The sequence below is a fragment of the Flavobacterium sp. RSP49 genome, from assembly GCF_003968735.1.
Taxonomy (GTDB): Bacteria; Bacteroidota; Bacteroidia; order Flavobacteriales; family Flavobacteriaceae; genus Flavobacterium.
Map to the genome: position 1 here is coordinate 1 of NZ_RYDN01000001.1, position 115,343 is coordinate 115,343.

Genomic DNA, 115,343 nt, shown 5'->3' on the forward strand with positions numbered 1-115,343 from the left:
AACAAAAAACACTTGCAAAAACGTTTTTGCAAGTGTTTAATTAAATATTTTTATCTAATAATCTGTATCGGTTATTCAGGACAAGACAACTTAAAAAAAATTAATCTTGATTGATTGTTTTTCTCCAAGTAAAGGAATTCAGGATGTGTCTTTTTGCAAATCTTCCAGGAGATTCAGCATTTACCATTTTTACGTAAGTAGCTTTAGGCACACTAATATATTCGTAAACACTTCCATTTGAAAAATTGATGATCAATCGTCCTTCCACGAACTTATAATCTGTAATTTTTGCAGTTGCAATAGTTTCAGTGTATTCCGGTAAGTTTTGTTTTAGAGTTTCAGGATTGATACTCACTAAGAAATGATAAGCTTCAATAATTTTTTTACTGTTTTCTTCAGCTGCTTTTAAACCAGTTTCATCTCCTTGAAATTTATCAGGATGCGCTTCTTTCATCGCATTACGATATATCGTTTTCAAATCTTTCAGCTCTGCAGTTTTGTCTACATTTAGCAGTTTTCGGTATTCAACTATTTTTTTCATAAATAAGGTAACTACTTGTCTTTTACTATAAAATCAATGTGATTTAATTTCAAAAAGCGACAAATTTTTTGCAAAGGTACACTTTTTTTTATTTTTTTGGTTTCAGACCAATAGATTTTTAAAAAAAAGTCTTTTGAAACGATATATTTAAGGAATAAAAACTAAAAAAGTTTTATTGTTGGGGCTTATTGTTTGCTTTATCGAAATTTTTGGATTTTTTCGGATATTTATTATAACTGATATCACTCGGATTTTCGATGATTGATTTTATCGTAATCCAATCTCCAATACTGTGTTTTTGAGCCATTTTATAGTCCAGAAGATAGGTACCACAAAAAAAATTGTTGTTTTCATCTTTTTCTATGATTCCTGTATAAACTCCTTTTTGCAGCATTTGTTCTTGTGAAGACTTTGTCATATCAATTTGATTTTATATAATTCTAATTGGCAAAGTTAATCAATTATTGAATGTATTGCTACAATTAAGCCTGACTCTATTGCTTTTAATATTCTAGTTTTTTATTCCAATTTTATTCCACTGTAAACTTTAACTTTTATTTCATTAATAATGAACTGATTTTATCAAAAAAAAACTAATTTAGAAGTTAAATTGAATGCATCTATTTCAAACAGTGTTCAATGTTAACGAAATTAAAAGTATATAAATATTTATTTGACAATCTATGAAAAGAAGATCTTTTTTAACTACCGCAACACTTGCATCTGCAGGTTTAACTACTTTTTTGATTACAGGCTGTACCTCCGGTACCAAAAAGAACGAAAATTTAGTATCTGTTGAAGATTTTAATGCCGTTTTTGAACTAGACGAAGAAACTATCAGCAGTGTTAGGGAGAAATTAATTTCTGGTAAATATACTTCAGAACAATTAGTGCAATTATACTTAAAACGGATTGAAGCTATTGATACCAATGGGCCTCAATTGCATTCAGTCATCGAAGTCAATCCAGATGCATTGGCTATAGCTCTTGCAATGGATAAAGAGTTAAAAGCAGGTAAAAGCAGAGGTCCTTTGCATGGAATCCCCGTTTTAATAAAAGACAACATAGACACAGCTGATAAAATGCTAACCACGGCTGGATCTTTGGCAATGGCAGGAAATAGTGCTTCAAAAGATGCTTTTGTCGTTAAAAAACTCAGAGAAGCCGGCGCAGTAATCATTGGAAAAACAAATTTAAGTGAATGGGCTAATTTTCGTTCTACCCAATCCTGTTCCGGTTGGAGTAGTAGAGGCGGTCAGACTAAAAACCCCTATATTTTAGATCATAATCCGTGCGGTTCCAGTGCTGGTTCAGGAGCAGCAGTCTCAGCCAATCTTTGTGTTGTTGCTGTTGGGACAGAAACGGATGGTTCTATTGTTTGTCCAGCTTCGGTAAACGGAGTTGTAGGGATTAAACCTACTGTAGGTCTGGTTAGTCGATCTGGGATTATTCCAATTTCAAAAACACAAGATACGGCTGGTCCAATGGCCAGAACCGTAACGGATGCTGCTATTTTATTAGGCGTAATTGCTGCTGTAGACCAAGATGATACTGTAACCCTTGAAAGTAAAGGGAAAGCACAGAAGGATTATACAACTTTTTTAGATAAAAATGCTTTGAAAGGCAAGCGTATTGGTATTGAAAAAAAGCCACAAGGAAATAATAAATACATTAATGCACTTTTAGATGCTGCTGTCAACCTGCTAAAAAAACAAGGAGCTATTATTATCGAAATTGACTATTTGGAGAAAATTAATGCTTTGGGTCAGGCCGAATTCGAAGTTTTACAATATGAATTTAAAGATGGATTGAATACCTATTTGGCCACAGCCAATGCAAAAGTAAAAAGTTTGAAAGATGTTATCGATTTTAATACTGCTAATGAAGATAAAGCAATGCCGTATTTTAAGCAAGAAACATTAGAAAGTTCTAATGCTAAAAAAGGATTAGAGGACAAAAAATATCTGGAAGCATTAACCGTAAGTTTCGAAGGAAGTAAAAGTGTGCTAAATACAGTTTTTAAAGAAAATAAATTAGACGCTATTTGTGGAATCACCATGGGACCTGCTTGCAGTATTGATATGATTTACGGAGATCGTTGGGGAGGATATTCTTTAACTTCTCCTGCTGCAGCAAGTGGCTATCCACATATTACAGTTCCTTGCGGACTGGCTTATGATTTGCCGGTTGGTTTGTCATTTTTTGGTATGCCGTATACAGAAGGGAAATTAATAGGATTGGGCTATGCTTATGAACAAGTATCTAAAAAGCGAATAAAACCGGGACTTAAACCTTCTTTTTTATAATATTTTAAGGTGTTTAAAAGGGTAAAAGGGTGAATTACTTTTTACCCTTTTATTTTTTTATAATACTCACAAATGGAATTAATCGGTCATCCCGGACATTTGGGCTGAGGCTTAAAAATTTCTCTTCCTCAAAAGGAAATAGCCATCCTAATTTCGCCCCAAATCTCTCTTTAGAAAACTGGCAAGAGTTCTTTTTTAGCTTTGATACCGTCTTCGGCTTCTGGGATTAATCCAATTCTGGGCACTACTCTAACTGCAACGGATGTTTTTTGCCTATATAAGTAAGTCGAAAGTTTAAAAGTCGTAAAGTCAAAAGAATTAACTTTAAGTAAAACAGCTTTAAATCATATTGATACATAATTTTATCCTGATTTTAAAATACGACATTATACCATGGTTATTACTTATTTGTTATAATGATTCTAAATTTTTATCCCATTCCGTTGCGTTTTCAAATAAAGCCGTATCACTATTCTTTGAAGTCCACTGATAAAGAATTCACGCAATAGCGTTGTCCGGTTTTTGTAGGTCCGTCATCAAAAACGTGCCCTAAATGGCTGCCACAATTAGCACAAAGGATTTCAGTGCGTTTCATACCTAGTGTTACATCAGAAATATATTCTACTTTCCCAAGAATAGATTCGTCAAATGACGGCCAACCACAATGAGCATCAAACTTAGAGTTGCTTTCGAACAAAGATACGCCGCAGGCGCCACAGCAATAGGTTCCTTTTTCGAAATGTAAGTTATAAGTTCCAGTATGTGGGTATTCAGTTCCTTTTTGTCGAAGAATTCTATAGCGTTCTGCTCCTAATTTTTCTTTCCATTCTTGTTCTGTTTTTTCTAAAGGATATTTCATAATTTTATTTTTATTAAGTATATAAAGTGGTATTCTATTTATTTGCAATGAATTGAACCGTTTTTTCAATTACTTTAATATTGCCTAGAATTTTTCGATGTCCTAAACCATCGGTTAATAACAACTCCCCGTTTTTTAGATATTTATGTATATGAATTCCTGCTCTTACTGGTACTTCAGGATCATGGTTATCATGTATTACTAAAACTGGAATCGCTGTTTCTTTTGCAGCCAAAAAAGCAGAATAACTATTCATTTTTTCTCCGTATTTTTTTTCGAAATGCAAACGCAAAAGAGTACTTACATTAGGTTTCAATGCTAATTTTGCAACAAAATCATTTATAATGTCTTGTACGATATCACCACTGCCAATCACCACGGCATAATTTACTTTTAAACCTTTATTTATGGCGTTCAGAACGGACATTCCTCCTAATGAATGACCAATTGCTGCTTCAAAGGGTCCAAATTGCTTCTCAATTTCTAGAACGGTATCGATAAAATCGACCATTATAGTTGTTTTTCCAGGTGATTTTCCATGTGCAGGAGCATCAAAACTGATCGTAGAATATCCGGCTTTAAGCAATTCGTCCGCTATTTTGAATAATTGCGTTCCGCGTCCTGACCAACCGTGCACCAACAAAACTTTCTTATCACTTTCCCCGTATTTATACACAACAACTTCTTTGCCAATTGCCGGAATTGAAATTAATTTTTGTATACTATTTCGATCCATTTCTAACTCTCTTTTTGGAATCTTATGTTTTATGGGTGTAGTAAACAGTTTAGCTGCAAATAATGTAATTAGTTTTGGTGAAATAAAAGAGATTAATTTACTGGTTAATAAAATAATTTTAGGAATTTTCAATGATTGGGTATGATTAGAAGATTTTTTTGTCATTTTAATAAATTTTCAAGCAGGTTATTATATTATAATTTTTTTAGTAAATTTAGAAAAACATAAAAGTAGTATTTTTTAGAAAGTTTTCAGGCATATATGCATAAAAGACTAAAACAGGATTAAAATTAATTAAAAACATCAAAAGTTCATACATGGAAATATTTCATATTAGTGCAGAGTGTTATCCTGTTGCAAAAGTAGGAGGTTTAGCTGATGTAGTTGGCGCATTACCAAAATATCAAAACAATACAGGGCATAGTGTAAGGGTTGTAATACCTTGTTATGAGACAAAGTTTAAAAAAGAAAATGAGTTTGAATGTGTTCATTGGAGTTCTGTAAAATTAGGAAATTTTAATTTTCCATACAGTATTTTAAAAGAAAAAACAGACCAACTGGGATTTGAACTGTATTTGGTTGACATTCCGGATTTATTGGACAGGAAGGACGTATATGGTTACGAAGATGATATTGAACGTTTTTTGTCTTTCCAGATCGCCACTTTGGATTGGATTATAGGTAGAAATGAAGTTCCGGATGTAATTAATTGTCATGATCATCATACGGGTATGATTCCATTTATGATGTTGTATTGTCACAAATACGAAAAATTACGAAATATTCCTTCCATGATTACCATTCATAATGGTTTATACCAAGGGCAGTTTGGGTTTAATAAATTATATTATTTACCCGAATTTGATTTGGCTCACGTAAATGTTTTAGAATGGGATAATTGCATTAATTCATTGGCAGTAGCCATAAAATGTGCTTGGGCTGTTACCACAGTTTCTCCAAATTATCTAAATGAAATCAACTATTCAGCAAATGGTCTGGAATCACTATTTAATTTGGTTCGGTATAAGTCTAAAGGGATTTTGAACGGAATTGATATTGAAGTTTGGGATCCGGAAAAAGACGCGATGATAGAAAAAAACTATTCGATTAAAAATTTTGAAAAAGGAAAACAGGAAAATAAAGAAAAATTATGCAAACTCTTTAATTTAGATCCAACAAAACCACTTTTTAGTTTTATTGGAAGATTATTAGAAGAAAAAGGAGGGGATTTATTACCACCAGCCGCAGCTCTTGTTTTATCTGAGAATTATCAACAAATTAATATTTTGATTTTAGGATCCGGAAGTACAATTATTGAAAAACAATTGAATACTTTGCTACAAGATTACAAAGGAAATTACAATACGTTTATTGGTTATAATGAAGAATTAGCACATTTGATTTACGCCGGTTCTGATTTTTTATTAATGCCTTCCAGAGTAGAGCCTTGCGGTTTAAACCAAATGTATTCGTTGCGCTACGGAACAATTCCCATTGTGAGACGAACTGGTGGGTTAAGAGATACAGTTGTTGATTTTGGCGATGACGGAAACGGAATTTGCCACGATCAGGCCACAGTTGGTGATGTTTGTTATTCTATTCAAAGAGCCGTCAATTTATATGATGATAAAGAACATCTGAACAAAATTAGAAAAATAGGAATGAACACAGACCATTCATGGGAGCGTGTTTGTCAGGAATATATAGAAATGTACAAACTAATAAGCAACAAGAAATGAAACCCAAAAAGAAAAATGTTATTGCAATTATTTTAGGTGGAGGACAAGGTTCAAGATTGTATCCCTTGACAGAATCACGATCAAAACCAGCTGTACCAATAGGAGGAAAATACCGATTGGTAGATATTCCTATTTCAAATTGTATGAATTCAGATATTTACAGAATGTTTGTATTGACACAATTTAATTCGGCTTCCCTGAATGCACACATAAAAAACACCTATAACTTTAGTATTTTTAGCCATGCCTTTGTTGATATTCTTGCTGCTGAACAAACTCCTGATAATCCAACCTGGTTTCAAGGGACTGCCGATGCCGTAAGACAATGTATGCCTCATTTCTTAAACCATGATTTCGATTATGCGTTGATACTTTCCGGAGATCAGTTGTACCAAATGGATTTCAACGATATGTTAGAAGAACACATTAAGAACGAAGCTGATATCTCTATTGCTACTTTGCCAGTAAATGCTAAAGATGCGCCTGAATTTGGGATATTAAAAACAAACTCCGAAAGCTGTATTGAATCCTTTATCGAAAAACCAGCGAAGGAATTATTACCGGATTGGGAATCGGATGTGAGTGAACAAATGAAAAGTGAAGGGAAAAATTACTTGGCTTCGATGGGAATTTACATCTTCAACAAAAAACTGTTGGTCGATATCATGTCCAATAAAGAAACCAAAGATTTTGGCAAAGAAATTATTCCGCAAGCGGTAGGCCACAGAAAGATTTTAAGTTATCAATATGAAGGATATTGGACGGATATTGGTAATATAGATTCCTTTTTTGAAGCGAATATTGGACTTACGGATGACTTGCCAAAATTTAATTTATTTGATGATACTAATAAAATTTATACCAGACCAAGATTATTGCCGCCATCAAAATTCCAAAAAACAATGGTTGATAAATCATTGATTTCAGAAGGTTGCATTTTGAATGCCAAAGAAATTAATCGTTCTGTAATTGGTATTCGATCCAGAATAGGGGAGGGAACTATCATTCAAAACAGCTACGTAATGGGTAATGATTTCTATCAGAATATTGATGATATGAATGAAGATCTTAAAAGCGACAGACAATTGGTTGGAATTGGGGAAAGATGTTTTATAAGTAATGCTCTCGTGGATAAAAACTGCAGAATTGGTAATGATGTATATATCAATGGTGGAAACCATCTAGAAGATTTTTCTAATGAGTTGTATGCCATAAAAGATGGAATTGTTGTTATCAAAAAAGGAGCAGTTATACCAGACAATTACATTATTAAGTAACACTAAAAACTGTTTTTCTTACACTAATATTCTGATTTTTACACAAAGCAGAAGCATACAATTGTTATATGAGCAAAGTTATCTCGCATTCCCTTTTTACCGATTTCGATATTGAATTATTCAAATCAGGGAAACATTTTCGTCTGTATGAAAAACTAGGTGCACATCTTCTTTCAGTTGATGGAACAGACGGTGTTTATTTTGCGGTTTGGGCGCCAACAGCTCAGTCTGTTTCTGTAGTTGGGGATTTCAATTTCTGGACACAAGGTAAACATCTGTTGGAAGTTCGCTGGGACTCCTCTGGCATTTGGGAAGGATTTATTCCAAACATCAAAAAAGGGACAACCTATAAATATAAAATACAATCTAATAATGGTGGAATCATAACAGAGAAAGCGGATCCGTTTGCTTTTTATTGTGAAAAACCACCACACACTGCCTCAGTAGTCTGGGATTTAGAGTATCAATGGAAAGACAAAAACTGGATGAAAACGCGTCAGAACCACAATGGTTTAGACAAGCCTTATTCAGTATATGAAGTCCATTTAGGATCCTGGAAACGGCATGCAGAAGAAAATCGGTTTCTGACGTATCTCGAATTTGCCGAAGATTTAGTATATTATATAAAAGAAACTGGATTTACGCACGTGGAGTTCATGCCCATCATGGAATATCCATACGATCCGTCTTGGGGCTATCAATTAGTGGGATATTTTGCACCAACTTCCCGTTTTGGGAATCCACAGGAATTCATGCATTTAGTAGATAAATTGCACGAAGCAGGAATTGGGGTAATCCTGGATTGGGTACCCTCTCATTTTCCAGATGATGCACATGGTTTAGGATTTTTTGACGGTTCCAATCTTTTTGAACATCCAGATCGTAAAAAAGGCTATCATCCAGATTGGAAAAGTTTAGTTTTCAATTATGGACGAAATGAGGTTCGCTCTTTTTTGATTAGTAATGCGTTATTTTGGTTGCACCATTACCATGCGGATGCTTTGCGGGTAGATGCCGTCGCCTCGATGTTGTATCTGGATTATTCCAGAAAAGAAGGCGAATGGGAACCTAATATTTACGGTGGAAGAGAAAATCTAGATACTATTAGTTTCCTGAAAGAATTTAATGAAGCCGTGTATCTAAATTATGAAGGCGTTCAAACCATAGCTGAGGAAAGTACTTCGTTCCCAATGGTTTCGAGACCAACATCTATCGGAGGTTTGGGTTTTGGAATGAAATGGATGATGGGTTGGATGCACGATACTTTGGAATATTTTCAAAAAGACACGGTGTACAGAAAGTACCATCAAAATGATTTGACTTTCTCGATGACCTATACTTTTTCGGAAAATTTTATGTTGCCGCTTTCGCATGACGAAGTGGTGTACGGAAAAAAATCTATAGCGGGAAGAATGCCGGGAGATGAATGGCAGAAATTTGCGAATTTAAGATTACTTTATGGTTACATGTTTATGCATCCCGGAACTAAATTATTGTTCATGGGAAGTGAATTTGGACAAAGCAACGAATGGAATTTTGAAGGAAGTTTAGATTGGCATTTATTGCAATATCCCTATCATGAAGGCGTAAAAAAATTAATTACAGATTTGAATAAATTGTATAAAACACAACCTGGATTATATGAAAAACAATTCAGTCCGGAAGGTTTTGAATGGATTAATTATTCGGATCATCAAAATGCGGTGATGTCTTTCATTCGAAAAGGAAATGATCTAAAAAACGATATAATTGTAGTGTGTAATTTCACGCAAGTGGTGCGCCCTGATTATCGAATTGGTTTACCTAAAAAAGGAAAATTGACAGAAATTTTTAACAGTGATGCTTCAAATTATGGAGGAAGCGGCGTTTCTAATACTACAAAAATAGCAATTGAGTCATTGCCTTATGATGGAAGAGATTATTCTGCTGAATTGCTATTGCCGCCGTTAAGTGTTATTGTTTTTAAAATCGGATAATTTTTAACAAAACGATTTAGAGGTTAAGAGAACTTCAAATTACAATGAGAATTAGAGATTAAGAGTATTTAAAGCTTAATTATGTAGGTGTAACAACTAATTTAAATTTAGTGTTGATTTATCGTTTTTTTTGATTTTAACTCCTAATCTCTTACCTTCTTTGTTTAAAAAAACACACCTATTTATCTCTAAATTTAAGTGCCTAAAAACTATAACGTTTTCGTTAATAAACCCCACACATATAACTGTTTACAAAGTAATTTCGTAAGTTTGAATGCTAGAAAAAGATTAAAATTAATACCACAAAACATGATTACAAATACAGAATTAGAATATAAGGGAGATTTATATCCCACAAAAATAATTTCTTTTGAACAGGAAGTTGATTCAATCTATTTTCATACCGATAATAGTGTCATCTTGAAAGTAACCATATTAAGAGATAGTTTAATCCGATTTAGATTTACAACAAAAGGGTATTTTAGCAATGATTTTTCTTATGCAATTGATAAAAGTCATTCTCATGGTTATAATTTTCTGGAAGTTTCTGAAGCAGAAGAATATTATCAGATAAAAACCAGTAAAGTACAATGCAGGATTCAAAAAATAGACATGAGAGTATCTATTTATGATCTAGAAGAAAATATTATTTTAGAAGATGAGCTTGGATTTCATTGGGAAGAAAGCTATGAATATGGTGGAAATATCGTAAAAATGAGTAAGGCTTCAAAAGATGGAGAATGCTTTTATGGACTTGGAGACAAAGCAACCCAATTAAATTTAAAAGGAAAGAGACTAGAGAATTTTGCGACAGATCAATATGCATTTCAAAAAGACCAAGAACCGTTGTACAAGGTAGTTCCGTTTTATATTGGATTACAAAACAAACAATCGTACGGTATTTTCTTTGATAATACGTTTAGGACTTATTTTGATTTTTGTCACGAACGAAGAAACGTTACCAGTTACTGGGCCGAAGGGGGAGAAATGAATTACTATTTCATTTACGGACCAGAAATGCAGGATGTTGTCACGACATACACTCATTTGACCGGTAAACCTGAATTGCCGCCACTTTGGGCACTTGGATACCACCAATGTAAATGGAGTTATTATCCGGAAAGTAATTTAAAAGAAGTAGCCGCCAAATTCAGAGAATTAAAAATTCCATGCGATGCGCTGTATTTGGATATTGATTACATGGAAGGTTTTCGATGTTTTACTTGGAATAAAGAATATTTTCCTGATCCCAAAAGAATGGTGGCTGAATTAGCTGAAGATGGTTTTAAAACGGTAGTAATTATAGATCCTGGAATAAAAATTGACAAAGAATATTCGGTATATCAAGAAGCTTTAGAAAATGATTATTTCTGCAAAAGAGCTGACGGTCCATACATGAAAGGAAAAGTATGGCCGGGAGAATGTAATTTTCCGGATTATACAAACCCTGCGGTAAGGGAGTGGTGGGCTGGATTGTTCAAAGAATTAATTTCGGAAATTGGAGTAAAAGGAGTGTGGAATGACATGAATGAACCCGCAGTAATGGAGGTTCCTAACAAGACATTTCCAATGGATGTGCGCCATGATTACGACGGAAACCCTTGCAGTCATAGAAAAGCACATAATATTTATGGTACACAAATGGCCAGAGCAACCTATCATGGTGTGAAACGATTTGCATATCCAAAAAGACCCTTTGTAATAACAAGGTCAGCATACGCAGGAGCACAACGGTACACCTCTTCTTGGACTGGAGATAATGTAGCCACTTGGGAACATTTATGGATTGCAAATATTCAGGTGCAACGCATGTCTCTATCTGGTATGGGTTTTACAGGATCAGATATTGGTGGATTTGCAGAACAACCATCAGGCGAATTGTATGCCCGTTGGATTCAATTGGGTGTTTTTCATCCTTTTTGCAGAACTCATTCTTCAGGAGATCACGGCGATCAGGAACCATGGGCTTTTGATGAAGAAGTGATCAATATCACTAGAAAGTTCGTGAATTTAAGATACCAATTATTACCTTATTTATATACCATGTTTTGGCAATATATTGAGGAAGGAATTCCTATGTTGAAGCCATTAGTGTATTATGATCAGGAAGATATTCAAACGCATTATAGAAATGACGAATTTGTTTTTGGAAATCAAATTCTTGTTTGTCCTATTTTAGAACCTAATTCAGTAGGAAGGCGCATGTATATTCCTCGTGGACAATGGTATAATTATTGGACCAACGAATTGGTCAAGGGCGGAAAAGAAATATGGGTCGGTACTAAGTTTGATGAAATTCCAATTTTTGTAAAAGCAGGAGCAATCATTCCTAAATATCCGGTTCAACAATATGTTGGCGAGCTGGAGTTTGATGAGTTAACACTTGATATTTATTATCACGAAGGAAAAGAGAAATCAGTGGTTTATGAAGATGCGCAAGATGGATATGATTATAAAAAAGGACGGTATAGCTTTTTGTCCTTTCAAGCAACCGGAAAAGAGAAGGAACTGATCATTCAGTTGCATAAAGAAGGAAAATACGACACTAATTATTCTAAGTATAAATTAAATTTGATCGGACTTCCTTTTAAAATCAAAACAATAGAAATTGATAACGTTGAAGTTGTATTTGATAAAATTACTTTGGATAATGAAGGCTATTTAATTGTTGATAAAGGCTTTACAGCTTTGTATATTCTTGGTGAATAACAAAAAAATGATACTTTTAAGTTTAATTTTATAAATTATAAAGTATTAATAATTGTATTTTTGTATGACATTTAAAATAATAAAATCATGAAAAAGCATTTAATAGTAGGGGTTTTATCTCTTAGTATTTTATCCTCTTGTGCAACTAATCCGCTTACAGGAAAAAAAAGCTTAAATTTTGTTTCCAATAGTGAGTTATTTCCAACCTCGTTTCAGCAATATGGTACTTTTTTAAGCGAAAACAAAGTAATTACAGGAACTGTTGATGCAAAAAAAGTGGAAACAGTTGGTCTTCGAATTAAAGCTGCTGCAGAAAAATATTTAATATATTTAGATCAATCACAATATTTGAAGGATTACCGTTGGGAATATAAATTAATAGACAATAAAGAGGTGAATGCATGGTGTATGCCAGGAGGAAAAATTGTAGTGTATACCGGAATACTGCCAATAACTAAAGATGATGCAGGTTTAGCTACCGTAATGGGACATGAGGTTTCGCATGCATTAGCCAATCATGGAGCTCAACGTATGAGTGCTGCTCAATTGCAACAATTAGGTGCTGTAGGAGTTGCTGTTGCAACGGGAGGAAAAAGTGCTGAGAATCAACAAATTTGGCAACAGGCTTACGGAGTAACCACACAATATGGCGGAATGTTACCTTTTAGTAGAGGTCACGAAACGGAGGCCGATAAAATAGGACTTACTTTAATGGCTATTGCAGGATACAATCCAGAGGAATCAGTTGTTTTTTGGCAAAGGATGTCAGCGCAATCCGCTGGGCAAGCACCACCAGAATTCATGAGTACACACCCCTCTGATGCTACCCGAATTGCGAATTTGAAAGCATTAATTCCTGAAGCAAAAGCATTAGCGGCTAAGGTGGGTATCATTTCTAAATAACAATTTAAAATCAGATTGTTATTATAAAACAGCTAAAAGAAGGCTATTCTCAATGAGGATGGCCTTTTTTATTTAATTATGTGATAGATAAAAGACATCAAAATACTGTAATAATTTATTACTATCATTTTTTCTGAGTATGGTAGTCAAAAATTAAATAAATTCGCGTTATAAAAATAAAACATGACAGATTTACCTAAAGGAAGTAAAAAATTATTAAATGCTTGGGCCTTCTATGATTGGGCAAATTCAGTTTATACACTTACTATTGCATCTGCAGTATTTCCAATTTTTTATGAAGCTTTGTTTTCTGAGCGAGATCATTACATCGATGTTTTTGGTTTGCATCTCAAAAATTCAGCTTTAATCAGCTTTGTTACCGCTTTTGCCTTTTTACTAGTGGCTTTTATTTCACCTTTATTGTCTGGTATTGCGGATTATGTGGGAGACAAAAAATCATTTATGAAATTCTTTTGTTACCTTGGAGCATTGTCTTGTATGGGGTTGTATTGGTTTAATCTTGAAAATATATACATTGGATTGGCATTCTATTTTCTGGGATTGATTGGATATTGGGGAAGTTTGGTTTTTTATAATTCCTATTTGCCAGACATAGCTTATGTGGAGCAACAAGATAAAATTAGTGCCTATGGGTATTCATTGGGATATATAGGGAGTGTTATTCTCTTGATTGTGAATTTAGCGATGATTATGAAACCAAAACTTTTTGGAATAACAGGAACCGAAGGTGAAGCAGCAATGAAAGCCATGCGATATTCCTTTGTTATGGTCGGATTTTGGTGGATTTTATTTAGTCAGTACACCTATTATTTTTTACCTAAAGGCAATAAAAATGCCAATCGGAAAGTGACGCATCATGTTGTTTTTAATGGTTTTAAAGAGTTAAAAAAAGTATGGTTTTTATTAAATGAAAACAGTACATTAAAGCGATATTTAGGAAGTTTTTTTGTTTCAAGTATGGCGGTGCAAACAGTGATGCTTGTTGCTACTTATTTTGGAGCTCAAGAAATCGCTTGGTCATCTAAAGCGGAGAGTACAACGGGATTGATTATTTGCATATTAATAATACAATTAGTGGCAATTCTTGGTGCAGTTCTAACTTCTAGAGCTTCAGAAAAATTTGGCAATATTCCCACTTTAATAGGTATTAACTGTATTTGGGCCGTATTTTGCGCACTTGCATATTTTATTACTTTACCCATACATTTTTATGTAATGGCCTCTATTGCAGGTTTAGTGATGGGAGGAATTCAGGCTTTATCACGTTCTACTTATTCTAAATTATTACCAGAAACAGAGGATACGGCCTCTTTTTTTAGTTTTTATGATGTTGCTGAAAAAATTGGAATTGTAATAGGAATGCTGGTATATGGTATTATTGACCAGATTACCGGCAGCCCAAGGCTTGCCATTGTGTTTCTGGGGATATTCTTTGTTTTGGCAGTTGTGTTGTTAAAAAGAGTTCAAAAAAAAGGATTCTAAATTAATAAAAACCCTATGTTATAAAAGTATACAGCCAAAGTCAAGACTTTGAAATATGACGCGAGCCGTCCACTTTAGTATCTTTTTTTTTGGATCGCCTTTGTACTCTATATCTCCCGATCCTGAAACTCTTGCATAAATACTTTTGGTACAATATATTTTACTGTCTCCAGAACCAGAAATAGTTGAAGTAACATTTTTAGCTTTCAAACCAGAAGCGTCTATATCTCCAGAACCATTTAACGAACTATCAAAATTTTCTGCCAGACCTTTTAAAATAATATCTCCGGAGCCACTTAAATTGATTTTGAAGTCAGTGGCTTCAAAATTTAAATGTAAATCTCCAGAACCATTTAATTGTGCTGAAAATGATTTTGATTTGATGTTGCTTTTACTGATAATATCACCTGATCCCGCCAGTGAAACTTGACTAATACTTTCAAATGAGACACTGGTTACAATTTATTTTCCTTTGCTGGTACTGATGTATTTATTTTTTTCTCGGCAGCAATTTTCAATACTTGATCAATAACTTCAACTTTGATATTAGGCAATAAATTTTCTTCGCCTTTTATCGTAATGTTTTTTTCATTTGCTAAAATTAATTCGACATTAAAAAATCCTGCAACTGTAATTTTATAATATGAGGTGGTGGTTCTTTTTTCAGAAATAAGGGTTCCGTTTCCTTTTATATTTGGGTTAGACACTCATTGTGCTTGAGTCATTGTTGTTACTAAAAAAATGCAACTGATAAACAATTGGATTGATTTTTTCATAAATTACGTTTTTAGTTATTCGTTAATTGATTTAGTTTAACAGCTTTTAATCGGGGATTATAGTCCAATTAAGAAGTTTTTTTTAAAAAAAAAACCTTTTTTTGAGTTTGATACCTATTCATTATAATTAAATTCTAATTTAATGGCATATTTTAAACTATTTTAAAATTAAAAATCAGTAGCGGATCCACTCTTTTTAATCATGCGCGAAAAGCAACTTCTTATTTGTAATCATTTATTTTAATAAATGTCTTCAGGAAATCTTACTGAATTCCATTTTCAGCAAAATGAACGTATGTTACAATTGGGTACAATAGTATATATATTGCTATTGCAAAGCGATGATAAACTTTGCACTATACTTTGTGATTTATATTGCAGCAGTCCAAAATCAATTCTTTTGTATTTTTTTTGGGGGGGGTAAATTCAAATAGCGGCATATAAATTATTTGATTGTTACACCTTTATGAGGTTAACATTATTTTTTCTTTTGAAGTATTTTGTGTTGTTTTATTTAAGTGCTCAATACTGTTTGTAAAATATCGCTTTCCAATTAATGATGTGGTATAAAGATTATATTTTGGCACAAAGATTGCCTCTTATATCGCTGTGCAAATAATCAGATGTAAACGTGGAATTTAGATAAGAAACTACTTTGAAACCTTATGTTTGTCTAAAGAACGAATTTTTTTAATGACAAAAAGACTTAAATACTATATGTCAAATCATAAAATACTTACTATTGACAATCTGTCACTTCAGGAATTTGATTCGGAAGCAGATTTAATTCCACTTTTGACGCCCGAAGACGAGGAGGAAATGAACAATGAGGCTTTACCTGAATTATTGGCTATATTGCCTTTGCGAAATATGGTTTTATTTCCAGGGGTTGTAATACCAATTACTGCGGGACGCGATAAATCGATTAAATTGATCAATGACGCTAACGCTGCAGGGAAAACTATTGGAGTTGTTGCTCAAATCAATGAGGAAGATGAAGACCCAACCAAAGGAGATATTCATAAAATAGGTACAGTAGCCCGTATTTTGCGTGTACTGAAAATGCCTGACGGGAATATAACGGTAATTCTTCAAGGTAAAAAACGTTTTGAGATTGAGACTGTTATTGACGAAACATCTTATATTACTGCAAAAATCAAGGAAGTTCCAGAGAAAAGACCTAAGAAAAACGATACTGAATTTGTAGCCATTCTGGATTCAATCAAAGAATTAGCGATTCAGATTATAAAAGAAAGTCCAAACATTCCCAGTGAAGCTACTTTTGCCATCAAGAACATTGAAAGCCAATCGTTTTTAGTCAACTTTGTGACTTCGAATATGAATTTGACAGTTAAAGAAAAACAAGATTTATTGGCGATTAATGAATTGAAAGAAAGGGCTTTAGAAACGCTTCGCTACATGAATATTGAGTTGCAAAAACTCGAATTAAAAAATGATATTCAATCTAAAGTTCGGTTTGATTTAGACCAACAACAGCGTGAATATTTCCTGCATCAGCAAATGAAAACCATTCAGGAAGAATTAGGTGGCGTTTCTCAGGAAGAGGAAATGGACGAAATGTTACAGAAGTCCTTGACCAAAAAATGGGATGAAAAAACTAAAAAACATTTTGACAAGGAATTGTCTAAAATGCGTCGCATGAATCCCCAAGCGCCTGATTTTGGCACTCAAAGAAACTATCTGGAGTTGTTTTTGGAATTGCCCTGGAATGAATATTCTAATGATAAATTCGATTTAAAAAGAGCACAGAAAATATTAGATAGAGATCATTTTGGTCTTGAAGATGTTAAGAAAAGAATGATAGAACATTTGGCAGTTTTAAAATTGCGAAATGATATGAAATCCCCAATTATTTGTTTGACAGGACCTCCCGGAGTTGGAAAAACATCTATTGGACGCTCTATTGCAGAAGCTTTAGGCCGAAAATATGTTAGAATTTCTCTTGGTGGGTTGCGTGATGAAGCGGAAATTCGCGGACATAGAAAAACGTATATAGGTGCCATGCCTGGACGAATTATCCAAAGCTTGAAAAAAGCCGGAACCTCAAATCCTGTTTTTGTTTTGGATGAAATCGATAAATTATCAAACAGCAACCAAGGGGATCCGTCATCAGCATTATTGGAAGTTTTAGATCCGGAACAAAACAATTCTTTTTATGATAATTTCCTTGAAATGGGATATGATTTGTCTAAAGTGATGTTTATTGCTACATCGAATAATATGGCTGCGATTCAACCTGCGTTGAAAGACAGAATGGAAATCATCAAAATGTCAGGCTATACGATTGAAGAAAAGGTAGAAATTGCACGTCAGCATTTGTTTCCAAGACAATTGAAAGAACATGGTTTGACAACCAAAGATTTAACTATTGGTAAAAAACAATTAGAAAAAATTGTCGAAGGATACACACGTGAATCCGGAGTTCGTGGCCTAGAAGCTAAAATTGCTCAAGTAATCCGTAACGCAGCAAAATCCGTTGCAATGGAGGAAGCGTATAATAAAAAAGTAACGGATGACGATATCATAAAAACACTAGGTGTTCCAAGGCTAGAAAGAGATAAATACGAGAATAATGATGTTGCCGGAGTAGTAACTGGTTTGGCCTGGACCTCTGTTGGCGGTGATATTTTGTTTATAGAATCGTTGCTTTCCCCGGGAAAAGGAACCATGACAATTACCGGAAACTTGGGTACAGTAATGAAAGAATCTGCCACCATTGCTTTAGAATATATTAAGGCCAATGCATCATTTTTAGGATTGGATTCAGAGCTGCTTTCTAAATATAACATTCACTTACACGTTCCAGAAGGAGCCACTCCAAAAGACGGACCAAGTGCAGGAATTGCAATGCTGACGTCCTTAGTTTCGTTATTTACACAAAAACGAGTGAAGAAAAACCTAGCCATGACAGGAGAAATTACTTTACGTGGGAAAGTGTTGCCAGTAGGCGGAATCAAAGAAAAGATTTTGGCTGCAAAAAGAGCCAATATTAAAGAAATTATTCTATGTCATGAAAATAAGAGTGATATTGATGAAATAAAACCTGAATATCTGGAAGGGCTTTCTTTTCATTATGTAAAAGAAATGAGCGAAGTATTGAAATATGCTCTAACTGATCAAAAGGTTAAAAACGCTAAGGATTTGTAATAAAAACAAATTCTAAATTTAAAATCCAACTTCTAAAACTTGATTTTCAAGCAAAGGAATTTGGATTTTTTTATTTGTAATTACCAGTTTTAAAGTTGCCATTTATTGTATTTATAATTTTATCTTCGCAGTTGCGTTTTACTTATACAAACTCCAATTTAAAGCATGCTAAAAAAAATACATCTGTACTCTTTTCTTTTTGTTTGTGCTTTGTCTTACAGTCAAATAGGAGGAAAGTATACCTATCAGTTTTTAAATTTAGTGACCTCACCAAGACAGGCAGCTTTAGGCGGGAAAGTGATTACAATTTATGATGAGGATGTCAATCAGGTCCATTTTAATCCGGCTACTATAAATGCAGAAATGGACAATCATCTGGCTCTGAATTACGGGAGCTACTTTAATGAAGTGACTTATGGAACTGCTTCGTACGCGTATACATACGATCGTCATTTACAGACCTTTCAGGCGGGTATAAATTATGTAAATTATGGTAATTTTGAAGGATTTGATGAAAATGGCCAGCCTACGGCAGCATTTACTGGAAGTGAAATAGCGCTTTCTTTCGGGTATGCCTATAATATTCCCTATACGAATATTCATATTGGTGCGAGCGCTAAATTGATTTCTTCAAATTTAGACATTTATAATTCTTTTGGTGGTGCGTTAGATATAGGCGCTCTTTTTATTGATGAAAAAAATGACGTCAATTGGGCTTTGTCCATTCGAAATATAGGCACACAGTTTTCAACGTATAATGGTACAAATGAAAAACTGCCACTAGAAATAATCGCAGGAGTGTCACAGGAATTAGAAAATGTCCCTATTCGCTGGCATCTTACTTTAGAGAATTTACAGCAATGGAATATTGCTTTTTCAAATCCAGCTAGAGCTACATCTTCATTTAATGGAGAATCAACCGAAGAGAAGGTGTCATTTGTAAATAATGCTTTGCGTCATGTAATTATGGGAGTAGAGCTTTTTCCTAAAAGAGCCCTTAATTTGCGATTGGGATATAATTTTAGACGAGCCGAAGAATTACGCATTGTCGAGCAACGTAATTTTTCAGGAATTTCATTGGGTTTTGGACTTAAATTAAATAAACTTAAATTTAATTATTCATATTCAAGATATACCTTAGCAGGAAATACAAGCCTTTTTGGATTGACAATTAATTTTCAAGAATGATTTTGATATAACATTGAACTTTAAATTTTACATTTTGAACAAAAAAATCACCATTGCGATTGACGGTTTTTCATCAACCGGAAAAAGTACTTTAGCCAAACAACTCGCAAATCATTTTGGATATGTATTTGTAGATACTGGAGCAATGTATCGTGCCGTTACTTTTTTTGCGATGCAAAAAGGATATGTTAGCGCCACTTTTTTTGATAAACAAGCATTGATTAATAGTTTGTCAAATATTAAGTTGCAGTTTAAATTCAATACTGATTTGGGTTTTGCCGAAATGTATTTGAATGATGTGAATGTCGAAACTGAAATCAGAACGATTGAAGTGTCTAGTTTTGTCAGTAAAGTAGCCGAAGTTTCTGAGGTTCGCAGTAAATTAGTCGAACAGCAAAAAGAAATGGGAAAAGACAAAGCAATTGTTATGGACGGCAGAGATATAGGTACCGTTGTTTTTCCGGATGCCGAACTTAAAATATTCATGACCGCCAGTGCAAGTACAAGAGCAAAAAGACGCTATGACGAGTTAGTTCAAAAGGGCGATAGTATCACGTATGAAAAAGTTCTCAAAAATGTAGAAGAGCGGGATTATATTGATACTCACCGGGAAGATTCTCCCTTGATAATGGCCGATGATGCGATAGAAATTGACAATTCACATTTAAATCGTAAAGAGCAATTTGAGCTTGTTTTAGAATTGGTAAATGAAATTACTAAAACGATATAATTAGTTGCAGATTTAATTTTTAATAGTAGATTTACGCCTTGTAAATTTTTTAAAATAAAAAAAACAATTCATCGCATGGGAATTAAAAATAGATTGGTAATAATGAGTTTTCTTCAGTTTTTTGTTTGGGGAGCTTGGTTGATTACCATTGCAAATTATTGGTTTGGCACCAAGAATTGGGAAGGAACTCAATTTGGATTGGTTTTTGGAACTATGGGAATTGCTTCTTTATTTATGCCGACACTAACCGGAATTATTGCTGATCGATGGGTAAATGCTGAGAAATTATATGGAATTCTTCATATTTTGTATGCTGCAGTATTATTTTTTATCCCACAAGTTACTACTCCGGAAACCTTTATTTATAGTATGCTTTTAGCAATGTGTTTTTATATGCCAACGATTGCTTTGAGTAACTCAATTTCTTACACGGCTCTAAAATTAAACAATAAAGATGTAATCAAAAATTTCCCTCCAATACGGGTTTGGGGAACAATCGGTTTTATTGTTGCTATGTGGATCACTAATTTGACCGGAAATAAAGCAACGGAATATCAATTTTATATTGCAGGTTTAGCAGCGGTACTTTTGGGAATTTACTCTTTTACGTTACCCAAATGTAAACCGCAGCGCTTGTCTAAAGAGAATGCTTCTGTGATGGAAACACTAGGATTAGAATCCTTTAAGTTATTCGCAGATTATAAAATGGCTTTGTTCTTTGTTTTCTCCATGTTTTTAGGAGGCGCATTACAATTAACAAATGCGTACGGAGATGTTTTCTTGGATGAATTCAAACATTTTCCAAAATATGCTGATTCTTTCGTAGTGGAATATTCAACTATTATCATGTCGATTTCTCAAATATCGGAGACTTTATTTATTCTTGCGATTCCTTTTTTTTTAAGACGTTTTGGTATCAAACAAGTGATGTTAATTAGTATGTTGGCTTGGGTATTGCGTTTTGGATTATTTGCTTACGGAAATCCTACAGACGGGTTGTGGATGATTATTATGTCCTGTGTGGTATACGGAATGGCATTTGATTTCTTTAATATATCAGGATCATTATTTGTTGAAACCACCACAGATCCAAAAAATCGTTCTTCGGCACAAGGATTGTTTATGATGATGACCAATGGTTTTGGAGCGGTTTTAGGAAGTTTTACTTCGGGATGGGCTATTGACAAATACTTTACAAAATCATTTAATAATACTACAGATTTAGCTGGTTTTCTGGAAACAGAAACGACGAATTCAAAGATGTTAGAATTTATTTCAAATCAAGGAAATACAATTACATCAGACGGTTTGTTTAGTAAAGCCATTTTTATGAAAGACTGGCATACCATTTGGCTGGCTTTTGCTATGTATGCATTGATAATTGCCGTGGCTTTTGCTGTTTTATTCAAGCACAAACACAATCCTGTAGATTTTGAAAATGTAAGTCATTAGAAAGGAAAGAAAAATAAAAAAAACCGATAACTAAAAATAGCTATCGGTTTTTTTATGCTGGGAATCAAATATTTGTATAGCTAGCCCCGAGTGAAGCGACATCCTTTTATACAGCATCCAGTCTTCAAAAGGCTGGATGCTGTATAAAAGATATAGCGGAAAGCGGGAGTAATCGTCATAAAAATCCCAAAACGTACTGCTCCTAAAAAACAATACATTATCTCATTTAAATTATTTTGCAAATTAAGATAAATGTGTTACTTTTGCAGTCCTTTTGGTGAATAAGAGTTTCCTTCAGGTATTACACAATTATACAAACAACTTCTGTTGTTTTCTAGCACATTAAGAAACTCGAGAGAATACAGAATACAAATTTTCAATCAGCATGTCTGAACAAGTAAAATCACAAGAAGAGTTTTTAGCAAATTTTAACTGGCACAACTTTGAAGAAGGTATTGATGCAGTGGATCAAAAAAACTTATTAGAATTTGAAGAACTAGTTTCAAAAACATTTATCGCTACGGATCAAGAAGAAGTAGTAGATGGAACAGTTGTTAGAATTACAGATAGAGACGTTATTGTTGATATCAACGCAAAATCGGAAGGTGTTATTTCATTGAACGAATTCCGTTATAACCCAAGTTTAAAAGTAGGTGATACTGTTGAAGTATTAATTGACATCCGTGAGGATAAAACAGGTCAATTAGTATTGTCTCACAGAAAAGCACGTACTATCAAATCATGGGATAGAGTTATTTCGGCTAACGAAACAGGAGAAATCGTTAATGGTTTTGTAAAATGCAGAACTAAAGGTGGTATGATCGTTGACGTTTTCGGAATTGAAGCGTTTTTACCAGGATCTCAAATTGATGTTAAACCAATTAGAGACTACGATGTATATGTAAACAAAATGATGGAATTCAAAGTGGTAAAAATTAACCACGAATTCAAAAATGTTGTTGTTTCTCATAAAGCGCTTATTGAAGCGGATATCGAAATCCAGAAAAAAGAAATCATCGGTCAATTGCAAAAAGGACAAGTATTAGAAGGTGTTGTTAAAAACATTACTTCTTATGGTGTCTTTATTGACTTAGGTGGAGTTGATGGATTGATTCACATTACTGACCTTTCTTGGTCAAGAATCAACCACCCATCTGAAGTATTGGAATTAGACCAAAAATTAAACGTTGTAATCCTTGATTTCGATGACGAAAAAACAAGAATACAATTAGGATTGAAACAATTAAACGCACACCCTTGGGATGCTCTAGATGCTAAATTAGCAATTGGAGACAAAGTAAAAGGTAAAGTAGTTGTAATCGCTGATTACGGTGCATTTATTGAAGTGGCTGAAGGTGTTGAAGGTTTAATCCACGTTTCTGAAATGTCTTGGTCTACTCATTTACGTTCTGCTCAAGATTTCGTAAAAGTAGGAGATATTGTTGAAGCAGTTATCTTAACATTAGACAGAGATGACCGTAAAATGTCATTAGGTATCAAACAATTGTCTCAAGATCCTTGGACTGATATCACTGCTAAATATCCTGTAGGTTCTAAACATTCAGGTATCGTTAGAAACTTTACAAACTTTGGAATTTTCGTAGAACTAGAAGAAGGAATTGATGGATTGATTTACATCTCAGACCTCTCTTGGACTAAGAAAATCAAACATCCATCTGAATTTGTAAATGTTGGTGAAAAATTAGATGTAGTAGTATTAGAATTAGATGTTGATGGCCGTAAATTATCTTTAGGTCACAAACAAACTACTGCTAATCCTTGGGATCAATATGAAGATTCATTTGCAGTTGGAACAATCCATAACGGTGAAATTTCTGAAATTGTTGACAAAGGAGCTACTGTAGAATTTGGTGATGATATCGTTGCTTTCATTCCTACACGTCACCTTGAAAAAGAAGACGGAAAGAAATTGAAAAAAGGCGAAACAGCTGATTTCAAAGTAATCGAATTCAACAAAGAATTCAAAAGAGTGGTTGCCTCTCACACTGCTATCTTCCGTGAAGAAGAAGAGAAAAATGTGAAAGCGGCTACTGAAAACACATCATCTTCAGCATCTACAAGTAACAATGCTTCGGCATCAACTTTAGGTGATAGTAATGATGTATTAGCAGCATTAAAAGCTAAAATGGAAAAATCAGAGAAAAAATAATTTCTTGATTTTTTTGAATATAGAAAGCTCCACAGTAATGTGGGGCTTTTTTTGTGTAAAATCAAATTCCGATTTGACTTTTTCTTAGAAGTGAAACATTCTTAAACACAAAAAAAAAGATCCTCCCGCTGTACGGAGTATGTTACTTGTATAAACCCATCACAAGTACTAATTTACATAAGTAACTCGTTCTACAAAAGACACTTCCTGCAATCTGGTCTCATTGGCATCTTTTAGATTAGTAAAGACGCATTAAAATATATTATATATATAATTGATTACTAGTAATTTGTGAAATAAGTGTGTTTTTTTAAAACCAAAAGCAATTTTACTGCGTAAATGGTACTATATAACTTAAAAAAAATAGAATTTATGAAAACAAGAAAATTTTTATCAATTGCATTAATGACATTAGTATTTGGAGCTACATCTTTCGCTCAAAAAAGTGTAATGGTTGGAGGAGCAGCGATGTATCCAACTAAAAATATTGTTGAAAATGCGGTGAACTCTAAAGACCATACTACATTAGTTGCTGCAGTAAAAGCAGCTGGTTTAGTAGAAACATTACAAAGTAAAGGACCATTCACTGTTTTTGCTCCAACAAATGCCGCATTTGATAAATTACCACAAGGTACCGTTGACACTTTATTGAAGCCTGAAAACTTAAAAATGTTGCAAACAATATTGACATATCATGTTGTTGCAGGGAAAATGAATGCGATGGATATTGCAAAAGCTATTAAAAAGGGGAATGGGAAAGCTACAATGAAAACGGTTAGTGGTGGTACTTTAACTGCTTGGATGAAAGGAAAAGATTTATATATTACGGATGAAAATGGTGGAAAATCTAAAGTTACAATTGCTGATGTGAATCAATCAAACGGTGTTATTCATGTGATTGATGCCGTTGTATTGCCTAAACAATAGTTTTTAAGATAGAGGTTAAATTGTTGGTTAGATGAAAAAGAGCCTTGCTAATTAGCAGGGCTCTTTTGTCTATATGAAATCCCAGGATAAAACCGGGATTTCTCTTTTAATTATTATGTTAGAATGCATCTAAGATAATTGATAAAGTTGAATGAAAATGTATCGTTATTTTTAAAAAACTATCTTAAAGCAGCTCCAAGCTCCGTTTCAAAATGATGTTGTAGTTTATTCATTATTTTGTCAATTTGTGCATCAGTCAGTGTTTTAGAATTATCTTGAATGATAAAACTTAATGCGTATGATTTTTTTCCTTCAGGAAGGTTTTGACCTTGATATACATCAAATAAATTAATATCTTTTAAAAGTGTTTTTTCTGTCTGCCGTGCAATGTTATAAATACTTTCATAAGTTATGTTTTGATCTATAAGCAAAGCCAAATCCCTGCGCACTTCCGGATATTTTGGAATCTCGGTATATTTTATTTTCGCAGAAATTAATTTTAAAATTAGAGCCCAATTAAAATCCGCAAAAAATACTTCTTGTTTGATTCCAAAATGCTTCAATATTGATTTTTTTACCACCCCAAATTCTACCAAAGTATCTTTGAGACATCCAATTGCAATTCCTTCAGAAAAAATATCAGATGTAACAGGTAAATTTTGTGTTTTTTGAATCCCTAATCTTGAAAGGATTCCGTGGATATAGCCTTTAAACAAAAAGAAATCAGAGGGTTTTTGAGCGTTAGTCCAATTTTCTTGATTTCTGTTTCCGGAAAGAAATAAAGTCAAATGTTTTTTCTCTTCATAACCAGCAAGATAGTTGTGGTATGATTTTCCAAATTCAAATAATTTTAAATCGGAATTTTTACGATTAATATTATAGGAAACAGCCTCTAATCCGGAGAATAACAGGGATTGTCGCATTGTTGATAAATCAGCACTTAACGGATTTAGCATTGTTACGTTGTGTTCTTCTTTAAGTATTTCACTCAGCGCTACATAAGAAGCGGTCGTCAGTGAATTAGCCATCATCTCATTAAATCCTTGAGAATTTAATTGTGTGGCAATCAGATTTTGTATTTTATAGTCTTCGTTTCTGGGAGAATTAGAAACAGTAGCATTCAATTTTTTTGAAAATTTAATGTTATTGTAACCATAAACCCTTAATATTTCTTCAATTACATCAATTTCTCTTTGTACATCAACCCGGTAAGCCGGAATGGTTAAACCTAAACCTGCGTCAGAAACACTATTGATTTTAATTTCTAATGACGCTAAGATTTGTTTGATCGTATCTTTTGGTAATTCCTGACCAATTATTTTAGCGACTTTACTAAAATTTAAAAACACTGAAAAGTCTTCCAATTTTTTTGGATACATATCCACAACATCAGATGTTATTTCGCCTCCTGCTACTTCTTGTATTAATAGAGCTGCTCTTTTTAGGGCGTATGCGGTAATAGTTGGGTCAATTCCTCTTTCAAATCGAAAGGAAGCATCCGTATTCAATTGATGTCTTTTCGCTGTTTTACGAATACTTACGGGATTAAAATAAGCACTTTCCAGAAAAATAGAATTGGTATGTTCACTTACTCCTGATTTTTTTCCGCCAAAAACACCGGCAATACATAAAGGTCCTTTTTCATCACAAATCATTAAATCTTCTTCGTGTAAGGTTCTTTCTACATCATCAAGAGTAATGAATTTAGTTCCGGCAGGAAGTGTTTGTACGAGTATCTTTCCATTAATTTTTGCAGCATCAAAGGCATGAAGTGGTTGACCCAGCTCATGTAAAACATAATTGGTTACATCTACAATATTATTTTTAGGATTGATTCCAATAGCTTTCAATCGGTTTTGCAACCAAGCTGGTGATGGTTTTACCTCTATACCAGAAATGGTTACACCACAATATCTAGGAGCCAGTTTAGACTCTTTGACATCAATATCAATTTTTAAGGTTCTTTTATCTACTCTAAAATTACTTACCGAAGGGGTGATCAGTTCTACATTGACACCGCTTTGCAGCATTCCTGCTCTCAAATCCCGAGCAGTTCCCAAATGGCTCATGGCATCAGCACGATTGGGTGTCAATCCAATTTCGAAAACTTCGTCATTTTCAATTTTAAAAACGGTGGATGCAGGAGTTCCTGCTGCTAAAGCATCGTCCAGTATCATAATTCCGTCATGGCTATCGCCTAGTCCTAGTTCATCTTCTGCACAAATCATTCCGTGACTTTCCTGTCCGCGAATTTTTCCTTTTTTTATTATAAAAGCAATTCCCGAGGCGTCATATAATGTGGTTCCAATAGTAGCAACCGGCACTTTTTGTCCTGCAGCAACATTAGTGGCACCACATACAATCTGTACAGGAACGCCATTTCCTAAATCGACTGTGGTAATTTTTAATCGGTCAGCATCCGGATGTTGGATGCACGTAAGCACGTGTCCCACAACAATGCCTTCTAATCCGCCTTTTACGGATTGGTATTTATCAACAATTTCTACTTCTAATCCTAAATCAGTTAGTAATGCTGCAGTTTCCTCGGATTTCCAGTCTATTTTAATAAATTGTTTTAACCAGTTGTAAGATATTTTCATCTTTTAATTTTAATGAGACTGCAAAGATAAGGATTGCACTTTGGAGTAAGAAACAATTTTTTTGGTTTTTTACAACTCATTTATATGGATTGACTACGAATTAAAAATACAGATAAAGGAATCTTAAATATAATTATATGTGAATTAAATAATAAAATCAGGTTAAAAAAACACATATTTAAATTTAATGCTATTACTTGAATGAATTGTGCTATTCTAAAGAGAAATAGGTAACTATATTTGATAAAATATAAACAGAAAACAATATGGATAACGTAGCACAAAGACCTGAATTTAAGGCAAAATATGATAATTATATTGGGGGAAAGTTTGTTGCACCAATTAAAGGGGAGTACTTTGATGTTGTTTCTCCTATTGACGGAAAAGTATTTACACAAGCAGCACATTCCAGTAAGGACGATTTAGACTTGGCGGTCAACAAAGCTCATGAAGCTTTTCAGACGTGGGGTAAAACATCAGCTACAGAACGCAGCAATATATTGAATAAAATTGCTCAGGTTATGGAAGACAATCTGGAATACCTTGCTATTGTTGAAACTATTGATAATGGGAAGGCCATTCGAGAAACATTAGCGGCCGATATGCCCCTAGCAATTGATCACTTTCGTTATTTTGCCGGAGTAATCCGTGCAGAAGAAAGTTCAATAACTGAATTAGATTCGCAAACCGTTTCGATAGCTTTAAGTGAACCTTTAGGGGTAATTGCCCAAATCATTCCTTGGAATTTCCCTATTTTAATGGCTATCTGGAAATTAGCTCCTGCATTGGCCGCAGGAAATACTGTAGTTTTGAAACCAGCTGAAAGTACACCAATTTCGATTCTTGTTCTGATGGAATTAATTGGCGATTTACTTCCTCCGGGAGTCATTAATATTGTGAATGGCTTTGGTGCTGAATTGGGAAGAGCTTTAGTAACCAACAAAAAAGTTTCTAAAGCAGCCTTTACCGGATCAACCACAACAGGGCGTTTAGTGATGCAATATGCCACCGAAAACATTATTCCTGTAACCTTGGAATTGGGAGGAAAATCACCAAATATTTTTATGAAATCAGTAGGAGATGCGGATGATGATTTTTTTGATAAAGCCATTGAAGGTGCCGTTATGTTTGCTTTAAATAACGGTGAAATTTGTACTTGTCCGTCCAGATTATTAGTGCATGAAGATATTTATGATAAATTTATCGCCCGAGTAATTGAAAGAACAGCAGCTATAAAACTGGGAAATCCGTTAGACAGAACTACAATGATGGGAGCACAAGCTTCATTAGTTCAAAAAGAAAAAATCCTAAGTTATATAAAATTAGGAAAAGAAGAAGGGGCAGAACTTTTGATAGGTGGTGAAGAAAATAAATTAGAAGGTGATCTTGAAGGAGGATATTATATCAAACCAACACTTTTTAAAGGACACAACAAAATGCGTATTTTTCAGGAAGAAATCTTTGGACCTGTTTTAGCCGTGACTACTTTTAAAACAACAGAAGAAGCGATTGCCATTGCAAATGACACGATGTATGGCTTAGGAGCCGGACTCTGGACACGTGATGCACACGAAATTTATCAGGTTCCTAGAGCGATTCAAGCAGGTCGCGTTTGGATTAATCAATACCATTCCTATCCTGCAGGGGCTCCTTTTGGAGGTTATAAACAATCCGGAATTGGTCGCGAAAATCATAAAATGATGTTGGGACACTACCGTCAGACAAAAAATATGCTGATTTCTTATGATAAAAATAAATTAGGTTTCTTTTAATAAACTTCTGATTATTGGTTAATTTTAAACCTGACAGATTGTATAATTTGTCAGGTTTTATCTTTAAATAAATTTCACCAAGAGCCACAATGATTAATTAGAAATTTTTGTTCTGAAAAAAAATCCTTTGAACCATTAAGAGATTAATGCTTACTAAGGTTAAAAACGTAACTTTCTTAAGTTAATAATGCTCTAGCAAGATACTGAAATTTTAGTATCACTTAACGGATATTTTATTAAATAATTTTATAATGACAAAACGAATCGATGCCACAGAAAAAGCAATAGCATTAATCAAAATTTTACAGGAAAAACATGGCGATTTAATGTTTTATCAAGCGGGGGGCTGTTGCGAAGGAACACAGCCACAATGTTTTGAAAAAGGGGGTTTTTATCAACGCATGGGCGACGTATGTATTGGAACTATCGAGAATACGGAGTTTTGGGTGGATAAGGATTTATTTGAATATTGGAAACATGCCCATTTTACTTTGGATGTGATTGATGCATTTGGCGTAGGAGGTTTTTCATTAGAAACACCATTGAAAAAAACATTCCGAGTCGAATACAGAATTTTTACACCTGAAGAAGAACTATCACTTGAGCCAGTAACCTTTATTGAATGATCAATTTACGCATAATAATTGGTACTGTTTGGGGGTAATTCCTTCGTGTTTTTTAAATAACCGAATGAAATAATTACAATCTTCAAACCCGGATAAATAACAAACTTCATTAATTTGTATGGTTGGGTTTTTGAGCAATTGTTTCGCACATCTCATTTTTTCGCTAATCACAAATTCAATCGGACTCATTCCTAGTTCTCTTTTGAAAAACCGATAGAACGAGGCGGTACTCATACAGGCTTTTTCACTTAAATGTTTCATACTGAAATTTTCTTTCAGATTCAATCGAATGTATTCTACCACTTGTGTAATGGGATTTTTTTGGTCAATAAATAAGCCATCATCCATAGCTTTTGCGGTTTGGGTTTGTATTATTCGGATCAATAATTCCTGTAAAGTCAAATCAGCCAGAGCATCTTTAGTAATAGACGTACTCATGCATTCTTTGATTAATTTATTGATGGTAGCTGCCAGTTCTACATTGTTGTAGAAAAAATAATTTTGGTAGTTTAATTGCCAAAACTGGTCGTTTCCGTCTTTAGGATACCGTTCGTTCAAAAACTGTAAGGTATCTATAATCTTAGTTTGTTCTATGGCCAAAGCCAAACACTGTGTTGGATTTTTTCTTGTAGCCTCCGGGAAATCAATTTTCATTTCTACATTTGAGGGAATCACTACTGTTTCTCCTGGTAAGTACACAAAGCTCGGATCATCAAAAAGATGCATCACTTTTTTACCTCTGAGCATGCTGGTCACTACAAAATCATTAAATTTTAGAGGGACTAATGCCGATGATTCATAAGTTTCAAAAAGATTTAGTTCGCAATGGTTCAAAGAGTAAACCGTTCGGTTCTCCACTAATGTTTTTAACGATTTCTCGTTTGATAAATGCGGCGGAGTGATGAAGTTACGATTACTATTCATAAATTTAAACTTTAAAAAAGGGAAAGTCTAAATTTAAAATAAATAACTTAAATTTTAGTGCTATTTATGGAATATTTAAATTAATTCTTCGACGTGTTTTTTTATGTTTTCCGCCATTTTTTTAGTGGGCAGATCATTGGCATCCATGCCAAAAGGATCTTCAATTTCTTCGGCAATCAGCTCTAAACTTGCTAAAACATAAAAGATAAATACCACAACCGGAATTACATAATATCCCAAACTGAACACGTATCCAAAAGGCAAAGTCAGTACATAAATAAAAATAAATTTTTTGATAAAAGCACTGTATGAATAGGGGATAGGAGTGTTTTTTATACGTTCACAGGCACCACAAATATCAGTAAACGAATGAACTTCAGCATTTAAAATCAAGAGTTGGTCGCCTGTTATTTTTTTAGAAACATACAAATCATTGATTTTTTGAAACATCATTTTTGCGACCTGATTGGGCTTGTGTTTGTGATGATCAATGTCTAAATCCAGATCGTCAAAAAGTTGCAGGCTGGTGTCACGGTCGTTTAAATGTTTATGTAAAATTGAGGCATACCCGGGAATTATTTTGCGAAAGAAATTACGATCTTTTTCGTCCTGCAACATTGCAGACAATTTAATGGATAAATTACGACTGTTATTTACCAATGATCCCCATAATTTTCTTCCTTCCCACCAGCGATCATAAGCTGTATTGGTTCGGTAGGCTAATAATAATGAAATTACAAAACCCAACATTCCGTGCATTATTGAAATGTTTTTTACGGGACTGTTATCCGGCAAATGCCAATATTCAATTTCAAAATACCCTATTACACCGGAATAAATACCAATAAGTAGCATCATTGGTATCAATTTCCGAAAAGTATCGGCTTTGCTTAAATGGAAAATAAAACTAATCCAATCTTTAGGGTTATACGAAGTCATTCAGATTTTTTATTTGCAAAAATAAACTAAAATGAACTAAAATGAACTTTCTGGTTCTAAATAAGGAACCAAAATCTTTGACCGTAAACTACCATTCGTTTTGCCTTTAAAATTCGAAAATTGAGCCATGGAAAAAAGAACAAAATTGTGAATTATTGTCAAATTAAAAAATAAGATTTCCCGCCAATTCTCGAAGTGCAATTTCAGATAATTTGCCTTGAAATTGGGCGTTACTATAGCGAACTTTTGCATTAACATAATTCAATTGTGCGGTTCTGAATTCTAGAGTGGTAATGGTTCCAATGCGAAATTTATCTAAAGTTATAGTCAAATTCTGTTGGGCTATTGCTTGATTTTTTTCTTCCAATGTTATCAATTCTAAATTGGTCAAATAGGTTTGATAGGAGGTTGCCAATTGAGCATTTAGGATCAAATTTTGTTGCTGAATTGATATTTTGGAATTTTCAATTTGAATTTTCGCTATTTTTTCATTTCTATTTTGAGAAAATCCATCAAACAGGTTTAATGTTGCTGTAAAGCCATAATTAAAACCTCTGGATTGCGATTGTGTGACGAAACCAAGACTGGATTGACTTTCTGAAAAGTTATAGGCCGTATTAACTCTGATTGTAGGATAACGTCCTGCTTTGATTTGCTTCAATTGCAATTCAGCTACTCTTTTATTGATGATCTGAGCTTCTAATTGTGGGTTTTGTTTTTCGGCCAGCAAAGTAAGTTCCGGAAGAAATAACAGTCGGTCTACTGCAAGTACATCGATTACTTTAAAATTAATTTTAAGATCTCTAGCCATAATTTGATTCAGCACGATTTTGCTGTTAGCATAGAGTTCTTTTTGTCTTAAAAGTGCGACTTGGTCTGTATTTAAATCTACCTGAGCATTCAAAACCTCTAATTTAGATGCTTTTCCGATTGTAAATCGGTTTTGTGCTAAAATTAGTCTCTGATTTGAAATAACAATTGTCGTATCCAGAGCGGCCAATTGTTGTTGCTGTTGCACTAAATCATAATATGCAGCATTTACGTCACTAATTTTAGTAATTAAGATCAGCTTTAATTGGGCTTCCCCAAGTTTTTGTAACTCTTTGAGCTGGTTCATTCGAGCAAACATTCGGAATCCGTCAAAAATGGTCCAGTCCAGACCTACACCATAGCTCAAACTGTTATTTTTAGCATTGTCTAATTCCGTTTCTGCACCGTCTTGCCTGGTTTGGGAACTATTTTGAACGCTGTTATTGTCCACTACAGAAGCTGTTACGATGGGTAACATTCCTGCGTTTCCAATCGCCACGTTTGTTTTTTCTATTTTTAAATTATTGGCTGCAATTTTTATTTCGTAATTGTTTTCCAATGCTATTTTTATGGCACTTTCCAATGTTAGCACTTCTTGTGCTTGGGTATTTAAAATACAAAAGAAAATTAAAATTAAACTGCGAAAGAGTATTTTAGTGTTTGTCATAATTGTTTTTTTTTGTCACAGATAAATCCTTGTCATTTGTAGCTCCGTTCAAATTATTGAACTTCTTTTTCATATTCTTCAATATGATCAAATTCAGGATAATGTTTTCGAGCTTTAGACCACATTAAGTACATGGCAGGGATTACAAATAAAGTTAGAATTAAAGAGAAAATTGTTCCGCCAACAATGACAACTCCCATTCCAATTCTACTGGTAGATGCTTCTCCTAAAGATAAGGCAATAGGCAAAGCTCCCAATGAAATAGCTAAACTAGTCATTAAAATAGGACGAAGTCTGGATTCAGAAGCTTCTAAAATAGCCTCCAGTTTTGGTTTTCCTTCTTCTCTCAGTTTATTGGCAAACTCAACTATCAAAATCCCATTCTTCGTGACTAATCCAATAAGCATTACCGTTCCAATTTGGCTGAAAATATTCCACGTCTGATCAAACAACCAAAGGGAGAATAAAGCACCTGCAACAGCCATTGGAACTGTCAAAATAATAATTAAAGGATCGATAAAACTCTCAAATTGTGCTGCCAGAATCAAAAATATTAACAGTAAAGCCAATCCAAAAGCAAAAGAGGTATTAGAACTACTCTCTACATAATCCCTGGATTCGCCCCCTAAATCAGTGGTAAAAGTGTCGTCAAGTACTTTCGCTTTAATTTCATTCATGGCATCAATTCCATCACTGATACTTTTTCCCGGGGCTAATCCGGCAGTTACAGTGGCTGACATGTATCGGTTATTATGGTACAATTGTGGCGGATTGCTCTGTTCTTGAATACTAACAACATTATCCATTTGGATTAATTCTCCACTACTATTTTTTACATACATAGCAGTTAAATCCAAAGGTTTGGATCGGTCTTCTTGTTCAAATTGTCCAATGACCTGATATTGTTTTCCATTGCGCATAAAATAACCAAAACGCTGTCCGCTCAAAGAAAGTTGTAAGGTTTGTGCAATATCCATAACAGATATACCTAAACTTTTCGCTTTTTCCCGATCAATAGTAACATTGATTTCGGGTTTGTTAAATTTTAGGTTAACATCGGTAACCGAAAACGTAGGGTTTTTGGCAGCCTCATCCATAAATTCAGGAATCTTTTTTTCCAATTGTTCAAAATTAGGAGCCTGAATAATGTATTCAATTGGTAGACCTCCACGTCTGTTTACTGCAATAGTAGGTTCCTCAATAACTGAAGTCTTAATTTCGGGATATTTTTTTGTTAATCTGTTTAATTTTTCTGCAATTTCCTTTTGAGATTTTTCTCGTTCCCCTGTTTCTGAGAGTGCCAGTCGAATCATTCCACTATTTACAGAGGAGGAACCCCATCCCGGTGATGTAATTACCAAAGCAACCTCTTTTTCCGGAATAGAATCATCTACTAATTGTGATAATTCTTGCATAAAGCGGTCCGTGTATTCGTAGGACGAACCCTCAGGAGTTGTCATTCTCATGACAAGAGCACTACGGTCATCGTAAGGAGCAGTTTCTTTTTGCAATAAATTAAAAAATACATATATTAGTCCAAAACAAGCTATAAGAATCGGAAAACTGATCCATTTTCGTTTCATAAAAGTACTTAATGCACTGGCATAACCACTATTCAATCTTTGGTAAAATGGTTCCGAATAAATATAGAATTTTGATTTTTTTTGTTCCCCGCCTTTCATCAAATAGGCATTTAACATCGGTGTTAATGTTAATGAGACAAAAGCCGAAATTAATACTGCGGCTCCTATGACAACGCCAAACTCCCGAAATAGCCGCCCAACAAATCCTTCCAGAAAAATTACCGGTAAAAATACGGCTGCTAAAGTTATTGAAATAGAGATTACAGCAAAAAAGATCTCATTAGAGCCTTTTATAGCTGCCTCAATTGGAGACATCCCTTCTTCGACCTTCTTAAAAATATTTTCCGTGACAACAATTCCATCATCAACGACCAGCCCTGTAGCAAGAACAATAGCTAATAAAGTCAGTACATTTATCGAGAAACCAAAAAGATACATGATGAAGAACGTTGCAATTAGCGAAACCGGTATGTCAATTAAGGGTCTAATGGCAATAGCCCAATCTCTAAAGAATAAATAAATGATCAGAATTACCAGAATGATAGAAATTAATAAGGTTTCAGCCACTTCAATAACGGATTTTTTTACAAAAATAGTGCTGTCAATAACAATGTTTAATTTAATATCTTTGGGTAAATCCTTTTTTAATTTATCGTATTCTAGGTAGAATTCTTTTGAAATATCTAAATAATTTGCACCAGGAAGCGGAACTATAGCTACACCCACTAACGGTAAACCGGATTGCGTCATTTTTGTTTCCAGATTTTCAGGTCCTAAAACCGCTGTACCTATATCACTAAAAAGAACCGTTTTTGCTCCTTCGGAACGAATGATAATATTATTGAACTCTTCGGCTGTAGATAAATTTCCAGCTGTTTTTACTGTTAATTCCGTATTATCGCCCGTTATTTTTCCAGAAGGGAGTTCTACATTTTGTTGATTTAAGGCATCTCTAACTTCGGCTACGGAACATCCGTAAGCGGCTAATTTGACAGGATCAATCCATAAACGCATGGCAAATCTCTGTTGTCCCCAAATTTGAACTCCACTGACTCCAGGGATTGTTTCTAATCTTTGGGCAATAACATTTTCAGCATAATCACTTAATTCTAGGGAATTTCTGGAATCACTTTGAACTGTCATCGAAATAATGGCACGACTATCGGCATCTGCTTTAGAGACAACTGGAGGGGAATCAATGTCTTCTGGCAAATTTCGTACTGCCTGAGATACTTTATCCCGGACATCATTTGCGGCAGCTTCAAGATCCTTACCTAAATTAAATTCAATGGTTATGCTGCTGTTTCCTTGGGTACTCGACGAAGTAATATTTCGAATTCCTTCAATAGAATTGATTGCTTTTTCTATAGGCTCGGTAATTTGCGACTCAATAATATCCGCATTTGCTCCGGCATAATTGGTTCGAATCGAAATTTGCGCAGGATCAATAGAAGGAAATTCCCGGACTCCCAAAAAACTATACCCAATTATTCCAAATAACACAATGGAAAGGTTCATTACTATAGTTAATACAGGTCTTTTGATACTTAAAGTTGATAAACTCATTGTTTTAATTTAGTTTTTAATCCCAATAAACAAAGGGATTTAATTTTAAGGGTATTGACCTTAAATATTATTTTTAGCGACAGTTACTTTTACAGGAACATCATTTTTTAAGGACATAATACCACTGGTCAATAACGTATCGCCCGCCTTAAGTCCTGAAAGCACTAAGATGGAAGCATCCGTTCTGGTGGCGGTTTCGACCATCACTTGCTTTGCTTTTCCTCCACTGGAAATAAAAACTTTTTTACCGTTTTGAACCGGAATGATCGCTTCTGTTGGGACTAAGATCGCATCTTTGATAATATCCAAAGGCATTTCTACATCGGCAAAAAGTCCCGGTAATAAGTTACCGTCTTTGTTTTCTGCTAATGCTCGTACTTGTATGGTTCTGGTAGCTACAGACACTCTTGGCTCAATAGCGTAAATCATAGCGCTATATTTTTTATTAGATCCGGCTACTGTAAAGTGTAAAGAGGTGTTTTTCTTAATTTGTGTAGCATATTTTTCAGGAATCGAAAAAGTTATTTTTAGCTTGCTGGTGTTCACAAGATTTGCAATTAACATGGAAGGTGTAATATAAATCCCCGGAGAAATAGAACGCAAACCAATTTTTCCTGAGAAGGGCGCTCGTACAGATGTTTTGGCAATTTGAACTTGAATCAACTGAGTTTGGGCTTCTGCTGATTTTAGATCCGCTCGGGCTAAATCATATTCTTCCTGGCTAATGGCTTCTTTTTGAAGTAATAATTGTGCTCTTCTTGCATTTTCTGAAGCTAATCCTTCTCGAGTAGATGCTTGTCTCAATTGGGCTCTTAACTCTAAATCATTCACTTTAAAAAGTACTTGGCCTTTGCTGACGCTACTTCCTTCCTCAAAATAAATTCGTTCAACAATTCCTGAAACTTCACTCCTGATTTCAACCTGTTCATTGGCTTCAATAGAACCAGACAGCGATAAATTATTATCAAACGTTTGTGGCTCTACAATAATTCCACTGACATTCATTGATTTGATGTTTCCTGATTGATCTTTTGAATCGCCGCTTTTACTTTTGTTTTCTTTTATTCGGTAACCAATAAATCCAATGATTCCAATTGTTAGCAAGGCATAAACTAGGTATTTAATTTTCATAGTTATTAAGTAAGATTAGGTCTCAGTTTTTTTAGTTAAAGACAAATTTAGGTTTTAGAAATGAATTAATTGAGGTGTTAATTTTTATTTAACGTTTGTACATACAAATGTCTTGTCCGTAAAAAATACGTTTCTGAATTCTAAATATTTTAGAAATATAGTACTAAAAAAAATTTATTTTCGGAAACTCATTAGATTGTAGGACTACAAAAAACGGAAATGGTTTAATTGATAATAGAAAAAAAATATTTAACGAAACTAAATTAAAAAGTACATACGATCAAAAATTACGTTAGAAAGATAAAATATCAACTTCTCGCCGTTTTCGTTTTAATCAAAAACAAAAGTTGAAAATTATTCTCAAAATAAGAATTTAGGTTAGCTAATATAATTCCAGATGTTTTTCTTTTTTGTCATTTCTAAGAAAACAACTCTCAAAGCGGTATGCTCCGGTTTTTGCATCCCTGCATCTTCTTTCAGAAGTTTTAAAGCATAATTTCTGGCTAAAGCCAAAGTATCTCTGTCTCGAACTAAATCGGCAATTTGAAGATTCAGTACGCCGCTTTGTTGTGTTCCCATCAAATCACCCGGACCACGAAGCTTCAAGTCGACTTCCGCAATTTCGAAACCATCGTTTGTTTGCACCATCGTTTCCATTCGGGTTTTACTGTCAGAACTCAATTTGTGACTTGTCATCAGGATGCAATAACTTTGCTCCGCACCACGACCCACGCGACCTCGAAGCTGATGGAGTTGCGACAATCCAAAACGTTCCGCACTTTCAATAATCATCACGCTGGCATTAGGAACATTTACGCCAACTTCAATTACGGTTGTTGCGACCATAATATTAGTTTTCCCTTCTGAAAAGCGTTTCATTTCTGCATCCTTTTCCGCTGGTTTCATCTTTCCGTGCAAAATTGAAATCGAATACTGTGGCAATGGGAAATCTCTGGAAACACTTTCGTAACCGTCCATTAAATCCTTGAAATCCATTTTCTCCGATTCCTGGATGAGCGGATACACAATATAGATTTGGCGACCCAAAGCGATTTCGTCCCGAAGGAATTTCCAAACCTTCAAACGGTTGCTGTCAAAACGATGTACGGTCTGAATCGGTTTTCGTCCCGGAGGCAGTTCATCAATTACTGAAATGTCTAAATCGCCATACAAACTCATCGCCAAAGTGCGGGGAATAGGCGTGGCGGTCATTACCAGAACGTGTGGCGGAATCACATTTTTTTTCCATAATTTAGAGCGTTGTTCTACGCCAAAACGATGTTGCTCATCAATTACAGCCAGTCCTAAATTTTTGAATTTTACTTTATCTTCTAGTAAAGCATGCGTTCCGATTAGAATATGTAACGTTCCGTTTTCCAGTTCTTCATGGATAATTCGGCGTTGAGCTATTTTGGTGGAACCTGTTAGGATTCGGATATTTATATTTAAAGTTTCGGCCAATTCGGATAAACCGATAAAATGCTGATTGGCGAGGATTTCTGTTGGTGCCATCAAGCAGGCTTGGAAGCCATTATCAAGCGCCAAAAGCATGCTCATAAAAGCTACAATTGTTTTTCCGGAACCTACATCGCCTTGCAGCAATCGGTTCATTTGGGCGTTGCTTCCCATATCGGTTCGGATTTCCTTTATCACTCTTTTTTGAGCATTTGTCAGTTGAAAAGGCAAATGATGCTGATAAAAATCATTGAAGTTTTCGCCTACAGTTGTAAACGGATGTCCTTTTATTTTATGTTTTCGGATGAGATTCTTCGTGATTAATTGCAACTGAATAAAGAACAATTCTTCGAATATTAATCGGAATTTGGCTTTTGCTAAAACATCAGCACTTTTTGGAAAATGAATGTTGAATAAAGCCGCTTTTTTAGGAATCAGCTTCAATTCGTTAATCAAATAATCCGGTAAAGTTTCCGTGAATAACGCTTGTGTTTCCAGAAACAATTGCTGCATCAGTTTATTAATCACCCGGTTTGAAATTCCGCGATTAGTCAAAGTTTCTGTCGAAGGATACACGGGTTGCATCGCTGAACGCAGACTTTGTTCATGCTCTGTCATCAATTCAATTTCGGGATGCGCCATGTTGAACGCATTTCCAAAAGAGGTGCATTTCCCAAATATAACACACATTTCATTGAGCTTTAAACTCTCCCGAATCCATTTGTGACCTTGAAACCAAACGAGTTCCATTTGTCCTGTATCATCTACAAAAGTCGCTACCAATCGCTTTTGGTTTTTGCCAAATTCTACAGTTTTGATGTTGATGATTTTACCGATAATCTGAACTTCGGCACTATTATTTTGCAGTTCGTTAATCTTGTAATATCGGGTGCGGTCAATGTATCTATTTGGAAAAAAATTAACCAAATCCACGTACTTATAAATTCCCAATTCCTTACGAAGCAATTCGCCCCGATTGGGACCAACGCCTTTCAAGTATTCGATGGGAGTGAGTAGGAGGTTTTGTTGCATAGTGCGAAGATAGTTTTTTGTTTGGAAATTTGGAAAGTGTAATTGATTCTAAAATGCTTTATTAAAAATGTAAAGTTAAAACTTAACTTAATTGTGAAATTAACACCAAACGCAATACCTTCGTAAAAAAAAGTAAAAAATGACAACTCATCTCGCATTACTCCGTGGCATCAATGTTTCAGGTCATAGTATGATAAAAATGGAGGCGCTAAAAACAACTTTGGAAGCCATTAGCTTTCAAAATGTACAAACGTATATTCAATCGGGCAATGTTTTTGTAGATACAGAAGAAGAAAGTTCAGCTGCTGTTGGATTCAAAATAAAACAGGAAATTTTCAAGGCTTTTGGTCATGAAGTGCCGGTTGTAGTCATTAGCTCTGCAGATTTAGAAGCATGTTTCAAGAATAATCCTTTCTTGAAGGAAAAAGATATTGATACTAAGAAATTATATGTGGCTTTTATTTCGACTACGTTACAAAGTAGCAGTATGAATGATTTGAGAATAAGTCAGTTCAAACCGGATGAAGCCAGTATTGACGGCAGCAGAATTTTTATAAAATACGCTGTTGGCGCAGGAAAAACCCGATTCGACCAAAAATACATCGAGAAGAAGCTAAATGTTATTGCAACAATCCGCAATTGGAATACTGTGACGCAATTACTGAAACTTTACGAGGAAAGATAATAAGACTTTAAAATCTAGTATAACCGCTAATTCGCTAATTTTCAAATGTTATCATCCATTTGAAATTTGCGAATTAGCGGTATTTTTTTAGAGTCAAAACAAGGATGTTTCAGAATCTATTTTTAACTTTAGAAATAAAATATTTATAATTTGACGCAACCTTTTACAGGAAGAATCATTTTAAAAATATCTGTGTAAGCGAAGTCAAATACAATTTTAGTTAAAAAAGTAATTTATAAGTTCTTATTGAACATTTTTATAAGGTTTAGTTTTGGTTAATTTAGGATTATGTAGCATTTTTGTGAAAGAGATCTCAGGAGTTGAAAAATTTTTGGTACTTTTTTTAAAACCTTAATTATAAAAATGAAGCCTATCCGAAAGTACTGAATTTATTAGCCATTAAATAGATTATTTTTCAACCAGATCACAATACCAAAAACCAAAATCAAATGCATCAGAAGCGCTCGTGTCACAAGCAGTATCAGATGAATCTTCCTTTTCTGGTTTTTCGTATTTTCTATAAACAACTTCACCAATTTCGAAATTGATAGGTTTCGAGAAAATGGGACCGTCAAAAGTGAAGGTATGAAATTCTCCGTTTTCTCCGCAAACATCTACATTTTCAGGTAATTCATTGATGAAACTTTGATCAATCACGCGACCAACGAAGCTTTTATCTAAAAAGCGTTCATTGACACAAACCACAATTGTTTTAAAACCTAAATTGATAAATTCCTGAATCAGTTCGTGAGTGGGGATTTTCCAAAGCGGAAAAATACCTTCAAAACCTATTTCGGCTAATTTTTCCTCTCGGTATTTACGTAAATCTTCCAGAAATATATCACCAAAAATCGAATGTGTAACACCTTGGTTTTTTAGTTTTGCCAATGTTTCCCGCATCACATTTTCGTACACCTCCATGGTTGGCATTTCAGGAATTTGCATAATTTCAAGAGGCAATCCAATGCTTTCGGCCTGTTGTTTCAATAATTCTACTCGGACGCCATGCATCGAAATACGCTGATGTTCTTGGTTCACACTGGTCAGTAAACTGGCAATTTCAATTTCTCGATTTTGTAGCGTTTTATATAAGGCCAGTGCAGAATCTTTTCCGCTGCTCCAATTAAATAAGGCTTTCTTTTTCAATGTAATTATCTTGTAATTTTCTTTAGGTAAACTTACAAAATTTGTCGGATTAGTTTAGGAAACCTTTGTAACTTTGGAAATCATGCAATAATTTAAAATGCCATTATTTAAAATTAGATATCAAACCGAATCAAATCGATTGAAAAATTGGGATTATTCCAGTGAAGCTATTTATTTCATTACTTTGGTTGCTCAGAATAGGGAATGCATTTTTGGAACTATTGCTGATGATAAAATGACACTAAACGATAACGGAAAAATCATTGAAACGGAATTGTAGAAATCAATTACAATAAGGGAACGTTGGTTTTTTCATAATTGGGTCATTATGCCCAATCATATTCATTTGTTGATTGAAATTGTTTCGTCATCCGACGTAGAGACGCACTGCAGTGCGTCTCTACCATACAACCGGAACAACCAATGATAAATACCATTTGGCAATCAAATTATCACGATCATATTGTACGCAATTACAATTCATTCCATGCCGTATACCATTACATAAAAAACAATCTTAAAAATTGGAATACAGATTCCATAAATCCAAAATAGAATGAAATACCTATTCTTTTTTATTTCCACGTTCACATTCGCCCAACAAACCCAATTTGTTGATTTTAAATCAGTTTTAGGGAAAATTGTAATAAATCCAATTGAAAGAACTGTTTCTGGTGATGTTAATTATGATTTTAATGTTTTGAAATCTATAGATACCATTAAAATTGATGCCCAAAACATAGAATTTTCAGATGTAAAACTGAACGGAAAACCGATTAATTTTCGGAATACTGAGACACAATTACAAATTATATTTCCGTTCACAAATGGAAAAAACAACCTGACTTTTCAGTATTTGGCAAAGCCAAAACAAACGATGTATTTTGTGGGTTCAGAAGCAAATGATAATTTACAAATTTGGACGCAAGGACAAGGAAAATATACCAGTCATTGGTTTCCGAGTTTTGATGATGTGAATGAAAAAGTGGTTTTCAATTTGAATATTGTATTCAAAAAAGAGTATCAGGTAATTTCAAATGGAACTTTGAGATTTAAATCTGGATTTGATGGACTTTCGGTTTGGCAATACCAAATGCAAAAACCAATGAGTTCGTATTTATTGATGCTTACCATCGGTAAATTTGAAAAAAAAATCGAGAAATCAAATTCTGGAATTCCTTTAGAAATGTATTTGGGACTAAAAGACGTTTCCAAATTTGAACCAACCTATCGCAACTCTAAAAAAATGTTTGATTTCTTAGAAAAGGAAATAGGAGTGAAGTATCCTTGGGAAATTTACAAACAAGCACCTGTTCGAGATTTCTTGTATGCCGGAATGGAAAATACATCAGCAACGCTCTTTAATACGCGTTATGTGGTGGATTCTACAGGTTTTGAAGACAGAAGTTACACGAATGTCAATGCGCATGAATTAGCGCATCAGTGGTTTGGGAATTTAGTCACTGCCGAAAGCAGCAAGCATCATTGGTTACAAGAAGGTTTTGCAACGTATTATGCACTTTTAGCCGAAAAGGAAATCTATGGCGAAGATTATTTTTATTCCAAATTATATGAGTCGGCATCACAATTAAAATACGCTTCCAGAACGGATAGCATTCCGGTTTTGAATGCCAAAGCCAGTTCATTGACTTTTTATCAAAAAGGAGCTTGGGCACTTTTTGTTTTACACAAAGAAATAGGGGATAAGGCGTTTAAAAAAGCGGTAAAAAGTTATTTAGAAAAAAATGCATTTCAAAATGTGAATACAACAGATTTTTTTGCTGAAATCAAAAAAGTATCTAGTTATGATTTAGATAATTTTAGTGAAGTATGGCTTGAAACTACTGTTTTCAATACACAACAAGCCAATAGTTTATTGCTTAAAAACAAATCAATTCAGGTGTTGTTTGAAGTCGATAAATTAAAAAACAAACCGTTGTCAGAGAAAAAGGATTTTCTTGAAAAAACAATGCAATCTGACGTCTATTTTTTGGTAAAAGAAGTTATTTTAAATCAATTAAAAAATGAAAAATGGGAAGATAAAAAAGAACTTCTGGCATTGGCTTTAACAACTGAAAATCTCCAAGTGCGTCAGGCAGTAGCTAGTACTTTGACTAAAATACCCGAAGATTTCCGTTTGCAATATGAGACTTTACTCGATGATCATTCCTATCAAACCCAAGAAATAGCGTTGTATCATTTATGGAATAATTTCCCCGAATATCGCTCTCTTTATTTGGATAAATCCAAAGACTGGATTGGTTTTAATGATTATAATCTTAAAACCTTGTGGCTTAGCTTAGCCTTGTCAAGTCCAGATTATGCATCAGACAAAACGGATTTAATCACGGAATTGGTGAATTATTCTTCTTCAATTTATGAAGCGACAACACGCCAAAATGCTTTGGAAAATCTTCTTACTTTTGGAATAATAAACGACACGGTTTTGAAAAACTTGATCAATGCATCAACACATCAAATGTGGCAGTTTTCAAAATTTGCGAGAGACAACATTAGAACCTTGCTAAAAAACAAAGAAATGCAGCTTTCATTCGAAAGGATTTTACCAAATTTGATTGAAAAGGAGCAATTTCAATTGAAAAGATTGATTTTTTAATTACTTTAACGAGATAATAATATAAGATTTATTATTTCAATATAAAATAGATGAAAGCATTAGTCATTTCAGGGGGTGGTAGTAAAGGAGCATTTGCAGGCGGGGTAGCAGAATTTCTTTTAGAAAAAGAAGCCGATAAATATGATCTTTTCGTCGGAACTTCAACTGGAAGTTTGCTGATTCCTCATTTGGCTTTAAATAAAATTGAAAAAATAAAAGAGATTTTTACCTCCGTAAATCAGTCCAGTATTTTTAGTAGACGTCCTTTTTTTGTAAAAAATAAAAATGGGGTATTTGTTATTTCGATAAACCATTTTAATGTACTAATCAATCTCATGAGAGGGAGTAAGACTTTTGGAGAAAGTTATAGTTTGAGAAAATTAATTCGAAAATCCATTACTCGTGAAGAGTTTAAAGAATTAAAAGCCGGGAGCAAAGATGTTATTATTACCGTTTCCAATTTGAGCACTAATGAAGTGGAGTACAAGTCAATTAAAGATTTTGAATATTCTGAGTTTTGTGATTGGATCTGGATTTCATGTAATTATCTTCCCTTCATGAGTTTGGTTAATAAAAAAGGAAGTGATTATGGCGATGGTGGATTTACCAATTTAGTACCAATTCGAGAAGCCATAAATCGAGGAGCAACAGAAATTGATGTCATTATCTTGCAAACAGAAACCCAAATTAGTAAAAAAATTATCAGTAGAAACCCTTTCTCTTTATTGGTAAATTTATTTGGGACTGTTCTCGAACAGGTAAAGAAAAAGGACATTGCCATTGGTCTTTTGGCAGCAAAGAATAATAATGTAACCATAAATTTTTATTATACTCCAACGCATTTGACTGATAATGCGCTTTTTTTTAACAAAACAGAAATGAAAAAATGGTGGAAACAAGGTTACGAATACGCATTGACTAAAAGTGAAATTATGAGTGATATAAAATAACTCTTACCACAATTGTCCCACTTCGTTTTTAATATAAGCCAATGCTGCAGTGCTTGGAGAAGGTTTCTCTAATAAATCTTCAATGATAATTTCCCGCAAACTATTTGCATCTTTTACTCTTTCATTAGTTGTTGCCAAACGAATCATTTGAATGGTTGCATTTTTGGCTGTAACAATAATGGACCAACACTCATCCGAAATGTAGATTTGCTGTGTTAAATTGTGTTCATACTCTTGTTCGATTTGTGCAATTACAAAATTGTGATACTCGTTTTTATCTTCTGAAAGAGGGGTAATTCGAACTAAAAGTTTTGAAGGATTGATCCGTTCCATAAACAAAGCCATACGCTCATAAGCCTGCAAACGCAGAGGCAATAAGTCTTTTTGAGCGTCTTTTTGTAATAACCAGCGTCTTGTATTTTGTTGGTCTTTGAAATAAGCGTTAAATAAATAATAAGCAACACCTCCAGTAATTAGGGAAGGTATTGTGTAGCCCAGAATTTCTATGATTTTTGTAGAATCCATTTTGATGTGAAAATTATTTAGCAAAAATATACTTTTTTGAGTACAAATCAATTTCTATTTAATAGCAATAAATGAAACCGAATGCTATTTTTGTTGTTCATAACAAGAATATTTTAATTGAATACTATGATGGAGACTTACGTTTTAGCTTTACTTTGTATTGCGGCTTTTGCTGCGGGATTTATTGATGCAATTGTTGGCGGTGGCGGATTGATACAAACGCCTATGGGATTGATTTTATTACCGAATCTTCCTGTTGCAACCGTAATTGGAACCTTGAAAGTTCCTGCTTTTAGTGGTACTTCCTTTGCAGCATATCAATATCTAAAAAAGGTAGATATGAACTGGAAACTATTGTCGATTATGATGCTTTTGGCCTTTCCATCGGCATTTTTGGGTTCTACTTTATTGACGTATGTGAGCAATGATTTCATGAAACCGTTATTATTGGTGGTTCTTTCTTTTTTAGTTGTTTACACGTACGCCAAGAAAAATTTTGGACAACATATTGAAAAAAATCATTCCCCAAGAACTCAAATTTGTAATGCTATCGGAATCAGTTTTGTAGTTGGTTTATATGATGGATTTATCGGACCGGGAACCGGAAGTTTTTTGGTTGTGGCTTTTATTGCCATTATGGGTTTCGATTTTTTGCACGCTTCCGCAAATGCGAAAATGGTGAATCTGGCGACAAACTTTGGTTCTATATGTTTGTTTATTTTAAAAGGAAAAATTATTTGGGCAATTGCACTACCCATGGCTGTCAGCAATGCGTTAGGCGGATGGATTGGAGCAAAAATAGCCATTAACAAGGGAAATAGTTTTATTCGGATTTTCTTTTTGGTTGTAGTAATCGGGACATTAATCCGATTTGCTTACGATGTCTTTTTGAGATACTAAATACAAGAATATCTTATTAAGAAGAGTAGCAAAATGAATTAGCCAATTGTTGTTTTTTGGTACTGAAAACCTCATTCAAAATCGCTATTTTTGCATAATAAAATTTAAAAAATTCCATGCACAAATATATCGATCAACTTAATGAAGCCCAACGTGAACCCGTTTTGCAAAAAGACGGACCCATGATAATTATTGCGGGTGCAGGTTCCGGTAAAACGAGAGTGTTAACTATCAGAATTGCTTATTTGATGAGTCAGGGTGTCGATGCGTTTAGTATCTTATCGCTTACTTTTACCAATAAAGCGGCCCGAGAAATGAAAAAAAGAATTTCGGATATCGTGGGAGCCGGAGAGGCAAAAAATCTTTGGATGGGAACATTTCACTCGGTTTTTGCTCGAATTTTACGCTCAGAAGCAGAACATCTTGGTTATCCTTCAAACTTCACCATATATGATTCTCAGGATTCATTGCGTGCCATTTCCGGAATAATCAAGGAAATGCAACTGGATCGTGATGTGTACAAACCCAAACAGGTTTTAAGCCGAATTTCAAATTTCAAAAATAGTTTGATTACGGTAAAAGCGTATTTTAATGATTCTGATTTGCAAGAAGCGGATGCGATGTCTAAAAAACCTCGAATGGGCGAAATTTATCAAAATTATGTGGACCGATGTTTCAAAGCAGGCGCCATGGATTTTGATGATTTGTTATTAAAAACCAATGAATTACTGACTCGTTTTCCGGAAGTTCTGGCCAAATATCAAAACCGTTTTCGCTATATTTTGGTAGATGAGTACCAAGATACAAATCACTCGCAATATCTTATTGTTCGGGCTTTATCCGATAAATTTCAGAATATTTGTGTGGTCGGCGATGACGCACAAAGTATTTATGCGTTTCGTGGTGCAAACATCAATAATATACTGAATTTCCAGAAAGATTATGAAGGCGTAAAAACCTTCAGACTAGAACAAAATTACCGTTCGACAAAGAATATTGTTGAAGCAGCAAACACTATTATTGATAAAAATAAAGTAAAACTGGACAAAATCGTTTGGACCGCCAATGATTTTGGTCCCAAAATAAAGGTTCACCGCAGTTTAACAGACAACGAAGAAGGCCGTTTTGTAGCCAGTACGATTTGGGAGCAAAAAATGCAAAATCAAATGCCTAACGGTGCGTTTGCCATTTTGTACCGGACCAATGCACAATCCCGGGCTATGGAAGATGCGCTTAGAAAAAGAGATATTCCGTATCGGATTTATGGTGGACTTTCTTTCTATCAAAGAAAAGAAGTCAAGGATGTTTTGTGTTATTTACGATTGGTTATTAATCCAAAAGATGAAGAAGCTTTAGTTCGGGTAATTAATTATCCGGCACGTGGGATTGGGAATACAACAATCGAAAAACTAACCATTGCAGCCAATCACTACAAACGTTCGATGTTTGAAGTGATGCAAAACATAGAGCGAATTGATTTAAAACTGAATTCCGGAACCAAGCAAAAACTATCAGATTTTGTTACGATGATTCAGAGTTTTCAGGCTATAAATGAAAATCAGGATGCGTTTTATTTAGCGGATCATGTTGCCAAAAAAACAGGATTAATTCAGGAATTAAAAAAAGATGCTACACCGGAAGGAATGGCTAAAATTCAGAATATTGAGGAATTACTAAACGGTATTAAGGATTTTACAGATGGCCAAAAAGAAGTGGATGGAGCCCGTGGCGCTTTGTCTGAATTTATGGAGGATGTGGCTCTGGCAACTGATTTAGACAAAGACACCAGTGATGAAGACCGCGTGGCGTTGATGACCATTCACTTAGCTAAAGGATTAGAATTTCCTCATGTTTTTGTAGTGGGAATGGAAGAAGATTTGTTCCCGAGTGCCATGAGTATGAGCACGAGAAGCGAACTAGAAGAAGAACGCCGCTTGTTTTATGTGGCTTTGACCCGTGCGGAGCACCAGGCGTATTTGACCTATGCACAATCACGATACCGTTGGGGAAAATTGACTGATAGTGAACCGTCGCGTTTTATTGAGGAAATCGACAGTCAATATCTGGAATACATTACACCTCCTGAAAATAATTACAGGTATAAACCAATGATTGATAGCGATATTTTTGGCGATGTAGATAAATCTAGATTGCGTCTGGCAAAACCAGCTAGCGGAACCCCGCCGACCAAATATAATACAGATAATGAACCTAAATCGGATATAAATATTCGTAAATTGAAACCTGTTAGTAATAATGCTGCTTCAGGAAGTGCTAATTTATTCGATAATAAACTGGTTGCCGGCAATATAGTTATGCACGAACGTTTTGGGAAAGGCGAAGTGTTAAACCTTGAAGGAGTGGGAGCCGACAAAAAAGCCGAAATCAAATTTGAAGTAGGCGGAATAAAGAAATTACTGTTGCGTTTTGCTAAACTGGATATTATTGGATGAAAAACTAAAAAAAAAATGGCTCAATTTATAAAAATATATGAAGACAAACCTAACGAAGCAGCAATTGCCAAAGTAGTTAAGGTTTTAAAAGAAGGTGGTTTAGTAATCTATCCCACGGATACTGTTTATGGTTTGGGTTGTGATATTACCAATACCAAAGCATTGGAACGCATAGCGAGAATAAAAGGAGTAAAACTGGATAAAGCTAATTTTTCTTTTGTGTGCCATGATCTAAGCAACATATCGGATTATGTGAGGCAGATAGACACTGCAACTTTCAAATTATTAAAAAGAGCGTTGCCAGGGCCGTATACTTTTATTTTAGCTGGAAATAATAGCTTGCCAAAAGAATTTAAAAAGAAAACAACCGTTGGTATTCGGGTTCCAGACAATGCGATTGCTCTAGAAATAGTTAAAGGGTTAGGTAATCCTATTGTTTCTACCTCAATTCATGATGAAGATGATGTGATAGAATATACCACGGATCCGGAACTAATTTTTGAGAAATGGCAAAACCTAGTTGATTTAGTTATTGATGGAGGTTATGGGGACAATATAGGATCTACCATTATTGATTTATCAGGTGATGAGCCAGTTGTAGTTCGAGAAGGCAAAGGAAGTTTGGATATTTTATAAAATTTAAATTTTTGGCAAAATAGTTGCTGATTTACTACGTGTTTTTATTTTTACCAAGAACATATAAATCTATGGATTGTATTATGTAAGCATGTTATTCTTGATTATCATTAAGTGGTTGTCAATTGGATTTCAGATGACATTTTTGGTATTAACTTCAAAAATTCATTCTTTAAAAATCGGAAAAATTTATAACTAGAAATCATTAAATTACTGATAACAAAGTGTTTAATAATTTTTATTTATGACCTTGTCGAGACGATTTTAGAACTTTTTTTAGATGATTTAAAGATATTAACCTACTGAGAAAGTTTCTAAAAAACTCATAGGTGTTTTTACTATTTTGCATGGGCTTTAATCAAAATTCGATTCACTAGTATACTAGGTAACAAATTATTTGTCCGATTACTTTTTTGTGAAAAAAACCGGTCTTCGTTAGCTTTTTCGCAAAGAAAAAAAATTTTTTTTTAATTAAAAATGGCAGTCATGAGGTTCGAATTCTACTTTTTAATAAAATAAAAGAATTAGAAAATTGTTTTTATTTTCAGAAGAATTTAGGACAAAATTAGTCTCTCATTTTCATGATTTTTAAATTTTTTTTGTGGTCGATAGGATTCTTTTGAATAATTATAAATTGGCATTACGCGGATAAAAACTGCAAAAATTAATTTGAAATTGCTCCTTCTAAAGGTTTTTGGCTTCATAGAACAACTGGTTTTATGAATGTAAACTTCACGGACGATACTCAGTTTCGGTATTTTTTAATTCGTTAAGTATTACGAAAGTTATTGTTTATAATGTTTAATTTTTGAAACTATTAATTATTAATTATGTGTTTCTTATGTATCAAGGATGACTGTTCAACAGTGCAGTGACAGTAACAGTTACAGTTATTTTTATGTTGATTTAGACTAAATGGAAATGAAATCCTGACAATTGCAATGTAATTTTTTCATTTAAAAAAAAGTAAAAACATTTGTCAGGATTGGAAGATTTTCCTGTCTACAACTTTATGAAATTCATAAAGGATCATTCTTCAACAACTGCGATACTGCTTTTTGCTCAAAGTGAAAAAGTTCAAAGTATTTCTAAATCTATTGCTTGTAAAAAAAAGCAAAACCAATTGTTGTGGAAAAAGATGAATGAAAACGTTTTGAAAACCATCAAAAAAACAAATCTTCCTTATTCTGTAGTTGATGAAAGTATCCAAGTAGGTAACACTTTTGGCGAGAAAATTACGGATGCAATAAATAAAGTTTTTGCACAAGGTCATGATAAAGTCATTGTTATTGGAAATGATTGCATTGAATTGCAAGCGAATCATCTGCTTCTGGCTAATACAAATTTGCAAATTAATGATTCAGTTCTTGAAGCGGATTTTAATGGTGGTGCCTATTTGATAGCTGTTTCAAAATCAAGTTTTCTTGCTAAACAATTTGCCGCTATTTCTTGGCAAACACCTTGCGTTTTTAAAGAATTAAAAGCGCTATTTAGCAAAAAAAAAATGAGTTTACTTCCAGTTTTGAATGACTGTAACAGTGCTTTTGATTTTAAAAAAGCAATTTGTAAATTATCCTTTTCAGATGGATTTAAAAATTTAATTCTTTCCTTACTTCAAAAGGGAATAAATGTAAATTATTATAAAAAATCTCAGGTTCATTACGAATATAAAAGTTTAAATTTAAATAAGGGATCTCCTTTTTCGTTATAAATTACAGCTCAAATTGCATTTATTTATAACTAATTTTTCTCCGATGAAACAATTTTTCATTTGGGCCTTACTTTGCTTTACGACATTTGTATCTGCTCAAGAAGACCTAACGGTTTCTGTTATTGATTTTGAAAATCAAAGACCAATTTCTAATATTACCATTAAATTATCCAATAGTACTCGGAATAGCACCTTGTTGCAAACTACTAATCTTCAAGGGAAAGCAATTTTTAGAAACATTCCTGCTTTAGATGGTTATCAAGTTTCATTTGAAGAAACGGCAGACTATGTTGCTGAAAGATCCGATATTATTAGTATTCGTTCCAATCAAAATCCAAATGTTACTTTGATTTTAAAGAGAACAAATACAGTAGAGTTGGACGAAGTTGTTATTGCTAGAAATTCAACATCAAAAATTAACCGTCGCGATGCCGAGGTTTCTTTTGAATTGAAAGCTGCCGAAATTCAAGAAATTCCGTTCGAGGGGCGAGATATTACTAGAGTTCTGTATCGATTACCAAACGTATCGCAAGCCACAGGATTTTTTGCAGAAGCGCCTAATGTGAGCATTAATGGGGCGAATCCTTTGTTTACGTCTTATCTTATTGATGGAATGGATAACAATGAGCGTTTTTTAGGGGGACAAAAGTTTAATATACCATCTGGTTTTGTAAAGGACATTACGGTTTTGACTAGTAATTTTTCGGCAGAATACGGATTAACAGGAAGTGGTATTATAGACATAACACCACGGTCAGGATCTAATGAAATGACAGGAGAAACTTTTTTTATCACTAGACCTGGTCCATCGATAGATGGAAAATCTTCATTTGCTCAACGTGATTTGTTAGGTAATCAAGTTAAAAATGGCTTTGCTCGTTATCAAGCGGGTGGAGGCGTAGGAGGTGCTTTTGTTAAAGATAAAACGTTTTATTATTTCAATTTTGAACATACAACCGATGTGAAAGATAATTTATTAAACGTACCCGAATTGGGAGTTGCAGAAACCGTGAGGGGAAACAATACATTTAATTATTTCTCATCAAAAATTGATCAATTATGGAATAAAAATTTTAGATCTTCGGTCCGTGCGAATATAGGAATCGTTGAAGTTGAGCGTCAGGGTGGTGGTTTAGATGGAGGAGCTACATTTGCTTCTGCGGGAAATAGTCAGCAAAGAAACAGTATTTTATTATCACTGAAAAACTCGTATAACTTTGGTAAAATAAGTGGTGAGACCAATATTCAATATAATCGTTTTAGATGGAATTATGCTGATCCTGTCCATGTAAACTCCTCACAAGTTATTGTTTTAGGAATTAATGACGAAACTTTAGCCATTTTAGGTCATCCGGGCTACGTTTTTGATGCGTTGGAAAACACGATTCAAATCCAACAGAAATTCAAATATTATACAGAGAACCATACTTTCAAATCGGGATTGAATTATATACGAGGAAATCACGAGTTATTTGGAGGCGGAAACCCTAACGGCAATTATACCGTCAAACTGAATCAATCCCAAATTGACGGAATTAGAAATAGTGGTGTAGGAAGTAGCCTGGATGTTAGTGATATTCCACTGGATGCTCAGGTAATTAATTATAATGTAGAGTTGCGTCCCGCTTCTTTTGGAACACATCAAGATATTTATTCTGTTTATTTGGAAGATTTATGGTCGGTTAGTGATAAACTGAATATTACATTGGGCTTGCGTTACGATTATGATAATTTATCAAAAGGTGGAGGTAACAAAGGCGATTACAATAATTTAGCGCCTCGATTTAATTTTAATTATAAACTAACAAATAACAGCAGTATTCGTGGAGGCTATGGAATTGCGTATGACAAAATAAATTATGGTCTATATAGCGATGCTTTACAACAAAATACGACATCAGCAGATTATAAAACTCAGCTGCAAGAGTTTATTCGATTAGGAGTTTTGCCAGCTAACACTAATCTGGAAGCGGTGACTTATAACGGAAATATAGCGGCTAATTTATCAAATGTATCCTATTTACAAGGTCCTACCGGAGATCAATTACAAAGTGAGCGGGAAGGTGCTTTTTCGAATGAAAGACGGATTTTAAATCCTAATGGCTACAACAATCCGTACTCACATCAGTTTGCGTTGGGGTACCAACTTCAGGCTGACGGAAATCAATTGTTTTTTGTAGATTTGGTTCATAATCGAGGTGAAAATTTATTCCGTTTGAGAAACCTGAATGCCGCAGCCGAATATCCGATTGATCCTAGTAATGTCATCATCAGAACGCAAGCAGAAGCCGATGCTTCCCGACCAATTCCCATTGTAAACGGAACAGCAACCATTAACGGTCAAACGGTAAGCGGTGTAGCGCGAAATGTTGTAATAAGTGAAACCGAAGGAAAATCTAGATATTATGCTGTAAGCGTAAATTATCAAAAAACAAGGGGGATTGACACGTATTCCTATCGATTAAACTATACCTTGTCTGCCTTAAAAAATGATACCGAAGATATTAATTTTAGAGCCATGGATGGGAATAATTACGCAAGGGAATGGGGATATTCGATTAATGACAGAACGCACAATATCAACGGAATTTATAGTTTTTATCCCTTTAGCGGAACCACGATTACTGTAGCCGGATTATTGCAAAGCGGTCAGCCCATAAATCGGATTCCACTTGGTTTTGGAACTACTGATTTAAATGGTGACGGTTCTGGTTTTAGTGATGCGTATCAAGGCAATAGTGATCGTTTTCCCGGTGAAAGCAGAAACAGCGACCGCTTGCCGTGGAGCACTACTTTTGATCTGGGTTTACAGCATCAATTTAAAATGGCAAAAAATAATAAAATCGAAGTAAGAGCTGATATTTTTAATGTTTTCAATGCTGAAAATTTAAGCGGATACAGTAACAATGCTACACAGAGTAATCAAATTCAAGGCGGTTCAACTGCCAGTGGCTTGTTTACACAACGCAACGCGTCGCCTCCAAGACAGTTTCAGTTTGGAGTACGGTATTTATTTTAAAAGAATAATAGATAAATATACCTCAGTCGTTTTTACAAACTACCGAGGTTTTTAAAACAACAATAATAATGTTTATACTACGGGCAAATGAGCCAAAAGAATTAACCGATTATTTACAAAAACAACAGTGGCTTGGACTTAATGAGACAATTGTTTCGTTAACCAAACCAGGTGAAGGCAATATGAATTATCTTTTGCGAGTGGATACAGGCGCGCGAACTTTTATAATAAAACAATCTCGCGCTTATGTTGAAAAATACCCGAAGGTAAGTGCTCCATCCGATCGGGTAATCACCGAAAGTTTGTTTTATCAGAAAGTTGCTCCGGTACAAACGGTTCAAAATTATATGCCAAACCTCATCGGGCTGGACCGTCAAAATAATGTGATGATATTAGAAGATTTAGGGAAATCCAATGATTTCAACTTTTTATATGATTTGGAACAGCAATTGAAAACAGGCGATCTTATTTCATTAATAGATTATTTGAATGGTTTACATTCGTCTTTTTACAAAGACATTATTGATGATGAATTGACAAATTTAGATTTACGGATGCTCAATCATGAACATGTTTTTAGATATCCTTTTATGGAGGATAATGGATTTGACTTAAATTTGGTTCAAAAAGGGCTGCAGGAATTAGCATTACCGTATAAAAAAGACCTTCAGCTAAAACAAAAAGTTGAAGTACTTGGATCTTTATATTTGTCTCGTGGAAACTACCTTTTGCATGGAGATTATTATCCTGGAAGTTGGCTTAAAACCCAAAAAGGGATCAAAATTATTGATCCGGAATTTTGCTTTTATGGTTCAAGAGAATTTGATTTGGGCGTTTTATTGGCACATTTATATTTAACACAGCAAGAGTTACATCTAGTATCGGTTGTCATAAATGAATATGTGGCTTATCCTGAATTGAATTTAGAAATTTTAAATGGATTCACGGGTGTTGAAATTATGCGACGACTAATTGGATTGGCACAATTGCCTTTACAAATAGATTTGAAAACAAAAGCAAAATTATTACAATTTGCCAATACTTTAATTACAAAATAAACAAAAATGAAATTAAAACTAGTTCTTCTAGCCTTGCTTTTTGCACATCAGATTCACGCACAAACGAAAGTTTGGTTTGATACCGATATCATGATTGGAATGCCAGATAAGGCAGCTCGCGAAGTAGATGATGGCATTACTTTAATAATGGCATTAAAGCAACCACAAATTCAGATTGTGGGGATTAGCAACATAACCTACATAGATTATAGTTACGAAATTATTCATAAAATAGTAAAATGGCACCACAAAGGAGCAGCTATTCCTGTGTACAAAGGATCTCCGGAAGCGGCTGATTTAGGAACTGAAAATGATGCGACGAAAGCGTTGTACCAAGCTTTAAAGAAAGAAAAACTTACTATTCTGGCTCTTGGTCCAATGACAAATATTGCAACATTAATACAGAATCATCCAGATATTATACCCCAGATTGAGAAAATATCAATTTGTGCAGCACGTACACCAGATATGATTTTTAATCCTGGGAATGGAAAGCTCAATGTGTTTGATTACAATTATGAGTTAGACCCTAAATCTATGGATATACTATTAAACTCGACCATTCCTTTGATTTTTGCAGGATATGAACCCAGTTCTTACACCCACATTGGCACTATTGATTTAGCAAGTTTAGATCGAACAAATGAAGCTGATAAATGATTGTTTGACATTGTTCAACCGTGGATGGCATTAAATGAAGAGTATTTTGGTGTTCATGGTTTTATTCCTTTTGATTGTTCGACTTTGGGAGTAATCACGCATCCGGAATATTTTAGTTATTATGAAAATATTCCGATAAAAGTAACATACAAAAAAAATGATGCTTTAGAAATTCAACCAGATAAACCTTTTAAAAATTTCTTGGAAGTGTCTTATAAATTCAAATCCAAAAAGAAAGTCAAATATGCTCGAAAGGCTTTGCATGGCTTTGAGGAAAAAATTTTAGAAACATTACGTAGTAAGAAATGAGTTTTTCAGGTTAATTATTTTACTAATTAGAAAACAAATAAATAATTATCGGTCATTAACTTAGATAAAATCTAAAATTCAAATCTTAGATAAATTTGACATTCAAATGGTTTTGGTAACCATAGAAAACTAAGGTACTTAAAGTTTTTTAAACCATAACACATAAATTATCGTAAATTAATAAAAATAGATAAAATATGAAAATGAAATTAGCAATGTACGTCCTAATGTTTTTTGCGATTTTAAGTTGCAATTCTAACGCACAAACTAAAAAGCTATCTTTAGAACCTGAAAAAGGTAAAGCTATTGCTGTTTTTGCCGAAGGATGTTTTTGGTGTAGTGAGCACATATTTGAAGCCGTTATAGGAGTTGACAAAGCAGTGTCTGGTTATTCTGGAGGGACAATGAAGAATCCTTCTTATGAGCAAGTAGGCACTAACCGAACAGGACATGCTGAGGCAGTCGCGGTTTATTATGATCCTAAGAGAATCTCTTTTAAAGAATTAGTGACCGTATTTTTTGCCTCACATGATCCAACAACAGCTAATCAGCAAGGACCGGATAGGGGTTCCTCTTATCGCTCTATTGCCTTTTATAAAAATGCCGAAGAGAAAAAAATAATACAGGATAAAGTAAAACAACTTACGGCAACTAAAGTTTTTCCTAATTCAATAGTGACCGAGGTAAAACCCATTATGGATTTTTATGAAGCGGAAAAATACCATCAGGATTATATAGAAAAAAATCCAAACCAATCTTATGTTAAAGCCGTATCTATTCCAAGATATAATCTTTTTAAGAAAACATACAGAGGAAAATTAAAACCTAAATTGTAAAGTCATGAAAGTATACCAACATCTATTATTATGGCCTGCTGTTGCACTAGGATTTATAGCCTGTAAGCAATTCAATGGGGATAAAAGTGAAATCGTTCCAGTCAGCATGGTTCAGGAACAAGCATTGTCGCTGAATGATACTTCTTTAAACAAAGTTATAAAAACAGATAAAGAATGGAAAAGAGATTTAACCGAAAATCAATATTATATTTTGCGTAAAAAAGAGACAGAAGCTCCTTTCCAAAATGAATTTGATAGCAATCATAAAAAAGGCAATTATTTTTGTGCAGGGTGCAAATTACCACTGTTTTCCTCGGAAACAAAGTTTAATTCAGGAACTGGCTGGCCAAGTTTTTATGCGCCAATTAATAATAATCGAGTGATAGAGGTAGTTGATAAAAGCTTAGGAATGGTTCGTGGTGAAATTATCTGCGCCCGTTGTGAAGGTCATTTAGGACATCTTTTTGACGATGGGCCTAACCCAACAGGCTTGCGTTATTGTATGAATTCAATAGCGATGCTCTTTCAAAAATAAATTAAGGATTACTGACTTATATTCTTTTTTCAAATCAAACTCACTTTAAAAAATATTCTTCTTCCAAATAAATAAAGCAATAAGTTTGCTCAGGTTGGCAAGCAAAATGTAAATGCTTTTTTAGAAGAATGAAAATCTTTTATGAGCAAATTTTGACCGCACAATCTGAATCGAAGTGGATGTTAAAATCATTTTTTGAAACTAGTTGTTTTTTATTAAGATTTGATGAGAAGAAATGTGTGGCAGAAAACGTTCAAACAGATAGTCCAACTATTGCTTTTCTATCTAGACAATTTTTGGTAAATTTACCACAATGCAAAAACAAAAATCCATACTATTGCTTTTTTTGATGGGAATAATTCTATTTCCATGGCAATTAATCTGTTTAGCACATCCATTAGGTGAACCGGATCATTCGAGAGATCCAGATCATAAAGAAATTTCAAATTGCGAATTGAGAAGACAATATACGGGTAAACAATCCGTTATTTGGCCACCAATGGACTGCAAACAAGAGGTTTTAAAATCAGCTAAGTTTCAACAACCACAATTTGACAGTCTGATTTTGGCCGTTAGTCCTTTTGTAGTAATCACTTCTAATTTTGAATTTATATTCAATTCAAAAGTAATAAAGCCTCATTTATTTCTTGAAGAACCCAATTGCCGTTCGGCAAGCATTATTTCAAACCATCCGCATCGCGGACCTCCTATAGTTTAATCCTTTTCTACAGATTGGAATAGCCTTTATTCCCTTTACATTCAGAAAGGTGTATCTTTTTATGCCTGTTTCAGTAGTGTTTTACTATTGTTTACAGCGCATTATGCTATGGCATTTATCAAAACAACTTTTAAACTAAAGCACAAATAATGATTAAAATAGCTTTCAAAAACCCCTATTTGGTACTGGTCTTTTCCATTATCGTAGCGGTAATTGCCGGGGTACTTATCCCTCGAATGCCTGTGGACATACTGCCACAATTCAAAAAATCGGCGATGCAAATTATTACCCTTTATCCGGGAATGCCAGCCGAAGTAGTCGAAAAAGACATTACCAGCCGAATGGAGCGCTGGACCGGTCAGTCGCCCGGAATTGAAAAACAACTCTCTAAAAGTATTATGGGCGTTAGTGTTGTTACCAATTTTTATGGAGAAGATGTCGACCCCGCCGAAGCTATGGCAAACACTTCTTCTTATGCGGTAAGCGATATGTATTATCAGCCACCGGGAACAATGCCTCCAATGATTCAGCCTTTCGATCCTACGGCTTCAAAACCATTGATGTTACTCACCGTAAGCAGTGATGTAAAAAGCGGAAAAGAATTGTATGATGTGGCCTATTTGAACTTACGCCAGATGTTAAGCGGCGTAGAAGGTATCGTTGCTCCTGCGGCTTACGGTGGTTCCCTGCGTATGATTTATGTGTATGTTGATCCTTTAAAAATGGAAGCTTTGGGAATTTCTCAAACAGAAGTTTCGGATGCTATTCAAAAAAACACAACCATGATTCCTTCTGGAATTGCCCAAATTGGAACCATAAGTTATGGTGTAGATGCCAAAGGACTTATTGTGGATGTAAAAGATTTTGACGACATCGTAATTACGCATAAAAACGGAAAACCCATCTTTATAAAGGATATTGGACAAACCAAAGATGCCAGCGCAATTCAAACCAATATTGCCCGAGTGGACGGGAAACAGCAAGTGTATTTGCCTATTTTTAAACGTCCGGGAGCCAATACGATTGCTGCCGTAGAGGCCGTAAAAGCAGCTTTGCCAGATTTGAAAGAACGAATGCCCGAGGATGTCAAATTGAACGTAATTTTTGATCAATCTTCGTATGTAAAAAATGCAATTTCTGGTTTAGAAGATGCGGGTTTGGGCGGTTTGATTTTAGTAGTAATCATTTTGGTCTTGTTTTTAGGAAACTTTAAATCTGCATTGATTGTCGCGATCAGTTTACCACTTTCAGTTTTGTTTGCCTTTATTGTGCTGTCTATTTCGGGACAAGCTATTAACAGCATCACCTTGGGAGGATTGGCTTTAGTATTGGGACTTTTGGTGGATAATTCCATAGTAGTATTAGAAAATATCGACAAGCATTTAAAAATGGGTAAAAGTTCTAGTGTAGCAGCAAAGGATGCCGCACTAGAAGTCGCAAATCCGGTATTGGCTTCGACTTTGGTAATTATAGTCGTCTTCTTTCCGGTATTATTTTTAACAGGAATTACAAAGTTTCTTTTTTCGCCTTTAGCCATAACCGTTGCCGGAGCTATGATAGGTTCTTATCTTTTCGCTCTGACGTTGATTCCCTTGATGGCAGCTTTTTTCTATAGAAATCAATTGCTAAAATCAGATGAAAAACCAAAGAAAAACTTTTTAGGAAAATTTCAACGCTATATTGATCGGTTGGGAGAAAAATACCAAAACAGTTTACCCACAGTTCTGAAATTTAGGATGCCAATTTTAGCGATAACAATAGTGCTTTTTATTCTTTCAATTTTTATACTGAAAAATACCGGATACGAATTATTTCCGCAATCGGATGTGGGTCAAATGGAAATTATGGTACGTATGGAATCTGGTACAACCCTGCAAAATACCAATGCCACGATTGCCAAAATGGAGCAGGTTATTCGAAAGGAAACGGCTGATGATTTGGAACAAATTATTGGAAATGTAGGCGTTTTTTATGATTTGCCGGCGGCTTACACGCCAAATTCTGGAACTCAAGATGCTTTTATAGGATTACAGCTCAAAGAAAGTCATCAAACCAGTACGTTTGAATATGCTTCTCGTTTGCGAAAATTGTTTCACCAAAAATTCCCGGGAGTAGAAGTCAGTTTTAATACCGGAGGCATGATTACCGCCGCTTTGAACGAAGGAAAACCAGCTCCAATAGACATTCAGGTCAAAGGGAATGACTTAAAAGTTTTACGCCAATTGGCCGAAAACATTAGGGATACTATCGCATCACTTTCTGCCACCAGAGACGTTCGGGTGTTGCAGCGATTGGATCAGCCCGCCAAAAATATTAATATTGATCGAATAAAAGCAGCATCATTGGGCGTTGAACCCGTTGATGCAATTAAAAATATGGTTTCGAGCTTAAATTCATCTGTTACTTTCAACAAATCTTTTTGGATCGATGAACGTAACGGAAACCACTATTATGTTGGTGTTACCTATCCGGAGAGTGAAATAAACAATCAATTTGTGTTAGAAAACGTAGGTGTTGGAAGCAGTTTACAAGACAAAACCATTCCGTTTCGCAATTTTGCTAAAATTACCGATGGCTCAAACCCTGTGGAAATAAACCATCACAAGCTTACCCGTGAATTTAATGTCTACGCCAATGTAGAAGGCAAAGATGTAGGAAGTGTTTCTGATGAAATTCAAGAAATAATCAGCAATATGAATGTTCCTTTAGGTTATGAAGTCAATTTTTAGGGAGAAGTTGCTATTATTAAAGAGTCGTTTAGCAGTTTGGGAATGGGATTAGCACTGGCAGTTATACTGGCTTTTTTAATCATTACGCCACTTTTTAGATCGTTCAGAAAACCGTTAATCATCATTCTTAGCTTTCCTTTTGGGATTATAGGAGTGGCTATTTTAATGTGGATTACCGGAACTTATATGAGCATTCAAGCCATTATGGGAATTATTATGATGGTGGGAATTTCGGTTTCTTACGGAAACATTTTGGTCGATCGAATCAATGCTTTATTAATAGAAGGTAAATCAAAACAAGAAGCCATTATCGGAGGATCTTCAGACCGTTTTAGACCTGTATTAATGACCGCTTCGACCACTATTTTAGGATTACTGCCAACAGCTTTAGCAACCAATCCAGGTTCAGAAGCGAATGTTCCACTAGCAATTGTAGTCATTGGCGGAACATTTATGGCTATGCTCATCACGCTTTACATTATTCCTATCTTTTATTCCCTCATCGCAAAAAATTAAAAATCATGAAATCACTATTAAATATAAAACAAGGAATCTTTCTGTTACTAGTTGGATTATTATTTTCAGCTTGCAAAAATGAAAATCAAGTCAAAAATAATTTGGATAAAAAAGTAGATAACGTTCAAAAGGTTACGGTAGAGTTGCCCCAGAACAGATCATTTACAGCTGAGGTTTTAATCACAGGAATAGCAAAACCCAATCAAATGGTCACAATTTATGCTATGGAAAGTGGGGTCTTGTCCCGTATTTCAAAAGATATTGGGGACAAAGTTTCAAAAGGAGAAACGATTGCCGTGTTGAAAAATCCAGTATTAATACAAGAGCAAATAAAGTTAAGAGCCAAATTTCAGGCAAAAAAAATAATTTATAATCGCTTAAAAACTGTTTTTGAGAAAACTCCGGCCTTAACACCAATCCAGCTCGTGGAAAGTGCCGAGGCTGACTTTTTAGTTTCAAAAGCAAGTTTAATTGCCATCGAAAGCAGGATTTCATTTCTAACGATAAAAGCACCTTTTTCCGGAATCATCAGCAAGCGTTTTGTGGATAATGGCGCAATGTTGCAAAACGGATTAGAGGAAGTGAACCCCAAAGCCATTGTTGAAATTCAGGAAGTAAATCCTGTTCGGCTCACCCTTACTGTGCCAGAATCAGATGCTGTTGCCATAAAAACCGGTGTAGGGGTGCAGGTTACTTTTCCAGAATTATCAGGTGAAACCTATACGGCAACCATTAGTAGAACTTCGGGAGTACTTGATAGTAGCTCCGGGACGATGCAAGTCGAAATCGACATAGAAAACAGCGAAGAGAAAATAATAACAGGAATGTATGCCAAAGTCTTGCTACGTATTCAAAGTAGGGCCTGTATTTTATCATTGCCTATTATTACCAAAGTAAATACTAACAATGAAGTATTTGTATTAGTAGTAGAAAACAATGTGGTAAAACGTTTGCCTGTTAAAATAGGATTGTCAGACAAGGATTATTTTGAGGTAATCAATGCCGAAATCACTCCAAAAACACAGGTTATCACAAATGGAAAAGGATTGGTAAATGAAGGACAAATTGTCACACCTATTTTAAAATAAAAAAAATGAAAATATCGAAATTAAACTTTATGAAACCAATGCGACAGCTCGTAGGAGTAGTGTTTATGGTTGTATTTTTATCCACGACACATGCGCAAGAAAAATTTCCGATAAATTTGGAAACAGTCATGCAATTATCAGGAGCAAACAGTCTTACTGTTCAGGAATATCAATTAAAATACCAATTGGCAGTTGCCGAACAAGCTAAAGCCAAAGAATGGTGGTTGCCCAATCTGTATGCCGGATTTACTACCCATTATTTAAGTGGTGCCGCAATGAATGCCGATGGCAGAATATTTACTGATGTAGAGCAAAACAATCTTTGGGCTGGATTGGGAATCAGTGCTGAAATAGATTTTAGCAAAGGCATCTACCAGACATTGGCTGCCAAACAAAAAGTACAGGCCGCCGATTATTTTAGTACTGCCGAAAAAAACAAAGCAATACTTCGGACTATTGAAGTGTATTTTGATATGCAAAACAAGCAATTAAAATATGTTTTCTTGCAGCGATTTGTCCATCAAGCCGATACTTTGTCCCAACAGTTAAAAATTCAGGTTGATGCCGGATTGCGGTATCAATCGGAATATTTATTGGCTAGCAGCAACTTCAATCACTTAAAAATTGAAATGTTTCAGGCAAAAATAGGATGGCAAAAAAAATCCGCATTGCTGTCTAATCTTTTAAATTTGGAACAACAAACCCAGCTGATCAGTACCGAAACAAACTTACTTCCCTTGGCGTTAACTCCGATATTAACAGAAGAAAACACACTTGAAAGGCATCCTCAATATTTAGGATTACAATCAGAATTAGAAGCATTGAAAACCGAAAATAAAACAGTAAATCAAGGATTGTTGTTGCCAAAACTGCGAATTGGTGCTGACAACGGTACATTTGGGAGGTACTCGGATAATTTGTACACAACCTATCAGGTCAACGCGTCCTTGCTTTGGGATATTCCTTTTGGGCGATTTTCATACCAAGGCGATAGTAAAAAAGGAAAAGCAAGAGTTGATTTGCAGCACAATAAAGTTGCCCAATTTAAGAATCAGTATCAGCAGGAAATTACCTTGGCAACTACTGAAATTCAAATGGCAGCAGCGCAAATTCCAGTTGTAAAACAAGCATTGGCCTTTGCAACCGAAGCCGTAAATCAAAGCATTGAACGTCAAAAAATAGGAACGGCAGAACCTTTTGAAGTTTATCAGGCGCAGCAATTTAACTTACAGGCACAACTTGATTATTTAAAAATCATTTCTGATTTTAATAAAGCACAATTCGCTTTGAAAGTGGCAAAAGGAGATAATTTATAGGCCTAAAAAAAGTGCGATTAAGAAATCGTACTTTTCATGAATTAATAAGAAATCAAGCTAAAACTATTTGGATAATTTTTTTAAAAATCCTTTATCGAAAAGACAAAATAAAACACATTAGATAGAGACTAAAAAAAGGGAATTAATTTAAATTAATTCCCTTTTTTTATTGGCTTTCGTAAATCGTTATTTGTATTCTTCGATTAGAACCAGCGCCATTTCATAAATATCTTTGGCTTGAAAGGTAGGATTATCCGAAAGGGAATACAACGATTGGCCTTCACGTGCTACGAAACCAGTTTGCAATCCGGCATTTATTGCGCCGGCTAAATCCCATCCGTGTGCTGCAATCATGATTATATTTTGCGGTTCTTGACCTAATTTAGTTGCTGCCCATTCATAGGTTTGTGGGTCTGGTTTGTATTTTTTAATGGTATCAATACTTAACGCAAGCTCAAATACATCTGTCAGATTTGAATTAATTAACTGTTCTTTCAGGGGATTTTCAGGCGAATTTGTCAAAGTGGCTAATCTAAAACCATTTTCTTTCAACAGCTGTAAGCCTTTTAAAACATCGGGATATGCTTTCAAATTCCGAATTACTGAGAGTGTTTTTTTAGTTTCATCTTCGGTTATCGTTTTATTCAAAGAAGTCGCTGTCATTTTGAGCATCGCCGCCGCTATAGTGCTAAAATCATGGTATTGATTCGTGCAATTATCCACAAGCGAATGATGCAATACCATTCCGAACCAAATTTTGAACGCCAGCGGTTCTTCCAGTAAAGTGTTGATCGCATTCTTCAGCGGCGTCATGTCTAACAAGGTTTCATTTACATCAAAGAGGAGTACGGGTTTTGTATTTTTTAAGTTCATAGTTGGGATTTTTATATCTTTTTAAAAATTGTTGGTACTGAATTTTCTACTAGTGATTTTAAAATTATTCTGTTTTAAGAATTTGAAATTGTTGGTGTTTTTCTTGGTTTATTTCTTTTGATAAGAAGTTTTGCAATTTGAATTCCTGCCAAAACCAAAAACAATAAAGCAAAAATAACATTTAGATACTGATTTATTTCAATTTTATTTTCAATTAGTACCTGTTTTCCAAAATGAGCAAATAACAGCATGCCTATTGATGTACCTGCCATGGCTCCGATAATAAAAATACTGTTGTCCTTGCAACGGGGATCTAATTTTTTAGTTCGAAAGAGGTAGATGTAAATTCCCGACCAATACGGCCATTGAATAAAATTAAAACTATTCAAAAGTAACCCTAAAATAAAAGGAAACTGTGCCAATCGAAGTTGCGCCAAGGTAAAATTTTTATCAGAGCCAATGTTTACCAAAAAATAAAAGGCTATTCCTGTAAAGAAAACAATCGTAAAGACATCAATAAACAGCAATAATTGTTTTTGTTTTACGAGCCATTTTGCACCAAGACTAACTGCTTTTAAAACAAAAAACTCAATAAATACAATTCCTGAAATAAAGGAAATAACTGCTGAGCTTCCTTGTTCCAATAAAATTTGTAGACTTATGACATTGATGTAACCCAATGGCAAAGCACCCATCAAACTGATGCCAAATCCTAACAAAAAAGGATTGTTTTTAGGAATGTATTTGTCTAATAGCTTCATTTGGACTTTCTTTTTTTTATTTCTAAGAAAAGGGTTTGTTAATTGTTTTTTCTTTGGCTAAGCTATATTCATCGTTGTCTAAATAAAGAGACAGAAGTTTTTTTGTTTCCTGACAGAAATGAAAGTTTTTTGTTTCACAATCTCTATATTTATTCAAATTTAAATTTAATGACTTTATAACATTAGATCGATATTCTTAACGCAAAATACAAATTGGGTAATGCAACTGAACACACTTTTAGAGGTGTTTTTTATAAACGAAATTTTCCCTTTTCATGATGTCGGTATTGTTTCCGCCAATGACAAAGTATTGGTTTTACAATAGGATTAAAGCTTTGTTGGTGGCTTTGAATTGCTACATTATTGGTTATCAGACGGCTCTAAAATGGCTCAAAGACCGCAAAGAAAGAAAGCTGGAGTTTGACGATATTGCTCATTATCAAAAAATTATCGTTGCCTTAACTGAAACGGATCAATTGATGACAGCGATTTATAAAATAGGGATCGAGTACGTTTAAAAAAGCAACCGCATTAAAACCGCTTGAGCTAAAGCAAGTTCATCCGACATTAGAGCAAAATTAGAGACAAAACCTCCATTGACTGCTACTATTATGAAAGTCATATAACTTGGTACTAGTAATGCCGTTATGATAGAAAGTTTTAAATCTGCGGTTTTCATAGTTATTTTGAAATATGATTATTAAAAAAAAACCAATGCAGTATTGAAACGGCATTGGTTTTTTTGAAAGGAGAATATTTTTATTTTTTCCATACTCTTCCTGCAAAAGCATCATCTAGTACTGGATTTGTGTTGTGGTTGGAATAGTTGCTGATTGTTTTTACCGCTATTCCGGCAATAATCCCTAAAACATGCGCTTCGGTATACCCTACAGCTAAAAATTCATCAACTTCATCTTGTTCAACATTTCCGCGGTTTACGGTAAGCAAACGCGTAAGTTTTGACAAAGCGGCTAGTTTTAGATCTGGAACTTGTTTTCCGTCACGGATGGCATTGGTTACGTCGGTCGGAACTTTTGACATTTTATCTGCAATAAAACTGTGTGCTGCGGTGCAATATTCACAATTATTTTCATAAGCCACCGAAAGAAAAACAACTTCTTGTTCGACAGAATTAAAACCGGAATTAGCTCTAAAACTATTGTAACCGTAAATATAGGTATCTAAGAGCGCTGGATTTTGTCCCATGCTTTTGTACATATTAGGGACAAAACCTAGTGTTTTTTGAGTGTTGTCAAAAATTGCTTGAGATATTGGAGAAACTGGATTATTTTCTAATTTTAAATGTGCCATAATTTTTGTTTTTATATTAATTAGGATTTGTTATTTATAGGACAAAGGTGCAACTAAAACTGAACTTTAACTTTTGTAATTCGGTCAACTATTTGGCTATTTGGTTCAATCGGAAATTCGATGGTGTTTGACGGTATTTTTCATGGAAAAGTGTCGAAAAATTGGCTAAATTGTTGAAACCACAATCAAAAGCAATGTTTGTAATGCGTTCATCTGAAATCGATAAAAGTTCGGCCGCTTTTTCTAATTTTTTATTTCGAATATAATTCGCCGGACTATCAGTGTAATTTTTTTTGAATTCTCGTTTAAAGGAGGAAAGACTTAAATTCGTCAATTGCGCCAGTTCATCAATGGTTATGTGTTGATAAAAATAGCTTTCTACAACTTGTTTGAATGTAAAACTGGTAGGCGAAAAAAGTTGAGATAAAATTTGTTGAATAACAGGCGCATTTTTTGTTTGGCACAATAACAAAATGATTTCTTTTAATTTGAGGACTAATAAGTCTTCATTGATAAGTATGGGATTGTCAAAGTAAAACAGCAGACCTTCAATGTATTTTTGAATTAGAAAATCAGTATTGATATGGGTTACATCAATAGTTTGATTGATCAATTTTGGTTGCTGAAAAATCTTAGGCAAATCGGTTTCGTAAATTTTTTTGAGTATTTCGGGATGAAAATGAACAAATACGATCTGACTATTTTTAGAAAGCATATTGCCTTTCATTTGACTGAAATAAGTACCACATTTGAGTAAAACAGCTTCATTTTCGGGTACGGAGATACTTTTCTGTTGTGTTTTGTAGTCTATTTGCCCTTCGAGCATGTATAGAAAACAAGCCTCATTAGGCACTGGATTTGGAATTTTGAAAGGTGCTTCGATTGTCACTTTTTCGAAAATTATATTTCCGAATAGTTGGTATTGTTTTCTTTCTGTAATCATTGTATTGGTGTTAAAAGTAAAAAATGACAGTTTCATTATTTTGTTCTTGACAAAAAAAGTAACATTGTGATACGTTAAAGTAGCATTTTTAATTTATCTGTTTCGCAGTTTAAACTTTTTCAGGATTTTGATTTGCTGTTTTTTGGCTTTTGAGACTCTTTTGGTGAGGTAAAACAATATAAAATTTAGATTTTAATTTTAAATGGTCTCCTCTTATAGGATTACTATCTTTCTTTGATCGCATTGAAACGGCCGCTACGAAATAAATTATGGGGTTCAGCGCTTCATATTTTTGGTATAAAGCTAGGAGTCAATTTTTTAAGATTTTCTTTTGGATTATAGGTTCTGTTTTAAACTAAAGTACCCATGAATCAGCCGTTTAATTCCTGAGAAGAAAACTGAAAAACTAAGCTTCTTTTATTGCTTCAATAATTTTAGCTTTTTTATCTTCTGGCAATTTTACGGTTATTATCGCGCTTCCAGTAAACCATTTACAAATGATACTGTCAATTATTTTTGATTGGTTTTCGTAGGCACTACAGGTTTTACACATGGTTTTGTGCACTTGTAATTGCATTTTTTCTTTGACAGATAATGCTGTTAACAGTTGCTTGTCCATTAGCTCTGTTGTTTTCTTACAAGAGTTTACAATCAGATTCATTACTTTTTGCATCAGTGTTTTATTATAATTATTGTACTATTTAACGCATCCATTTCAGTTCTAAACATTTTTTTAATAATAGTTTAGCCCTATGAACTATCTGCCAATAATTAGACACGGTTATTTCTAATTCCTGACAAATTTCTTCGGCATTTTTATCTGTTAAGTATTTGGAAGTTAGAGCATATTTCCATTTTTGAGGCAATTCGTCCATACAGTTCTGCATAACTTTATTGAACTCAGGATTGTCTAGTAACTCTTCTTCCTGATCCCAAATAGGGTTTATTTCGTTGCTTTTCCAGTTTTCGGTTTTGTTGAATAATCCATCGGAAAGTTCATAGCCGCTATTTTCGGTTAAATGGAACGTTTGTTTTGTAGTTTGTGCACTCAATCGATAATAATCGATCACTTTATGGTTTAGAATAGCAAACAACCAGGTTTTAGGATGGCTTCTCCCTTGAAAAGTTTCCAGTTTATGAAATGCGGACAAAAAAGTTTCCTGTACCAAATCTTCGGCAGTTTGCTTTGAAGAGGTTTTGTATAATGCCCATGAAAAAAGTTCGTCTCCGAATTGATTGACCCATTTTTCGAGAACGGTTTTAGAATTTTCTTTGATAATTTCCATAAATAATTGTTACCGTTGTTTTAGAATTTCAAAGATACTGTTTTTTTAGAGCCCAAAAAGATACTGTTTTCAAATTGCAAGAAGAGAAATACAGCAGCATATTCAAAACCGATTAACAAAAAGTTCTCTTTGAAAACTGGGTTGGTGTAGGCACTATAACTTAAAATGACGGTTAAACTCCAAACCAATGGAAAATTGAATTTGGTAAAAATACCCATTAAAACTAAATTAATAACATACCATGGGTGAACAGTTGTGGAAGTAAAAAAATAGAGAGACAGAACGAGTAAAAAACTTTGGAAAAGATTCAACGTGCTACCGTTTTTACCATAAAACGATGTGTACAGTATAAACAAAATCATCAGGAACGGAATGATCTTTCCTGTTATTTGTATGGTATTGTACCCGGTAATCCAAAAACCAATTTCACGGATAAGATAATAAATACTGGCATTGAATTCAAAATTAGTAAACCAAAGACCAATTGTTTTGGAATAATTTCCAATAAGTTCAGGAGATACGAACGGCAAGAACAACAATGCGTTTACTCCAATAACAATGCTGTAAAAACCGACACTTTTTTTCCAACCCAGTTTATGAAAAAATAAAGGCAACATCAGTAGCGGCAATAACTTGATTGAAATTGATGTGGCTAATAACAATGCTGCTACTTTCCACTTGTTTTGATGCAATAAGTACATGCTCCAAACAAAAAAGAAACCCATTACACCTTCAAAATGCAAGTTTCCCGTGAGTTCAATAATGACTAATGGATTTAAGAGGTACCAAAAAACCCGGTGTTTTTCTAATCCTAATGTAGTCAATAATTTACTTCCAAAATAAAATGTTCCAAAATCAGCAGCGATGATTAGCGTTCGAAGAACAACAGCTGCGCCAATAATAGAGTTGGTACTCAAAAAGCCTGCGATCATAAAAATTAATTGATTGATTGGCGGATAATTGGAGTAGTGGGAAGCACTTAAAGTCCCCATGCCGTTCCTTAATTCTTGTGCTTGAGAAAGTACAAAATCAGGGTTGGCGATCAAATCTTTTGGCAAATGTATGTACGGATTTAACCCTTGTAAAATCAATCTTCCGTCCCAAATAAAGCGGAAATAATCTTGAGATAAATTGGGCAAAGCCAAAATAAAAGTCAATCGAAGTAACAATGCAGCTCCAATTAGAAAAGGCAAATTATCCTTTTGAAAACGAATAATTTGGTACGCCAAAAGAAACAAAAAACAGTATGAAACAACCAAAGAAACAAACTCGGTTCGCTGCAGTCCATAACCAATATAGCCATAAACCAGACTGCTTACAATTAGAAAGAAGTATGATTTTATAGTATTTGAAAGAGTGAAACTCATTTGGTATCAGCAATAGATTTTAGGAATACAAAGCCGAAACCACAAAACAGCATGAGATGTAATAGCAACAAACTATAATCGTTGAGCGTAAAACTACTATAAATCCCGAAAAGAAAATAGGCAGACAAAATTCCTTCGGCGAGTACTTTTTTGGAGATTTTTTTCGAAATATAGGTGTTTTTCTGCCAATGGTCTTTTTGCTCTTCGATATTTAATTTTGGAGTTCTGATAAATTCACTTTTTTTACCCCATAAACCTTCTAAAACGGCTATTGTATTGTTAAATGAAAAGCCTAGGGCAATGACATAAAAAGTTAAAAATGATTGGGTAAATTTAAAAAAATTATTTCCTTGCGTGTTTTTGAACGCTATCCAATAATAGAAGAAAAAGATTATCGTTGTAATGATAAAAAACAACATGGCATCAAAAAAGGTTTGAAGAGCTGCGTAGTTTGATTTGATGTATAAAACGGGAACGCTCAATAAAGCCATGACAAAAATAGCAAGAAATAGTGAACTATTCATAAGATGTAAAATACCGTGAATTTTATTTTTTGTAGTCATTGTTTTGGCTGTTATGATTCTAAAAAACATTTTTCTGAGATTTTCTGCGCCTCCTTTATTCCATCGAAATTGTTGTGAACGCGCGGCACTAATTATTGCCGGTAGTTCAGCAGGGGTTACAATATGTTCTAAGTACTTGAATTTCCATTTTTTTAATTGAGCACGATAACTTAAATCCAGATCTTCTGTCAGGGTATCACTTTCCCAATTTCCGGCATCAAGAATACATTCTTTTCGCCAAACTCCGGCCGTTCCATTGAAATTTATAAAATGGGTTTGTGAACTGCGTCCGACTTGCTCCAAGGTAAAATGAGCGTCAAGTGCAAATGCTTGTATTTTTGTTAAAACAGAATAATCACGGTTCAGATGTCCCCAACGGGTTTGTACTACACCAATCCTTTGATCCTTAAAATAAGGAATGGTTTGCAGAAGCCAGTCTTTTTGAGGTACAAAATCGGCGTCAAAAATCGCAACAAATGCCCCTTTGGCAGAGATTAAGCCTTCTTTTAAGGCACCAGCTTTGAAGCCCGTTCGATTGGTTCTACAGAGGTACTTGATATTTAATCCATTTTGAGACAGCTCTGCAACTACCTGTTTTGTGATTAGAATACTGTCATCATCGCTGTCGTCTAGGACTTGAATTTCTAGTTTTTCCTTAGGATATTCAAGTTTTGCAATGGTCCGTAGTAATCGTTCCACTACATATTTTTCATTAAATAGAGGTAGTTGAATGGTTACAAACGGAATTTCAGAAGGATTTGTAAAATCAAATTTTTCAGAATGGTCAATTTGTTTTTTACTTTTTAAATAATTGATAAGTAAGTTTAATTGTGCTAGGCCGTAGACAAAAATGATCACAATAGCGAAACTGAATACGAAAAGGATTAGGTAAGAAAGTAGCAACATTTTATTTAAAAGTATATTTAAAAATCCAACTTATTATTTTTATCCCAGCCAACACGGTTCCTTTGATTGTTCCAGAAACTTTAGAAACGCCAATTCTATTTTTATAACGAACGGGAATTTCGATATAGGTAAAATTCTGTTTTAGAATTTTCAATTGCATTTCAACTGTCCATCCATAAGTTTTATCTTCCATTTGCAAAACTAAAAGCGTTTTGTATTTTATGGCTCTAAAAGGACCTAAATCAGTAAATTTTGAACTAAAAAGTAATTTCATCAAGAAGCAGGCTAGCCAATTTCCAAAAACTTGTTGTGGAGTCATAGATCCTCTTTCTCGCAGAGTAGCGCCTCTGGAACCAATAACAAAATCAATATTTTTATCGATAATAGGAGCGACTAATTGCGCTAATTCTTCAGGGAAATCAGAAAAATCGCCATCAAGAAAAACCACTATGTCAGGCTTTATTTCCTGATTTGAAAGGTATTCCAGTCCTTTCAAACAGGCATAACCATATCCCATTTTCTTTTCGGCAAGAACTGTTGCTCCGGCATTTTTGGCAACATTACTAGTATTATCTGTAGAATTGTTGCTGATAACAATTATTTCAGAGACATCCTTGGGAATGGCAGCAATCACCTTTGCAATAGCTTTTTCTTCGTTATAAGCGGGAATGATTACTTTAATAATTGCCATTTACTTTTTATTATTTAGTAATTCCATCAAATTCACATCGTTCCCCAATAAAATTTCATTGGTGTTTATTCTTCCGGCAGGAGAGTCATTTTCTAGTTTTAAAACACCACGAGGACAAACGGCAGAACAAATTCCACAACCCACACATGAGGAACGAACTATATTTTCGCCTTTTTGAGCATAGCTACGAACGTCAATTCCCATTTCGCAATGTATAGTGCAATTCCCACAGGAAATACATTGACCGCCATTAGTTGTAATTCGGAATTTAGAGAACAAACGTTGTTGCAATCCTAGAATTGCTGCCATTGGACAACCAAAACGACACCAAACCCGATTTCCCAATAATGGATAAAAACCCACACCAATAACGCCACTAAAAGCGGCACCAATAGCAAAACCATACCATTCACGAAGCGAATTACTGTCGATAAAAAGGATATTTTGATTTCCTGAAAAGAAATTTACCAAGATAGAAATAATGATTATTGCAACCAAGGAAAGCATCGTAAATTTAGCATCAGCATCTAAATCATTGCGTTTGAAAATATATAAAATTCCTGTAAAAACTATCAAAAAAGCCACAATACCGTAGATAAATTGGTCTTTAGTAATAAAACTCATTTCTGGATTATTGGATAAAAATGTAAATAGTACGGCTATGGTCATCACAAATGAAAACACTAAAACCAAATGGATCATCCAGCGTTCTAATTTCCAAACTTTTTGTGTCGAATTTGACAAATGACGGAAACTATCGCCAGCGGTTTCAGCCAATCCACCACATCCGCAAACCCAAGAGCAATACCAGCGTTTACCATAGAAATAGGTCAAAATTGGAGAAATTATGAATATCATAGCAATTCCAAAAATTAACATAAACATTCCCAAATTGCCACCATTCAGTAATGCTTTTAAATGCCAATCATTAAAAAAATAATAGTTCAGAGGCCACATGTTTTTAATGTCTTTGGCAAAATAAGCCTTCTCCGGATTTAGTTTTTCGAGAATTTCAGGTATCAAAAAAGCGAAACCCAATTGAAAAAACATGACCGATATGGTTCGTACCAACTGGTATTTATTATGACGGTATTTCAAAATGAATTTGTATCCCAAGCCCACTATGGCCATGGTGTAGAATGTTCCGTACACAAACCACTGGCTGGCTGGTTTTCCGTTCAAAAGCAAACTAAAAGGATCAAAAAAACCAATAATTCCATTGTTTACAGTTCCATTTTCTCCCAGACCTAAATATTTTGGAAACCAATAAAGAACAACATAAAAGAGAGTCAACACAATGCCAATACACCAAGCAAATGTTCCTCTGTTAGTCAACGATTGATGAAAAAGTCCATTGTTACTGATGCCTTTTGGTCGTTTTAGATAAGTTGCGTTGGCGTAAAAAACAATACCACCCAATATGGCTACTATTGAAATAGTCAACCAAAGTGTTTTATTGGGAAATGAAACATTAAATAAAGCTAATGCCAAAATAAAAAGCCCAATAAAACCAGCTGCTAAACCTAGCTTTTGAACGCTGTTTAATTCATTATTCTGATGTGAAGCTAGTGAACTATTTTTTATTGATTTGCTCATTGTTGTATTTTTTGGATCCCTTCGAATTGGGTTCTAAATTGTTTTTTGATTTCTTTTTCGTGAGCCGTAAAAAATTCTGGATCGAAATTGGCTTTCGCCAAATGATGAATTACATAATCTACGGTTTGATTATCGGTAAGAATTTTGTCAAAAAACTCATGTCGCATTCGAATTCCAAAAGTATTAATACCTAAAAATACCCTTGTTTCTTTGTGAAACGAAATGCGAATGGCTTTTTTGCCATCAGTATGTTCCCAATAAAATTGCTTTTCGTAATCTTTAGGTTTTGCCCAGACCCATCCGTAGGTTTGGTATTCAATGTCTAAAAATTTTGCGGAGTTGAACCAATGTCCAGGATTATATTGTATTGGATTTCCGGTCAATGTTTGTGCGAGCGCTTCGGCCATCATTCTACCAGTGTACCACACCGCTTCAATGGGGCGCCGCAAGCCAATGGCTGCGTGTTGTTCGGCACAATCTCCAATGGCAAAAATGTCTTTAATGTTGGTTTCTAAAAAACGATTTACTTTTACACCATGACCTAATTCAATTCCAGAATTTTTAAGAAAATCAATATTTGGAGAAACGCCTGCGGTTAAACCCACAATTTGACATTCTATTGTCTCGTTTTTATCGGTTACGATGGCTCTAGCGTGGCCTTTTTCATCGGATAAGATTTTGACTAAATTGGTTTCTAAACGTAAATCAATTTCATGCTCGATAATGTGTCGATTGATGATTTGGCTTTCGCCGAAAGGTAAAATACCATCCCAAAAACTTTTTTCACGAACCAGAAAAGTAACAGGAATATCTCGGGAACGGAGCATTTCGGCGAGTTCAATTCCAATTAAACCGCCGCCAACAATTACCGCTCGTTTCGTAGTAGGTGCCCATTTTTCCAAATGGTCTAAATCTTGTTTGCTATACAAACCTGTTACTCCGCTAAAGTTTTGACCAGGCCAGCCAAATTTATTTGGTTTTGAACCAGTTGCAAGGACCAATTTGTCAAACCTAATGGTTGAATTGTCGGACAACAATAGTGCTTTTTCTTTTGGAAAAACTTCATCCACACTCTTGTGAATTAAGTCGATATTGTTTTTCTTCCAAAAGTCATTTTCATAAGGTTGAGTATGTTCAAATTTCAAATGGCCCATAAACACATACATCAAAGCAGTTCTCGAGAAGAAAAATTCAGTCTCTGAAGAAATAATGGTGATTTTTGAATTCGATTTTGTCCGAATGTGACGCGCGAGTGTAGCACCTGAAATTCCGTTACCAATGATGACTATGTCTTCCATATTAATCTAATTTGGTGCTAGTGTAGTCGAAAAAAAAAGAAAATCTGACTATTGAGTTAAAATAATAAGTGATCACGACAAAATATTTCTATTTCGTTTTAAAATTAGCTCCCGGCCTAAAAGTGTCTTTGTCAACTGAAACGAATTGGATATCAGATAATGTTGCTTTTCCAATTTCTTTCGTAAGACCTTCTTCTTTTTTCCATTCCCAAAACAACCATTTTGTCGCAATTGGAACACCATCTACCTCTTCATACTCTAAATATTGGATGGCATGAGGGTTTTTTTCGGCTTCTTCTTTATTTCCTTTTACTGTTACAATATAAGCTGCTTTTTCAATTAAATTATCAGATTTTTTCGCATAAACAACATACCAATCATCTGGTGCGTCCCCAGTTCCGGATTGGAAAGTTAATTTTTGAGTCAAATAATCATTATGATCAATTTCTTTATTTTCATAAGGATTCCATTTGGTACCGCGATCGCTTAGTTTAAAAGGGAAAAGAAAAAAGTACTCCCATGTAAAGGCATCAAAGCGAACGGATTCCTCGTTAGGAATAGCAGCTGAATAGAAAACTTTATCTTGGTCAAATATGATTTTCGATTTATTTTTAAACTCTAATACGCCTTTGCTTGAATTCGTGAGTACAATCATTTTAGCATTTAGCCTTTCTTTCCCCCCAAATTCTAATTTGATATTGAATTGAATGGCTTCTTTTGAAAGGAATTGCTGCTTATGATGCGCAAGTTCGATTTTGTCTGTAAAATCTTGTTTTTCAGTTGTTGATTTACAGCCCATAAAAGCAAGTGTGGACAGTATGGCAGTAGCGAGTAATTTTTTCATTGTTTTCTCTTTAGTATTTAGTTCTATTTGTGTTCAATTCTATGAAAATTTATATTCAAAATTGAAGTATTATAAAAGCGAAGCAGCTATTGTAATGCAAAGAATCAGATCGTTTATTTTATGTTTTTTTTATAATACCGCAGCAAGCCTTCTGCAGAATGTCCCAATCTCCGCTTGAGATGAATAATTGTAAAATGGTATTGCAAGCGATAAACCCCATTTTTTTGATATTTTCTGGCCGAGGTGATTACGTATTTTGGAATTACAGTAAAATGTTTTTTATCATATAGTTTTTTTATGATCTCATTGTCTTCATAAATAGTAAATTGTTCATCATATCCGTCAATTTCTGTAAAGAGCTTTTTGGTCACGAATAAAGATTGGTCACCACCGCGGCATGAACTGAAATTGAAACGGGTAAACCATTGCGAAACTAATAATACTGGGTGGGCAAAGTCAAATTTCATACGGAAGCAACCTGCTTTATTTTCTTTTCGAATTTGTGCTATTATATCTAAATCGAAATTTTCAGGAGGAAAACTATCACAATGTAAAAAATAAAAGAGGCTTCCCGTGGCTATTTTTGCACCTGCATTCAATTGTTTTGCCCGACCTTTTTCGGTATTAAATAAAACGATATTCGGGTATTTTTTAACCTTATTTTGAGAACCATCCGTACTACCGCCGTCAACGATAATGATTTCATAGGGTATTGTTTTGGAAATGCTGGTGTAAAGATGTTCTAAAAATCGATCTATAGCATTGACTTCATTGAAAATGGGTATTATGATCGAAATCTTATTCATTCAGGGTCCAATTGTATTCTTTGAAACTAATTTTTGCTTTCGGGTGTATCTTAACAGTACTGTACTGACTAATAAAATCAATTATGGACCCTTTTTTCTTGAAATCTCCTGAAAACCAATCGAAAATTTTAGAAATTGCAAGTTTGTCTTTTGTTATCGTATTTTTGGTATTATCTGCCATAAAATTTCTTGCGGCATCAGTTAATTGCTTGTCTAATGTGGCCGATTTATAAGCTTCATTTGATAAATTAGGACATGAAAACGATGCACAATTGATGGCAAAGTGAATACGCGGCTCATTCATTTTACGTAAAATTTCGTGTTCAATTTCTTCCAGACTGTATTTTTTTGCTCCTAATGTAATAAACTTTTTACTCCAAGGATTGTTGATGTCTTTGATACTTATTAGCGGATAATTATCTAAAATTAATTTTACTGTAAAGGCGTTGTACGCATTAATCCAATATGCGAAGACAGCATTTTTTGGCCAGGATTTTGTAGGGACATTTTTACCTAATTGATCTAAATACGATTCTAATTCGACAGCATCTTTTTGGAAACCTTTATAGTCGACACTTCCTTTATTAGAAACATGTTTTTGTAATAGAGCATTCCATTTAGCATGATTTATTATTGTTTGAACGGTTGCTTCAGTATTGTTACCATAAGCTAAATCTGGGATTTCTTTGGTCGATTTGGCACAAGAAATCAAAGGAAGTATTAAAAGTATTAAAAGGCATTTTTTAGTCCTATTTAGTATCGCTTATTGTTTATTTTCGTGAATCTTCGATTTCATTTTATACTAATTTAAAATTGTTTACCAAATAGTCGGAGTTTATGACTAAACCTGACAAGTTATTTTTTAAAAGGGTACAATTCTTGTTGCAGGAATGAAGCCGGAAATTGCTTTTCATCGTTAAAACCAAGTTCAATATCTCTGCCATCCGCAGGAATATAATTAGTTTTGAAAAGATAATCCCAAAGGCTTAATGAAATTCCGAAATTTACTCCGTATTTGTTTGGCATTTTTTTACTGTGATGCCAAATGTGCATTTTTGGATTGTTGAAAATATATTTTAAGTAACCGTAATCCCAACCCAAATTAGCATGGTTCAAATGTCCAATCGCAATAGAGACAAAATGAACTATGAACACATCCTTAAGATTAAAACCACCAATTAAAATAATTGGGATGTAAAGAATCGTTTTATAAATGATGGGTTCTATCCAGTTGTACCGAAAATGTGCCGCAAACCCCATCTCCTTTACAGAATGATGTGTTTTATGTATTTTCCATAAAAAAGGGACAATGTGCAATAAACGGTGTGTATTCCATTGAATAAAATCAGCAATCAAAAAGAATAGTACTAAGGAGATTGGTTTTGGTAATTCTGAAATGGAATACAGCTTGATCGATGTTAGTTGTAAACCAAAAATAGCTGCAAAATCATTTAAAGCCTGCTCCGTTATATTAGATAAAGCAATAAGAAGAACCAGATTTAGCAGAATAAAATTGAAGTACAAATAGAATAAATCCAACCAGAAATCCTTTCTAAAAATGGGTTGCTTTTTTCGCCAAGGAAAAACAATTTCTAAAAGCCAAACGACCAAAGAAATGACTAATAATCCGTAAAAATAATTATTCCAATTGGGAAAAATAATTTCATTTTTTAAGTAATTGAAATAACCTCTGTAAGAATTTAAAATAATATCGATATACTTATCCATTATTTAAGTTGCTTTTTAAGGTTTTATAATAACTGCTTTTTTCTAAATCATCAAAGGTATCACTATCATTTAACGTTTCTGTAAATTCCATTTTGTAATTTTCTAAATCTTTCATAGTATCCGATAAAACTGCAGCTGTTCCCCAGTTTTTGTTTTTAAAAAGAGAAGGAATCACTTTTTTTAACCCTAAAAGGTAATAACCACCATCTTCTGCAGGACCAATCACAGCAACATTATACTTTAATTTAGAGAAAGCTTCGTTGATGTGAGAGTCTTGTAAATCGAACAGGTCACTCCCAATTATGATGCAATTCTGGTATCCCAATTCAAATAATTGCTGAAAAGCATCTTGCATGCGAACTCCCAAATCAGCTCCGGATTGAAGTCTTTCTTTATATGAAAAACCAGCCCATAAGTCATTATAATCAATTGTTTTATCGTAAAAAGCAAATTTATCGTAATCTAAACTTTGGGTGACTTTCATCGTGTGAAGGAGTAGATCCTTATATGTTTTTAATACTTTTTCATCACCAATAGTTTTGGCTAATCGAGTTTTACTTTTCCTAATTCCAGATTCCGGGTAAAAATCAGTAATGCGTTATTTTTCATATACTTTTATCCCTTTTTTTAGATAGATGCTCCATTCTTTATTGTAAGTATGGACTTCGTTTGTTTCTGTTTTTTTGTTATCTACTATTTTTTTATCGTAGTTTTTCCATTCAACGATACCACCATATAAATTGAAAACATTCTTGTATCCTAATTTTAATAATTTGTCTCCAATGATTTCACTTCGCACACCAATAGAGCAGTAGACTACTATAAGTGCATTTTTATCTTTTATAATTGTTGTCACTTTTTTACCGTCAAACTGATTAAAACCAACCGCTATGGAATTTTCAATATGACTCACGTTGAATTCTTTTGGTTCTCGGGCATCAAGAAAAACAATATTGGTTTTTGATTTTATTTCCGTCACTTTGATATAAGGAACGGATCCTTTGTTCCATTGTTTCAGTACTTGTGGAATCGAGTTTTGCGCAAACACGAATGTTGAAAAAAAGAAACAGCTTAGGTATACAAAGATTTTCAGTATCATTTTATGCAATTATCCATATTAGACGCAACATAGATTTTTCCTGACACGCAGATTGACAAATATATAATTAAACATATTGGGAAACGGGAGACCGTTTTATTGTCCGTGATGATTTGTAATAATTATTTTGTTAAGGACGAAGCGGTCTTTGTGGAGTACAGATTTTAAGTAAATATATTCTGTTTTTAAGAGGATTAAGATTTTAAGTAAAAACAACCTGGTTTAAAGTATATTAAGATTTTTAGTAAAAACAATCCTCTTTTATGGAGTAAAAACTTCAGTTAAAATTCCCTGTTTTTAAACAGTAAAATATATATTTACAAAAGGGGGTAAGAATGGGGGTAATAAAAATGATAAAAGATGATAAAAGATTAAAGGTGGATATTCCACTGCAAAGGTCGCCACGATTCCGACACAAAGTACGCCACCCATTCCGACACAAAGGTCGCCAGGATTCCGCTGGAAAGGTCGCCACTTATTCCGGAGCAAAGTACGCCACTTTCCTCCTGATTTAATACGTGTAACGGACTGACATTCCGACACAAAGTACGCCACCTATTCCAGATCCATTATCTCACTAAGTAGAGATTTAACCGCCATTTGCTATAAGTTTGGTTTATAATAATCAAAAAACCACTTGCAGTATGGCAAATAAACTACTTAGTATGATTAAGATAAGACAGATACTTTTATTCTTAGAACGTGGTGCTTCACAGCGTGCTATAGAAAAGGAAGTCAAAATTTCTAGAAAAACAATCGCACTGTATTTGCAAAAATTTGCGCAAACTGGAGTTGATTTTCAAGAATTATTAAAGCGTTCCGATCAGGAACTTGAGCGGGTACTTGGACTTATAAAGCCGGTTGTAGTGGACGATTCCGACCCTCGGAAAGTTCATTTTAACAATCTGAGTGGGTATTTTAGTAAGGAGCTTAATCGAACGGGAGTAACTCGTCTACTGCTTTGGGAAGAATACATTAAAGAATATCCATCAGGCTTTCAGTATTCTAGGTTCTGTGAACTTTTACAGGATCAGGAGAAGCTTAACAATGCCGTGATGCATTTCGTCCATACTCCTGCAAAGCTTCTCGAAGTAGACTTTGCCGGTGATATGCTTCACTATGTAGATACTTCAACAGGAGAACTAATTGCGTGCCCGGTATATGTTGCAGTGCTTCCTTTTAGTGGTTATGGTTATGTAGAGGCTTTACCTGATGCGAAACTACCTCAAGTGGTTAAGGCGTTAAACCATACCATTGAATACTTTGGTGGCGTTCCTTTGACTGTTAAATCGGACAACATGAGGCAATGGGTGTCAAAAAGTTGTAAATATGAACCTGTGTTTACTGATATGCTCGAGCAATGGGCAAACCACAATAATATCGCTCTGCTGGCGGCTCGTCCTTATAAACCAAAAGATAAACCCTCTGTTGAAAATAATGTAAAGATCACCTATAGGCGCGTTTATGCCACTCTGCGTAACGATACTTTTCATAGTCTTTCTGAACTTAACAAGGCCATTAAAGAGAAACTCGATAGTCATCATCAGTTGAACTTTCAGAAGAAAGTATTTAGTAGACTTGAGTTGTTTGAAAGCCAAGAGAAAATAGCACTACAACCCTTACCAGAATCCCCATACAGTATCAGACATTACACCAAGGCAAAGGTGCAAAAGCATTACCATGTGCTTGTGGGTGAAGACTGGCACTTTTACTCTGTTCCATACCGCTACATTGGAAAGGAGGTACGCATTTCTTATGATCAAGACATCGTAGAGATCTATTCTGATGGACAAAGAATTGCTGTGCATACTAGAAATTATACCAGCCATGGTTATACCAGTACTAGGGAACATATGCCCGAAAGACACCAGGCCATTAGTAATCAACGTGGATAGAGCCCTGAATACTATCTCAAAAAAGCCGAAGAAAATGGACCGTATACTTTTGAATTCTTCAAAAAAGTAATGGACAGTAAACTGATAATCGACCAGTCCTATACCGCTTGTTTGGGTCTGTTGAGATTAATGAATTCGTATGGCAGTATCCGAATGGAGGCTGCATGTAAGCGGGGTTTAAGGGGTAACAAAATCAGCTATGGTGTCATTAAAAATATCCTAGAAAACAATATGGATTTACTCGAAGAAGAGGCTCCTGCTGAATTCCGTATCCCTGACCACAAAAACCTCAGAGGCCCTGAAGCCTATAATTAAACAACTTAAATAAATCCTAATAGAAATGAATACACAAAACACATTAGAACAGCTTAAAGGGCTTAAATTGACGGGCATGGCCAAAAGGTATGAAGCCGCACTATCACTTCCTGTACATGAAATAGAAGAGGTACATTCTTTGATTGCTATGATTACTCAGGCAGAAGTAGAATACAGAGAGTACACCAGAACACAAAAGTATCTAAAGGCTAGCAAACTGCGTTACCATGCATTACCTGAAGATATAATCTGTAATACAGAAAGAGGCATTACACGAGAACAGGTATTAAGACTTTCTGATGGCATGTTTATAGAAAAAGGCGAAAACGTTCTGATAACTGGTGCCACTGGTTGTGGTAAATCTTTTATGGCCTGCGCCTTAGGGCGCAGTGCTTGTTTGCTAGGTTACCGTACCCAGTACTTTAGTATGAATAAGTTCATGGATGCCGTGACCCAAGCAAGGCTCGATGGTTCATATCTGAAATGGATTAGAGGTATCTCTGCAAATAAGCTGCTGATCCTAGATGACTTTGGATTGAAAGCCTTGAATAATGATGCAAGGATTGCCTTGTTGGATATTCTCGAGGATAGATATGGTTTAGGGTCAACCATGATCACGTCACAGTTACCCGTGGACACTTGGTACAACTTCATTGAGGAGCCAACTCTGGCCGACGCCATAATGGACAGATTGTCAGCTTCAGCACACAGAATAGCATTAACAGGTAAATCTTTGAGAACTAAAAAAAATCATTAACTTTGAAAAACATCATCTTTACTTAGTGATGATAAAGGACGGTTTGACTGGCGTACTTTGTGCCGGAATAAATGGCGACCTTTAGCGCGGAATGGTGGGGTACTTTCGTCGGAATATCTAAAAGGTATAAAAAAGAAAAAACCCCTGTTTTACAGGGGTTTAAGTATCTTCGAAAGCTGGCTACTTTCATATTTCGTGACCTTGACTGGATTCAAACCAGTAACCTCTTGAGCCGTAATCAAGTGCGCTATTCAGTTGCGCCACAAGGCCATTTGCAAACCGTTATAATAACTTCATTGCGGGTGCAAATATAAGTATAAATGTGTAATTTGCAAGTCTAAAATTATAAAAAAACAAAAAAACATGCCATTAAAAAATTATATACGTGATATTCAGGGATTTCCTAAAGAAGGAATTTTGTTTAAAGACATAACTCCACTGTTAATCGATCCCGAAGCGAGGAATAAATGCCTTGAAATACTGGTTTTGTCCTTGAAAGGCAAAAAAATTGATAAGGTAATAGGAGTGGAAAGTCGTGGATTTCTCTTTGGAATGTTGATCGCACAGGAATTAAATGTAGGTTTTATTCCGGTTCGAAAGCCAAACAAGTTGCCTTACGAAACTATTTCAGCAACATATGATTTAGAATATGGAACCGATACTTTAGAAATTCATATTGATGCGATTAAAAAAGGAGACCGAATCCTAATTCACGATGATGTATTGGCCACCGGAGGAACAGCCAAAGCAGTTTGCGAATTAGTGGAGCAATTGGGCGGTGAAATTGTACAATGCAATTTCTTGATGGAATTAACTTTCTTGAATGGAAGGACAAAAATCAAAGGAAATGAAATTTTTGCCGCAATTACGTATTAATCCAATGCACGTGTGGTTACGTAATATCTAAAACCAATAATAGCCATTTGCCATTTCTTGGCTTTAGCCAAATCCAATCGTTGTTTGGTGAAACTAGGTAAAATAACTTTGTTAATTTGGGCTAGGATTTTATACATATCATTTTGTTTGGTGTAAAGATATAAAAAAAGACGATCTTGATCTGGACCGTCTTTCTGGGTTTTTAAATGTTTAATTCTATTTTGATTTTTTATTGGAGGATTTTAATAAATCTACATTTCCTTTAGTGATAATTTCAATTGCACCATTTTCCCCACCATTACCATATTTCTCTTCAGCATTTATCTTTTTTAAAACAGTCATACTTTCAATTAAATTTTGATCTGTTTTGTTTAAATCATCCAGAGTGGTATTTGTTCTTTTACCATTTATGAATATAATTGGGTTTTTCAATTCTCTTTTCAAGTTTTTGGTTGTTATCTCAATAGCTCCATTTTTTCCTTCATCTCCATATTTTTCTTCGGCAGCTGATCCTTTTAAAACAGTCATAGTTTCAATTGAATTTTGATCCATTTTGTTTATAACTTCCATTACGAGGTTTGTTTTTTTGCCATTGATAAAAATAATTGGTTTTTCAGGACTATCATTTTTCAATATTTCTTCTGTTTTTATAGTCAGTATTGACGCTCTTCTTTTAGCTGTGTCAGTAACTATATCTATTTTTTTAGCTTTTTTCTTTAGATCAGCATTGAAAAAACCAATATTGACATTATTCAATTTATCTTTCTTATAAAAAAATACAAATCGATTAATAGGAGTGTTTCCTTCCTGTGTATATTATTCTTTATTCCCTTTGTGATCATCATAAGAAGCACTAATATTTACAATTTCTCCTAACGAATTCCTTTTGATATTTGAGAATATTAAAGTAACATTATGTGTTTTTTGAACAATTTCACAATTTTCTCTAATTTCAATATCTGTAGTTGATTTGTCAGTATTAAATTTTGACATTTCGATAATTTCATCTATCTTAATTTTTTTTTCCTGAGCTATCACATTTACTTGGAAAAGCATCACAAATGCAACTAAAGCAGGAATAACGACTGCGTACTTCCAGGAATTCGATTTTTTTGATTGATTTTTGTTTAACATAACGATTCGTTTTTTGATTAATGATTGATAAAAATGATTAGTAATGGCAACACAATTCTCCTGTGTTGTTATTTTTAAAAGTGTGAACTGATACGCTTTTTTGTCGGATATCTTTTTCGTGGCTTCGCTGTCAGCAATGAATTCCAAGTTTTGGATAATTGCTTTTTTATAAAACCAAATGAATGGATTAAACCAAAACACAATACAAAACAATCTTGAAATTAATACATCAACAGTATGATTTTGCTCACTATGAACTTTTTCGTGTTCCAAAATATTTTCTAATTCGGAACTGCTGTACAAGGACGAATTGTAAACGATAGTATTAAAATAAGAGAAAGGAGCGAGGTTGTCTTTTAAGTCTATAAATTTAAAATTCGCTTGACGTTTTATGGTTTTTCCTTTTACTATTTTTTGTAAACTGTAAAATTCAAAACCAAATTTAGTGAAAAGGCATAATGTGCCAATGCAGTACAGCACTGTTAATGCCAGAAAAATATATTCTTGCGTGTGGTCTTCATCAATAATTGTACTTCTGGGCAATGATGACCAATCATAATTTATAGGAGTAGGTTCTACCCATATTGTTTTAGTAAAAACAACTAACGGCAAAAGAATGGAAGTGAATAATCCCAATAACAAAAACCAACGATTGCTTGTGAAAAAAGTTTCTTTTCGCAACATAAAATGATACGCCAAATAAAACAAGGCAATTAATCCGCTGGATTTGATGAGATAAATATAAAATACTTCCATAATTAATATTGTTAATCTAAAGTTTATATTTCCTCTTTATGACTTTCAATCATAGCCAAAATTTCCCGTAATTCAGCTGCAGATATTTTCTCTTCTTTGGCAAAATGCGATACCATATTTTTATATGAGCTGTTGAAATAATTATCAATAGCAGTATTCATGAATCGTTTTCTATAATCTTCTAAACTCACGATAGGATAGTATTGGTGCGTGTTCCCAAAAGCATGGTGCGATACAAAACCTTTTTCTTCCAGATTGCGCACAATGGTTGAAAGTGTGTTATAATGGGGTTGATCTTCTGTGATTTCTGCAAGGACTTCTTTTACGAATGCTTTTTTGAGCTTCCATAAAATGTGCATGATTTCCTCTTCTTTGTTGGTTAACTTTTGCATAATTTTTTATTTAAACCAAATTTACAACTATTTTTTTAGTTATCAAACTACAAATGTAGTTTTTTAACTATTTTTTTAGTTTTAACGTGTTTTTGCAGTTTTTTGGAAATTAATTATCCTTTTAATCAAAAATGTTATCATCATAAGGAGACTGCGTGAGGGGTAGAAGCTAGCTACCGAAGTAGCGCGTATAACCCGACGCTATAAAGAAAAGGGGCTAATAACGATTTTGTTGATAAGCCCCTTTTTTTTATAGGGTCACGCCCAAAGAATGATAATGGAATTAATTGTGTTCTTTTTGAACGAGTTTTTGCAGCCAGATACAACCTACCACAGCTAAAATACCTAAACTTCCCATGACAAACCAGTTAGCTTGGTAGCCAAAAGCGGCTATGATTTCCAGTCCAGTTTTAGAACTCGCAATGTGTGCTAAGCTGAAGCTCATGGTAAACAAAGCCATGTAGCGGCCTTCATGCCCTTTTGGAGCCCGGCTCAACGCAAATGAATTGGAGAAAGGGAAGATGAACATTTCGCCAAAAGTGATAAAAAGAATACTAACAATTAGTATTCCAGCCCACATATTGATGAGTAAAACATAAAAACTCAATGACATTAGCAATGCGCCCCAAAGAATAATTTTGAGTATACTGATGCCTTTTCTTTGAGTGAAACTTACAATTGGCATTTCCAGAAAGAAAATTAACAGTCCGTTTAAAGACAATAAAAGTCCACTTTGAAACTCGGTTAATCCAAATTTTTCATTATGATATAAGGGTAAAGTGGTGAAAAGTTGAAAGAAAAGCATGGCTGTTATGAAACAAACAAAAAGGAAGATCCAGAATATTCTGTCTTTGAAAACAGAGGCTGGCATCTCAGTTTCGCTATTGGCGGAGGCTAAATCGGCAGGTTTTTTGCGTTCTTTTACCAGTAGGGTGAAAATTAAAATAGATACAATACACGAACTTCCATCCACCCAGAATAATCCGCTGTAACCTAGATTCATAATGATTAAACCACCTAAAGCGGGTCCAGCTGTGAAGCCTAAATTTACCGCTAACCGAACTAAAGTCAGTGCTCTGGTACGATTTTCAGGTTTAGCATAAGTCGCCAAGGAGACAAACATGGCGGGACGAAACATATCAGCAACGGTCATTATGACAAACATTCCAATGCACAATCCCCAGAAGGTCCGAATGTATTGTACAAAAAACAAAAGGATTCCGCTGGTGAATAAACTGAAAACCATGATTTTATAAAAGCCTATTTTATCGGATAATTTGCCACCAAGCCAAGATCCCAGCATAGAACCAAAACCAAAAGCAACCATAATCCATCCCACTTGTGCGTAGGATAAATTCAAATCTTCTTTTAAATACTTAGATAAAAAAGGCAAAACCATCGTACCGGCGCGATTTATAAAAGTGACAAGCGTTAGAATCCAAATTTCTCTGGTAAAGCCTTTGAAATTATTAATGTAGCGTTGAAAAGCAGTTTGAAACATGTATTTGTTATATTTTGCAAAGGTAGAAAACTTTGTACCGATGCGTCTTTGTGTCCTAGTAACTTTTAAACTATTTTTACATAAAAATAAGAACATGAGAACGCTATTTACTTTATTTCTTTTGATTCAATTGAATTTAGGCTTTGGCCAATATAAATTTGACGTTTCGGCTGTAGCCAAATTTCAAAAGGAATTAAATTCAGAATATGCCGATGCAAAGACAAGTCCGTTGACTCCGAAAGATTTAGCGGAATTCAAAACACTTGATTTTTATCCTGCAAACGAAACTTTTTATGTGGTCGCTAAGTTAGTAAGAACAAAAAAAGAGAAGCCTTTTGAAATGAAAACATCTACGGACAGGAAACCATTGTATGTCAAATATGGCGAACTTTCTTTTAGAATTGATGGTCAGGATTTGAAACTGAATGTGTACAAGAATATGGAGCTCTCAAAAAAAGAGGAATATAAAGACTATTTATTTTTACCGTTTTCAGATCTGACTGCAGGAAACGAAAGTTACATTGGCGGGAAATACATTGATTTGAAAATCCCAAAAGGAGATGCTATTGTGATTGACTTTAACACGTCATACAATCCGTATTGCGCGTATAATTTTACATATTCCTGTCCAATAGTACCATTGGAAAATGATTTGAATATCGAGATAAAAGCGGGAGTTAAAAAATTTCACAACTAATGGATTTCTTTAATCTGCATACACATAAAGATACGAATCAACCCAATGTGTTGGAATTAGTGAATCAATATCCACAAGAATTTGATGCCACAATTCCGTTTTATTCCATCGGGATTCATCCGTGGTTTATCGTTAAAGAACGAATAGAAGCCGACTTGGTACTAATCGAAAGTAAATTACAAGAAGCAAATTGTCTCGCTGTAGGTGAATGTGGACTGGACAAACGCATCGAAGTTTCAATGGAATTGCAGCTGTTAGTTTTCGAAAAGCAATTACTTTTGGCACAAAAATATCAAAAACCAGTCGTGTTACATTGTGTTGCGGCTTTTCAGGAAGTGATTGCAATTACGAAAAAGTTGAATATTTCAGTTCCAATGCTGATTCATGGGTTTTCCAAAAATGCCCAAGTCGCTAAACAATTAGTGAACAATGGATTTTATATTTCGTTTGGGAAATATTTATTGCTAAATCAGGACCTAGAAGCTGTTTTTAAAAGCGTTCCTGATAATCGATTTTTTTTGGAAACAGATACGGTGGATGAAGGAATTGAAGCAGTTTATGAATTGGCAGCAAAATACAGAGGAATTTCGCTGGAAGAAATACAGGAACTTGTGAATAGTAATTATAATGAAGTTTTTGATTTCAGAATTTTTCAAAAACATTAAAATTTAAACAAAAAACAATGGCAGAATGGACAGAGAGAGCCGAACTTTTATTCAAAAAAGAAGGTTTAGATAATTTAAAAAAGGCAAATATATTGGTTGTAGGATTGGGTGGTGTTGGTTCTTTTGCGGCCGAATTTTTGGTAAGAGCAGGAGTGGGAACGATGACTATTGTTGATGGTGACGTAGTTGATATTACCAATATAAACCGACAATTGCCTGCTTTACATTCAACTGTAGGACAACCAAAAATTACTGTCGTCGGGGATCGATTGATGGACATTAATCCAGAATTAAAATTGACGCGTGTACAGGAATTTCTTTCGCCAGAGCGTGCTTTCGAAATTGTATCGGAGGAATTTGATTATGTTTTGGATTGCATTGACAGTGTGACGCCAAAGCTGAATTTGATTATTGGAGCCAAACGAAAAAGAGTAAAAATCATCAGTAGTATGGGCGCAGGTGGAAAAATGGAAGCTTCAAAAGTGAAAGTGACTGATATTACCAATACCGTGAATTGTTATTTTGCCAAAACCATTCGAAGACGATTGAAAGAATTTAAAATTGATAAACTGAAAGTGGTTTTTTCTTCGGAAATTCAAGATGAAACGAGTTTAAAAATGACAGATGGATCTAATTTCAAAAAATCATTTTATGGAACCAATAGTTACATGCCTGGATTATTTGGTTTGTATGCTGCAGAAACCGTGATTCGTTATTTACTTAAGAAATAATGGTTAGAATTCAGTTTTTTAATGTTCCGTTCTAAAAAGTTAAGAAGTCTTAAAATCTATAAAGTCTAATAATTTAACAAAAATGATACAAACCGTAATTTTTGACATGGATGGTGTAATTGTTGATACTGAACCAGTACACCGTTATGCTTATTTCAAACAATTCGCTGAATTAAATATTTCTGTTACGGAAGATATGTACACTTCATTTACAGGAAATTCTACTCGGAATATATTTCAGAAATTGAAAGAGATTTTTGAAATTGAACAGGAAGTAGAAGATCTGATTCAAAGAAAACGAACTATTTTTAATGATGCGTTTGATAGTAAAGCAGATCTAGAATTACTACAAGGCGTCGAACATCTTATCAAAGAATTACACCAAAACGGAATACAATTGATTTTGGCTTCTTCGGCATCCAAAGTGACTATTGAACGCGTGTTTAGCCGGTTTAAGTTACATGATTATTTTACACATGTGGTAAGTGGTGAAGATTTCCCTAAATCAAAACCACATCCTGCTATTTTTGAATATGCGGCAAGTTTATCAGTTGCACCAAAAGCAAATTGTATCGTTATTGAGGACAGTACAAATGGAATAAAAGCGGCTAAAGCTGCTGGGATTTTTTGTGTGGGCTACAACAGTATTCATTCTGAAGCACAAGATTTATCGGAAGCAGATGTAATGATTAATCATTTTAACGAATTGGATTTTGAGGCAGTTAGAAATATTCAATCTAAATTAAGGAATAATTAACAGTACAAAGGCATTGAATTTGTAAATTTGGAAAACATTTAAAAATTACAATATGAAAAAAATAATCATTGCACTGGCTTTATTCATGGCCGGTTTCAGCGCTGAGGCTCAGTTAAAAACACCTCAATCAAGTCCGAAAATGTCGTTTATGCAAACAGTTGGTTTGACTGATGTAGAAGTTAACTATTCAAGACCAAGTGCCAGAGGAAGATCCGTTTTTGGAAATTTAATTCCTTTTGGAAAAGTATGGAGAACTGGAGCTAATGAAAATACAACTGTTTCCTTTAGCGATGATGTGATTATTGATGGTAAAACATTGAAAAAAGGAAAATATTCATTGTATACTATTCCGAAAATAGAAAGCTGGGAGATACTATTTTATAAAACTACAGATAACTGGGGTAATCCAGAAGAGTGGAAAGAAGAAAATGTAGCGCTTAGAGCTACTGTTACCCCTGAAACAGTGAATAAAAGTGTGGAAACATTTACTATTGGAATTAGTGGTTTAGACAATAATTTTGCTTTTTTAGAAATCTATTGGGAGAACTCCTATGCTGCTTTAAAATTTGAAGTGCCAACACAACAAAAAACAACGGCTAACATCGAGAAAGCATTAGCTGGACCAGCTAGTGCAGATTATTTTTCTGCTGCTCAATTTTTATTCCAATCGAATGGCGACTATGCAAAAGCATTGGTTTATGTAAACAAAGCGTTAGATATGTCTAAAGACAAACCGTTCTGGTACAACAGATTGAAGTCATTAATTCAAGGTAAACTGGGAGACAAAAAAGGAGCAATTGAAACGGCTAAAGCATCACTTGCAGCAGCAGAAATTGCTAAAAACCAAGATTACGTGAAAATGAATAAAGACAGTATTACAGAGTGGAGTAAAAACTAATTACTCTAACGTTTTTATATAAGAAGATCTCGTCTCCATTTAGAGACGGGATTTTTTTTTTGAAATTTTGGACTGTGTAATTTATTGGACTGAATAATTTATTAGATGTTTGCGTATATAGTATTCATGGGATTATTATTACTTCGCCAGTTCGCTCTTGCTCGTTTCTGCGGAAGAAGAGATTTTTATATAAGAACTTCTGAAGTAAAAAAAATAACCGCAGATTCACGGATTATCAATATAAAAATCTGTGAATCTGCGGTTATTTTTTTATTTAGGCTGTTATCGCTCTCTGTTTTCTAAAAATGGTCCATTGCAACAATAATGAAATTACAATTGTAAGCATTGCACCAATGAAATTCAGCCACAAATAACCCAGTTTTTCTTCTCCGCTCGGGAAAATATAAATGGCGTAATAGTAGATGATAAAAATAGTAATCTGACTTACTACAGCGCTATAAAAAATGGCTTTAGATTGTACTTTATGGATGTAAAAACCAACTAAGAAAATTCCAAGGACTGTTCCATAAAATATGGATCCAATGATGTTTACCAGTTGAATTAAATTTTCAAAAAGCGTTCCAATACAAGCAAATAGGATGGCTATAACTCCCCACAGTAAGGTAAAGAATTTTGTAGCATACAGGTAGTGCCGTTCTGATTTTTCTTCTTTTAGATTGCGTTTGTAAATATCAATTGCGGTGGTAGAGGCCAGTGCATTCAATCCCGAAGCGGTAGAGGACATAGCAGCCGAAATAATTACGGCCAGTAACAAACCAATAAGCCCTTTGGGTAAATAGTTGAGAATAAAGTGAAAAAACACATAATCTTTATCATTGGTCTCGCTATTACTATCAGCTTTGAGAATTATTTCTTTGGCTCGATCTCTTAAATCTTTTTCTTTATTGGATAAAGTCACTAATTCTTTCCTAAGGGTTGGATTGTCATAATCCTGATTGAGCTGGTCGATGTACAAAAGATTAATTACTTTTTTGTCTTCGGATAAATCGTCTAATTTTTTCTCCAAAGCATTGTATTCGCTTTTGTAAGCTGATTTTTCAATCATGGCTTTATTATTTGGATTAAAATTTAACGGAACAGGATTGAATTGGAAAAAGACAAAAACCATAACTCCGGTCAGTAAAATAAAGAACTGCATAGGTACTTTTAAAAGCCCGTTCATGATTAGTCCCATCTGGCTTTCTCGAACGGATCGTCCGGATAAATAACGTCCTACCTGCGATTGATCGGTACCAAAATAGGCTAATGCCAAGAAAAAACCTCCTGTTATTCCGCTCCAAAAGGTATATTTTTCCTCTGGATCTAAAGAGAAATTAACAATATCCATTTTATCATTTGCCCCAGCAATATGCAACGCACTGGAGAAAGTCATATCATTAGGTAAATAATGCAAAATCAGAAAAAAAGTGATTAGCATTCCGGACATAATCACAAACATTTGCTGTTTTTGAGTTACATTCACTGCTTTGGTTCCACCCGAAAAAGTATAAATGATAACTAATACACCAATAATAATATTCATGTAGGTAAGATTCCAACCCAATAAAGCGGACAAAATAATTGCCGGAGCGTATATGGTCAATCCGGTTCCTAAACCTCTTTGGAACAAGAAAAGGATGGCAGCTAGGGAACGGGTCTTCAAATCAAATCTTTTTTCAAGGTATTCATAAGCTGTATACACTTTGTATTTGTGGTATAAAGGGATAAAGGTCACACAGATTACCACCATTGCAATTGGCAGTCCAAAATAGAATTGCACAAAACCCATACCGTCATGATAGGCTTGCCCGGGAGTAGAAAGAAACGTAATTGCACTGGCTTGTGTGGCCATAACAGAAAGTCCTACAACATGCCAAGGTGTTTCATTACTCCCTAAAATAAAGTCTTCTACATTTTTACTGCCCTTGGTTTTCCAAGCCCCATAAATTACAATAAACAATAAAGTTACTATCAGTATAATCCAATCAAATAATTGCATAATTTAAGCGTATAATTTCATGATGAGACAAAAGATCAGGATGTATATTGCATTGGCTACAAGTACCCAAGTATAATTTTTCTTCCAGATTTTTATTTTTTTTGTTTCCATTTTAAAGTGGGTTAGTTCTTGATTTTTTGAACAGGAATTTTTTCAGATGATTGTAGCGAAATGATATTAGAAATTAATTTATAGGCACCAGTAACGCCTTCAGGTAATTCTCTGAAAAAACTTAAGCCGGTATAAATATAGTGTCCTTTTCCGTAAGGAGCAATAAGTAATGCACCATTTTTAGGGCTTTCCCCTTTGTCATTTGAAGATAGGATAGGAGTAAAGGCTTTGTCGTACTCATTGGGGTAATACAAACCTTGTTCTTGTTTCCAGCCTTCAAAGTCTGTAGCTGTAATTTGGTTTGGAAAATTCAAAACAGGATGGTGTGGCGCTAAGAATCGGACTTCGGCATCTTCTTCGGTCACTCGGTCACGGGAGAGTTTCAAGGGATAAGGTGCAATAGTATTAGTAACAAGATCTCCTGCAGTATTGTACTGAACGATCATTGTTTTTCCAGATTTTACAAAATCAAAAAGTATATTTTGTTTGTTTGCCAGTGCAGGCAAGATATTATAGGCACGAACACCTGTGATGACTACGTCGTACAATTCTAATTTTTCAGGAGTAATTTCTTCAGGTTTAAGTAGTGTTACGGCATATCCTAATTGGGTCAGGCTACTGGGAACTTCATCTCCGGCACCCATAATATATCCTATTTTTTCACCATTCGTTTTTAAATCTGTTTTGATGCATTTGGCTTCAGCCAATGTTAAAACTTGCTGTTTTGTGATGTGGTCATACTTAATGATAATTTGTTCTTTGTCAAATTGTTTATTGTCAATTATCGCCACGCTTTTGGCTACAGCTTCTTCGGATTTATTTGGTGCAGTTACCTCAAAATAAACAATTTGTTCCGTTCCCTTTTTTTCAATATTAAAAGGAATTGATTTAGGAAAAACACCCCATTTTTCAGGTAATTCAAGTTGTAAAATTCCTTTTACGGAGTCTTTTCCAGTTTTAATTTTTACGGCTACAGCTTTCTTTTTTGTGTCTTTAAAAAGCAATACTTTGTTTACAATTGAAGTAGTAACTTCGGGAACAATGTCTAGATAATTATATACTTCCCCTTTTACATCATCGTTGTATTTATACACTACGGTTCGTTCAAATGGAATTTCGATTTCATTGATTTTAATATTAAAAATCACTTTAGCTTCCCGAATAATATCTGGAATCCCTATGTTTTTTTGTTGCTTTACTGCGTACATCCCAACTGTTCCTTTTTCTTTTAACCAATATGGTTGTGTGTAGTTAATTGATTCGGGTAATTTTATATCGAGGTTTATGTTATTTCGAATATTATTTTTTAACTCGCGATTTTGAAGTGTCGTAATTTGATTTGGTAAAGTAGTCACACTTATTAATTGAAAAGGAAATGTACTTCTGTTGATAGCTTCGAGTTTCAATTTAATAGTGCTTCCGGGAGTCGCTTCCTGATTTTGGGCAACGGCTTCAAGATACAAACCGGAACAGGCCGATATAATTTCTTTTATGGCTTCTGATTTCAGTGGCGACCACTGATTTTCGTCCAAAGCCTTCATCATAGCATAGGCTTTCGCCAAATCTGGAATGCTTGCCGAAGGATTATTATGGTCGAATTCAGCGGCAATAGTTGTCAATAATTCTCCGATTGATTTTCCCTCTTTTATTCGGTTCCACGAAGTATCGATTCCTTCAAAAATTGATTTTTTATCTTTTAAAGCATCTCCATTTATAAACTCTAAATATTCTGTTTCTTCGCCACGGGCCCCAGTGCTACCAAACCCTTGGGATTGATGGCGGCTGCGACTTAATGCAGCTATTTCCTGATTTGATTTTCCTAATCCAGCGTAATAAACTCCTGTTTGCAACGCAATTAAATTCGTTTTAGGGGCAGCATTAAATTTTTCGATACTTCCATAAAACCACCAAGACGTATTAAAAAACTGTCGTTTGGTTTGCCAAGGTGTTACAAATTGCAATTGCTCGGGAAAAATTGATGGGTTATTCGCTAAGTCAAAACTTTCTACGCTTAACATTGCTGATGCCGTGTGGTGTCCGTGAGTGGTTCCGGGCGAACGATGATCAAATCGGTTAATAATCACATCAGGTTGAAATTTCCTGATGGCCCAAATAACGTCAGCTAGTACTTGTTTTTTATCCCAAATTTCTAATGTTTCTGTTGGATTTTTAGAAAAACCAAAATCATTAGCACGGGAAAAAAATTGTTCTCCTCCATCAATTTTTCGGGCTTCAATAAGTTCTTGGGTTCGTATTACTCCTAATAATTCCCGTAATTGCGTGCCGATTAAGTTTTGTCCACCATCCCCGCGTGTCAAAGACAAATAGCCGGTTCTGGCCTTTTGATCATTAGATAAATAAGAGATCAATTGGGTGTTTTCATCATCAGGATGTGCGGCTATATAAAGTACGGAACCAAGAAAATTGAGCTTTTGAATTTGATTATAAATTTCGACAGCATTTAATTTTTTAGGGTCTTGAGCAATTGATATTTGAAAACAAAGAAGGAATGCTGCAATAGCTAGAATATTTTTTTTTTGCATTTTTTTAAATTTAATTTGCAATAGCTTCAAATGTAAGAATTAAATATTTTTATGTGAAATGTTTTTAGTTTTCTTTAAAAACAAAAATAATCTAAAAAAGAGGGAGAAAACCAATTTTGATTTTATCCCTCTTTACTATTCTGTTCAACGATTGAACTACTAATTAGTCTCTTCCTTTACCGCGTCCACGATCATTCTCGCGTCTATCATTTCGATCGTCGTGTTTTTTGTATTCTTTTCGATTGTCGTATTTTCTGGGAGCGGAATATTTTCTTCGGTTATCATTATTTCTATGGTCAACATATACTCTGCGATTGTTAGCATGGTGTCGTATATTTCTTTGTTCTCTTCCGTGATATCCTTTGTAATATTTCCTTTTATGACTATTAAAATTATTGTAAGGTCTTGATCCATGATAATCAGTTAGCACAACTTTATAGCCACGGTTCAAATTATAATTTTGATAATGTCTAGGTAAATTTCTGGATCGGTTCCATCTTCCTCCACCAAAATATATGAATTGCGTTGCTCTTACGTCATAATATGCTTCTATATCCGGCAGATAGTAATATTCTGCATTGGCGTATCCAGCAGGACCCCAAGATGGAGCAGTACCTATATTTAGATTTATGGAAACTTGTGCTTGTATTGAACTGGATGCCAAAAAGATAATTCCTACAGCGATTAATTTTAATGTTCTCATTCTGTCAAATATTTAATTAGTAATAAATTTTTATAATAACTTGTTATTGCGATGCTTCTTCTAAAATTCCAACAACTGTGCCAAAACAAAAAAATTAACGTTTAATTAAGGATTCATGTGCTAAAAAAAAGAGTCTCAGCAATGAGACTCTTTTTATAAATTATTATGAAATCAGTATTAATGTTTTCCATTTCCATTATTTCCTTTTCCACCTTTATTGCCATGTACGTTATTCCCATTACTTTTGTACACTTTATTGTTATTACTGCGGTTAGAACCTATTGATTTTTGTGGTTTACCTTTGTATCCTTTGTAGTATTTTACTTTGTGTGTTTTAAAGTTACTGTATGGTCTTGAACCATGGTAATCGTTCAAGACTACTTTATAACCATTGTATAGATTATAATTTCTGTATTGATTAGGTAGATTTCTTGAACGAATCCAATTTCCTCCACCAAAATAAATAAATTGTGTGGCTCGTATATCATAATAAGCTTGAACATCCGGTAAATAATAATAATCTACAGCTGAATAACCAACTGGCCCCCATGCTGGTGGACGACCTATATTTACATTTACTGAAACCTGCGCTTGCATCGTATTTGCGGATGCAAATAGTATAATTCCTGCAATGATTAATTTTAATGTTTTCATTTTTCGAAATTTTAATTAGTAATTATTAGATAGTAATTTTAGTTACTATTTTATCTCGTTTTGAAGTAAAGCCAACAATTATGCCAATATCAAATAATTAACATTTACTTTGTTATTTTACTTCATAAAAAAAGGAAACGATTATTCGTTTCCTTTTTCTACAGTTATAAATTTATTTACAATAAAAGTATTAATAAAAGAATAATGATGATAATTGCACCTACAGATAAGTATACACCATTTCCTGTAGATTTTAATTCTGCTTTGATAGTACGTACTTCTTTACGTAATTCTTTTTTTTCAACTGAAGTCAAAGACGATCTATCCATTGCTTTTATTTCATCAAGTCTATTAAGCAAAACTTTTACTTCTGCAGGCACTTCTTTAGGAGTATTTAAAATTACAGTTGGATTTTTTTCAGCCGCTAACATTTGTGTTGGAAGAACACTAATTGATAATACCATTATCATCAAATAAAAGGTAACTTTTTTCATTTTGTTTGGTTTTTAGTTAAAATTTTAACACAATAAAAGTAAACAATAAAATATAATTTTTTCTTATAAAATTAAGGTTTTAAATTATATAATTCACACCCTTCATTGTGCACTACAAACAGAGTGATTTTAAAGCCAGTATGCGATTTATTTTGTCAAAATATCCAATATGGATATGGGTTGTGTAAACCCCCGTTTTGTTCTCTTTTTAAATCACTTCAATAGCAGGATCAGCATTCAACAGTATTGTGATTTTCTAAAAAAAAGTGTCCTGTAGATCGTGTCTTCAATATAATCCCCTATCAATTGAACTGTTTTTAAACGATATTAGTATTATGTGAATATTTTTTTGGAATAATTTATATTTATAAAACGTATTATTTGTAAAGCACGGTACGGGGTTTTGCCAGTTCGAAATCTTGAAAACCAAAATCAGTTGTTTCAATTGCATTTGTTTTGAAAATATTTTCGCCATTTCCAGGAATGGAAGGATAGTACGAAAGCGAAATTTGAAAAGCACTAAAAACCAGAAAATCATTGTTTATGATGCATCCAATTCCAATTTTTGAATAGGCTTTACTTTGAGTCAATCCCTTATTAGGATTCCCTAGTACGGCAATGGAATAATTAAAATAAGGATTGACTCTAAATCCCCAAAGATCCCACGGCGCATAGGCTTGCGTTTGTATGGTTAAGAGTGCTTTTTGGGTTCCATATTGAGCACTATTAAAGCCCCTAAGTCCATAGTTTTCATTGATATTTAGCTGATCGCCAATAATGTTGACACGGTTTGTACCAATAATTACCTGAGGTTTGATGAACTGTCTCCATTTCCATTTTCCCAGACTCATCAAGTTTGTGAAATAATTTGCCTGAAAAGAAAAAGCAGTTTGCTGCGTGATTGATTTTTCAAAAAAGGTACCTATCTCTACATTGGCACTTAAAAAGCCCCATTTATAATAATTTCCAAAAGCCGCTCGGGCAGCTAGGTACAAACGCCCCAAATTGTTTTTATATTGAAAGCCAGAAGTGATGCTGTATATTTTGCCAATAGGGACATCTTCTATAATTCCATTTTTGAAAATATAGTTGTCCTGCACGAATTTACGTGAACTAATACCAATCCCGAAAAGAGCAAGTTTTTCACTAGAGTAGAAATCAGTGGCGTCATAGAGGATAGTTGGGCTTTCCAAATATTTTATATTTAAAAAACGTCCTGCCAGAATCAGATTAGTGGTCCGCTGACTTTCTGTTTTTCCTTTAAAAATAGAAAAGGCACGTCCAAGCCATAAATCTTGTGAATTGTATTTGAAATTTTGATAGGCAAATACGGAATTGATATCAGCAAGGGTGTCTTTTCTAAATTGCTGGTCTATGTATATTCCCCCTGCCCATTTTGTAAAAGCAGAGTAAAAGGGACGGTCTATATTGAGGCTTTTGCTGTAGTAATTGTCTAAATCTATCCGGTAATTCAGAGTTGTCTGAATGAAGGTATTCTGGATGTTAGGAACGCTATAGGACAATCCATACGCACTTTTTCCGTCGCTGAATCTGTTTTTGAATTCATTTTTGAATTCATGGCCAGTGCCCAGAAAATTACGATCATTGAGTTCAAAATTAGTTCTTGAACTGGAAATGGATCCCTTGGGAATAATACTCCATGTATCTAAAACCCGAAAGGTGACATCTACTGAATCCGGGCTGTTCTGAATTAATTGTGGGGTTACGTCAACGCGACTGATGTATCTTTGAGTTCTAATCAATCGTTCTGATTCTTTTACTAATAGTGAGTCGAAAGGAGTATGTTTTCTTATTAACAGTATATTCTTAATAGCGAGCTTTTTTGTTTTGATATGAATCCGGTTTCCAGTTCGTTCGGCCCAGTTTTTGGGGACTCTTGAGGTATCTATATCAGAATACCCAAAAGGGTCTAAAGTAATAATAGTAATGTTTCTGATTATTTTTCCTTCAAAAGTTTCGTACTTTTTGGGAATTACTTTTTTCTTTGTTTTTTTTATAGTTACAGGTCTGAAAACTAATTTATGAACAAGTGTTGTAAACTTATTTTTTTTAGAATAGGATTGAATTTTTTTGTAAACGGCAGCGGAATCTTTTTCCTTCTGGTTTACTTGTGAAAAAGAAATCAGGTGGCAACAGACGATCAAAAAGAATAAAATCAGCTTTTGCTTTTTAGTCATCATACAAAATTAATTTAAAAATTGAGAAAGAAAAAACCAGCAAAACATTGATAAACAATTGGTTTAAATAGAGTCACTTGTTTTATTAAGGTCAGTTTCTGCTTTATTCTCTGTATTGTTTTCCGTTGTTGTCTCGGTAAAAACAGGAACTATAAGATCCGTTTTAATTATGGTTTTTTTAGAGGATGCATCTGAATCGAATAACGGTAATTTGATACTATGCCAAGTATAGGTTTTGGGCAAATGATCTCCCATTAAATACCCCCAAGGTTCTAATGACTCAATTCGGTCAAAAATTACCTTAAGAACCGCAATTATGGGTAATGCTAAAAACATTCCGGCGATTCCCGCAATGGCTCCTCCAATAATGATTCCTATAATGGATATAAAAGCATTTATTTCTACTTTTGAACTTACTATTATTGGGACAAGGATATTATTATCTATTAATTGAACAAAGATGGTAACCACAATTACACCAATAATTATGGACAAATCTGGAGAACCAGTCAGTGAGGCAATTATGCTTAAAATTCCGGCAAAAAGGATTCCTATATAGGGAATTAGATTTAGAATTCCGGTTACAACACCCAGCAAAACAGCATATTTCACACCAATAAGTATAAATCCTATAGTAGTCATTACCGATACTAAAATCGTCTCGATAATTAAACCCACAATATAACTGTTTATAGCAACTCTAATATTTGTTAAAATATTTTTTAATTGTTCATGATTCTCTTTTTTGAATAGTTTAGACAAAAACAACAAAAAATGAGTCCTGTATAAAAGAATCAAAAAAGTATAAATAGGGATTAAGGTCAAATTTAGTAGCGTATCTGTAAATGACATTAGCGTGGTACCAATGATTTCTTTCCCTTTTTTCATAGAATCTTCAGTGGCAGTATCCAGATATTGTTTTTGTTCCCAAGAACTCAAATTGAAATGTTCCCTGAGAAACCGTTGAATATTACTAATATGAATAGTTATGTTTTTTTCAATTTTATCAAAATCATCTGCAAAATCACTGATTTGAAAGGATAGAAATACAAAAAGGCCTAAAAAAAGCAATACAAAAAGCAGTACCGCCAGCATAACGGCTAACACATGGGGAAAGTAGAGTTTAGATTTTAAAAACTGAACGATGGGATACAACAATATCGCAAATAAAAAAGACATCATTATGGGAACCAATATATTTTGACCAATATAAAATATAAAAATAATAGCAATTAAGCTCAATAAAACGAGCGTAAGTTTTGCGTAAAATGGAAATTTTAAAAGGTCATTCATATCTTTTTATTTTTTTTAAAGACAAAAACAATTCAATAGTAAATTATTTATTTCTAATTGACAAATATCCAGCATTTAAAAAAGTAAAACATTATATATTTTTCAGCAATAGTTATATAATTTCCACTTCAATAGAATGTTTTGCAGGATGATGATTGACCATTCTCAGCAAAAGTAAACTCAATCCGTAAATTCTTTTTGATCGGCATAATTGTTTAGTATAGAAATTCCTTTTTGCAAAAGCAAGTTGTTCGGATAGATAATTTTTTCTCCATCTGTAGTTTTTAAATATACATGAAAAGCCCCAATATCTTCAATTTGCGCTTCAATCGGAAAATCTTTATCATGAATTTTTATCGTATCTCCAATTTTAAACGGAAAAGAAAAAAACAAAATAACTCCAGATGTGATATTGCTCAATATAGACCATTGAGCAAACATAGCAACACCTACAACTGTGGTAATAGAGGAAAGTGCAATACTAATATCCTTTGTCTGGACGCCCCAAATTAGTATGACTGCTATAGTTGCAAGAATATTTATAAATAAATGAATGTATTTGATGACTAAATTGGTTCTATGCTCCAGTTTTTGGTCTGATTTAGCATAGTTGCGAACTAATTTTGCAGCAATAATTCTCAAAAAAATCAACAGTAATCCCAAAATTCCTGTGGCCACCAGTTCCCTGGAATACTCGTGAAATATAAATGTATCCATAATGCAATCAGTCTAATTTAGTTAAGTAGTCATATACCTTATCCGTGGGCATTCCCATCACATTAGCATAAGAACCTTCAATTTTTGAAACACCAATAAAACCGATCCATTCCTGAATACCATAAGCACCCGCTTTGTCATAAGGCTTATAATTTTCTAAATAGTAGCGAATGGATTCCTCACTCAACGTGTTAAAAGTGACTTTTGTTATTTCATGAAGCAGGACTACTTTTTCATTTGTCTTAAAGCAAACAGAAGTAATTACTTCGTGAGTAGCATTCGATAATGATTTCAAGATTTCAAAAGCATCCTGTTCGTCTTTTGGTTTGCCTAGCGCTTTGTTGTTGTACCAAACAATGGTATCACTGGTGATTAGGATTTCATTGGACTGTAATTCACCGTCAAAAGCACTGGCTTTTAATTCAGCCAAATAGTTCGTGATTTCGTACGCTTTTAACTCAGGAGGATAAATTTCTTCGATTTCTTTCAATCGAATTTCAAAATCTAAGTCCAAATCTTTGAAAAACTGCTGCCGTCTTGGCGATCCTGAAGCCAGAATAAGGGCGTATTTTTTTAATTTATTTTTAAGCATTATATTTTATATTTAAACGAATAACAATAACGGATAAAATTCCTAAAAGAAGGATGCATTTTAACAATACACTCAAGATGTGGCACTCTCTTTTTGATTTTGCAGACCAAATTTTTAAAGTGAAATAAAACAACGGACCTACAACAAATAACAACATATATAATGTTGCAAACACCAATTCTAACAGGTACCGATGAATATAAAATACGATAAAAAATAGCGGAATCAAACTTAAACCGGAAACTATTTTTGCCGTTCTGGATTTTCCAATTACAATAGGTAAGGTACTCATTCCTTGATTATAATCGCCATCTGTATCTTCTATGTCTTTGACAATTTCCCGAAGTAGATTAATCATAAAAGCAAAAATAGCATAATCTATCAGGATAGAAAAAAACAAGCCCATTTGTTGCTGATTATTTATTGTTGTTGCAGGAAATAAATCGAAAACTCCAATGATAATCACACTAAAAGAAAGTAGTGATGCCACAATGATATTACCAATAAGCATCATTTGTTTCAGACTGGTTGCATACAAATAAAGTGTTGCGGCAACCAAAATAAAAATAGAGGCAAAACCTGGTTTCCGTATGACATTCGACAAATAAAAACCAATCATTACCCCACTTGACGTAAGCCAAATATACAGATTATAGGCTTGAATTTCTGAAATGGTTTTGCCCACATTCGCAGCATTTGGTTTATTGACGGAATCTGTTTTTTGGTCATAGATATCATTGATCACATAGCCGCCTGCAGCGATCAAAGCAGTTGATAAAATTAATAATCCATACTGCCAATCCGATAACGCCAAAGAAATATTCTGAACTTGTAAAAAACCATACCTGAAAACAAATTGCATAAAAGCAAGCATTAACAAGTTCTGGTATCTAATTAGTTTAAAAAAAGGAATCACAGATGTTATTTTAAATTTATAATTTAACATTTAAAAAAGTACTAGTCATGCTTCCCGTCAAAATGTGCCATCCATTTCCCTTGTGCTTTCATAACTTGTTCAATGACATCCCTGGCCGCTCCTTTTCCTCCGTTTTTATGCGAAATATAGCGGGAAATAGCTTTGATTTCCGGGCTAGCATCTTGGGGACAAGTTGGTAATGAGACTAACTGCATCACATGATAATCAGGAATATCATCGCCCATGTATAACACGTTTTCAGGTTTAATGTTGTAGAGTTCCACATATTCTTTAAAAGTTTCTACTTTGTCCGGCGTACCTAAATAGATGTCTGTAAGTCCCAAATTTCGTAGCCTTACTCGAACCCCTTCATTGCTTCCGCCGGAAATAATACATACATTAAACCCACTTTCTATAGCAGCTTTCATAGCATATCCATCTCTAATATTCATGGTTCGCAATATTTCTCCTTCATTAGTTACAAAAACAGAGCTGTCAGTTAGTACCCCATCGACATCAAAAATAAAAGTAGTGATCTCGTTCATTATTTCTTTATAACTTTTTGCCATTCTCTTGTATTGATTGTGTTAGTGTTTTATAAATAGTCAGATGATTTTCATTTGATAAAAAAGCTTCGTGGGCTTCAATCGTTGAAGTGTCATTGCGTTTTGCAGGACCCGTTTGTGCATCTTGCGGCGAAAGTACCATTATTTTTTGAACTGTTTCTGCAATTAAAGGTCTTAAGATTTCAAATGGAACATGATGTTCCTGGCAGATTTCCTGACCTATTTGGTACAAATGATTGGTAAAATTGTTCACAAATACGGCCACCACATGCAAGGCTTTTCGTTGTTCAGAGTTGATTGCATAAACGGTTCTTGAAATTGATTTGGCCACTTTATCTATTAAGTGGTAATCAATCCCATTTTCGCTTTCTAAACAAATAGGAATGATATTGAAATCGACAGCTTTGTTTTTGGTAAACGTTTGCAAAGGATAAAAAACGCCTCTTCGATTATTTTCGTCTAATGCATGCAAAGAAACACTCCCGGAAGTATGCACCACTAAGCGATTCTTGAAAGTAAGATTAGAGGAAACTTCAGCAATAGCATCATCAGAAACTGAAATGATATACATGTCGGCTTCAACTAAAGTATTGAAATTGTCAGTGATTTTTCCCAAGTCTATTAGATGGGAAACACTTTTTATTTGTCTCGAATATACCTGAACCAATTCTATTTCTGTCCCTGGTTTATGGGGATTTTGAAATGCCGCAATTAAATGCTGTGCTACATTTCCGGAGCCAATTATAACTACTTTGATCATGGAGTAAAATTAGCAAAAAAATATGAAGTGTTTTATTCAATTTTCAGAAAGGTTTCAAATAGAAAACAGCCAAAAAAAAGCTCTTAAGCCTTCATGAAAAAGACTTATTTTTAGTTTAAATTAACAAATGTGCGAATATAGAAGTCAGTATTTTTAAGTACTTTTGTGCCACTTTTACAAAACATAATCCCATAAAAATGGATAAAAAAATATTTTCTTTTTTGTTTTCTACACGATTAATGGCCTTTCTGTTTATTTTATATGCCGTTGCCATGGCCACAGGAACTTTTATCGAAAGTAAATACAATACGGATACGGCAAAAATTTTAATTTATAATGCGTGGTGGTTTGAGGCTATTCATGTCTTTTTTGTGATTAATTTCATCGGGAATATCAAGCGATATCAACTCTTGAAGAAAGAAAAATGGGCTACTTTATTGTTGCATTTGTCTTTTATTCTTATCATTCTTGGTGCTTTTGTAACGCGATACATCAGTTATGAAGGAATGATGCCAATTCGTGAAGGGGCTGCTGAAAATCAGATATTTTCTGATAAAACCTACCTGACACTTTTTGTGGATGGTGAATTTAAAGGAGAAATGAAGCGCCGGGTTTTTGAAAAAAAAGTACTGCTTTCTCCAGCCACGAATAATAATTTTAGTATTTCTGGAACGTTTGCTGATACCCCATTTGAGGTGGAATATGAAAATTTTATAATGGGAGCAAAAGAATATGTCAAACCTGATCCAAAAGGAATTTTGTATTTAAAATTAGTTGAAGCAGGAGATGGTGGTCGTCATGAACATTTCTTGAAAGAGGGCGAAGTACAAAATATTCATAATGTTTTATTTTCGCTAAATAAATTTACGGATGGTGCCATAAATATCAATACTACAGGAAACGCGTATACAATTCAAACTCCTTTTGAAGGTGATTTTATGCGTATGGCAGATAAACTACAAGGAAAAGTGACTAAGGATAACGCGCAACCATTGATGATGCGTTCGTTATACACAATAGGTGAAATGCGATTTGTGCTCCCGGATCCTGCTGTAAAAGGAGTTATCGATTATGAATCGAATAATGATTTTAAAGCTAAAAATCATGAAGATGCACTAACAGTAAAAATAACGGCTGACGGACAAGAAAAAACAGTAACCGTTTTAGGCTCCAAAGGTAAATTAGGAGATGTAAATTCAGTGAAAATTGGGAATATAGAGTACTCGATTTTTTATGGAAGTAAGGCGTATGTTTTGCCTTTTAAAATTAAATTGAATGACTTTATTGCACAAAAATATCCAGGAACAGAGAAAAGTTATTCTTCATTTGAAAGTCAGGTTACTGTTGAGGATAAAGAACCCTTTGATGCAAGAATATATATGAACAATGTTTTGGATTATAAAGGATATCGCTTTTTTCAATCCGGTTTTGATCCCGATGAAAAAGGAACTATATTGTCTGTAAATCACGATTTCTGGGGAACAGCAATCACTTATGGTGGATATTTCATGCTGTATTTTGCCATGATGGCCATTATGTTCACTAAGTATTCTCGTTTTGCAGATATTAAGAGAAAATTAGAAGAGGTGAAAATTAAGAAAGCCAAATTACTGACTATTTTAATTCTGCTATTTAGTTTCAGCAGTTTTGCACAAGAACACGACCATGCAGATCACGAGGGACATGACCACGAACAAACCCAAACCGCATCAAAGACCCAGACCGCGCCAGAGACCCATGCAAATCATACTAAGAAGGTGTTCAGTCAGGATGAATTACAGGCACTAATTACAAAATTTAAAGTGCCAGAAACGCATGCCTCAAAATTTGGACGATTAGTCATTCAAGATGCTGGTGGACGAATGAAACCTATCAATACTTTTTCTTCAGAATTGTTGCGAAAAGTAAGTCATGATGATACTTATAAGGGAATGAATTCAGATCAGGTATTTTTGTCTATGACACAATATGCGAGTTACTGGATTGAAATTCCTATTATTTATATTAAAAGTGGGAATGACAGTATTCGTAAAATTATAGGAATTGATAAGAAAGCTAAATTTGCTCCTTTCGTATCTTTCTTTGATGCAAAAGGAAATTACAAGCTTTCAAAATATTTAGAAGAAGCTTTTAAAGTTGCAAATCCTAACCAGTTTGAAAAAGATTTTATCGAAACGGATAAGAAAGTAAATCTGATGGAATCAGCTTTGAGCGGACGAATTTTAAAAATTTTCCCAATACCGGAGGATAAAAACAACAAATGGGTTTCTTATTTAGAGCTCAATGAAGCCGGTTTCAAAGGAATGGAAGCGACGTACACTAAAAACGTATTGCCTTTATATTTTGGATCTTTGGCAAGCGCTGCAGCATCCAATAATTATGCTACATCCGATGAATTACTGGGGAGTATTAATGGTTTCCAAAAACGTTTTGGCAGCAAAGTGATGCCAAGCGATGAAAAGATTACGTCGGAAGTGTTGTATAATAAATATGATGTATTCAAAAAACTTCCGTATTGGTATATTTTTGCGGCTATTTTAATGTTGTTCTTCACGATTTTACAAATCTTCAAAGAAAGAAAAGTATTAAATTATTTAGTCAATTTTATGCACATCGTCGTGATTGGATTATTTGCATTACACACCTTTGGTCTAATAGCCAGATGGTATATTTCAGGTCATGCACCATGGAGTAATGCGTATGAATCTATTATTTATGTAGCCTGGGCAACCATGTTTTTTGGTTTGGCTTTCGATAGAAAATCAAAGCTTACTGTGGCATCATCCGCTTTTGTAACCGCTATGATTTTAGCGGCAGCGTATATGAACTGGATTGATCCGGAAATTGCAAATTTACAGCCGGTACTGAACTCGTATTGGTTAATGATTCATGTGGCGGTAATTGTGGCCAGCTATGGACCGTTTGCGCTAGGAATGATATTGGGTGCGGTTTCATTATTACTGATTTTGTTTACCAATGAAAAAAACAAAGCCAAAATGGATTTGAATATTCAAGAGATCACTTACATCAATGAATTAGCCTTAACGATAGGTTTGATAATGTTAACTATTGGAAACTTCCTTGGAGGACAATGGGCCAATGAAAGCTGGGGACGATACTGGGGCTGGGATCCAAAAGAAACTTGGGCATTAATCAGTATTATGGTCTATGCTTTTGTAATTCATGCCAGATTTGTTCCATCACTACGCGGGAAATGGGTATTCAATTTAATGAGTATGTTTGCTTTTATATCGATATTATTCACGTATTACGGTGTGAATTTTCATCTGGTAGGATTGCATTCCTATGCGAGTGGCGAAGCCCATTCCTTAAACTGGATTTGGTATTCACTGGCAGTAATAACATTATTTGGTGCTGTCTCCTATCCAAAATATAAGAAGTATTATAAGAAATAAGTTGGATTATTTTCCAATAACAAATAGACTGTCTCAATATAAAAATGAGCCAGTCTCTTTTGATTGTATTTCTAAAAGAGAAAACCTACTAGTTCCTAAAATCGATTTCACTCTCGAGAAGATGAAGTTGTAAAAAAAGTAAAAAGCAGCTCATGGAGTTGCTTTTTTGCATAAACAACCAAAACGGCTTGCATACAGGGCAAAATGTATGGATATAATGGTTGTGTCTGTCGTGTTGGAAGGGATGGTGTCGTGAATAAAGTATTTGATTGGAAGTAGAAATGTATGCAGTATAAGCCACTTTGAGTTAGTCATTTAGCATCTGATTTTCCTTCTTATGCATAAAATCAGCATCGGTAGGTTGGTATGGAATAGGAATTTATTTCTCCCGGAATAAATTTTGTTCTTCGTATTCTATGGTTTGATAGTAGTTTGATGAGATGCCTTAAAAGTGGTGTTTTTAGACCGCTATGTAATTATATTAATACAACCTAAAAACATGTAAATCTTTTAAATAAAAAAAGTCCATTTGTCATTTTTTTATATAAAAAAGAGGCTGTCTTTTTGAGACAGCCTCTATAATTTCAATTTAAATATGAAATTATGGTCTTTGTTTTTTCATTTCTTTTTCAATCATTTCGTAGAATTGATCAATTTTTGGTAAAACAACAATACGAGTTCTTCTGTTACGAGATCTGTTTTCAGCCGAATCATTTGCAACTAAAGGAATATATGAACTTCTTCCTGCCGCTATTAATTGCTCTGGTTTAACACCCAATTGATTCGTTAAAACACGAATAATAGAAGTAGAACGTTTCACACTTAAATCCCAGTTGTCAAGTATCACACCGGAACCATTGTAAGGAACATTATCAGTATGACCTTCAACCATACATTCAAAATCGGGTTTGTCATTGACTACTTTGGCAACTTTAGCCAAAACTACTTTAGCTCTGTCAGTTACTTCATAACTTCCACTTTTGAACAATAGTTTGTCAGCTATAGAGATAAATACAACTCCTTTTTCTACATTTATTTCGATATCCGGATCAGAGATACCTACTGAACTTTTTAAACTAGTAACTAACGCAAGTGTTACACTGTCTTTTTTAGTTAAAGCATCTTGCATTCTACTAATTTTTAAATCTTTCTCTTTGATAGATTCTAACGCTTTTTCGATATTTTCAGCTCCTTTAGTAGACAGAATGGTCATATCTCTAGAAGTACTGATTAAACCTTGATTTTGGTCTTTCAAACCACTCACAGTAGCGATAAGACCCGCTTTTTCTTCTAAGCAAGAATTTAATTTTACAGTTGCTGTATTTAATAAATCCTGAGTTTCTTTGTTTCTAGCTTCTAAATCAGTGTATTTCTTTTTAGACACACATGAGGATAGTACAGCTAAAACGGATAAGGCAATTACTATTTTTTTCATAAATTGTTTAGTTTTAGTTTTAATGTTAATTACAAATTTAACTTTTTTATATTTATTTTATTCCAAATAAATCGTTAAAAACAACGATATTCCTGATAAAATAAATGTAAACGATACTTTTTGTAGTATAGTATTTTTGTTTTTGAAATTTTGCTCTTTTTTTGCATTGTGATGAAAACAGGCTGTAAAAGGACCCATGGGCTTTTAGTATTGCGAAAAAATGTTTGAACTTTCCTTTGAAAATAAATTGTAAACCTGCAATTCCGTCTAACACCATTCGGATTAAAAGTATCCAAAATAATTGATTTTTTGGAATATTTTTGGTTAGCATTAACAATGAATTTCTAAAGTTCAAAAAAGTTTTTTTGGAATTCCCTTGTTGCAAAGTAGCCCCGCCAACATGGTAAACAACGGACTCATAATTGTATTTTATTTTATACCCTTTGTTGAAAGCACGCCAACATAAATCAATCTCTTCTTGATGTGCAAAAAAATCGCCGTCAAAGCCATTTAATTCCTTATAAACAGAACTTCGGATAAAAAAACAAGCTCCGGAAGCCCAAAATATTTCTCGGTTGTCATCATACTGACCACAGTCTTTTTCTACGGTGTCGAAAATTCGTCCTCGACAATACGGATATCCAAATTTATCAATGAATCCACCGGCAGCACCAGCGTATTCAAAATATTCTTTGCGTTTGAAATCTAATATTTTAGGCTGAATAATGGCAGTTTCAGGTTCTTTTCTAAAAGTTTTAAGTATCGGTTGCAACCAATTTTCAGTCACTTCAATGTCAGAATTCACCAAGGCAAATAGTGTAGCATCTATGTGTTTTAAGGCTTCATTGTAGCCACTAGCAAAACCCAGATTGCTTTCGTTTTTAACAATTTTAACCAAAGGAAAAAAAGCTTTTATATAAGAAATCGAATCATCTGTAGAGGCATTGTCAGCCACATAAATGGTAGCTTCCGGTGAATATTTAACCACAGACGGCAAAAATTTTTCTAATAATAAAATTCCATTCCAATTCAGGATGACGACAGCTACTTTCATTCAGATTTTTAGATTTTCAGATTTTTCGACATTTTAGACCATTACAATCTAAGAAGTTTAATATTCTAACTATTATAATTTGGTAGATTCTCTAGAAAAGCATATCTCTCGTTTTCAAAATCCATTTCGCAAAAGTAATGATTCAATCCATTGGTCACCATTAAAAATTCAGACTTTAGTGTCATATTATATCTTGCAATTTGGTCGAAAGTCGCTTGGGTAATTTTTACTTCCGGCGCTTTGCATTCGATTAAAATAAAAATAGAACCATCCTTATTAAAAACAACAACATCGTATCTTTTGCGCAAGCCATTGACTTTAAGTACTTTTTCGACATTAATCAATGATTTTGGGTACTTTTTTTCTTCCAATAAAAATTGAATTACATGCTGGCGAACCCATTCTTCGGAAGTAAGAATGATGAATTTTTTCCTGATTGCATCAAAAATAGAAACTTTATTTTCGCTATTTTTGAACCGAAAAGTATAGGAAGAAAAATTTAATTGCTGCATGAAGCAAAAATAGTTATTTTGTTTAAAATTTAAGGTGTAAAGTTTCATACGATTCAACAAACTTTAAACTTTAAACTTCAAACAAAAAAGAAAATGGATGAAGTATTAAAAATTGTAAATGATATAAAAAACGGAACCATCAGGCCCCTATATTTTTTGATGGGAGAAGAGCCATATTATATTGATAAATTAGCGACTTATATTGAGGAAAAAATATTAACAGAAGAAGAAAAAGGATTCAATCAGACCGTTTTATATGGGAGAGATGTTACGATAGAAGATATTATCTCGACCGCAAAACGCTATCCAATGATGGCGGAACGACAGGTGGTAATTGTCAAAGAAGCACAGGATTTGATTCGCACGATAGACAAACTGGAGAGCTACGCTGAGAATCCAATGGCAACAACCGTTTTAGTTTTTTGTTACAAATACAAAACGCTAGACAAACGTAAAAAACTAACCAAGTTATTGACTAAAAACGGAGTGGTTTATGAAAGTAAAAAACTGTATGAAAACCAAGTTGGGGACTGGATTAAACGTGTTTTAGCAGGTAAAAAGTATGCTATAGAGCCTAAAGCTAGTGCCATGCTAGTGGAATTTCTAGGAACGGATCTAAGTAAAATAAACAATGAACTCGAAAAATTACAAATTATTTTGTCAGCGGGAAGTACCATAACTCCTAAACATATTGAGGAAAACATAGGGTTTAGCAAAGATTTTAATGTGTTTGAATTGCGAAAAGCAATTGGCGAACGCAACCAATTAAAGGCGTATACGATTGCTGAAAACTTTGCCCAAAACCCAAAAGATAATCCAATGATGGTGACTACCAGTTTGGTTTTTGGCTTTTTTATCCAATTACTAAAATACCACGGTTTGAAAGATAGAAATCCTAAAAATGTAGCTGCTGTACTAAGCGTGAATCCATTTTTCTTGAAAGAATATGATGTTGCTTTGAAAAACTATCCCATGAAAAAAGTGAGTCAGATTGTTGGTGCTTTAAGAGATATTGATGTCAAAAGCAAGGGTGTTGGCGCCAATGCAATGTCGCATTCTGATTTGTTACGAGAAATGCTTTATAAAATATTTAATTAAAGGGCAAAAAATTCCGATATTTGCACTCCCGATACTTCGGGTTATTAAAAATAAATACCACAATTATGGCAATGAATAAAAATACTATTTTAGGTTGGGCTACTTTGATAATGATTGTAATGGGTTTATTGCTTATCGCATTAGGTGCTTTTAGATATGATGACGTAGCAGGCTGGGGATTTGCAGCTGTAGGTGTTGGCTTTTTGGCTAATGCTTGGGTGTTTAGCTCACTTAAAGGCAGACTTTAGTAGTTATTTTTAATGTAGATATGAGACTTAAGAGCAAATAGATAATATAATTTAAAATTAAAAAAATAGAGATGGCAGACGATAAAAAAGTAATATTCTCAATGTCAAAATTGAGTAAAACCTATCAAGGAGCAGATAAACCAGTACTTAAAAACATCTATTTGAGTTTCTTTTATGGAGCTAAGATTGGTATTTTGGGTTTAAATGGTTCCGGAAAATCTTCTTTATTAAAAATTATTGCTGGTGTTGATAAAAACTACCAAGGCGATGTAGTGTTTGCACCGGGTTATACGGTAGGGTATTTAGAACAAGAACCTATTTTAGATGATACTAAAACGGTTATTGAAATTGTAAGAGAAGGAGTTGCTGAAACAATGGCAGTTTTAGAGGAATTCAATAAAATCAATGATAGTTTTGGTTTGCCGGAAGTCTATGAAAATGCCGATAAAATGGAGCAATTGATGGATCGTCAAGCACTTTTACAAGATAAAATTGATGCATTGGGAGCGTGGGAAATCGATACTAAACTGGAAATCGCCATGGATGCTTTGCGCACTCCGGAAGGCGACACGCCAATTAAGAATTTATCTGGTGGTGAGCGTCGTCGTGTCGCTTTATGTCGCTTGTTGTTGCAACAACCTGATGTATTACTTTTGGATGAGCCTACAAATCACTTGGATGCCGAAAGTGTACTTTGGTTAGAACAACATTTAGCACAATATGCCGGAACTGTAATTGCAGTAACGCACGATAGATACTTCTTGGATAATGTGGCCGGTTGGATTCTGGAATTGGATAGAGGGGAAGGAATTCCTTGGAAAGGGAACTATTCTTCTTGGTTAGACCAAAAATCAAGCCGTATGGCATTAGAAGAAAAAGTAGCTTCAAAACGCAGAAAAAACTTAGAACGCGAGTTGGATTGGGTTCGTCAAGGTGCCAAAGGGCGTCAAACAAAACAAAAAGCGCGTTTGCAGAACTACGATAAATTACTAAATGAAGACCAAAAACAATTAGATGAAAATCTGGAAATTTATATTCCAAATGGTCCACGTCTAGGAACGAATGTAATTGAAGCCAAAAATGTTGCTAAAGCATTTGGAGATAAATTATTGTATGATAATTTAAATTTCACGTTACCACAAGCAGGAATCGTTGGAATTATCGGACCCAATGGGGCTGGTAAATCAACAATTTTTAAGATGATAATGGGTGAGGAAAAACCAGATTCAGGAGAATTCTCAATAGGAGATACTGTAAAAATTGCTTACGTAGATCAAGCACACTCTAACATAGATCCTAATAAATCGATTTGGGAAAACTTCGCAGATGGTCAGGAATTGATTATGATGGGCGGAAAACAAGTAAATTCAAGAGCATATTTGTCACGATTTAATTTTGGTGGTGGAGAACAAAATAAAAAAGTTTCTATGCTTTCCGGTGGAGAACGTAACCGTTTACATCTAGCAATGACTTTGAAAGAAGAAGGAAATGTACTTTTGTTGGATGAGCCTACGAATGATTTGGACATCAATACACTTCGTGCATTAGAAGAAGGTTTGGAGAGTTTTGCCGGTTGTGCCGTTGTTATTTCTCACGACAGATGGTTCTTAGATAGGATTTGTACACACATTCTAGCTTTTGAAGGAAACTCTGAAGTGTATTGTTTTGAAGGTGGCTTCTCAGAATATGAAGAAAATAAAAAGAAACGTTTGGGTGGTGATTTAACACCAAAACGATTGAAATACAGAAAATTAATAAGAAGTTAGTCTTTCTGAAATAAGTTAATAACAGCAAGAGGATGACTAACAGACATCCTCTTTTTTTGTTCTGTAATTTTTGTTCTGTAGGAATTCATCATAATGAAAACTGCTAAAAAATTTCTACGTTGACTAAACCAAATTTGACAACCATTATAAAAGATCCTTTGTCCCAAGAAAAAAAGCGCAGTGTCTTTTATGATCCATTTATTTTAAGTTGGTCTAATTTAGACTTCCCATAAAATAAAAGGCATGATAATTATTATAATTAGTCTTTTAGTCTAAAAACTTAGCTTTTAACTCCTTTGTGGGAATCATACAATTTTCCTTTTTTCCAAACCATTTGTATCGATTTGTGG

General features: G+C 34.2%; 99 protein-coding genes, 1 tRNA gene and 1 pseudogene (1 of these 101 running past the window's edge). 46 read left to right on the top strand and 55 right to left on the bottom strand.

Annotated features, from left to right (window positions below; genetic code table 11):
* Nucleotides 1-100: 100 nt before the first annotated feature.
* Together EKM02_RS00005 and EKM02_RS00010 are read right to left on the bottom strand one after the other, a co-directional pair.
* On the bottom strand, nt 101-541 hold the full coding sequence (locus EKM02_RS00005; protein WP_126451435.1) for a KTSC domain-containing protein: 441 nt from the start codon (nt 539-541) through the stop codon (nt 101-103).
* A 172-nt stretch (nt 542-713) separates the two neighbouring features.
* Nucleotides 714-959 (bottom strand): hypothetical protein, encoded by a 246-nt coding sequence (locus EKM02_RS00010; RefSeq protein ID WP_126451436.1) that lies wholly within the window; start codon nt 957-959, stop codon nt 714-716.
* 265 nt (nt 960-1,224) lie between these two features.
* On the opposite strand from EKM02_RS00010, the gene EKM02_RS00015 reads away from it, so the two are divergent.
* Entirely contained in the window at nt 1,225-2,847 is a 1,623-nt protein-coding gene (locus EKM02_RS00015) for an amidase (protein WP_126451437.1), read from the top strand.
* A 469-nt stretch (nt 2,848-3,316) separates the two neighbouring features.
* Here EKM02_RS00015 and msrB (EKM02_RS00020) read toward each other — a convergent pair whose 3' ends face one another.
* The gene (gene msrB, locus EKM02_RS00020) at nt 3,317-3,706 is read right to left on the bottom strand and encodes a peptide-methionine (R)-S-oxide reductase MsrB (RefSeq protein WP_126451438.1); all 390 of its coding nucleotides are present in this window, start codon (nt 3,704-3,706) and stop codon (nt 3,317-3,319) included.
* A 34-nt stretch (nt 3,707-3,740) separates the two neighbouring features.
* A complete protein-coding gene (locus EKM02_RS00025; protein WP_126451439.1) occupies nt 3,741-4,607 on the bottom strand; it encodes an alpha/beta hydrolase in 867 nt (288 codons plus the stop codon).
* Nucleotides 4,608-4,759: 152 nt separating this feature from the next.
* On the opposite strand from EKM02_RS00025, the gene EKM02_RS00030 reads away from it, so the two are divergent.
* From EKM02_RS00030 to EKM02_RS00055, 6 genes are all read left to right on the top strand, one after another.
* Nucleotides 4,760-6,181, top strand: coding sequence for a glycogen synthase (locus tag EKM02_RS00030; protein WP_126451440.1), 1,422 nt, complete (start codon nt 4,760-4,762; stop codon nt 6,179-6,181).
* A complete protein-coding gene (locus tag EKM02_RS00035) occupies nt 6,178-7,458 on the top strand; it encodes a glucose-1-phosphate adenylyltransferase (protein WP_126451441.1) in 1,281 nt (426 codons plus the stop codon). The genes EKM02_RS00030 and EKM02_RS00035 overlap by 4 nt, the downstream gene beginning before the upstream one ends.
* 68 nt (nt 7,459-7,526) lie before the next feature.
* Entirely contained in the window at nt 7,527-9,434 is a 1,908-nt protein-coding gene (glgB, locus tag EKM02_RS00040; protein ID WP_126451442.1) for a 1,4-alpha-glucan branching protein GlgB, read from the top strand.
* A gap of 309 nt (nt 9,435-9,743) precedes the next feature.
* On the top strand, nt 9,744-12,143 hold the full coding sequence (locus EKM02_RS00045) for a glycoside hydrolase family 31 protein (RefSeq protein ID WP_126451443.1): 2,400 nt from the start codon (nt 9,744-9,746) through the stop codon (nt 12,141-12,143).
* An 87-nt stretch (nt 12,144-12,230) separates the two neighbouring features.
* Nucleotides 12,231-13,046 carry a M48 family metallopeptidase gene (locus EKM02_RS00050; RefSeq protein WP_126451444.1) on the top strand — a complete coding sequence of 272 codons (816 nt, stop codon included), beginning with the start codon at nt 12,231-12,233 and terminating at the stop codon, nt 13,044-13,046.
* Nucleotides 13,047-13,229: 183 nt separating this feature from the next.
* Nucleotides 13,230-14,549 carry an MFS transporter gene (locus EKM02_RS00055; RefSeq protein ID WP_126451445.1) on the top strand — a complete coding sequence of 440 codons (1,320 nt, stop codon included), beginning with the start codon at nt 13,230-13,232 and terminating at the stop codon, nt 14,547-14,549.
* An 18-nt stretch (nt 14,550-14,567) separates the two neighbouring features.
* On the opposite strand, the gene EKM02_RS15140 is transcribed toward EKM02_RS00055, so the two are convergent.
* Both EKM02_RS15140 and EKM02_RS15145 read right to left on the bottom strand, forming a co-directional pair.
* A complete protein-coding gene (locus tag EKM02_RS15140) occupies nt 14,568-15,011 on the bottom strand; it encodes a head GIN domain-containing protein (protein WP_126451718.1) in 444 nt (147 codons plus the stop codon).
* Nucleotides 15,005-15,256, bottom strand: a complete 252-nt coding sequence (locus EKM02_RS15145; RefSeq protein ID WP_126451446.1) for a GIN domain-containing protein — start codon at nt 15,254-15,256, stop codon at nt 15,005-15,007. Before EKM02_RS15145 ends, EKM02_RS15140 begins: the two co-directional genes overlap by 7 nt.
* 786 nt (nt 15,257-16,042) lie before the next feature.
* Between EKM02_RS15145 and lon the strand changes: the two genes are divergently transcribed.
* The 6 genes from lon to EKM02_RS00095 all read left to right on the top strand — a co-directional run bounded on the left by lon (nt 16,043) and on the right by EKM02_RS00095 (nt 24,960).
* On the top strand, nt 16,043-18,493 hold the full coding sequence (lon, locus tag EKM02_RS00070) for an endopeptidase La (RefSeq protein WP_126451447.1): 2,451 nt from the start codon (nt 16,043-16,045) through the stop codon (nt 18,491-18,493).
* A 165-nt stretch (nt 18,494-18,658) separates the two neighbouring features.
* Nucleotides 18,659-19,681 carry a type IX secretion system protein PorQ gene (gene porQ / locus EKM02_RS00075; RefSeq protein WP_126451448.1) on the top strand — a complete coding sequence of 341 codons (1,023 nt, stop codon included), beginning with the start codon at nt 18,659-18,661 and terminating at the stop codon, nt 19,679-19,681.
* 34 nt (nt 19,682-19,715) lie between these two features.
* On the top strand, nt 19,716-20,411 hold the full coding sequence (cmk, locus tag EKM02_RS00080; protein WP_126451449.1) for a (d)CMP kinase: 696 nt from the start codon (nt 19,716-19,718) through the stop codon (nt 20,409-20,411).
* A gap of 75 nt (nt 20,412-20,486) precedes the next feature.
* Complete coding sequence (locus EKM02_RS00085) at nt 20,487-21,863, top strand: nucleoside permease (protein ID WP_126451450.1); 1,377 nt, start codon at nt 20,487-20,489, stop codon at nt 21,861-21,863.
* A gap of 385 nt (nt 21,864-22,248) precedes the next feature.
* Nucleotides 22,249-24,033, top strand: a complete 1,785-nt coding sequence (rpsA, locus tag EKM02_RS00090) for a 30S ribosomal protein S1 (RefSeq protein WP_126451451.1) — start codon at nt 22,249-22,251, stop codon at nt 24,031-24,033.
* Between the two features lie 372 nt (nt 24,034-24,405).
* Nucleotides 24,406-24,960, top strand: coding sequence for a fasciclin domain-containing protein (locus tag EKM02_RS00095; protein ID WP_126451452.1), 555 nt, complete (start codon nt 24,406-24,408; stop codon nt 24,958-24,960).
* A 179-nt stretch (nt 24,961-25,139) separates the two neighbouring features.
* Here EKM02_RS00095 and pheT read toward each other — a convergent pair whose 3' ends face one another.
* Entirely contained in the window at nt 25,140-27,560 is a 2,421-nt protein-coding gene (gene pheT, locus EKM02_RS00100; RefSeq protein ID WP_126451453.1) for a phenylalanine--tRNA ligase subunit beta, read from the bottom strand.
* 266 nt (nt 27,561-27,826) lie between these two features.
* Between pheT and EKM02_RS00105 the strand changes: the two genes are divergently transcribed.
* Complete coding sequence (locus EKM02_RS00105; RefSeq protein WP_126451454.1) at nt 27,827-29,332, top strand: aldehyde dehydrogenase family protein; 1,506 nt, start codon at nt 27,827-27,829, stop codon at nt 29,330-29,332.
* Between the two features lie 251 nt (nt 29,333-29,583).
* Complete coding sequence (locus EKM02_RS00110) at nt 29,584-29,958, top strand: DUF779 domain-containing protein (RefSeq protein ID WP_126451455.1); 375 nt, start codon at nt 29,584-29,586, stop codon at nt 29,956-29,958.
* On the opposite strand, the gene EKM02_RS00115 is transcribed toward EKM02_RS00110, so the two are convergent.
* From EKM02_RS00115 to recG, 6 genes are all read right to left on the bottom strand, one after another.
* Nucleotides 29,959-30,882, bottom strand: coding sequence for an AraC family transcriptional regulator (locus tag EKM02_RS00115; RefSeq protein ID WP_126451456.1), 924 nt, complete (start codon nt 30,880-30,882; stop codon nt 29,959-29,961).
* A 75-nt stretch (nt 30,883-30,957) separates the two neighbouring features.
* A complete protein-coding gene (locus EKM02_RS00120) occupies nt 30,958-31,821 on the bottom strand; it encodes a bestrophin family protein (protein ID WP_126451457.1) in 864 nt (287 codons plus the stop codon).
* 163 nt (nt 31,822-31,984) lie between these two features.
* Nucleotides 31,985-33,298: a TolC family protein gene (locus EKM02_RS00125; protein WP_126451458.1), complete on the bottom strand. Its 1,314-nt coding sequence runs from the start codon at nt 33,296-33,298 to the stop codon at nt 31,985-31,987.
* A 53-nt stretch (nt 33,299-33,351) separates the two neighbouring features.
* Nucleotides 33,352-36,447: an efflux RND transporter permease subunit gene (locus EKM02_RS00130; RefSeq protein WP_126451459.1), complete on the bottom strand. Its 3,096-nt coding sequence runs from the start codon at nt 36,445-36,447 to the stop codon at nt 33,352-33,354.
* 60 nt (nt 36,448-36,507) lie between these two features.
* Nucleotides 36,508-37,578 (bottom strand): efflux RND transporter periplasmic adaptor subunit, encoded by a 1,071-nt coding sequence (locus EKM02_RS00135; RefSeq protein WP_126451460.1) that lies wholly within the window; start codon nt 37,576-37,578, stop codon nt 36,508-36,510.
* Between the two features lie 378 nt (nt 37,579-37,956).
* Entirely contained in the window at nt 37,957-40,065 is a 2,109-nt protein-coding gene (recG, locus tag EKM02_RS00140) for an ATP-dependent DNA helicase RecG (RefSeq protein WP_126451461.1), read from the bottom strand.
* Nucleotides 40,066-40,204: 139 nt separating this feature from the next.
* Here recG and EKM02_RS00145 point away from each other — a divergent pair, with 139 nt between their 5' ends.
* Nucleotides 40,205-40,750 carry a DUF1697 domain-containing protein gene (locus tag EKM02_RS00145; RefSeq protein WP_126451462.1) on the top strand — a complete coding sequence of 182 codons (546 nt, stop codon included), beginning with the start codon at nt 40,205-40,207 and terminating at the stop codon, nt 40,748-40,750.
* 408 nt (nt 40,751-41,158) lie between these two features.
* On the opposite strand, the gene EKM02_RS00150 is transcribed toward EKM02_RS00145, so the two are convergent.
* Nucleotides 41,159-41,896, bottom strand: coding sequence for a diphthine--ammonia ligase (locus tag EKM02_RS00150; protein ID WP_126451463.1), 738 nt, complete (start codon nt 41,894-41,896; stop codon nt 41,159-41,161).
* A gap of 97 nt (nt 41,897-41,993) precedes the next feature.
* On the opposite strand from EKM02_RS00150, the gene EKM02_RS00155 reads away from it, so the two are divergent.
* The 3 genes from EKM02_RS00155 to EKM02_RS00165 all read left to right on the top strand — a co-directional run bounded on the left by EKM02_RS00155 (nt 41,994) and on the right by EKM02_RS00165 (nt 45,463).
* Nucleotides 41,994-42,176 (top strand): hypothetical protein, encoded by a 183-nt coding sequence (locus EKM02_RS00155; protein ID WP_126451464.1) that lies wholly within the window; start codon nt 41,994-41,996, stop codon nt 42,174-42,176.
* A gap of 276 nt (nt 42,177-42,452) precedes the next feature.
* Nucleotides 42,453-44,513, top strand: coding sequence for a M1 family metallopeptidase (locus tag EKM02_RS00160; protein WP_126451465.1), 2,061 nt, complete (start codon nt 42,453-42,455; stop codon nt 44,511-44,513).
* Nucleotides 44,514-44,563: 50 nt separating this feature from the next.
* Nucleotides 44,564-45,463, top strand: coding sequence for a patatin family protein (locus EKM02_RS00165; protein ID WP_126451466.1), 900 nt, complete (start codon nt 44,564-44,566; stop codon nt 45,461-45,463).
* Nucleotides 45,464-45,466: 3 nt separating this feature from the next.
* Here the strand turns inward: EKM02_RS00165 and EKM02_RS00170 are convergent, their stop codons facing one another.
* Complete coding sequence (locus EKM02_RS00170) at nt 45,467-45,988, bottom strand: hypothetical protein (RefSeq protein ID WP_126451467.1); 522 nt, start codon at nt 45,986-45,988, stop codon at nt 45,467-45,469.
* A gap of 129 nt (nt 45,989-46,117) precedes the next feature.
* Between EKM02_RS00170 and EKM02_RS00175 the strand changes: the two genes are divergently transcribed.
* From EKM02_RS00175 to EKM02_RS00240, 14 genes and pseudogenes are all read left to right on the top strand, one after another.
* On the top strand, nt 46,118-46,888 hold the full coding sequence (locus tag EKM02_RS00175) for a sulfite exporter TauE/SafE family protein (RefSeq protein WP_126451719.1): 771 nt from the start codon (nt 46,118-46,120) through the stop codon (nt 46,886-46,888).
* 116 nt (nt 46,889-47,004) lie between these two features.
* On the top strand, nt 47,005-49,341 hold the full coding sequence (locus EKM02_RS00180; protein ID WP_126451468.1) for an ATP-dependent helicase: 2,337 nt from the start codon (nt 47,005-47,007) through the stop codon (nt 49,339-49,341).
* Between the two features lie 15 nt (nt 49,342-49,356).
* Entirely contained in the window at nt 49,357-49,977 is a 621-nt protein-coding gene (locus EKM02_RS00185; RefSeq protein ID WP_126451469.1) for an L-threonylcarbamoyladenylate synthase, read from the top strand.
* Nucleotides 49,978-50,989: 1,012 nt separating this feature from the next.
* The gene (locus EKM02_RS00190) at nt 50,990-51,688 is read left to right on the top strand and encodes a DUF2064 domain-containing protein (protein WP_126451470.1); all 699 of its coding nucleotides are present in this window, start codon (nt 50,990-50,992) and stop codon (nt 51,686-51,688) included.
* Between the two features lie 43 nt (nt 51,689-51,731).
* Entirely contained in the window at nt 51,732-54,707 is a 2,976-nt protein-coding gene (locus EKM02_RS00195; protein WP_126451471.1) for a TonB-dependent receptor domain-containing protein, read from the top strand.
* A gap of 68 nt (nt 54,708-54,775) precedes the next feature.
* Entirely contained in the window at nt 54,776-55,765 is a 990-nt protein-coding gene (locus EKM02_RS00200; RefSeq protein ID WP_126451472.1) for a phosphotransferase, read from the top strand.
* A gap of 6 nt (nt 55,766-55,771) precedes the next feature.
* Nucleotides 55,772-56,425: a nucleoside hydrolase gene (locus tag EKM02_RS00205; protein WP_234423120.1), complete on the top strand. Its 654-nt coding sequence runs from the start codon at nt 55,772-55,774 to the stop codon at nt 56,423-56,425.
* A gap of 24 nt (nt 56,426-56,449) precedes the next feature.
* On the top strand, nt 56,450-56,734 hold the full coding sequence (locus EKM02_RS14945) for a hypothetical protein (protein WP_234423121.1): 285 nt from the start codon (nt 56,450-56,452) through the stop codon (nt 56,732-56,734).
* A gap of 197 nt (nt 56,735-56,931) precedes the next feature.
* Nucleotides 56,932-57,570 carry a peptide-methionine (S)-S-oxide reductase MsrA gene (gene msrA / locus EKM02_RS00210; protein WP_126451473.1) on the top strand — a complete coding sequence of 213 codons (639 nt, stop codon included), beginning with the start codon at nt 56,932-56,934 and terminating at the stop codon, nt 57,568-57,570.
* A gap of 4 nt (nt 57,571-57,574) precedes the next feature.
* Nucleotides 57,575-58,105: a peptide-methionine (R)-S-oxide reductase MsrB gene (msrB, locus tag EKM02_RS00215; RefSeq protein WP_126451474.1), complete on the top strand. Its 531-nt coding sequence runs from the start codon at nt 57,575-57,577 to the stop codon at nt 58,103-58,105.
* A 313-nt stretch (nt 58,106-58,418) separates the two neighbouring features.
* The gene (locus EKM02_RS00220; RefSeq protein WP_126451475.1) at nt 58,419-58,823 is read left to right on the top strand and encodes a hypothetical protein; all 405 of its coding nucleotides are present in this window, start codon (nt 58,419-58,421) and stop codon (nt 58,821-58,823) included.
* A gap of 149 nt (nt 58,824-58,972) precedes the next feature.
* Nucleotides 58,973-62,068, top strand: a pseudogene (locus tag EKM02_RS00225) (efflux RND transporter permease subunit).
* A 5-nt stretch (nt 62,069-62,073) separates the two neighbouring features.
* A complete protein-coding gene (locus EKM02_RS00235; RefSeq protein ID WP_126451478.1) occupies nt 62,074-63,156 on the top strand; it encodes an efflux RND transporter periplasmic adaptor subunit in 1,083 nt (360 codons plus the stop codon).
* Nucleotides 63,157-63,161: 5 nt separating this feature from the next.
* Complete coding sequence (locus EKM02_RS00240) at nt 63,162-64,472, top strand: TolC family protein (RefSeq protein WP_126451479.1); 1,311 nt, start codon at nt 63,162-63,164, stop codon at nt 64,470-64,472.
* A gap of 186 nt (nt 64,473-64,658) precedes the next feature.
* Here the strand turns inward: EKM02_RS00240 and EKM02_RS00245 are convergent, their stop codons facing one another.
* A complete protein-coding gene (locus tag EKM02_RS00245; protein ID WP_126451480.1) occupies nt 64,659-65,345 on the bottom strand; it encodes a haloacid dehalogenase type II in 687 nt (228 codons plus the stop codon).
* 74 nt (nt 65,346-65,419) lie between these two features.
* Nucleotides 65,420-66,106, bottom strand: coding sequence for a hypothetical protein (locus EKM02_RS00250; RefSeq protein WP_126451481.1), 687 nt, complete (start codon nt 66,104-66,106; stop codon nt 65,420-65,422).
* 275 nt (nt 66,107-66,381) lie between these two features.
* Between EKM02_RS00250 and EKM02_RS00255 the strand changes: the two genes are divergently transcribed.
* Nucleotides 66,382-66,624 (top strand): hypothetical protein, encoded by a 243-nt coding sequence (locus EKM02_RS00255; RefSeq protein WP_126451482.1) that lies wholly within the window; start codon nt 66,382-66,384, stop codon nt 66,622-66,624.
* Here EKM02_RS00255 and EKM02_RS14715 read toward each other — a convergent pair.
* The 16 genes from EKM02_RS14715 to EKM02_RS00330 form a co-directional block, all read right to left on the bottom strand.
* Nucleotides 66,621-66,785 (bottom strand): hypothetical protein, encoded by a 165-nt coding sequence (locus tag EKM02_RS14715; RefSeq protein ID WP_158614710.1) that lies wholly within the window; start codon nt 66,783-66,785, stop codon nt 66,621-66,623. The two genes, EKM02_RS00255 and EKM02_RS14715, sit on opposite strands and share 4 nt — an antisense overlap.
* A gap of 80 nt (nt 66,786-66,865) precedes the next feature.
* Complete coding sequence (locus tag EKM02_RS00260; RefSeq protein WP_126451483.1) at nt 66,866-67,417, bottom strand: carboxymuconolactone decarboxylase family protein; 552 nt, start codon at nt 67,415-67,417, stop codon at nt 66,866-66,868.
* Between the two features lie 88 nt (nt 67,418-67,505).
* The gene (locus EKM02_RS00265) at nt 67,506-68,360 is read right to left on the bottom strand and encodes a helix-turn-helix transcriptional regulator (RefSeq protein WP_126451484.1); all 855 of its coding nucleotides are present in this window, start codon (nt 68,358-68,360) and stop codon (nt 67,506-67,508) included.
* A gap of 406 nt (nt 68,361-68,766) precedes the next feature.
* On the bottom strand, nt 68,767-69,033 hold the full coding sequence (locus EKM02_RS00270) for a hypothetical protein (protein ID WP_126451485.1): 267 nt from the start codon (nt 69,031-69,033) through the stop codon (nt 68,767-68,769).
* A 28-nt stretch (nt 69,034-69,061) separates the two neighbouring features.
* Complete coding sequence (locus EKM02_RS00275) at nt 69,062-69,646, bottom strand: sigma-70 family RNA polymerase sigma factor (RefSeq protein ID WP_126451486.1); 585 nt, start codon at nt 69,644-69,646, stop codon at nt 69,062-69,064.
* Between the two features lie 20 nt (nt 69,647-69,666).
* Complete coding sequence (locus EKM02_RS00280) at nt 69,667-71,013, bottom strand: mannosyltransferase (protein WP_126451487.1); 1,347 nt, start codon at nt 71,011-71,013, stop codon at nt 69,667-69,669.
* Nucleotides 71,010-72,482, bottom strand: a complete 1,473-nt coding sequence (locus tag EKM02_RS00285) for a cellulose synthase family protein (protein WP_199878449.1) — start codon at nt 72,480-72,482, stop codon at nt 71,010-71,012. The genes EKM02_RS00280 and EKM02_RS00285 overlap by 4 nt, the downstream gene beginning before the upstream one ends.
* Before the next feature lies 1 nt (nt 72,483).
* Nucleotides 72,484-73,173 (bottom strand): glycosyltransferase family 2 protein, encoded by a 690-nt coding sequence (locus EKM02_RS00290; RefSeq protein ID WP_126451488.1) that lies wholly within the window; start codon nt 73,171-73,173, stop codon nt 72,484-72,486.
* Nucleotides 73,174-74,769 carry a 4Fe-4S binding protein gene (locus EKM02_RS00295; protein WP_126451489.1) on the bottom strand — a complete coding sequence of 532 codons (1,596 nt, stop codon included), beginning with the start codon at nt 74,767-74,769 and terminating at the stop codon, nt 73,174-73,176.
* Nucleotides 74,766-76,067 (bottom strand): NAD(P)/FAD-dependent oxidoreductase, encoded by a 1,302-nt coding sequence (locus tag EKM02_RS00300; protein ID WP_126451490.1) that lies wholly within the window; start codon nt 76,065-76,067, stop codon nt 74,766-74,768. Before EKM02_RS00300 ends, EKM02_RS00295 begins: the two co-directional genes overlap by 4 nt.
* An 88-nt stretch (nt 76,068-76,155) precedes the next feature.
* Complete coding sequence (locus tag EKM02_RS00305; protein WP_126451491.1) at nt 76,156-76,911, bottom strand: DUF6503 family protein; 756 nt, start codon at nt 76,909-76,911, stop codon at nt 76,156-76,158.
* Between the two features lie 113 nt (nt 76,912-77,024).
* The gene (locus EKM02_RS00310; RefSeq protein WP_126451492.1) at nt 77,025-77,717 is read right to left on the bottom strand and encodes a TIGR04283 family arsenosugar biosynthesis glycosyltransferase; all 693 of its coding nucleotides are present in this window, start codon (nt 77,715-77,717) and stop codon (nt 77,025-77,027) included.
* Complete coding sequence (locus tag EKM02_RS00315; RefSeq protein ID WP_234423122.1) at nt 77,710-78,429, bottom strand: DUF547 domain-containing protein; 720 nt, start codon at nt 78,427-78,429, stop codon at nt 77,710-77,712. The genes EKM02_RS00310 and EKM02_RS00315 overlap by 8 nt, the downstream gene beginning before the upstream one ends.
* Nucleotides 78,430-78,572: 143 nt before the next feature.
* Nucleotides 78,573-79,445 (bottom strand): sterol desaturase family protein, encoded by an 873-nt coding sequence (locus tag EKM02_RS00320; RefSeq protein WP_126451493.1) that lies wholly within the window; start codon nt 79,443-79,445, stop codon nt 78,573-78,575.
* Nucleotides 79,438-80,040, bottom strand: coding sequence for a TIGR04282 family arsenosugar biosynthesis glycosyltransferase (locus tag EKM02_RS00325; protein ID WP_317124969.1), 603 nt, complete (start codon nt 80,038-80,040; stop codon nt 79,438-79,440). Before EKM02_RS00325 ends, EKM02_RS00320 begins: the two co-directional genes overlap by 8 nt.
* A 3-nt stretch (nt 80,041-80,043) precedes the next feature.
* Nucleotides 80,044-80,544, bottom strand: a complete 501-nt coding sequence (locus tag EKM02_RS00330) for a rhodanese-like domain-containing protein (protein WP_126451494.1) — start codon at nt 80,542-80,544, stop codon at nt 80,044-80,046.
* Between the two features lie 644 nt (nt 80,545-81,188).
* On the opposite strand from EKM02_RS00330, the gene istA reads away from it, so the two are divergent.
* Nucleotides 81,189-82,439, top strand: coding sequence for an IS21 family transposase (gene istA / locus EKM02_RS00335; protein ID WP_234423123.1), 1,251 nt, complete (start codon nt 81,189-81,191; stop codon nt 82,437-82,439).
* 340 nt (nt 82,440-82,779) lie between these two features.
* Nucleotides 82,780-83,511, top strand: coding sequence for an IS21-like element helper ATPase IstB (istB, locus tag EKM02_RS00340; RefSeq protein WP_126451495.1), 732 nt, complete (start codon nt 82,780-82,782; stop codon nt 83,509-83,511).
* 196 nt (nt 83,512-83,707) lie between these two features.
* Here the strand turns inward: istB and EKM02_RS00345 are convergent.
* Nucleotides 83,708-83,781: transfer RNA gene (locus EKM02_RS00345), tRNA-Arg, on the bottom strand.
* A 93-nt stretch (nt 83,782-83,874) separates the two neighbouring features.
* On the opposite strand from EKM02_RS00345, the gene EKM02_RS00350 reads away from it, so the two are divergent.
* A complete protein-coding gene (locus EKM02_RS00350; RefSeq protein ID WP_126451496.1) occupies nt 83,875-84,387 on the top strand; it encodes an adenine phosphoribosyltransferase in 513 nt (170 codons plus the stop codon).
* Here the strand turns inward: EKM02_RS00350 and EKM02_RS00355 are convergent.
* The 5 genes from EKM02_RS00355 to EKM02_RS00375 all read right to left on the bottom strand — a co-directional run bounded on the left by EKM02_RS00355 (nt 84,384) and on the right by EKM02_RS00375 (nt 88,170).
* Nucleotides 84,384-84,524 (bottom strand): SsrA-binding protein, encoded by a 141-nt coding sequence (locus EKM02_RS00355; RefSeq protein ID WP_091170625.1) that lies wholly within the window; start codon nt 84,522-84,524, stop codon nt 84,384-84,386. The two genes, EKM02_RS00350 and EKM02_RS00355, sit on opposite strands and share 4 nt — an antisense overlap.
* Nucleotides 84,525-84,603: 79 nt before the next feature.
* On the bottom strand, nt 84,604-85,143 hold the full coding sequence (locus EKM02_RS00360) for a hypothetical protein (protein ID WP_126451497.1): 540 nt from the start codon (nt 85,141-85,143) through the stop codon (nt 84,604-84,606).
* Between the two features lie 60 nt (nt 85,144-85,203).
* Nucleotides 85,204-86,277 (bottom strand): M56 family metallopeptidase, encoded by a 1,074-nt coding sequence (locus EKM02_RS00365; RefSeq protein WP_126451498.1) that lies wholly within the window; start codon nt 86,275-86,277, stop codon nt 85,204-85,206.
* Between the two features lie 23 nt (nt 86,278-86,300).
* Nucleotides 86,301-86,669, bottom strand: a complete 369-nt coding sequence (locus EKM02_RS00370; protein WP_126451499.1) for a BlaI/MecI/CopY family transcriptional regulator — start codon at nt 86,667-86,669, stop codon at nt 86,301-86,303.
* A gap of 283 nt (nt 86,670-86,952) precedes the next feature.
* Complete coding sequence (locus EKM02_RS00375) at nt 86,953-88,170, bottom strand: MDR family MFS transporter (protein WP_126451500.1); 1,218 nt, start codon at nt 88,168-88,170, stop codon at nt 86,953-86,955.
* A gap of 94 nt (nt 88,171-88,264) precedes the next feature.
* On the opposite strand from EKM02_RS00375, the gene EKM02_RS00380 reads away from it, so the two are divergent.
* The 5 genes from EKM02_RS00380 (at nt 88,265) to EKM02_RS00400 (ending at nt 91,918) form a co-directional block, all read left to right on the top strand.
* Complete coding sequence (locus tag EKM02_RS00380) at nt 88,265-88,867, top strand: DUF1684 domain-containing protein (RefSeq protein ID WP_126451501.1); 603 nt, start codon at nt 88,265-88,267, stop codon at nt 88,865-88,867.
* Nucleotides 88,867-89,532 (top strand): TatD family hydrolase, encoded by a 666-nt coding sequence (locus tag EKM02_RS00385; protein WP_126451502.1) that lies wholly within the window; start codon nt 88,867-88,869, stop codon nt 89,530-89,532. Before EKM02_RS00380 ends, EKM02_RS00385 begins: the two co-directional genes overlap by 1 nt.
* Nucleotides 89,533-89,549: 17 nt before the next feature.
* Nucleotides 89,550-90,263 carry a ThiF family adenylyltransferase gene (locus EKM02_RS00390; protein WP_126451503.1) on the top strand — a complete coding sequence of 238 codons (714 nt, stop codon included), beginning with the start codon at nt 89,550-89,552 and terminating at the stop codon, nt 90,261-90,263.
* An 82-nt stretch (nt 90,264-90,345) separates the two neighbouring features.
* The gene (locus EKM02_RS00395) at nt 90,346-91,020 is read left to right on the top strand and encodes an HAD family hydrolase (protein ID WP_126451504.1); all 675 of its coding nucleotides are present in this window, start codon (nt 90,346-90,348) and stop codon (nt 91,018-91,020) included.
* Nucleotides 91,021-91,072: 52 nt separating this feature from the next.
* Nucleotides 91,073-91,918: a DUF2911 domain-containing protein gene (locus tag EKM02_RS00400; RefSeq protein WP_126451505.1), complete on the top strand. Its 846-nt coding sequence runs from the start codon at nt 91,073-91,075 to the stop codon at nt 91,916-91,918.
* A gap of 274 nt (nt 91,919-92,192) precedes the next feature.
* Here EKM02_RS00400 and EKM02_RS00405 read toward each other — a convergent pair whose 3' ends face one another.
* The 12 genes from EKM02_RS00405 to EKM02_RS00460 all read right to left on the bottom strand — a co-directional run bounded on the left by EKM02_RS00405 (nt 92,193) and on the right by EKM02_RS00460 (nt 105,464).
* Nucleotides 92,193-93,917, bottom strand: coding sequence for a sodium:solute symporter (locus EKM02_RS00405; RefSeq protein ID WP_126451506.1), 1,725 nt, complete (start codon nt 93,915-93,917; stop codon nt 92,193-92,195).
* Nucleotides 93,918-94,039: 122 nt separating this feature from the next.
* Nucleotides 94,040-96,571: a PIG-L family deacetylase gene (locus tag EKM02_RS00410; protein ID WP_126451507.1), complete on the bottom strand. Its 2,532-nt coding sequence runs from the start codon at nt 96,569-96,571 to the stop codon at nt 94,040-94,042.
* 163 nt (nt 96,572-96,734) lie between these two features.
* Nucleotides 96,735-97,274, bottom strand: a complete 540-nt coding sequence (locus EKM02_RS00415) for a hypothetical protein (RefSeq protein ID WP_126451508.1) — start codon at nt 97,272-97,274, stop codon at nt 96,735-96,737.
* A 177-nt stretch (nt 97,275-97,451) separates the two neighbouring features.
* Complete coding sequence (locus tag EKM02_RS00420; protein WP_126451509.1) at nt 97,452-97,928, bottom strand: hypothetical protein; 477 nt, start codon at nt 97,926-97,928, stop codon at nt 97,452-97,454.
* A gap of 176 nt (nt 97,929-98,104) precedes the next feature.
* Nucleotides 98,105-98,422, bottom strand: coding sequence for a hypothetical protein (locus EKM02_RS00425; protein WP_126451510.1), 318 nt, complete (start codon nt 98,420-98,422; stop codon nt 98,105-98,107).
* A 377-nt stretch (nt 98,423-98,799) separates the two neighbouring features.
* Nucleotides 98,800-100,623, bottom strand: a complete 1,824-nt coding sequence (locus tag EKM02_RS00430; protein ID WP_317124967.1) for a hypothetical protein — start codon at nt 100,621-100,623, stop codon at nt 98,800-98,802.
* A 60-nt stretch (nt 100,624-100,683) separates the two neighbouring features.
* Nucleotides 100,684-101,913, bottom strand: coding sequence for an AI-2E family transporter (locus EKM02_RS00435; protein ID WP_126451511.1), 1,230 nt, complete (start codon nt 101,911-101,913; stop codon nt 100,684-100,686).
* A gap of 180 nt (nt 101,914-102,093) precedes the next feature.
* Nucleotides 102,094-102,630 carry a mechanosensitive ion channel domain-containing protein gene (locus tag EKM02_RS00440; RefSeq protein WP_126451512.1) on the bottom strand — a complete coding sequence of 179 codons (537 nt, stop codon included), beginning with the start codon at nt 102,628-102,630 and terminating at the stop codon, nt 102,094-102,096.
* Between the two features lie 7 nt (nt 102,631-102,637).
* Complete coding sequence (locus EKM02_RS00445; RefSeq protein ID WP_126451513.1) at nt 102,638-103,222, bottom strand: Maf-like protein; 585 nt, start codon at nt 103,220-103,222, stop codon at nt 102,638-102,640.
* On the bottom strand, nt 103,215-104,084 hold the full coding sequence (locus EKM02_RS00450) for a geranylgeranylglycerol-phosphate geranylgeranyltransferase (RefSeq protein WP_234423124.1): 870 nt from the start codon (nt 104,082-104,084) through the stop codon (nt 103,215-103,217). Before EKM02_RS00450 ends, EKM02_RS00445 begins: the two co-directional genes overlap by 8 nt.
* A 95-nt stretch (nt 104,085-104,179) precedes the next feature.
* Nucleotides 104,180-104,707 carry a KdsC family phosphatase gene (locus EKM02_RS00455; RefSeq protein WP_126451515.1) on the bottom strand — a complete coding sequence of 176 codons (528 nt, stop codon included), beginning with the start codon at nt 104,705-104,707 and terminating at the stop codon, nt 104,180-104,182.
* Complete coding sequence (locus EKM02_RS00460) at nt 104,691-105,464, bottom strand: Rossmann-like and DUF2520 domain-containing protein (RefSeq protein WP_126451516.1); 774 nt, start codon at nt 105,462-105,464, stop codon at nt 104,691-104,693. Before EKM02_RS00460 ends, EKM02_RS00455 begins: the two co-directional genes overlap by 17 nt.
* 197 nt (nt 105,465-105,661) lie before the next feature.
* Here EKM02_RS00460 and ccsA point away from each other — a divergent pair, with 197 nt between their 5' ends.
* Entirely contained in the window at nt 105,662-108,880 is a 3,219-nt protein-coding gene (gene ccsA, locus EKM02_RS00465; protein WP_126451517.1) for a cytochrome c biogenesis protein CcsA, read from the top strand.
* A gap of 601 nt (nt 108,881-109,481) precedes the next feature.
* Here ccsA and EKM02_RS00470 read toward each other — a convergent pair.
* The 3 genes from EKM02_RS00470 to EKM02_RS00480 all read right to left on the bottom strand — a co-directional run bounded on the left by EKM02_RS00470 (nt 109,482) and on the right by EKM02_RS00480 (nt 111,881).
* Nucleotides 109,482-110,315, bottom strand: a complete 834-nt coding sequence (locus tag EKM02_RS00470; RefSeq protein ID WP_126451518.1) for a flagellar motor protein MotB — start codon at nt 110,313-110,315, stop codon at nt 109,482-109,484.
* Between the two features lie 52 nt (nt 110,316-110,367).
* A complete protein-coding gene (locus EKM02_RS00475) occupies nt 110,368-111,369 on the bottom strand; it encodes a glycosyltransferase family 2 protein (protein WP_126451519.1) in 1,002 nt (333 codons plus the stop codon).
* Between the two features lie 65 nt (nt 111,370-111,434).
* Nucleotides 111,435-111,881, bottom strand: a complete 447-nt coding sequence (locus EKM02_RS00480) for a type I restriction enzyme HsdR N-terminal domain-containing protein (RefSeq protein WP_126451520.1) — start codon at nt 111,879-111,881, stop codon at nt 111,435-111,437.
* A 93-nt stretch (nt 111,882-111,974) separates the two neighbouring features.
* Here EKM02_RS00480 and holA point away from each other — a divergent pair, with 93 nt between their 5' ends.
* From holA to ettA, 3 genes are all read left to right on the top strand, one after another.
* Complete coding sequence (holA, locus tag EKM02_RS00485) at nt 111,975-112,979, top strand: DNA polymerase III subunit delta (RefSeq protein ID WP_126451521.1); 1,005 nt, start codon at nt 111,975-111,977, stop codon at nt 112,977-112,979.
* Between the two features lie 65 nt (nt 112,980-113,044).
* Nucleotides 113,045-113,227 (top strand): CAL67264 family membrane protein, encoded by a 183-nt coding sequence (locus EKM02_RS00490; protein ID WP_126451522.1) that lies wholly within the window; start codon nt 113,045-113,047, stop codon nt 113,225-113,227.
* A 71-nt stretch (nt 113,228-113,298) separates the two neighbouring features.
* Nucleotides 113,299-114,993, top strand: coding sequence for an energy-dependent translational throttle protein EttA (ettA, locus tag EKM02_RS00495; RefSeq protein WP_126451523.1), 1,695 nt, complete (start codon nt 113,299-113,301; stop codon nt 114,991-114,993).
* Nucleotides 114,994-115,260: 267 nt separating this feature from the next.
* On the opposite strand, the gene EKM02_RS00500 is transcribed toward ettA, so the two are convergent.
* Nucleotides 115,261-115,343: the end of a thiol-disulfide oxidoreductase DCC family protein gene (locus tag EKM02_RS00500; protein ID WP_126451524.1), read on the bottom strand. Its footprint extends 334 nt past the window's final position; the window shows 83 of its 417 coding nt (coding positions 335-417); the start codon falls outside the window, past its right edge — the gene reads right to left on this strand; its stop codon occupies nt 115,261-115,263.

Excerpts from the sequence above, each read along its gene's own strand:
- EKM02_RS00005 (WP_126451435.1), bottom strand. The coding sequence starts at position 541 with ATGAAAAAAATAGTTGAATACCGAAAACTGCTAAATGTAGACAAAACT.
- EKM02_RS00010 (WP_126451436.1), bottom strand. The coding sequence starts at position 959 with ATGACAAAGTCTTCACAAGAACAAATGCTGCAAAAAGGAGTTTATACA.
- EKM02_RS00015 (WP_126451437.1), top strand. The coding sequence starts at position 1,225 with ATGAAAAGAAGATCTTTTTTAACTACCGCAACACTTGCATCTGCAGGT.
- msrB (WP_126451438.1), bottom strand. The coding sequence starts at position 3,706 with ATGAAATATCCTTTAGAAAAAACAGAACAAGAATGGAAAGAAAAATTA.
- EKM02_RS00025 (WP_126451439.1), bottom strand. The coding sequence starts at position 4,607 with ATGACAAAAAAATCTTCTAATCATACCCAATCATTGAAAATTCCTAAA.
- EKM02_RS00030 (WP_126451440.1), top strand. The coding sequence starts at position 4,760 with ATGGAAATATTTCATATTAGTGCAGAGTGTTATCCTGTTGCAAAAGTA.
- EKM02_RS00035 (WP_126451441.1), top strand. The coding sequence starts at position 6,178 with ATGAAACCCAAAAAGAAAAATGTTATTGCAATTATTTTAGGTGGAGGA.
- glgB (WP_126451442.1), top strand. The coding sequence starts at position 7,527 with ATGAGCAAAGTTATCTCGCATTCCCTTTTTACCGATTTCGATATTGAA.
- EKM02_RS00045 (WP_126451443.1), top strand. The coding sequence starts at position 9,744 with ATGATTACAAATACAGAATTAGAATATAAGGGAGATTTATATCCCACA.
- EKM02_RS00050 (WP_126451444.1), top strand. The coding sequence starts at position 12,231 with ATGAAAAAGCATTTAATAGTAGGGGTTTTATCTCTTAGTATTTTATCC.
- EKM02_RS00055 (WP_126451445.1), top strand. The coding sequence starts at position 13,230 with ATGACAGATTTACCTAAAGGAAGTAAAAAATTATTAAATGCTTGGGCC.
- lon (WP_126451447.1), top strand. The coding sequence starts at position 16,043 with ATGTCAAATCATAAAATACTTACTATTGACAATCTGTCACTTCAGGAA.
- porQ (WP_126451448.1), top strand. The coding sequence starts at position 18,659 with ATGCTAAAAAAAATACATCTGTACTCTTTTCTTTTTGTTTGTGCTTTG.
- EKM02_RS00085 (WP_126451450.1), top strand. The coding sequence starts at position 20,487 with ATGGGAATTAAAAATAGATTGGTAATAATGAGTTTTCTTCAGTTTTTT.
- rpsA (WP_126451451.1), top strand. The coding sequence starts at position 22,249 with ATGTCTGAACAAGTAAAATCACAAGAAGAGTTTTTAGCAAATTTTAAC.
- EKM02_RS00095 (WP_126451452.1), top strand. The coding sequence starts at position 24,406 with ATGAAAACAAGAAAATTTTTATCAATTGCATTAATGACATTAGTATTT.
- pheT (WP_126451453.1), bottom strand. The coding sequence starts at position 27,560 with ATGAAAATATCTTACAACTGGTTAAAACAATTTATTAAAATAGACTGG.
- EKM02_RS00105 (WP_126451454.1), top strand. The coding sequence starts at position 27,827 with ATGGATAACGTAGCACAAAGACCTGAATTTAAGGCAAAATATGATAAT.
- EKM02_RS00110 (WP_126451455.1), top strand. The coding sequence starts at position 29,584 with ATGACAAAACGAATCGATGCCACAGAAAAAGCAATAGCATTAATCAAA.
- EKM02_RS00115 (WP_126451456.1), bottom strand. The coding sequence starts at position 30,882 with ATGAATAGTAATCGTAACTTCATCACTCCGCCGCATTTATCAAACGAG.
- EKM02_RS00120 (WP_126451457.1), bottom strand. The coding sequence starts at position 31,821 with ATGACTTCGTATAACCCTAAAGATTGGATTAGTTTTATTTTCCATTTA.
- EKM02_RS00125 (WP_126451458.1), bottom strand. The coding sequence starts at position 33,298 with ATGACAAACACTAAAATACTCTTTCGCAGTTTAATTTTAATTTTCTTT.
- EKM02_RS00130 (WP_126451459.1), bottom strand. The coding sequence starts at position 36,447 with ATGAGTTTATCAACTTTAAGTATCAAAAGACCTGTATTAACTATAGTA.
- EKM02_RS00135 (WP_126451460.1), bottom strand. The coding sequence starts at position 37,578 with ATGAAAATTAAATACCTAGTTTATGCCTTGCTAACAATTGGAATCATT.
- recG (WP_126451461.1), bottom strand. The coding sequence starts at position 40,065 with ATGCAACAAAACCTCCTACTCACTCCCATCGAATACTTGAAAGGCGTT.
- EKM02_RS00145 (WP_126451462.1), top strand. The coding sequence starts at position 40,205 with ATGACAACTCATCTCGCATTACTCCGTGGCATCAATGTTTCAGGTCAT.
- EKM02_RS00155 (WP_126451464.1), top strand. The coding sequence starts at position 41,994 with ATGCCATTATTTAAAATTAGATATCAAACCGAATCAAATCGATTGAAA.
- EKM02_RS00160 (WP_126451465.1), top strand. The coding sequence starts at position 42,453 with ATGAAATACCTATTCTTTTTTATTTCCACGTTCACATTCGCCCAACAA.
- EKM02_RS00165 (WP_126451466.1), top strand. The coding sequence starts at position 44,564 with ATGAAAGCATTAGTCATTTCAGGGGGTGGTAGTAAAGGAGCATTTGCA.
- EKM02_RS00170 (WP_126451467.1), bottom strand. The coding sequence starts at position 45,988 with ATGGATTCTACAAAAATCATAGAAATTCTGGGCTACACAATACCTTCC.
- EKM02_RS00175 (WP_126451719.1), top strand. The coding sequence starts at position 46,118 with ATGGAGACTTACGTTTTAGCTTTACTTTGTATTGCGGCTTTTGCTGCG.
- EKM02_RS00180 (WP_126451468.1), top strand. The coding sequence starts at position 47,005 with ATGCACAAATATATCGATCAACTTAATGAAGCCCAACGTGAACCCGTT.
- EKM02_RS00185 (WP_126451469.1), top strand. The coding sequence starts at position 49,357 with ATGGCTCAATTTATAAAAATATATGAAGACAAACCTAACGAAGCAGCA.
- EKM02_RS00190 (WP_126451470.1), top strand. The coding sequence starts at position 50,990 with ATGAAATTCATAAAGGATCATTCTTCAACAACTGCGATACTGCTTTTT.
- EKM02_RS00195 (WP_126451471.1), top strand. The coding sequence starts at position 51,732 with ATGAAACAATTTTTCATTTGGGCCTTACTTTGCTTTACGACATTTGTA.
- EKM02_RS00200 (WP_126451472.1), top strand. The coding sequence starts at position 54,776 with ATGTTTATACTACGGGCAAATGAGCCAAAAGAATTAACCGATTATTTA.
- EKM02_RS00205 (WP_234423120.1), top strand. The coding sequence starts at position 55,772 with ATGAAATTAAAACTAGTTCTTCTAGCCTTGCTTTTTGCACATCAGATT.
- EKM02_RS14945 (WP_234423121.1), top strand. The coding sequence starts at position 56,450 with ATGGCATTAAATGAAGAGTATTTTGGTGTTCATGGTTTTATTCCTTTT.
- msrA (WP_126451473.1), top strand. The coding sequence starts at position 56,932 with ATGAAAATGAAATTAGCAATGTACGTCCTAATGTTTTTTGCGATTTTA.
- msrB (WP_126451474.1), top strand. The coding sequence starts at position 57,575 with ATGAAAGTATACCAACATCTATTATTATGGCCTGCTGTTGCACTAGGA.
- EKM02_RS00220 (WP_126451475.1), top strand. The coding sequence starts at position 58,419 with ATGCAAAAACAAAAATCCATACTATTGCTTTTTTTGATGGGAATAATT.
- EKM02_RS00235 (WP_126451478.1), top strand. The coding sequence starts at position 62,074 with ATGAAATCACTATTAAATATAAAACAAGGAATCTTTCTGTTACTAGTT.
- EKM02_RS00240 (WP_126451479.1), top strand. The coding sequence starts at position 63,162 with ATGAAAATATCGAAATTAAACTTTATGAAACCAATGCGACAGCTCGTA.
- EKM02_RS00245 (WP_126451480.1), bottom strand. The coding sequence starts at position 65,345 with ATGAACTTAAAAAATACAAAACCCGTACTCCTCTTTGATGTAAATGAA.
- EKM02_RS00250 (WP_126451481.1), bottom strand. The coding sequence starts at position 66,106 with ATGAAGCTATTAGACAAATACATTCCTAAAAACAATCCTTTTTTGTTA.
- EKM02_RS00255 (WP_126451482.1), top strand. The coding sequence starts at position 66,382 with ATGATGTCGGTATTGTTTCCGCCAATGACAAAGTATTGGTTTTACAAT.
- EKM02_RS14715 (WP_158614710.1), bottom strand. The coding sequence starts at position 66,785 with ATGAAAACCGCAGATTTAAAACTTTCTATCATAACGGCATTACTAGTA.
- EKM02_RS00260 (WP_126451483.1), bottom strand. The coding sequence starts at position 67,417 with ATGGCACATTTAAAATTAGAAAATAATCCAGTTTCTCCAATATCTCAA.
- EKM02_RS00265 (WP_126451484.1), bottom strand. The coding sequence starts at position 68,360 with ATGATTACAGAAAGAAAACAATACCAACTATTCGGAAATATAATTTTC.
- EKM02_RS00270 (WP_126451485.1), bottom strand. The coding sequence starts at position 69,033 with ATGCAAAAAGTAATGAATCTGATTGTAAACTCTTGTAAGAAAACAACA.
- EKM02_RS00275 (WP_126451486.1), bottom strand. The coding sequence starts at position 69,646 with ATGGAAATTATCAAAGAAAATTCTAAAACCGTTCTCGAAAAATGGGTC.
- EKM02_RS00280 (WP_126451487.1), bottom strand. The coding sequence starts at position 71,013 with ATGAGTTTCACTCTTTCAAATACTATAAAATCATACTTCTTTCTAATT.
- EKM02_RS00285 (WP_199878449.1), bottom strand. The coding sequence starts at position 72,482 with ATGTTGCTACTTTCTTACCTAATCCTTTTCGTATTCAGTTTCGCTATT.
- EKM02_RS00290 (WP_126451488.1), bottom strand. The coding sequence starts at position 73,173 with ATGGCAATTATTAAAGTAATCATTCCCGCTTATAACGAAGAAAAAGCT.
- EKM02_RS00295 (WP_126451489.1), bottom strand. The coding sequence starts at position 74,769 with ATGAGCAAATCAATAAAAAATAGTTCACTAGCTTCACATCAGAATAAT.
- EKM02_RS00300 (WP_126451490.1), bottom strand. The coding sequence starts at position 76,067 with ATGGAAGACATAGTCATCATTGGTAACGGAATTTCAGGTGCTACACTC.
- EKM02_RS00305 (WP_126451491.1), bottom strand. The coding sequence starts at position 76,911 with ATGAAAAAATTACTCGCTACTGCCATACTGTCCACACTTGCTTTTATG.
- EKM02_RS00310 (WP_126451492.1), bottom strand. The coding sequence starts at position 77,717 with ATGAATAAGATTTCGATCATAATACCCATTTTCAATGAAGTCAATGCT.
- EKM02_RS00320 (WP_126451493.1), bottom strand. The coding sequence starts at position 79,445 with ATGGATAAGTATATCGATATTATTTTAAATTCTTACAGAGGTTATTTC.
- EKM02_RS00330 (WP_126451494.1), bottom strand. The coding sequence starts at position 80,544 with ATGATACTGAAAATCTTTGTATACCTAAGCTGTTTCTTTTTTTCAACA.
- istA (WP_234423123.1), top strand. The coding sequence starts at position 81,189 with ATGGCAAATAAACTACTTAGTATGATTAAGATAAGACAGATACTTTTA.
- istB (WP_126451495.1), top strand. The coding sequence starts at position 82,780 with ATGAATACACAAAACACATTAGAACAGCTTAAAGGGCTTAAATTGACG.
- EKM02_RS00350 (WP_126451496.1), top strand. The coding sequence starts at position 83,875 with ATGCCATTAAAAAATTATATACGTGATATTCAGGGATTTCCTAAAGAA.
- EKM02_RS00355 (WP_091170625.1), bottom strand. The coding sequence starts at position 84,524 with ATGTATAAAATCCTAGCCCAAATTAACAAAGTTATTTTACCTAGTTTC.
- EKM02_RS00365 (WP_126451498.1), bottom strand. The coding sequence starts at position 86,277 with ATGGAAGTATTTTATATTTATCTCATCAAATCCAGCGGATTAATTGCC.
- EKM02_RS00370 (WP_126451499.1), bottom strand. The coding sequence starts at position 86,669 with ATGCAAAAGTTAACCAACAAAGAAGAGGAAATCATGCACATTTTATGG.
- EKM02_RS00375 (WP_126451500.1), bottom strand. The coding sequence starts at position 88,170 with ATGTTTCAAACTGCTTTTCAACGCTACATTAATAATTTCAAAGGCTTT.
- EKM02_RS00380 (WP_126451501.1), top strand. The coding sequence starts at position 88,265 with ATGAGAACGCTATTTACTTTATTTCTTTTGATTCAATTGAATTTAGGC.
- EKM02_RS00385 (WP_126451502.1), top strand. The coding sequence starts at position 88,867 with ATGGATTTCTTTAATCTGCATACACATAAAGATACGAATCAACCCAAT.
- EKM02_RS00390 (WP_126451503.1), top strand. The coding sequence starts at position 89,550 with ATGGCAGAATGGACAGAGAGAGCCGAACTTTTATTCAAAAAAGAAGGT.
- EKM02_RS00395 (WP_126451504.1), top strand. The coding sequence starts at position 90,346 with ATGATACAAACCGTAATTTTTGACATGGATGGTGTAATTGTTGATACT.
- EKM02_RS00400 (WP_126451505.1), top strand. The coding sequence starts at position 91,073 with ATGAAAAAAATAATCATTGCACTGGCTTTATTCATGGCCGGTTTCAGC.
- EKM02_RS00405 (WP_126451506.1), bottom strand. The coding sequence starts at position 93,917 with ATGCAATTATTTGATTGGATTATACTGATAGTAACTTTATTGTTTATT.
- EKM02_RS00410 (WP_126451507.1), bottom strand. The coding sequence starts at position 96,571 with ATGCAAAAAAAAAATATTCTAGCTATTGCAGCATTCCTTCTTTGTTTT.
- EKM02_RS00415 (WP_126451508.1), bottom strand. The coding sequence starts at position 97,274 with ATGAGAACATTAAAATTAATCGCTGTAGGAATTATCTTTTTGGCATCC.
- EKM02_RS00420 (WP_126451509.1), bottom strand. The coding sequence starts at position 97,928 with ATGAAAACATTAAAATTAATCATTGCAGGAATTATACTATTTGCATCC.
- EKM02_RS00425 (WP_126451510.1), bottom strand. The coding sequence starts at position 98,422 with ATGAAAAAAGTTACCTTTTATTTGATGATAATGGTATTATCAATTAGT.
- EKM02_RS00430 (WP_317124967.1), bottom strand. The coding sequence starts at position 100,623 with ATGATGACTAAAAAGCAAAAGCTGATTTTATTCTTTTTGATCGTCTGT.
- EKM02_RS00435 (WP_126451511.1), bottom strand. The coding sequence starts at position 101,913 with ATGAATGACCTTTTAAAATTTCCATTTTACGCAAAACTTACGCTCGTT.
- EKM02_RS00440 (WP_126451512.1), bottom strand. The coding sequence starts at position 102,630 with ATGGATACATTTATATTTCACGAGTATTCCAGGGAACTGGTGGCCACA.
- EKM02_RS00445 (WP_126451513.1), bottom strand. The coding sequence starts at position 103,222 with ATGCTTAAAAATAAATTAAAAAAATACGCCCTTATTCTGGCTTCAGGA.
- EKM02_RS00450 (WP_234423124.1), bottom strand. The coding sequence starts at position 104,084 with ATGCAATTTGTTTTCAGGTATGGTTTTTTACAAGTTCAGAATATTTCT.
- EKM02_RS00455 (WP_126451515.1), bottom strand. The coding sequence starts at position 104,707 with ATGGCAAAAAGTTATAAAGAAATAATGAACGAGATCACTACTTTTATT.
- EKM02_RS00460 (WP_126451516.1), bottom strand. The coding sequence starts at position 105,464 with ATGATCAAAGTAGTTATAATTGGCTCCGGAAATGTAGCACAGCATTTA.
- ccsA (WP_126451517.1), top strand. The coding sequence starts at position 105,662 with ATGGATAAAAAAATATTTTCTTTTTTGTTTTCTACACGATTAATGGCC.
- EKM02_RS00470 (WP_126451518.1), bottom strand. The coding sequence starts at position 110,315 with ATGAAAAAAATAGTAATTGCCTTATCCGTTTTAGCTGTACTATCCTCA.
- EKM02_RS00475 (WP_126451519.1), bottom strand. The coding sequence starts at position 111,369 with ATGAAAGTAGCTGTCGTCATCCTGAATTGGAATGGAATTTTATTATTA.
- EKM02_RS00480 (WP_126451520.1), bottom strand. The coding sequence starts at position 111,881 with ATGCAGCAATTAAATTTTTCTTCCTATACTTTTCGGTTCAAAAATAGC.
- holA (WP_126451521.1), top strand. The coding sequence starts at position 111,975 with ATGGATGAAGTATTAAAAATTGTAAATGATATAAAAAACGGAACCATC.
- EKM02_RS00490 (WP_126451522.1), top strand. The coding sequence starts at position 113,045 with ATGGCAATGAATAAAAATACTATTTTAGGTTGGGCTACTTTGATAATG.
- ettA (WP_126451523.1), top strand. The coding sequence starts at position 113,299 with ATGGCAGACGATAAAAAAGTAATATTCTCAATGTCAAAATTGAGTAAA.